The 113,559-nt window shown below is 57.5% G+C and carries 115 protein-coding genes, 4 tRNA genes, 1 other RNA gene, 1 pseudogene and 1 riboswitch (2 of these 122 cut by a window edge); of the genes and pseudogenes, 94 read left to right on the top strand and 27 right to left on the bottom strand.

All coding sequences use genetic code 11. The annotated features are described in order from the left end of the window. From zapE to AAHA41_RS11355, 8 genes are all read left to right on the top strand, one after another. Positions 1-868 carry the 3' portion of a cell division protein ZapE gene (gene zapE, locus AAHA41_RS11390; protein WP_201968053.1) on the top strand. The gene continues 227 nt to the left of window position 1, outside the view, so the window shows 868 of its 1,095 coding nt (coding positions 228-1,095); its start codon lies off the left edge, out of view; it ends in the stop codon at positions 866-868. A gap of 266 nt (positions 869-1,134) precedes the next feature. Further along, entirely contained in the window at positions 1,135-1,563 is a 429-nt protein-coding gene (gene rplM / locus AAHA41_RS11385; RefSeq protein WP_005341737.1) for a 50S ribosomal protein L13, read from the top strand. Positions 1,564-1,578: 15 nt separating this feature from the next. After that, positions 1,579-1,971, top strand: coding sequence for a 30S ribosomal protein S9 (gene rpsI / locus AAHA41_RS11380; RefSeq protein ID WP_005336286.1), 393 nt, complete (start codon positions 1,579-1,581; stop codon positions 1,969-1,971). 294 nt (positions 1,972-2,265) lie between these two features. Continuing rightward, entirely contained in the window at positions 2,266-2,856 is a 591-nt protein-coding gene (petA, locus tag AAHA41_RS11375) for a ubiquinol-cytochrome c reductase iron-sulfur subunit (RefSeq protein WP_041210136.1), read from the top strand. Between the two features lie 2 nt (positions 2,857-2,858). After that, positions 2,859-4,076, top strand: a complete 1,218-nt coding sequence (locus AAHA41_RS11370; RefSeq protein WP_043850970.1) for a cytochrome bc complex cytochrome b subunit — start codon at positions 2,859-2,861, stop codon at positions 4,074-4,076. After that, positions 4,073-4,807: a cytochrome c1 gene (locus AAHA41_RS11365; RefSeq protein WP_033115439.1), complete on the top strand. Its 735-nt coding sequence runs from the start codon at positions 4,073-4,075 to the stop codon at positions 4,805-4,807. Before AAHA41_RS11370 ends, AAHA41_RS11365 begins: the two co-directional genes overlap by 4 nt. A gap of 88 nt (positions 4,808-4,895) precedes the next feature. Next, positions 4,896-5,525, top strand: coding sequence for a stringent starvation protein SspA (gene sspA / locus AAHA41_RS11360; RefSeq protein WP_033115438.1), 630 nt, complete (start codon positions 4,896-4,898; stop codon positions 5,523-5,525). Then, positions 5,522-5,947, top strand: a complete 426-nt coding sequence (locus AAHA41_RS11355; RefSeq protein WP_033115437.1) for a ClpXP protease specificity-enhancing factor — start codon at positions 5,522-5,524, stop codon at positions 5,945-5,947. Before sspA ends, AAHA41_RS11355 begins: the two co-directional genes overlap by 4 nt. 47 nt (positions 5,948-5,994) lie before the next feature. Here the strand turns inward: AAHA41_RS11355 and dolP are convergent, their stop codons facing one another. The 4 genes from dolP to AAHA41_RS11335 are packed head-to-tail and all read right to left on the bottom strand — an operon-like array spanning position 5,995 to position 9,281. Continuing rightward, positions 5,995-6,573, bottom strand: a complete 579-nt coding sequence (dolP, locus tag AAHA41_RS11350; protein WP_033115436.1) for a division/outer membrane stress-associated lipid-binding lipoprotein — start codon at positions 6,571-6,573, stop codon at positions 5,995-5,997. 4 nt (positions 6,574-6,577) lie between these two features. Beyond that, on the bottom strand, positions 6,578-7,168 hold the full coding sequence (locus tag AAHA41_RS11345; protein ID WP_005336275.1) for an SIS domain-containing protein: 591 nt from the start codon (positions 7,166-7,168) through the stop codon (positions 6,578-6,580). Positions 7,169-7,177: 9 nt separating this feature from the next. Next, entirely contained in the window at positions 7,178-7,549 is a 372-nt protein-coding gene (locus AAHA41_RS11340; RefSeq protein WP_323068649.1) for a YraN family protein, read from the bottom strand. Next, entirely contained in the window at positions 7,491-9,281 is a 1,791-nt protein-coding gene (locus AAHA41_RS11335; protein ID WP_323068648.1) for a penicillin-binding protein activator, read from the bottom strand. The genes AAHA41_RS11340 and AAHA41_RS11335 overlap by 59 nt, the downstream gene beginning before the upstream one ends. A gap of 199 nt (positions 9,282-9,480) precedes the next feature. Here AAHA41_RS11335 and rsmI point away from each other — a divergent pair, with 199 nt between their 5' ends. From rsmI to lfiJ, 16 genes are all read left to right on the top strand, one after another. Beyond that, positions 9,481-10,314 carry a 16S rRNA (cytidine(1402)-2'-O)-methyltransferase gene (gene rsmI, locus AAHA41_RS11330; RefSeq protein ID WP_043850973.1) on the top strand — a complete coding sequence of 278 codons (834 nt, stop codon included), beginning with the start codon at positions 9,481-9,483 and terminating at the stop codon, positions 10,312-10,314. 62 nt (positions 10,315-10,376) lie between these two features. Next, positions 10,377-10,763, top strand: an RNA gene (gene rnpB, locus AAHA41_RS11325) — RNase P RNA component class A. Between the two features lie 225 nt (positions 10,764-10,988). Beyond that, positions 10,989-11,861 carry a lateral flagellar motor switch protein LfiM gene (gene lfiM, locus AAHA41_RS11320; protein WP_323068647.1) on the top strand — a complete coding sequence of 291 codons (873 nt, stop codon included), beginning with the start codon at positions 10,989-10,991 and terminating at the stop codon, positions 11,859-11,861. An 8-nt stretch (positions 11,862-11,869) separates the two neighbouring features. Beyond that, the gene (lfiN, locus tag AAHA41_RS11315; RefSeq protein ID WP_033115432.1) at positions 11,870-12,247 is read left to right on the top strand and encodes a lateral flagellar motor switch protein LfiN; all 378 of its coding nucleotides are present in this window, start codon (positions 11,870-11,872) and stop codon (positions 12,245-12,247) included. Then, positions 12,247-12,981, top strand: coding sequence for a flagellar type III secretion system pore protein FliP (gene fliP / locus AAHA41_RS11310; RefSeq protein ID WP_042030105.1), 735 nt, complete (start codon positions 12,247-12,249; stop codon positions 12,979-12,981). The genes lfiN and fliP overlap by 1 nt, the downstream gene beginning before the upstream one ends. 1 nt (position 12,982) lies before the next feature. Then, positions 12,983-13,252: a lateral flagellar biosynthetic protein LfiQ gene (gene lfiQ / locus AAHA41_RS11305; protein ID WP_041210142.1), complete on the top strand. Its 270-nt coding sequence runs from the start codon at positions 12,983-12,985 to the stop codon at positions 13,250-13,252. Further along, positions 13,249-14,031 carry a lateral flagellar biosynthetic protein LfiR gene (lfiR, locus tag AAHA41_RS11300; protein ID WP_071913349.1) on the top strand — a complete coding sequence of 261 codons (783 nt, stop codon included), beginning with the start codon at positions 13,249-13,251 and terminating at the stop codon, positions 14,029-14,031. Before lfiQ ends, lfiR begins: the two co-directional genes overlap by 4 nt. After that, entirely contained in the window at positions 14,028-15,164 is a 1,137-nt protein-coding gene (flhB, locus tag AAHA41_RS11295) for a flagellar biosynthesis protein FlhB (RefSeq protein ID WP_071913351.1), read from the top strand. The genes lfiR and flhB overlap by 4 nt, the downstream gene beginning before the upstream one ends. A gap of 3 nt (positions 15,165-15,167) precedes the next feature. Beyond that, positions 15,168-17,243, top strand: a complete 2,076-nt coding sequence (gene lfhA, locus AAHA41_RS11290) for a lateral flagellar biosynthesis protein LfhA (RefSeq protein ID WP_033115427.1) — start codon at positions 15,168-15,170, stop codon at positions 17,241-17,243. 197 nt (positions 17,244-17,440) lie between these two features. Next, a riboswitch (cyclic di-GMP riboswitch) is annotated at positions 17,441-17,528 on the top strand. A 249-nt stretch (positions 17,529-17,777) separates the two neighbouring features. Next, the gene (gene lafK / locus AAHA41_RS11285) at positions 17,778-19,040 is read left to right on the top strand and encodes a lateral flagellar response regulator transcription factor LafK (RefSeq protein WP_323068706.1); all 1,263 of its coding nucleotides are present in this window, start codon (positions 17,778-17,780) and stop codon (positions 19,038-19,040) included. 11 nt (positions 19,041-19,051) lie between these two features. Further along, complete coding sequence (gene lfiE, locus AAHA41_RS11280) at positions 19,052-19,378, top strand: lateral flagellar hook-basal body complex protein LfiE (protein ID WP_082035417.1); 327 nt, start codon at positions 19,052-19,054, stop codon at positions 19,376-19,378. Positions 19,379-19,395: 17 nt separating this feature from the next. Continuing rightward, the gene (gene fliFL / locus AAHA41_RS11275) at positions 19,396-21,144 is read left to right on the top strand and encodes a lateral flagellar M-ring protein FliFL (protein WP_323068705.1); all 1,749 of its coding nucleotides are present in this window, start codon (positions 19,396-19,398) and stop codon (positions 21,142-21,144) included. Further along, on the top strand, positions 21,131-22,159 hold the full coding sequence (gene fliGL / locus AAHA41_RS11270) for a lateral flagellar motor switch protein FliGL (RefSeq protein ID WP_323068646.1): 1,029 nt from the start codon (positions 21,131-21,133) through the stop codon (positions 22,157-22,159). The genes fliFL and fliGL overlap by 14 nt, the downstream gene beginning before the upstream one ends. Before the next feature lie 12 nt (positions 22,160-22,171). Beyond that, a complete protein-coding gene (gene lfiH, locus AAHA41_RS11265) occupies positions 22,172-22,864 on the top strand; it encodes a lateral flagellar assembly protein FliH (RefSeq protein WP_041210147.1) in 693 nt (230 codons plus the stop codon). Next, on the top strand, positions 22,857-24,185 hold the full coding sequence (lfiI, locus tag AAHA41_RS11260; RefSeq protein ID WP_041210148.1) for a lateral flagellar FliI-like assembly ATPase LfiI: 1,329 nt from the start codon (positions 22,857-22,859) through the stop codon (positions 24,183-24,185). Before lfiH ends, lfiI begins: the two co-directional genes overlap by 8 nt. Positions 24,186-24,197: 12 nt before the next feature. Beyond that, the gene (gene lfiJ / locus AAHA41_RS11255) at positions 24,198-24,617 is read left to right on the top strand and encodes a lateral flagellar protein LfiJ (protein ID WP_323068645.1); all 420 of its coding nucleotides are present in this window, start codon (positions 24,198-24,200) and stop codon (positions 24,615-24,617) included. On the opposite strand, the gene lfgN is transcribed toward lfiJ, so the two are convergent. From lfgN to lfgA, 3 genes are all read right to left on the bottom strand, one after another. Then, complete coding sequence (gene lfgN, locus AAHA41_RS11250; protein ID WP_215802204.1) at positions 24,614-25,057, bottom strand: lateral flagellar protein LfgN; 444 nt, start codon at positions 25,055-25,057, stop codon at positions 24,614-24,616. The two genes, lfiJ and lfgN, sit on opposite strands and share 4 nt — an antisense overlap. After that, the gene (flgM, locus tag AAHA41_RS11245) at positions 25,054-25,329 is read right to left on the bottom strand and encodes a flagellar biosynthesis anti-sigma factor FlgM (protein WP_033115419.1); all 276 of its coding nucleotides are present in this window, start codon (positions 25,327-25,329) and stop codon (positions 25,054-25,056) included. The genes lfgN and flgM overlap by 4 nt, the downstream gene beginning before the upstream one ends. Before the next feature lie 77 nt (positions 25,330-25,406). Next, positions 25,407-26,198, bottom strand: coding sequence for a lateral flagellar basal body P-ring formation protein LfgA (gene lfgA / locus AAHA41_RS11240; protein ID WP_323068644.1), 792 nt, complete (start codon positions 26,196-26,198; stop codon positions 25,407-25,409). Positions 26,199-26,258: 60 nt separating this feature from the next. Between lfgA and lfgB the strand changes: the two genes are divergently transcribed. From lfgB to AAHA41_RS11180, 12 genes are all read left to right on the top strand, one after another. Continuing rightward, the gene (gene lfgB / locus AAHA41_RS11235; protein ID WP_041210152.1) at positions 26,259-26,648 is read left to right on the top strand and encodes a lateral flagellar basal body rod protein LfgB; all 390 of its coding nucleotides are present in this window, start codon (positions 26,259-26,261) and stop codon (positions 26,646-26,648) included. Between the two features lie 2 nt (positions 26,649-26,650). Beyond that, positions 26,651-27,076 carry a lateral flagellar basal body rod protein FlgCL gene (gene flgCL / locus AAHA41_RS11230; protein WP_033115416.1) on the top strand — a complete coding sequence of 142 codons (426 nt, stop codon included), beginning with the start codon at positions 26,651-26,653 and terminating at the stop codon, positions 27,074-27,076. A 3-nt stretch (positions 27,077-27,079) separates the two neighbouring features. Continuing rightward, positions 27,080-27,787 carry a flagellar hook capping FlgD N-terminal domain-containing protein gene (locus AAHA41_RS11225; RefSeq protein WP_041210153.1) on the top strand — a complete coding sequence of 236 codons (708 nt, stop codon included), beginning with the start codon at positions 27,080-27,082 and terminating at the stop codon, positions 27,785-27,787. Between the two features lie 18 nt (positions 27,788-27,805). Beyond that, positions 27,806-29,011, top strand: a complete 1,206-nt coding sequence (gene flgEL / locus AAHA41_RS11220) for a lateral flagellar hook protein FlgEL (RefSeq protein ID WP_185227871.1) — start codon at positions 27,806-27,808, stop codon at positions 29,009-29,011. Positions 29,012-29,021: 10 nt separating this feature from the next. After that, positions 29,022-29,756, top strand: a complete 735-nt coding sequence (gene lfgF, locus AAHA41_RS11215) for a lateral flagellar basal-body rod protein LfgF (protein WP_033115413.1) — start codon at positions 29,022-29,024, stop codon at positions 29,754-29,756. Between the two features lie 82 nt (positions 29,757-29,838). Continuing rightward, positions 29,839-30,624 carry a lateral flagellar basal-body rod protein LfgG gene (gene lfgG / locus AAHA41_RS11210; protein WP_033115412.1) on the top strand — a complete coding sequence of 262 codons (786 nt, stop codon included), beginning with the start codon at positions 29,839-29,841 and terminating at the stop codon, positions 30,622-30,624. After that, entirely contained in the window at positions 30,624-31,295 is a 672-nt protein-coding gene (gene flgH / locus AAHA41_RS11205; RefSeq protein ID WP_033115411.1) for a flagellar basal body L-ring protein FlgH, read from the top strand. The genes lfgG and flgH overlap by 1 nt, the downstream gene beginning before the upstream one ends. An 8-nt stretch (positions 31,296-31,303) precedes the next feature. Further along, positions 31,304-32,410 (top strand): lateral flagellar basal body P-ring FlgIL, encoded by a 1,107-nt coding sequence (fgIL, locus tag AAHA41_RS11200; RefSeq protein ID WP_043852235.1) that lies wholly within the window; start codon positions 31,304-31,306, stop codon positions 32,408-32,410. Positions 32,411-32,418: 8 nt separating this feature from the next. Further along, entirely contained in the window at positions 32,419-32,817 is a 399-nt protein-coding gene (locus AAHA41_RS11195; protein WP_323068643.1) for a rod-binding protein, read from the top strand. Next, positions 32,817-34,136 carry a lateral flagellar hook-associated protein LfgK gene (gene lfgK, locus AAHA41_RS11190; RefSeq protein WP_043852237.1) on the top strand — a complete coding sequence of 440 codons (1,320 nt, stop codon included), beginning with the start codon at positions 32,817-32,819 and terminating at the stop codon, positions 34,134-34,136. The genes AAHA41_RS11195 and lfgK overlap by 1 nt, the downstream gene beginning before the upstream one ends. Before the next feature lie 10 nt (positions 34,137-34,146). Beyond that, positions 34,147-35,046, top strand: coding sequence for a lateral flagellar hook-associated protein LfgL (lfgL, locus tag AAHA41_RS11185; RefSeq protein ID WP_041210158.1), 900 nt, complete (start codon positions 34,147-34,149; stop codon positions 35,044-35,046). 18 nt (positions 35,047-35,064) lie between these two features. After that, positions 35,065-36,069 carry a hypothetical protein gene (locus AAHA41_RS11180; protein WP_323068642.1) on the top strand — a complete coding sequence of 335 codons (1,005 nt, stop codon included), beginning with the start codon at positions 35,065-35,067 and terminating at the stop codon, positions 36,067-36,069. A 70-nt stretch (positions 36,070-36,139) separates the two neighbouring features. Here the strand turns inward: AAHA41_RS11180 and fliB are convergent, their stop codons facing one another. Beyond that, entirely contained in the window at positions 36,140-37,303 is a 1,164-nt protein-coding gene (gene fliB / locus AAHA41_RS11175) for a flagellin lysine-N-methylase (protein ID WP_201968042.1), read from the bottom strand. A 192-nt stretch (positions 37,304-37,495) separates the two neighbouring features. Between fliB and lafA the strand changes: the two genes are divergently transcribed. From lafA to AAHA41_RS11125, 10 genes are all read left to right on the top strand, one after another. Further along, positions 37,496-38,347 (top strand): lateral flagellin LafA, encoded by an 852-nt coding sequence (gene lafA / locus AAHA41_RS11170; RefSeq protein WP_323068641.1) that lies wholly within the window; start codon positions 37,496-37,498, stop codon positions 38,345-38,347. A gap of 112 nt (positions 38,348-38,459) precedes the next feature. Next, a complete protein-coding gene (lafB, locus tag AAHA41_RS11165) occupies positions 38,460-39,743 on the top strand; it encodes a lateral flagellar capping protein LafB (RefSeq protein ID WP_323068703.1) in 1,284 nt (427 codons plus the stop codon). Between the two features lie 46 nt (positions 39,744-39,789). Then, positions 39,790-40,182 carry a lateral flagellar export chaperone LafC gene (lafC, locus tag AAHA41_RS11160; RefSeq protein WP_033115401.1) on the top strand — a complete coding sequence of 131 codons (393 nt, stop codon included), beginning with the start codon at positions 39,790-39,792 and terminating at the stop codon, positions 40,180-40,182. Positions 40,183-40,303: 121 nt separating this feature from the next. Next, positions 40,304-40,642 carry a LafX gene (locus AAHA41_RS11155; RefSeq protein ID WP_323068640.1) on the top strand — a complete coding sequence of 113 codons (339 nt, stop codon included), beginning with the start codon at positions 40,304-40,306 and terminating at the stop codon, positions 40,640-40,642. Next, positions 40,639-41,736, top strand: a complete 1,098-nt coding sequence (locus AAHA41_RS11150) for a flagellar hook-length control protein FliK (protein ID WP_323068639.1) — start codon at positions 40,639-40,641, stop codon at positions 41,734-41,736. Before AAHA41_RS11155 ends, AAHA41_RS11150 begins: the two co-directional genes overlap by 4 nt. A gap of 35 nt (positions 41,737-41,771) precedes the next feature. Continuing rightward, positions 41,772-42,230, top strand: coding sequence for a lateral flagellar basal body-associated protein LafF (lafF, locus tag AAHA41_RS11145; protein WP_033115535.1), 459 nt, complete (start codon positions 41,772-41,774; stop codon positions 42,228-42,230). A gap of 7 nt (positions 42,231-42,237) precedes the next feature. Beyond that, on the top strand, positions 42,238-42,948 hold the full coding sequence (gene lafS / locus AAHA41_RS11140; RefSeq protein WP_033115398.1) for a lateral flagellar system RNA polymerase sigma factor LafS: 711 nt from the start codon (positions 42,238-42,240) through the stop codon (positions 42,946-42,948). Between the two features lie 47 nt (positions 42,949-42,995). Then, the gene (lafT, locus tag AAHA41_RS11135; protein ID WP_033115397.1) at positions 42,996-43,853 is read left to right on the top strand and encodes a lateral flagellar motor stator protein LafT; all 858 of its coding nucleotides are present in this window, start codon (positions 42,996-42,998) and stop codon (positions 43,851-43,853) included. Then, positions 43,853-44,800, top strand: a complete 948-nt coding sequence (lafU, locus tag AAHA41_RS11130; protein ID WP_042030082.1) for a lateral flagellar motor protein LafU — start codon at positions 43,853-43,855, stop codon at positions 44,798-44,800. The genes lafT and lafU overlap by 1 nt, the downstream gene beginning before the upstream one ends. Further along, positions 44,787-45,248, top strand: coding sequence for a hypothetical protein (locus AAHA41_RS11125; protein WP_071913384.1), 462 nt, complete (start codon positions 44,787-44,789; stop codon positions 45,246-45,248). The genes lafU and AAHA41_RS11125 overlap by 14 nt, the downstream gene beginning before the upstream one ends. Here the strand turns inward: AAHA41_RS11125 and AAHA41_RS11120 are convergent. Further along, positions 45,181-46,191, bottom strand: a complete 1,011-nt coding sequence (locus AAHA41_RS11120; protein ID WP_198506628.1) for a transglycosylase SLT domain-containing protein — start codon at positions 46,189-46,191, stop codon at positions 45,181-45,183. The genes AAHA41_RS11125 and AAHA41_RS11120 overlap by 68 nt on opposite strands. Positions 46,192-46,355: 164 nt before the next feature. Then, positions 46,356-46,676: a hypothetical protein gene (locus AAHA41_RS11115; protein ID WP_201912973.1), complete on the bottom strand. Its 321-nt coding sequence runs from the start codon at positions 46,674-46,676 to the stop codon at positions 46,356-46,358. 159 nt (positions 46,677-46,835) lie between these two features. Between AAHA41_RS11115 and mraZ the strand changes: the two genes are divergently transcribed. From mraZ to mutT, 18 genes are all read left to right on the top strand, one after another. After that, positions 46,836-47,294: a division/cell wall cluster transcriptional repressor MraZ gene (mraZ, locus tag AAHA41_RS11110; protein ID WP_033115394.1), complete on the top strand. Its 459-nt coding sequence runs from the start codon at positions 46,836-46,838 to the stop codon at positions 47,292-47,294. After that, positions 47,295-48,233 (top strand): 16S rRNA (cytosine(1402)-N(4))-methyltransferase RsmH, encoded by a 939-nt coding sequence (rsmH, locus tag AAHA41_RS11105; RefSeq protein ID WP_071913386.1) that lies wholly within the window; start codon positions 47,295-47,297, stop codon positions 48,231-48,233. A 3-nt stretch (positions 48,234-48,236) separates the two neighbouring features. After that, complete coding sequence (ftsL, locus tag AAHA41_RS11100; RefSeq protein ID WP_005341708.1) at positions 48,237-48,551, top strand: cell division protein FtsL; 315 nt, start codon at positions 48,237-48,239, stop codon at positions 48,549-48,551. Further along, on the top strand, positions 48,548-50,302 hold the full coding sequence (locus tag AAHA41_RS11095) for a penicillin-binding transpeptidase domain-containing protein (protein WP_033115391.1): 1,755 nt from the start codon (positions 48,548-48,550) through the stop codon (positions 50,300-50,302). Before ftsL ends, AAHA41_RS11095 begins: the two co-directional genes overlap by 4 nt. After that, positions 50,283-51,767 (top strand): UDP-N-acetylmuramoyl-L-alanyl-D-glutamate--2,6-diaminopimelate ligase, encoded by a 1,485-nt coding sequence (gene murE, locus AAHA41_RS11090; protein WP_323068701.1) that lies wholly within the window; start codon positions 50,283-50,285, stop codon positions 51,765-51,767. The genes AAHA41_RS11095 and murE overlap by 20 nt, the downstream gene beginning before the upstream one ends. Then, entirely contained in the window at positions 51,764-53,119 is a 1,356-nt protein-coding gene (gene murF / locus AAHA41_RS11085) for a UDP-N-acetylmuramoyl-tripeptide--D-alanyl-D-alanine ligase (protein WP_323068638.1), read from the top strand. The genes murE and murF overlap by 4 nt, the downstream gene beginning before the upstream one ends. Then, positions 53,113-54,195: a phospho-N-acetylmuramoyl-pentapeptide-transferase gene (gene mraY / locus AAHA41_RS11080; protein ID WP_005341701.1), complete on the top strand. Its 1,083-nt coding sequence runs from the start codon at positions 53,113-53,115 to the stop codon at positions 54,193-54,195. Before murF ends, mraY begins: the two co-directional genes overlap by 7 nt. Positions 54,196-54,199: 4 nt before the next feature. After that, a complete protein-coding gene (murD, locus tag AAHA41_RS11075; RefSeq protein WP_323068637.1) occupies positions 54,200-55,483 on the top strand; it encodes a UDP-N-acetylmuramoyl-L-alanine--D-glutamate ligase in 1,284 nt (427 codons plus the stop codon). Further along, on the top strand, positions 55,480-56,661 hold the full coding sequence (gene ftsW, locus AAHA41_RS11070; protein WP_041210684.1) for a cell division protein FtsW: 1,182 nt from the start codon (positions 55,480-55,482) through the stop codon (positions 56,659-56,661). Before murD ends, ftsW begins: the two co-directional genes overlap by 4 nt. Further along, positions 56,661-57,743, top strand: a complete 1,083-nt coding sequence (gene murG / locus AAHA41_RS11065; protein ID WP_323068635.1) for an undecaprenyldiphospho-muramoylpentapeptide beta-N-acetylglucosaminyltransferase — start codon at positions 56,661-56,663, stop codon at positions 57,741-57,743. The genes ftsW and murG overlap by 1 nt, the downstream gene beginning before the upstream one ends. Positions 57,744-57,853: 110 nt before the next feature. Then, on the top strand, positions 57,854-59,308 hold the full coding sequence (gene murC, locus AAHA41_RS11060; protein WP_043851604.1) for a UDP-N-acetylmuramate--L-alanine ligase: 1,455 nt from the start codon (positions 57,854-57,856) through the stop codon (positions 59,306-59,308). Positions 59,309-59,406: 98 nt separating this feature from the next. Next, the gene (locus tag AAHA41_RS11055) at positions 59,407-60,159 is read left to right on the top strand and encodes a cell division protein FtsQ/DivIB (RefSeq protein WP_033115385.1); all 753 of its coding nucleotides are present in this window, start codon (positions 59,407-59,409) and stop codon (positions 60,157-60,159) included. Next, a complete protein-coding gene (ftsA, locus tag AAHA41_RS11050) occupies positions 60,140-61,399 on the top strand; it encodes a cell division protein FtsA (protein WP_005336148.1) in 1,260 nt (419 codons plus the stop codon). The genes AAHA41_RS11055 and ftsA overlap by 20 nt, the downstream gene beginning before the upstream one ends. A 39-nt stretch (positions 61,400-61,438) precedes the next feature. Then, a complete protein-coding gene (ftsZ, locus tag AAHA41_RS11045) occupies positions 61,439-62,590 on the top strand; it encodes a cell division protein FtsZ (RefSeq protein ID WP_005336147.1) in 1,152 nt (383 codons plus the stop codon). Between the two features lie 99 nt (positions 62,591-62,689). Continuing rightward, positions 62,690-63,613, top strand: coding sequence for a UDP-3-O-acyl-N-acetylglucosamine deacetylase (gene lpxC, locus AAHA41_RS11040; RefSeq protein WP_005336146.1), 924 nt, complete (start codon positions 62,690-62,692; stop codon positions 63,611-63,613). Between the two features lie 140 nt (positions 63,614-63,753). Next, positions 63,754-64,659, top strand: a complete 906-nt coding sequence (locus AAHA41_RS11035; protein ID WP_033115384.1) for a M23 family metallopeptidase — start codon at positions 63,754-63,756, stop codon at positions 64,657-64,659. A gap of 59 nt (positions 64,660-64,718) precedes the next feature. After that, on the top strand, positions 64,719-67,439 hold the full coding sequence (gene secA / locus AAHA41_RS11030; RefSeq protein ID WP_071913397.1) for a preprotein translocase subunit SecA: 2,721 nt from the start codon (positions 64,719-64,721) through the stop codon (positions 67,437-67,439). 74 nt (positions 67,440-67,513) lie between these two features. Beyond that, entirely contained in the window at positions 67,514-67,918 is a 405-nt protein-coding gene (gene mutT, locus AAHA41_RS11025; RefSeq protein WP_323068632.1) for an 8-oxo-dGTP diphosphatase MutT, read from the top strand. A 71-nt stretch (positions 67,919-67,989) separates the two neighbouring features. Here mutT and yacG read toward each other — a convergent pair whose 3' ends face one another. From yacG to AAHA41_RS10980, 9 genes are all read right to left on the bottom strand, one after another. Continuing rightward, a complete protein-coding gene (gene yacG / locus AAHA41_RS11020) occupies positions 67,990-68,184 on the bottom strand; it encodes a DNA gyrase inhibitor YacG (RefSeq protein WP_005336142.1) in 195 nt (64 codons plus the stop codon). A gap of 9 nt (positions 68,185-68,193) precedes the next feature. Beyond that, a complete protein-coding gene (zapD, locus tag AAHA41_RS11015) occupies positions 68,194-68,916 on the bottom strand; it encodes a cell division protein ZapD (RefSeq protein WP_041210678.1) in 723 nt (240 codons plus the stop codon). Between the two features lie 44 nt (positions 68,917-68,960). Continuing rightward, the gene (gene coaE, locus AAHA41_RS11010; RefSeq protein ID WP_323068629.1) at positions 68,961-69,569 is read right to left on the bottom strand and encodes a dephospho-CoA kinase; all 609 of its coding nucleotides are present in this window, start codon (positions 69,567-69,569) and stop codon (positions 68,961-68,963) included. A 17-nt stretch (positions 69,570-69,586) separates the two neighbouring features. Continuing rightward, complete coding sequence (locus AAHA41_RS11005; protein WP_323068627.1) at positions 69,587-70,459, bottom strand: A24 family peptidase; 873 nt, start codon at positions 70,457-70,459, stop codon at positions 69,587-69,589. A gap of 61 nt (positions 70,460-70,520) precedes the next feature. Next, positions 70,521-71,762 (bottom strand): type II secretion system F family protein, encoded by a 1,242-nt coding sequence (locus AAHA41_RS11000; RefSeq protein WP_182926367.1) that lies wholly within the window; start codon positions 71,760-71,762, stop codon positions 70,521-70,523. 145 nt (positions 71,763-71,907) lie between these two features. Beyond that, on the bottom strand, positions 71,908-73,614 hold the full coding sequence (gene tapB / locus AAHA41_RS10995) for a PilB family type IVa pilus assembly ATPase TapB (RefSeq protein WP_323068625.1): 1,707 nt from the start codon (positions 73,612-73,614) through the stop codon (positions 71,908-71,910). A gap of 7 nt (positions 73,615-73,621) precedes the next feature. After that, a complete protein-coding gene (tapA, locus tag AAHA41_RS10990; protein WP_208737270.1) occupies positions 73,622-74,056 on the bottom strand; it encodes a type IVa pilus major pilin TapA in 435 nt (144 codons plus the stop codon). A 323-nt stretch (positions 74,057-74,379) separates the two neighbouring features. Continuing rightward, positions 74,380-75,237 carry a carboxylating nicotinate-nucleotide diphosphorylase gene (gene nadC, locus AAHA41_RS10985; protein WP_323068620.1) on the bottom strand — a complete coding sequence of 286 codons (858 nt, stop codon included), beginning with the start codon at positions 75,235-75,237 and terminating at the stop codon, positions 74,380-74,382. Between the two features lie 3 nt (positions 75,238-75,240). After that, a complete protein-coding gene (locus AAHA41_RS10980; RefSeq protein WP_106843510.1) occupies positions 75,241-75,711 on the bottom strand; it encodes a retropepsin-like aspartic protease in 471 nt (156 codons plus the stop codon). Between the two features lie 123 nt (positions 75,712-75,834). On the opposite strand from AAHA41_RS10980, the gene ampD reads away from it, so the two are divergent. The 5 genes from ampD (at position 75,835) to lpdA (ending at position 83,776) form a co-directional block, all read left to right on the top strand. Next, on the top strand, positions 75,835-76,404 hold the full coding sequence (ampD, locus tag AAHA41_RS10975; RefSeq protein WP_323068617.1) for a 1,6-anhydro-N-acetylmuramyl-L-alanine amidase AmpD: 570 nt from the start codon (positions 75,835-75,837) through the stop codon (positions 76,402-76,404). A 278-nt stretch (positions 76,405-76,682) separates the two neighbouring features. Then, positions 76,683-77,447 carry a pyruvate dehydrogenase complex transcriptional repressor PdhR gene (pdhR, locus tag AAHA41_RS10970; protein ID WP_043851593.1) on the top strand — a complete coding sequence of 255 codons (765 nt, stop codon included), beginning with the start codon at positions 76,683-76,685 and terminating at the stop codon, positions 77,445-77,447. A gap of 79 nt (positions 77,448-77,526) precedes the next feature. Beyond that, positions 77,527-80,187, top strand: a complete 2,661-nt coding sequence (aceE, locus tag AAHA41_RS10965) for a pyruvate dehydrogenase (acetyl-transferring), homodimeric type (RefSeq protein ID WP_323068615.1) — start codon at positions 77,527-77,529, stop codon at positions 80,185-80,187. 119 nt (positions 80,188-80,306) lie between these two features. Further along, a complete protein-coding gene (aceF, locus tag AAHA41_RS10960; RefSeq protein ID WP_323068613.1) occupies positions 80,307-82,184 on the top strand; it encodes a pyruvate dehydrogenase complex dihydrolipoyllysine-residue acetyltransferase in 1,878 nt (625 codons plus the stop codon). 164 nt (positions 82,185-82,348) lie between these two features. Next, complete coding sequence (lpdA, locus tag AAHA41_RS10955; RefSeq protein WP_033115370.1) at positions 82,349-83,776, top strand: dihydrolipoyl dehydrogenase; 1,428 nt, start codon at positions 82,349-82,351, stop codon at positions 83,774-83,776. Positions 83,777-83,932: 156 nt separating this feature from the next. On the opposite strand, the gene AAHA41_RS10950 is transcribed toward lpdA, so the two are convergent. After that, entirely contained in the window at positions 83,933-85,843 is a 1,911-nt protein-coding gene (locus AAHA41_RS10950) for a methyl-accepting chemotaxis protein (RefSeq protein WP_323068611.1), read from the bottom strand. Between the two features lie 233 nt (positions 85,844-86,076). Between AAHA41_RS10950 and AAHA41_RS10945 the strand changes: the two genes are divergently transcribed. The 6 genes from AAHA41_RS10945 (at position 86,077) to mdtD (ending at position 97,167) form a co-directional block, all read left to right on the top strand. Continuing rightward, entirely contained in the window at positions 86,077-88,329 is a 2,253-nt protein-coding gene (locus tag AAHA41_RS10945; protein WP_201908685.1) for a patatin-like phospholipase family protein, read from the top strand. A 229-nt stretch (positions 88,330-88,558) separates the two neighbouring features. Beyond that, a complete protein-coding gene (acnB, locus tag AAHA41_RS10940; RefSeq protein ID WP_203974568.1) occupies positions 88,559-91,156 on the top strand; it encodes a bifunctional aconitate hydratase 2/2-methylisocitrate dehydratase in 2,598 nt (865 codons plus the stop codon). A gap of 252 nt (positions 91,157-91,408) precedes the next feature. Then, the gene (locus tag AAHA41_RS10935) at positions 91,409-92,995 is read left to right on the top strand and encodes an EAL domain-containing protein (RefSeq protein WP_323070518.1); all 1,587 of its coding nucleotides are present in this window, start codon (positions 91,409-91,411) and stop codon (positions 92,993-92,995) included. Positions 92,996-93,154: 159 nt separating this feature from the next. Further along, positions 93,155-94,549: a D-arabinono-1,4-lactone oxidase gene (locus AAHA41_RS10930; protein WP_323070517.1), complete on the top strand. Its 1,395-nt coding sequence runs from the start codon at positions 93,155-93,157 to the stop codon at positions 94,547-94,549. Positions 94,550-94,558: 9 nt separating this feature from the next. Beyond that, positions 94,559-95,686, top strand: coding sequence for a GTP-binding protein (locus tag AAHA41_RS10925; protein ID WP_323070516.1), 1,128 nt, complete (start codon positions 94,559-94,561; stop codon positions 95,684-95,686). A 68-nt stretch (positions 95,687-95,754) separates the two neighbouring features. Then, positions 95,755-97,167, top strand: coding sequence for a multidrug transporter subunit MdtD (gene mdtD, locus AAHA41_RS10920; RefSeq protein ID WP_255937877.1), 1,413 nt, complete (start codon positions 95,755-95,757; stop codon positions 97,165-97,167). A gap of 59 nt (positions 97,168-97,226) precedes the next feature. Here mdtD and folK read toward each other — a convergent pair whose 3' ends face one another. Both folK and folB read right to left on the bottom strand, forming a co-directional pair. Continuing rightward, the gene (folK, locus tag AAHA41_RS10915; RefSeq protein WP_323070515.1) at positions 97,227-97,736 is read right to left on the bottom strand and encodes a 2-amino-4-hydroxy-6-hydroxymethyldihydropteridine diphosphokinase; all 510 of its coding nucleotides are present in this window, start codon (positions 97,734-97,736) and stop codon (positions 97,227-97,229) included. Continuing rightward, positions 97,736-98,107 (bottom strand): dihydroneopterin aldolase, encoded by a 372-nt coding sequence (gene folB, locus AAHA41_RS10910; RefSeq protein ID WP_201968016.1) that lies wholly within the window; start codon positions 98,105-98,107, stop codon positions 97,736-97,738. The genes folK and folB overlap by 1 nt, the downstream gene beginning before the upstream one ends. Positions 98,108-98,263: 156 nt before the next feature. Here folB and plsY point away from each other — a divergent pair, with 156 nt between their 5' ends. From plsY to AAHA41_RS10845, 13 genes are all read left to right on the top strand, one after another. Beyond that, positions 98,264-98,926, top strand: coding sequence for a glycerol-3-phosphate 1-O-acyltransferase PlsY (gene plsY, locus AAHA41_RS10905; protein ID WP_323070514.1), 663 nt, complete (start codon positions 98,264-98,266; stop codon positions 98,924-98,926). A 47-nt stretch (positions 98,927-98,973) separates the two neighbouring features. Next, positions 98,974-99,049, top strand: a tRNA-Phe gene (locus AAHA41_RS10900). A 53-nt stretch (positions 99,050-99,102) separates the two neighbouring features. Continuing rightward, a tRNA-Thr gene (locus tag AAHA41_RS10895) sits at positions 99,103-99,178 on the top strand. Positions 99,179-99,181: 3 nt separating this feature from the next. After that, positions 99,182-99,257: transfer RNA gene (locus AAHA41_RS10890), tRNA-Phe, on the top strand. A gap of 8 nt (positions 99,258-99,265) precedes the next feature. Continuing rightward, positions 99,266-99,341 (top strand) — tRNA-Asn (locus tag AAHA41_RS10885). Between the two features lie 106 nt (positions 99,342-99,447). Next, complete coding sequence (locus AAHA41_RS10880) at positions 99,448-100,620, top strand: nucleoside recognition domain-containing protein (protein ID WP_342697327.1); 1,173 nt, start codon at positions 99,448-99,450, stop codon at positions 100,618-100,620. Between the two features lie 173 nt (positions 100,621-100,793). Next, a complete protein-coding gene (locus AAHA41_RS10875; RefSeq protein ID WP_042048757.1) occupies positions 100,794-101,129 on the top strand; it encodes a YegP family protein in 336 nt (111 codons plus the stop codon). A 516-nt stretch (positions 101,130-101,645) separates the two neighbouring features. Continuing rightward, positions 101,646-102,068, top strand: coding sequence for an MGMT family protein (locus tag AAHA41_RS10870; protein WP_139400374.1), 423 nt, complete (start codon positions 101,646-101,648; stop codon positions 102,066-102,068). Between the two features lie 110 nt (positions 102,069-102,178). Beyond that, positions 102,179-102,397: a hypothetical protein gene (locus AAHA41_RS10865; RefSeq protein ID WP_076574930.1), complete on the top strand. Its 219-nt coding sequence runs from the start codon at positions 102,179-102,181 to the stop codon at positions 102,395-102,397. An 11-nt stretch (positions 102,398-102,408) separates the two neighbouring features. Then, on the top strand, positions 102,409-102,933 hold the full coding sequence (locus AAHA41_RS10860) for a hypothetical protein (RefSeq protein WP_323071462.1): 525 nt from the start codon (positions 102,409-102,411) through the stop codon (positions 102,931-102,933). 19 nt (positions 102,934-102,952) lie between these two features. Next, on the top strand, positions 102,953-103,447 hold the full coding sequence (locus AAHA41_RS10855) for a hypothetical protein (protein ID WP_323071464.1): 495 nt from the start codon (positions 102,953-102,955) through the stop codon (positions 103,445-103,447). Positions 103,448-103,513: 66 nt separating this feature from the next. After that, the gene (locus AAHA41_RS10850) at positions 103,514-103,960 is read left to right on the top strand and encodes a DUF2787 family protein (protein ID WP_323071465.1); all 447 of its coding nucleotides are present in this window, start codon (positions 103,514-103,516) and stop codon (positions 103,958-103,960) included. Between the two features lie 182 nt (positions 103,961-104,142). Further along, entirely contained in the window at positions 104,143-105,369 is a 1,227-nt protein-coding gene (locus tag AAHA41_RS10845; RefSeq protein WP_323071468.1) for a site-specific integrase, read from the top strand. 205 nt (positions 105,370-105,574) lie between these two features. On the opposite strand, the gene AAHA41_RS10840 is transcribed toward AAHA41_RS10845, so the two are convergent. The 4 genes and pseudogenes from AAHA41_RS10840 to AAHA41_RS10825 all read right to left on the bottom strand — a co-directional run. Then, positions 105,575-106,072, bottom strand: coding sequence for a DUF6392 family protein (locus tag AAHA41_RS10840; protein WP_288030461.1), 498 nt, complete (start codon positions 106,070-106,072; stop codon positions 105,575-105,577). 297 nt (positions 106,073-106,369) lie between these two features. Next, complete coding sequence (locus tag AAHA41_RS10835) at positions 106,370-106,864, bottom strand: DUF6392 family protein (RefSeq protein ID WP_323071471.1); 495 nt, start codon at positions 106,862-106,864, stop codon at positions 106,370-106,372. After that, positions 106,864-107,850, bottom strand: a complete 987-nt coding sequence (locus AAHA41_RS10830; protein WP_323071472.1) for an S-type pyocin domain-containing protein — start codon at positions 107,848-107,850, stop codon at positions 106,864-106,866. Before AAHA41_RS10830 ends, AAHA41_RS10835 begins: the two co-directional genes overlap by 1 nt. A 194-nt stretch (positions 107,851-108,044) precedes the next feature. Further along, a pseudogene (locus AAHA41_RS10825) lies at positions 108,045-108,329 on the bottom strand (type VI secretion system PAAR protein); the annotation flags it as partial. 803 nt (positions 108,330-109,132) lie between these two features. Here AAHA41_RS10825 and AAHA41_RS10820 point away from each other — a divergent pair. From AAHA41_RS10820 to AAHA41_RS10805, 4 genes are all read left to right on the top strand, one after another. Beyond that, a complete protein-coding gene (locus AAHA41_RS10820) occupies positions 109,133-110,014 on the top strand; it encodes a WYL domain-containing protein (RefSeq protein ID WP_323071410.1) in 882 nt (293 codons plus the stop codon). A gap of 91 nt (positions 110,015-110,105) precedes the next feature. Further along, positions 110,106-110,750 (top strand): TM2 domain-containing protein, encoded by a 645-nt coding sequence (locus AAHA41_RS10815; protein WP_323071412.1) that lies wholly within the window; start codon positions 110,106-110,108, stop codon positions 110,748-110,750. Next, the gene (locus tag AAHA41_RS10810; protein ID WP_323071414.1) at positions 110,750-111,463 is read left to right on the top strand and encodes a hypothetical protein; all 714 of its coding nucleotides are present in this window, start codon (positions 110,750-110,752) and stop codon (positions 111,461-111,463) included. The genes AAHA41_RS10815 and AAHA41_RS10810 overlap by 1 nt, the downstream gene beginning before the upstream one ends. A gap of 301 nt (positions 111,464-111,764) precedes the next feature. Continuing rightward, a complete protein-coding gene (locus AAHA41_RS10805) occupies positions 111,765-112,100 on the top strand; it encodes a hypothetical protein (RefSeq protein ID WP_263085290.1) in 336 nt (111 codons plus the stop codon). 22 nt (positions 112,101-112,122) lie between these two features. On the opposite strand, the gene AAHA41_RS10800 is transcribed toward AAHA41_RS10805, so the two are convergent. Further along, entirely contained in the window at positions 112,123-112,851 is a 729-nt protein-coding gene (locus AAHA41_RS10800; RefSeq protein WP_263085291.1) for a hypothetical protein, read from the bottom strand. Between the two features lie 246 nt (positions 112,852-113,097). Between AAHA41_RS10800 and AAHA41_RS10795 the strand changes: the two genes are divergently transcribed. Both AAHA41_RS10795 and AAHA41_RS10790 read left to right on the top strand, forming a co-directional pair. After that, positions 113,098-113,295, top strand: coding sequence for a hypothetical protein (locus AAHA41_RS10795; protein WP_263085293.1), 198 nt, complete (start codon positions 113,098-113,100; stop codon positions 113,293-113,295). Positions 113,296-113,372: 77 nt separating this feature from the next. Further along, on the top strand, positions 113,373-113,559 hold the start of the coding sequence (locus AAHA41_RS10790; RefSeq protein ID WP_323071419.1) for a hypothetical protein. The gene runs 2,492 nt beyond the window's last position; only the first 187 of its 2,679 coding nucleotides appear in the window; the start codon lies at positions 113,373-113,375; the stop codon falls past the right edge of the window.

Raw genomic sequence — 113,559 nt, 5'->3', positions numbered from 1 at the left:
GCTGATGGATACTTTTTTCGACAGCCTGCCAGGGACGCGGAAAATGCGCTGCCACTTCCATCGCTTCATGCAACGGATCCACGATGAACTCAAGGCGTTGAGCGGCCAGGCTGACCCGCTCAAGCTGGTAGCTGCCAAGCTGGCCGGCGAGACGGACATCATCTGTTTCGACGAATTTTTCGTCTCGGACATTACAGATGCCATGTTGTTGGGCACGCTGTTTCAGGAGTTGTTCGGTCACGGCGTCGTGCTGGTGGCAACCTCAAACATTCCGCCAAAGGATCTTTACCGCAACGGCTTGCAGCGAGCCCGTTTTCTGCCAGCCATCGAGCTTATCGAGCGCCATTGCGAAATACTTAACGTGGACGGTGGCATCGACTATCGCCTGCGTACACTGGAGCAGGCCGAGATTTATCATTGTCCGCTGGATCTGCAGGCAAAAACGAATCTCGATCGCTATTTTCAGCAATTAACCGGGGGGCACGAGGCCTCCGGGGGGCGTTTTGAGGTCAATCATCGTCAGCTGACGTCGCTGGGGATGGGAGAAGGGGTGCTCTATATGGATTTCGAGCAACTTTGCTGTACTCCCCGCTCCCAAAACGACTATATCGAGTTGGCCCGGCTGTTCCACACCGTGCTGCTGGCCAATGTTCAACCAATGGGCAGAGGCACGGATGACGCGGCCCGCCGCTTCATCGCCATGGTCGACGAGTTCTATGAACGGCATGTCAAACTCATCATGTCGGCCGCCGTGCCCATGACGGAACTCTATGGTGAAGGGCTGCTGAATTTCGAATTCCAGCGCTGTCTTTCACGGCTTCAGGAAATGCAATCGCACGAATACCTTGCCAGAGTGCACCTTCCTTAGTCACAATACCGCGCCTGCCAGTCGGATGGGCATCTGCGGCAGGTAGGGCCGGGCGACATTTGCTAGCTTCATGGCAGTGAAATTAGCAGGTGATATTTAAGGCAACTTCACTTATAATCGCCCGGCCCACGTTACAGCTGTCGATAAGACAGCAACACTTTAAGCTTTACTTGTATTCGAAGGGGTACAGGTAGGCCATCGTTTGTTGTTTGTGGGAGAGCCCCCATAAACAATTGGGTCTGTAACAGGTAATTGGGTTTAACTTAATGAAAACTTTCGTTGCCAAGCCAGAAACCGTAAAACGTGACTGGTACATTGTGGACGCAGAAGGTAAAACTCTGGGTCGTATCGCAACCGAGATCGCTGCTCGTCTGCGTGGTAAGCACAAAGCTGAATACACTCCGCACGTTGACACCGGTGATTACATCATCGTTGTAAACGCTGAGAAGGTACGTGTTACCGGTAAGAAAACTACCGACAAAATGTACCACGCTCACTCCGGTTTCCCGGGTGGTATCAAGTCCATCAGCTTCGACAAGCTGATTCAGCGTAAACCGGAAATGGTAATCGAAGCTGCTGTTAAAGGCATGCTGCCGAAAGGTCCTCTGGGCCGTGCCATGTTCCGTAAACTGAAAGTTTACGCAGGCGCCGAGCACGCTCACGCTGCTCAGCAACCTCAAGTACTGGATATCTAATCGGGAACTGGCAACATGGCAGAAAATCAATACTACGGTACCGGCCGTCGCAAAAGCTCCACTGCTCGCGTATTTATCAAAGCGGGTAGCGGTAAGATCGTAATCAACCAGCGCTCCCTGGAGCAGTACTTCGGCCGTCCGACTGCCCGCATGGTAGTTCGTCAGCCGCTGGAACTGGTTGAGATGACCGAGAAACTGGATCTGTACATCACCGTTAACGGTGGTGGCATCTCCGGTCAAGCTGGTGCGATCCGCCACGGTATCACTCGTGCTCTGATGCAGTACGACGAAACCCTGCGTTCCGAACTGCGTAAAGCTGGCTTTGTTACTCGTGATGCCCGTAAGGTTGAGCGTAAGAAAGTCGGTCTGCACAAAGCTCGTAAGCGTCCGCAGTACTCCAAGCGTTAATTCGCTTCTGGTACTCACTCTTTCGAGTGTCAAAAAAGCCTGGCAACTGCCAGGCTTTTTTTATTGGTGATCTTTCCTGCCGCAATGCTAACCATACGTCACAAAAGACAAAAAATTGTATATTTATTGTTTTCTGGGACTACCTCTCTTTCTTGTCAAGTTGTTATCTTTTCTTTAAAATTTCCTCGGTTTTTCTGTGGCAATTGTAACTCCAGCTTCCGCCGCTGTTGTCACGGGAAAAGGGGAACAGGGACACAATAAGAATGTGCGGAGTCCACATGGGAGAGTTTTTGGATGAGCAATGCGCCAGTTGATACCGGTCGCCGCAGATTTCTTACCTGGTCAACGGTTGCCGTTGGCGGGGTAGGAGCTGCGTTTACCGCAGTGCCGTTTATAAAATCATGGAACCCGAGTGCCAAGGCCAAAGCCGCTGGCGCCCCGGTTGAAGTCGACATCAGCAAGTTGGAACCGGGTCAGCTCATCCGTGTCGAGTGGCGAGGCAAGCCGGTCTGGGTGGTGAACCGCACCAAGCAGACGCTGGATGCGCTCTCTGCGCATGACGACAAGCTGCGGGATCCCTCATCCGAAGAGCCGCAACAGCCTGACTATGCCCACAACGGGTATAGATCCATCAAGCCGGAAATCTTCGTGGCGGTAGGCATTTGCACCCACCTCGGGTGTTCGCCCTCCTATTTGCCGGACAGCTTTGGCGAACAGGTGCAAGGGGTCACATCCGGCTTCTTCTGCCCGTGCCATGGCTCCAAGTTCGATATGGCTGGCCGGGTATTCCAGGGGGTGCCTGCACCACTGAATCTGGTCATTCCGCCATACAAATTCATCAACGACACCACCATCCTGGTCGGTGCCGACGGCAAGGAGGCCTGATCATGTTGAGCAAACTGATGGGCTGGATCGACTACCGGTTCCCGCTCACTGCCATGTACAACGACCACATGGCCAAGTATCCGGCACCGAAAAACCTGAACTTCTGGTACTTTTTCGGCTCCCTCGCCATGCTGGTGCTGGTCAACCAGATCATCACCGGTATCTGGCTGACCATGAACTACAACCCCTCTGCGGAAGGCGCCTTTGCCTCCGTCGAGTACATCATGCGGGATGTGGATTACGGCTGGCTGCTGCGCTACATGCACTCAACCGGCGCATCCGCGTTCTTCATCGTGGTCTATCTGCATATGTTCCGCGGCATGATCTACGGCTCCTATCAGAAGCCGCGCGAGCTGCTGTGGATCTTCGGCATGTTGATTTTCCTCTGCCTGATGGCGGAAGCCTTCATGGGCTATCTACTGCCGTGGGGTCAGATGTCCTTCTGGGGGGCTCAGGTCATCATCTCGCTGTTCGGTGCCATTCCGGTCATCGGCGACGATCTGACCCTGTGGATCCGCGGTGACTACGTCATCTCCGGCGCCACCCTGAACCGCTTCTTTGCGCTGCACGTCATTGCGTTGCCGCTGGTGCTGGTGATGCTGGTTGCGATGCACATCCTGGCGCTGCATGAAGTAGGCTCCAACAACCCGGACGGCATCGACATCAAGAAGCACAAGGACGAGAACGGCTGGCCGCTGGATGCTGTGGCATTCCACCCTTACTTCACCGTCAAGGACATGATCGGTGTCGCCGGCTTCCTGTTCATCTTCTGCGCCATCATCTTCTTCAAACCGGACATGTGGGGTTACTTCCTCGAGAAGCCGAACTTTGAAGTGGCCAACGGCCTGAAGACCCCGGCCCACATTGCGCCTGTGTGGTACTTCACCCCCTTCTATGCGATTTTGCGTGCCGTACCCGACAAGCTGCTGGGCGTTATCATGATGGGTCTCTCCATCGTGGTGTTGTTCCTGCTGCCCTGGCTGGATCGCTGCAAGGTGCGTTCGGTGCGCTATCGCAGCAAGCTGCACAAGCTGAACATCGCCCAGTTTGTGGTCTGCTTCATCATCCTGGGTGTTCTGGGGGTGCTGCCGTCGACCCCGACCCTGACCCTGATCGCTCAGGTGTGTACCTTGGGTTACTTCGGTTTCTTTGTCCTGCTGTTCTTCTATAGCAAGAACGAAAGCACCAAGCCGCTGCCAGAAAGGGTGACATTTAAATGAAAAAAATAATATTTGCAGTGCTGACCCTGCTGCCATCTCTGGTGTTTGCCAATACCGGAGCCGTGCATCTGGACAAGGCCAACTATGACCTGAGTGACAAGGCGTCGCTGCAGCGTGGTGCGGCCACGTTCATGAACTACTGCTTCGGGTGCCACAGCACCCAGTATCAGCGTTACAACCGGGTGGCCGAGGATCTGGGGATCCCGGCTGATCTGATGGCGTCCAATCTCATCGTCAACGGTGCCAAGATTGGTGACCTGATGGAAAACTCGGTGCATGACAAGGATGCAGCCAAGTGGTTTGGTGCGGCGCCTCCCGATCTGACGCTGGTTGCTCGTGTGCGTGGTGCGGACTGGATCTACACCTATCTGCGCTCGTTCTACGTGGATCCGACCCGTCCGTTTGGCGTGAACAACGTGGTGTTCCCGTCCGTGGGCATGCCGCACGTGCTGGAGCCGCTGCAGGGCACTCCGCGCGCCGAGTTTGCCACCCATACGGTCGATGGAGTCGAGACCCAGCAGGTTGTCAGCATCAAATCTGACGGCAATGGTGAAATGAATAACGAAGAGTATGATCAGACGGTGCTGGATCTGGTAAACTTCTTGGTCTACTCGGCTGAACCGGTCAAACAGGAGCGCGAACGCATGGGCTTCTGGGTACTTGGTTTCATCGTGATCTTCTTCATCTTCACTGTGCTGTTGAAGAAGGAATTCTGGCGCGACGTTCACTAAGCGACCGGATCCGGGTAATATAATGCACGGCAATGAAGACCATAGAGGCTTCATTGCCGTTTCTGCTTTTAAATGACGGGAGGGTTCAATGGCTGTAGCTGCCAATAAGCGTTCGGTAATGACGCTGTTTTCCGGTGCCAACGATATGTTCAGCCATCAGGTGCGTATTGTCCTGGCGGAGAAGGGTGTTAGCGTGGATATTTGCCAGGTTGACCCTGCCAACTTGCCGGATGAACTGGCTGAGCTGAACCCCTACAACTCTGTACCGACCCTGGTTGATCGTGAGCTGGCACTCTACACCTCGCGCATCATCATGGAGTATCTGGACGAGCGTTTCCCGCATCCGCCCCTGATGCCTGTCTACCCGGTAGCCCGTGGTAACAGCCGTCTGATGATGCACCGCATCGAGCTGGACTGGTATTCGCTGGCCGACAAGATCATGGCTGGCACCGATGCCGATGCTGCGCGCAACGAGCTCCGGGACAACCTGCTGGCCATCGCCCCGATCTTCGGTGAGATGCCCTACTTCATGAGCGAAGAGTTTGGTCTGGTGGATTGCTACATGGCTCCGCTGTTGTGGCGTCTGCCGAGCCTTGGCATCGACCTGACCGGTCGCGGTGCCAAAGAGCTGAAGGCCTACATGGTTCGTCTGTTCGAGCGTGAGTCCTTCCAGGCTTCCCTGACCGAGGCCGAGCGCGAGATCCGTGCCGGCGTATGAGCATGGAACCGACAATGACCCCGAGCCGCCCGTACTTGTTACGGGCGTTTTATGACTGGTTGCTGGACAATGACCTGACCCCCCATCTGGTGGTCAACGTCAATATCCCCCATGTGATGGTGCCGATGCAGTTCGCTCAGGATGGGCAGATTGTGCTGAACATAGCGCCACGTGCCGTGGTGCAGTATCACATGGATAACGAAGCGATCAGCTTCAGTGCCCGCTTTGGCGGTGTCTCCCAGCAGGTTTACATCCCGATGGCGGCCGTGCTGGCCATTCATGCCCGGGAGAACGGCGTGGGCACCATGTTCCCGCCCGAACCTGGCTATGACATCTGGCTGGAGCAGGCCGAGGCGCCGGTGGAGCCAGAGCCGGAACCGCCGCGTCCAAGCGGTCGTCCGACCTTGAAAGTGATCAAATAAAAAAACGCAGCCAGTTGGCTGCGTTTTTTTATATCCGTTTCGGATCATCAGTTCTGAGCGTACTCGAAGGCTTTGATTACGCGCTTCACGCCGTTGACGTGGCGAGCGATCTCGACGGCTTGTTCCCCCTCCTGGCGCGTAACCAGACCGATCAGGAATACCTCGCTATCTTCGGTCACTACCTTCACCTTGGTGCTGTCAAAGTTCTTGGTGCCGAACATATCGGCTTTCACCTTGGAGGTGATCCAGGAGTCATTGCTGCGGGTGGTGAAGCTGGCTGGTTGACCAAGGCGCAACTCGTTATAGACGTGGCGAACCCCTTCGATGCGGCCGACGATTTTGCCTGCCTCCAGTTTGTACACGTCAGAAGGTGTCTGGCCGACCAGCAGGACGCGGCCATTGTTGCTGTAGACGCTGATTTTGCTGGCTGCGCTGAGTGGTTTGTTGTCAGCCAGCAGGTTGGCTGCTTTGAGCTCGATGGCCTGATCGTCCCACTGGGCGCCCAGGGTGCGGCGATCGCCTGAGGCCTTGGCAGTACCGGCTGCGCCGCCAACTACTACAGCCGCACAGCCTTGCAGCAGCAGGGAACCGGCCAGCAGGCCAAGAATGAGGATCTGCTTGTTCATGGTTTCAATCTTCCTGTTGCGGGAAAAGAGTCTGGTCGATGAGATCACACAGGCAGTGCAGGGTCAACAGGTTCACTTCCAGAATGCGAGGCCGACGGGCGGATGGAACGCGGATCTCCACATCGTTCGGTCCCAGCAGACCGGCCATCTCGCCACCGTCACCACCACTGAGTACCACTATGGTCATGTCGCGGGAGAGCGCAGCTTCCGCCGCCTTGATCAGGCTGCGGCTGTGACCCGAGGTAGTGATCACCACCAGAATGTCACCCGGCTGACCCAGTGCCCGGATCTGCTTGGCATAGACCTCTTCGAATCCGTGATCGGTGGCGATGGCGCTGATGGTCGCCATGTCGGGGGTCAGCGCCATGCCGGGCAGGGAGGGGCGCTGGGTTTCGTAGCAGTTGACCAGCTCGGAGATGAATAGTTGCGCCAGTGCGGCAGAAGGACCGTTACCGCATGCCAGCACCTTGTGGCCATTGAGCAGGCAGATGGTGATCATCTGGGCTGCAGTATGGATGGCATCCGGCAGCGCCTCGGCGGCTGCAATCTTGGTCTGGATGCTTTCGGTGTAGTTCTCTTTGATGCGGTCTGTCATAGGGTCCTCTTAAAATGCGTTCTGGATCCAGTCTGGCTGGTCCCCCTCGAACGCGATCACATCGAATCGGCAGGCCTTGCTGGCCTCGTTGATGGCATGTTGCTTCAAATAGTGGCGCGCTGCCAGCATGATCTTGCGCTGTTTTGCCCGGGTGACCGAACTGGCTGCTCCACCATGGCTGGCGGAGGCCCGGTACCTCACCTCAACAAACACCAGGGTCTGGCCCTGGTGCATGATGAGATCGATTTCGCCACCCCGGCAGCGATAGTTGCGAGTCACCGGCTGCAGACCCTGGGCCTGCAGCCAGCGTTCAGCCACTAGCTCAAAGTGCTGTCCCTTGCTCGACGGGAGCGGGAACAGGTTCTGCAATTGCTGGCGCATTCGTGCTAACAGCTCCTTCATTGGCTGGTTCCTCCAGCTGCTGGACCGCATTCTCGTCGACCAGCTTGCCGTTCTGGTAGGTGGCCCAGCTCAGCATCCGCACGATATTGCCCTGGGCATCGACGCTCAGCTGACCACTCATGCCGGACTGCTGCATGCCACCCACCTTGCGCATCTGTTGCAGATTTTCCGCCAGTGCGACGGCGTCATAGCCCATGGCAAACAGGCGCAGGAGGTCGCCCTGGGTCTGCGGCCAGAGCAGGGCAATTTGCTCGCGCTGCTTCTCGTAACCACCGAGCAGCAGCGGCATATCGGCGATACGCATGCCGTTGAGTTCGGAGGTCACTTCGGTCGCGGCGCTGTCATAGCCGCGCGGGCCGGTGAAGATTGGCAGGCTGCCCATCGGATTGACGGAGACATCCACGTAGGGCTTGATCATCCGGGTTTCCAGCGGGTTGGCCACGATGTAGACCACATCGATGCTGCGCGGTGCGGCGTCGGAAAGCTGGACAACCTGACCGGCACGTGCAGTAGAGCGGCCGCTCAGGGCGTTTTTAACCATGCCTTGGACTTCGTTGCGGCCGCCAAAGGTGGCGACTACCGGCTTATCCTGGCTCACGGTTGCCCAGGCCTGTTCAAAGGCCTTGATGCTGCTGTAGCCGATCCGCCCCTGGGCGGCGATCAGCAGTGGCTTGCGATAGCCCTGGGTATAGAGGTACTGCGCAGCCTGCGCGGCATCTGCGGCGGCAGAGAGAGAGAAGTAGTAGGTGCTGTCGTTGACGATCGGCTTGTCCAGCTCGTTGAGCGCGAGAACCGGCACAGTCGGGTTGGCCTTAAGCAGCTCCTCGACCCGATCTTTGAGGAGCGGGCCAATGATCATATCCGCCCCTTCCTGAATCGCCTGCTTGTAGAGGTCGATGGTCGGTTTGCTCTGGGTGTCGTAGAAGTTCAGGGTAAATTGACCCTGATTCTCCTTGTAGGACATCAGCATACCGTTGCGGATGGCGGCGCCCTGCGGCTCCAGATTACCGGAGAGGGGGAGCAGCACCGCAATCTGCTGCACCGAGGTGCTGGCAGCAGTGGCAGTCAGATCGCCAAGGCCCGCTGGCATGTCTTTCTGGGCCGGATGGTTGGGGAAGTCGCGCTTCCAGCCTGCCAGCTGGCGCGCCAGCAGGTTGGGCTGGGCACCGAACTCGTTGACCAGTGCCGCCAGACGCAGCCAGCCGGTGGTTACGTCAGGGGCTGGTGCCTCTTCCAGCGCCTGCAGGGTGGAAGGGGTCATGCTCTTGAGCAGCGACCAGATCTGCTGATGGTTGGTGGCCTGCTCGCTCTGGTTGAGGTAGGGCTCCAGCGCAATCAGGGACTTGGCGGCACCAAACTTGTTGTTGATGTCGAGCTGCAGTACCACGCGCTGACGATACCAATCCTTCTGGGTATCGGCATCCAGCGCAACCTCAGGCTTGCCTTCCAGCAGGATCAGCGCCTGATTGGCATGGCCTTGTGCCAGCAGCAGATGGGCTTGCAGCAACTGCAACTGCGCCTTCTGGGCTGGCTCTTTGGCCTGTTTCTGCAACTGTTGGAACAGAGCCGAGGCCGGTTTGGCCTGACCTAGCGCCAGATAGCTGCGTGCTGCCAGCATCTGCCAGGTAAAGGCTTCAGCCGGTTTGGCGGGATCGACCTGCTCCAGATACCACTGGGCATTCTTGGTCAAATCCGAGAAGGCTGACGGCATGCCAGACTGCCCCGAAGGTTGATTGGGCTCCGACGCACAGGCGGCCAGCAGGATTGCCGCGAGTAGGATGCCGAAGAGTCGTGATACACTTAGCTGCTTTGTAACCCGGTTCAAGTTCATTCCCCGACCAGTGTTGAAATTCCCCATAGTGTAAACGGGGCAATATGGCGACACAATTGTCGGGGCACTCGGAGATCCCATGAGTGACATCCCAACCCTGTATATAGTGCCCACTCCGATCGGCAATCTGGCTGACATCACCCAGCGAGCGCTGGATATTCTGCGCAGCGTCGACCTGGTCGCTGCCGAAGATACCCGCCACACCGGCATTCTGCTCAGCCACTACCAAATCTCGGTGCCGACCTTTGCGCTGCACGATCACAACGAGCAGCAGAAAGCCGATGTGCTGATCGGCCGGATCAAAGAGGGCAAGAGTGTCGCTCTGGTCTCCGATGCGGGTACCCCGCTCATCAGCGACCCCGGTTATCATCTGGTCACCCGCTGTCGCGAAGCCGGGGTCAAGGTGGTGCCACTGCCCGGCCCCTGCGCCGCCATCACGGCGCTCAGCGCTGCTGGTCTGCCCACCGACCGGTTTGCTTTCGAAGGTTTCCTGCCGGCCAAGAGCAAAGGGCGTGACGATCGCCTGCAAGCCGTTATCGAAGATACCCGTTCGCTGGTGTTCTACGAATCTCCGCGCCGGGTACAGGATACGGTGGAAGCGATTGCTCGCATCCTTGGCGAGCGCCAGGTGGTTGTGTGCCGTGAACTGACCAAAACGTTCGAATCCATCCACGGCTTGCCCGCCTCCGAGATGCTGACCTGGCTTGGCGAAGATGAAAACCGCTGCCGTGGCGAGATCGTGCTGGTGGTTGCCGGAGCCAGTAAAGAGGAAGAGGAGCTGCCGGCCGAGGCGATCCGTACTCTGGGTCTGCTGGTTGCTGAGCTGCCGCTCAAAAAAGCGGCGGCACTGACCGCCGAGATCCACGGCGTGAAGAAGAATGCCCTCTACAAGTACGGTCTCGAGCACTATTAATTGCCGTAAACGGGAATTGCCGGTTTACCCCGCCCACATCACGAGGCTATAATCCGCGCCTCGGAGTTGGCTGGGCAATCGCTGCTTCGTCGTTGTGTCCCTCGGGACAGACGGGCGGAGGGGAGGAAAGTCCGGGCTTCACAGGGCAGGGTGCCAGGTAACGCCTGGGGGGCGCGAGCCTACGACCAGTGCAACAGAGAGCAGACCGCCGATGGCCCGCAAGGGATCAGGTAAGGGTGAAAGGGTGCGGTAAGAGCGCACCGCGCGACTGGCAACAGTTCGTGGCACGGTAAACTCCACCCGAAGCAAGACCAAATAGGCCCCTATTGGCGCGGCCCGCGTTGGGGGCGGGTAGGTTGCTTGAGCCAGCGAGCGATTGCTGGCCTAGAGGAATGATTGCTACCCGGGGCAACCCGGTACAGAACCCGGCTTACAGGCCGACTCCGACCCAATTCTGCGTGACCCGTCACGATAAATCCCGGTGCTTAGCGGCACCGGGATTTTTTACATCTCACAACATGATGTGGCGTGTGGCAGCATTTTTGAATTTGTAATAAAGTTCGGCCTCTTTTTGGTCGCTATGACCCGGTTGGATGAGTTGTATCTATCATGCTGCATCCCCCACCGAAGGGGCTGACGGCAAGGGAAGATGAAATGGTCAGGGTGGATTTTTAATGTCATCAAGCGGTGCAGTGCACACACCTTCCCGCCTGCTCGGAGCCGAGCAAGGCAAAGCCCTTCCTCGTTATGATCTGCTGGGTATCGATCGGGTAAACCGCACTCGTCTCAAGCAGGTTAACGCCCAGTTGAGCACCTTTTCTCTGCAGGTCGCCGGCTGCATGGCCCAACTTTTCAACAGTGCTGATTGTGAGCTGGCCTATGGCGAGTTCGCCGCCTCCAGTGTCGCCGATGTTGCCGAGCCACAACTCTGGGTCGAGGCTACATCCCGGGTTGATCCCCAGCGCGCTGTCTATTTTTCTATCTCTCCTCTGGTGATCTACCGTCTGGCCGTCCTCTTTTTTGGTGGCACGCTCCATCAGAAAGAGGAGGCACTTCCTGCCGGTAAAGGGGTGACAGATACCGAACAGCGCCTGCTGCAAAGACTCTGTCACTATCAGGTCGATATCTGGTGCTCCTGCCTTGGGCTGGGAGATCTTGAGTGGCAGATCAATATCATCCCGCAGGATGCCATGCCGACCCGTCAGCTGTGGACTACCCGTGCCACCCTGCAAGCCGGCAATTGTACCCACCAGTGGCAGATGTGGTTGCTTCCGTCCGAAGAATCCGACTCTCAGGAAGGGGTTGCCTTGCCCGAGGGAGAGCTGGAACAGGTATTGAGCCATGTTCCGGTCCGGCTGCGGGTGGTCATGGGGCAGCTGTCGATGACGCTGGCCGATCTGGAGTGCCTCAAGGTGGGAGATGTGCTGTCGCTGGATCTGCCGGAGATGGTGCCCGCCCTGATTGGTAACCGCCCCTGCTTCAACGGGCGCATAGCAGAACATAAAGGCAGTCTGGTCTACCAGGTTGCGACTGTGGTAGAGGAGTAAATCGAATCATGAGCGAGCACAATATGAATGACCCGCTGGATCTGGATGGACTGGATCAACTGTTTGGTGACGATATCAGCATGCCCAGTGCCGCCGACTACATGGCGCCGACCAGTAGCAGCAAGCAGCGGGATCTCTCTTTCTTCCGCCAGATCCCGGTCAAGGTGACCCTCGAGGTTGCCAGTACCGAAGTGCCTCTGGGTGACCTGATGCGGGTGGAAGAGGGCGCCGTGATTGAGCTGGACAAACTGGCGGGCGAGCCGCTGGATGTTCGGGTCAATGGCCGCCTGCTTGCCAAGGGGGAAGTGGTCGTCGTCAACGGCAAGTATGGCTTGCGTCTGGTTGACGTCATCGATGCCAAACTGCTGGGTGGCATGGACGACTGATGCGTTACCTGCTGCTGACCCTGCTGCTCTTCTCCCTGCCTGGCTGGGGGGCTGACATGACCCTGTTCTCGGTAGCTCCGGGGGCAGCAGGTGGCGAGGATTACAACATCAAGTTGCAGATCCTCTTCTTTATGACAGTGCTGGGGTTGTTGCCGACCCTGTTGCTGATGATGACCAGTTTTACCCGGATCATCATAGTGCTGGCCATCTTGCGGCAGGCGCTCGGTTTGCAGCAGAGTCCTCCCAACCGGGTACTGATCGGGATCAGCCTCATCCTGACTCTGGTTATCATGCGTCCGGTCTGGACCGACATATACCAGAATGCTTTTGTCCCGTTTGACAGGGATGAGATCACCTTGTCGGAAGGGGTTGCTCGCGCAGAGAAACCGCTGCGTACCTTTATGCTGGCGCAGACCCGCGAGCCGGATCTGGAACAGATGCTGCGCATCTCCGGTGAACCAACAACGGTGGCCAAGCAGGATGTTCCTTTCGGGGTGCTGTTGCCTGCGTTTGTATTGAGTGAGTTGAATACCGCATTTCAGATCGGCTTTATGCTGTTTATTCCGTTTCTGGTGATCGATCTGGTGGTGGCCAGCGTGCTGATGGCGATGGGGATGATGATGCTCTCGCCGCTGATCATCTCCTTGCCATTCAAGCTGATGGTTTTTGTACTGGTCGATGGCTGGTCGATGACGGTCGGAACCCTTGCCGCCAGTTTTGGTGGAGGAGGCTGACATGACGCCGGAGCAGAGCGTGGCGCTGGTTGGCGGCGCCGTCAATCTCGTCGTGGTGATGGTCTCCGTGCTGATTGTGCCGGGGCTGATTGTGGGTTTGGTCGTCAGTGTGTTTCAGGCGGCGACCCAGATCCAGGAGCAGACCCTCAGCTTTTTACCCCGTTTTCTGGTGACCCTGATGACACTCATCTTCACCGGAAACTGGCTGCTATCGCAGATCACAACCCTGTTCCACGACTTGTTTTTGAAGATACCCGGACTCATCGGATGAACTCCCTCTTGTCCCTCAGTGCTGCCGATCTGACGGCCTGGCTGGGGCAGTGGTGGTGGCCATTTCTGCGGATTGGTTCCGCCTTCTGGGTCATGCCGGTATTCGGTGACGGTCGGGTGCCGCCACAAGTTCGTCTGCTGCTGGCGCTGATCGTCAGCCTGCTGATTGCCCCCATGCTCAAGGGAATGCCTGTCGTTGACCCCTTCAGCACCGGTGCTCTGGTATTGGCTGTTGAGCAGCTGCTGTTCGGGCTGCTGTTCGGGCTCTGCGTCCAGATGCTGTTCATGATCATGACCATGGCTGGCCAGATCCTCTCCATGCAGATGGGGTTGGCGATGGCGGTGATGAATGACCCCAGCAATGGTGACACCGCGCCCATTGTCAGCCAGTTGATGCTGGTCTTCTGCTCACTGCTGTTTCTTGGTCTGAATGGCCATCTGGTGACGCTGGATGTGCTGGTGCAGAGCCTGCGCAGCTGGCCACCCGGCTCTTCCCTCGACCTGCTCGACATGAAAGGGGTGGTCGGTCTGTTCGGCTGGTGTATCGGCGCGGCACTGATCCTCACCCTGCCTGCCGTGGTTGCCATGTTGATGGTCAACCTGACCTTTGGCGTCATGAATCGGACGGCCCCTTCGCTGAACATCTTCTCGCTTGGTTTCCCCATGACGCTGCTGCTCGGGCTGCTCACCATGGCTATCTCAATCAGCGGAGTCCCTTCCCGTTACCTTGAGCTGGTGACTCACGTGCTGGAACAACTGAGAGCCCTGACCCCCTCATGAGCCAGAACAGCGCCCAGGATAAAACCGAAGAGGCCTCTTCCCAAAAACTGCGCAAGGCACGGGAAGAGGGTCAGATCGCGCGCTCCAAGGAGCTCAGTTCGGCGGGCCTATTGCTGCTCGGCGGCTTTGCCATGCAGTGGATGGTGCCCAGCTTTGGTCGCTTCTTCGCCGAGTTGATGAAACGGCCACAACGGTTCGACTGGCAAGGAGCCAGGGATCCGCAAATGATGGTGCACTGGACGGCGGAAGCCTTGCTCAACATGTTGTGGGTGCTGCTGCCGCTGTTTGCTTTTCTGGCTCTGATGCTGGTCCTGCTCAGCTCGTTGCCGGGGGGCATGGTACTGACCTGGAAGAAGATCTTCCCCAGTGCCGAGAAGCTGAACCCACTCAAGGGGCTCAAGCGGATGTTCTCGAGCCACAGCCTGATGGAGCTGCTGAAGTCGGTACTGAAAATTCTGCTGATTGGCTCTACGCTGGCGCTTCTGCTCCAGCATCAGTGGCCCACGTTGCTGATGATGAATCGGATGCCACCCCAGGCCGCCATGGAGCAGGCGCTGCGGATCCTATCTCAGGCATTCATCTTGCTTGGTGGCGTGCAGATGCTGATCGCCGTGCTGGATGTGCCCTATCAGCGCTGGTCGCTGAACAAGCAGTTGCGGATGACCAAGCAGGAGGTCAAGGATGAGCACAAGAACAGCGAAGGTCGCCCGGAAATCAAGGCTCGGATCCGTCAGGTGCAGGCCATGCTGGCTCGCGCCCGTATCGAGCAGCGCGTACCACAGGCTGATGTGATCATCGTCAACCCGACTCACTACGCGGTGGCCATCAAATATGATCCCCTGCGTGCCAATGCCCCGTTCGTGATTGCCAAGGGGGTGGATGGCATGGCTGAGCGGATCCGTCAGGTGGCCAAACAGCACGACAAGATGGTGATGAGTCTGCCGGAGCTGACTCGTGCCATCTACTACTCCACCCGGATAGATCAGGAAGTGCCGGCGGGTCTCTATACCGCGGTGGCTTATGTCTTGAATCATGTATTGCAGTTGAGGGCGTATCAGGCCGGCAAGGGGCGAAAGCCAAACCCGCTTGCTCCTTTGCATGTGCCGCCCGAATTACGTCAACCTGAGAGGTAAGTTGTGAACTGGCGTGTATTGACCCAATCCTATACCGCGATCCCGATGATGCTGCTGGCCATTCTGGCCATGATGATATTGCCGCTGCCGGGCTGGCTGCTGGATGCCCTCTTTACCTTCAACATTGTGTTGGCGGTACTGGTGCTGCTGGTCTCCGTATCGGCGCGTCGCCCTCTCGACTTCTCCGTCTTCCCCACGGTGTTGCTGGTGGCAACCCTGATGCGGCTGTCGCTCAACGTGGCCTCGACCCGCGTGGTATTGCTGCATGGCCATGAGGGCCATGAAGCGGCGGGCAAGGTGATTCAGGCATTTGGCGAGGTGGTGATCGGCGGCAACTATGTCGTGGGTCTGGTGGTCTTCGTGATCCTGATGATCATCAACTTTGTGGTGATCACCAAGGGTGGGGAGCGGATCTCCGAGGTGTCTGCCCGCTTTACCCTAGATGCGATGCCGGGCAAGCAGATGGCCATCGATGCCGACCTTAATGCCGGCACCATGGATCAGCACCAAGCGCGGGCGCGACGGGACGAGATTGCTCGTGAAGCCGACTTCTACGGGGCGATGGATGGTGCCTCCAAGTTTGTGCGCGGTGATGCGATTGCCGGCATGCTGGTGCTTATCATCAACTTGGTGGGCGGCCTTGCCATCGGTATTTTCCAGCATGCCCTGCCGGTTGCCGAAGCCTTCCAGCGCTATGCCCTGCTGACCATCGGTGATGGTCTGGTGGCCCAGATCCCTTCGCTGCTGATGTCTACCGCTGCCGCCATCATTGTGACCCGGGTCAGCGATGAAGGTGAGATGGCGGATCAGGTGGGTGACCAGATCCTGGCGTCTCCCCGCGTCATCTACACTGCCGCTGCCATCATGCTGGTACTGGGGCTGGTGCCGGGCATGCCGATGCTGGCCTTCCTCAGCTTTGCCGCCGTGCTGGCCTGGACCGGCTGGAGCGTGAGCAAGCGGGCGGTCAATACCCCGGATCTGGATGCCGCGCAGGAGCTGGCTCGCCAGATTGCCCAGCCGGAACCACAAGGGCTGGAGTGGCAGGATCTGCCGCCGGTCGATACCGTTGCTATCGAACTGGGCTATCGGTTGGTGCCGCTGGCGGAAGCTGACAAAGGCGCCGAGCTGCTGGCACGGGTGCGCGGTATTCGCAAAACCCTATCGGAGCAGTACGGTTTTCTGCTGCCCGAGATCCGGGTTCGCGACAATTTGCAGCTGCAGCCCGATCAGTACCGAATCAAGCTCTCCGGTGTGGCACTGGCGTCCGGCAATGTCGATTGTCAGCGTCTGATGGCCATCAGCAGCGGCGAGACCTATGGCTCGCTGGATGGGGAGCTGACCCAGGATCCTGCATATGGCATGAGCGCAGTCTGGATTTCACCGGAGAACAAGGCCAAGGCATTGAATCTTGGCTATTCGGTGGTGGATTCGGCAACGGTGATCGCGACCCACGCCAGCAAGCTGCTGCGTGAGCAGCTTGATGCCCTCTTCGGTCATGATGAGGTGGGCAAGCTGGGGCAACATCTTGCGGCCCAGTCACCCCGTCTGGCGGAGGAGCTCAATCTGGCCCTGACCCAGATGCAGCAGTTGCGAGTTTTTCGGCAATTGCTAAAGGAACAGGTCAGTCTGACCGATATACGCACGGTGGCGACAACCCTGCTCGATGCCAGCGAGCTGACCAAAGATCCCGTGCTGCTTGCTTCCGATGTTCGTTGTGCCTTGAAGCGCCAGATTGTGAGACAGGCGATTGGCAGCCGTGATGTGCTTGCCACCTTCACGCTCGATGACCGCCTTGAGCAGACCTTGCTGGCGGCCATGAACCAGTCGCAGCAGCAGGGGAAAATCCAGCTGGACAGTTTTCCGGTTGATCCGCAACTGCTGGCACAGTTGCAGCAAAATATGCCGCTGGTTAAAGAGCAGCTGCAGCAGCAAGGATATGCCCCGGTACTGGTCGTGATGCCGCAACTTAGACCCTTGATCGCGCGTTATGCCCGATCTTTTGCAAAAGGTCTCAAAGTGCTCTCATATAATGAAATACCGGAAGAGTTGAGAGTGGAGGTTATTGGCACGCTAGGCTGAAACAGGGCTGCCATGTTAATAGGCAAATGGGAAGAATATATTCCGCCTATCTACTTGAATTGTAATTGTAAGCCGTTATGATGTGACTGTTTTTGACGCAGTAAGTCGTCAAAGATAAATAACAAATATAACAATTCACATGTGTCACTCAGCAGTCACCACTAATTTGGTGCTGTCTTGTCCAAATACGGGCAGTCGCATGAAAAAGGCAAACTGAACTGAAAAGTCAGGACGCAAAGCCTCCGGTCTAAAAGCAGGAATGCTCATGATAGCGGGGTTGCCAAGGCCATTGTTACCGCCTTGATATAACACTGGTTTGATCTAGGTGCTCGTTAGAAGCGCCAGCGTACCTCTGCGTCTTTTATTTCGGCATTTCAGTTCTGTTGATTGTTTTATCCACAATCACGGGTTCGGGTTCATATGCTTTCGGATGTATCTATCAAAAAAAGCTCAAGACCGGCCAGTCTTGGGAAAGATCCCCATTTATTGTTAATCAGCTCATCTATGGCCGATGGGAACGATATTGAAGGAATATTGGCAGCACAGGGATATGCTGTTTCCCGCTGTGACTCTATTCGCAAGTCGAAATTAATTCTCGGCAGTCGTTCCGTTGATTTAATCCTGCTCGACATGGATCTCATGACCGAAGTAGGTCCTCAATTGGTGCATGATTTTAGCGGCATTGATTGCGTGATCCTGGTTAATGAGCGTCAGGCCTATCTTGCGGCAGAAGCGATGCGAGCCGGTGCCATTGACTACATCATCAAGCCCTTCGGGGGGCAGCAGATGCTGGATGTGGTGAAGGGGGCACTGCGTCTGCGGCAGGCCATTCCAGACCTGATCGCCGTCTCGACCATGAGCCTGCAAGTGTTGCAGCTTGCTCGCCGGGCAGCCAAAACGGCAGCCACCATTCTTATCGGTGGTGAGTCGGGAACGGGCAAGGAGCGTCTGGCGCGTTATATCCACGAGATGTCCAGCCGTGCTCACAAGCCGTTTGTCGCCATCAACTGCGCCGCCATTCCCGAGTCCATGCTCGAATCCATTCTGTTTGGCCACAACAAGGGGGCCTTCACCGGCGCGACGGGTTCGCAGCCCGGCAAGTTCGAGCAGGCGCAGGGCGGAACCCTGATGCTCGACGAAATCTCCGAGTTGCCCCTGTCGCTGCAGGCAAAGTTGTTGCGGGTTTTGCAGGAGCGTGAGGTGGAGCGCCTCGGTAGCCATCAGACCATCGCGCTGGATGTGCGGATCATCGCCGCCAGCAACAAGGATCTGCGCACCCTGGTGGCTGCCGGCCAGTTCAGGGAAGACCTCTTCTATCGCCTCGATGTGCTGCCGATGAACTGGCCAGCACTGCGCGAGCGTCCCGACGACATATTGCCGCTGGCTGAATATTTCATCGAACGCTATGCGCCCCAGCAGGGGTATCGCCTGAGCGAGAGTGCCCGCAAGCAACTGCTGGCTTATCAGTGGCCGGGCAACGTCAGGGAGCTCGATAACGTCATTCAACGTTCATTAATCATGGCTCGCGGATTGCATATTCAAGCGGTCGATTTGATGCTGCCCAGCTATGTCGCGGAACCCGAACAAGGATTGGCGGAAGTTCTTTCCGCCCCGGAAGGGTTGAGCGAGACACGTCGGCACGCAGAATTTCAATTTGTACTAGAGACCTTGCGCCGCTTCCGTGGCCATCGTACCCGCACGGCAGAAGCGCTCGGGATGACCACCCGGGCTCTGAGATACAAGCTGGCGGCGATGCGTGAGCAGGGCATTGATATCGAGCAGCAGCTTCAAAACTAAGGGATAACGGCGTGAAGATTGAAATGATGTCATCACAGGCAACGCTTCTGCAGCAGATGCAGGAGATGCAACGAGTTGCCACTCAGGCTCCTTCCATCGAATCCAATGATCTCTCGAATGTGTCATTCAGCGACGCCATGCGCGACGTTGTCGGCAGAGTCAACGAACAGCAGAACATGGCTTCAGCCATGATGACGGCTGTTGATGCCGGCCAGAGCGATGATCTGGTCGGGGCCATGGTGGCCAGTCAGAAAGCGGGTCTCAGCTTTTCAGCCCTGATGCAGGTGCGCAACAAGCTGATGACCGGTTTTGACGACATTATGCGCATGCCGCTCTGAGGTAAGTGATGACTGAACTGGTAACGTCCCCGCAAGGGGCTTCGGATTCCTTCAGAACACGCGTGCAGGAGGGCCTTCGCAACTGGCGCAGCCTCTCCCGTGACAATAAATCGATCCTGACCATTGCTCTGCTGGCTGCCATCGTTGCCGGCACAATCGTCGTCATTCTGTGGACGTCCAGCAAAAACTACGTCCCCCTCTACGGCAAGCAGGAGCTCTACGATACCGCCAACATCATGGAGATGCTGGAGAAGGAGCAGGTGCCGTTCCGGCTTGAGAAGAGTTCTGGCCAGATCCTGGTGCCGGAGAATCAGCTGGCACATGTTCGTATGGCCTTGGCGGCCAGAGGGGTGAGAGCGGCCATGCCGGCGGGTCTGGAGGGGCTGGACAATGTCACCGGTCTTGGCACCAGTGAGTTTATGGAAGGTGCCCGCTATCGCCATGCACTGGAAGGCGAACTGGCGCGTACCATCATTTCGCTGGATGCGGTGCGCAGTGCCCGCGTCCATCTCGCCATTCCCAAACGCACTCTCTTTGTCGGTCGTGATGAGGAGAAGCCAAGTGCATCCGTCATGCTCGATCTGCAACCCGGTCAGACCATGGAGCCCGGCCAGGTCGAGGCCATTGCCAACCTGGTGGCAGGCAGTATCTCCGGCATGAAACCGGGGGCGGTCACCATTGTCGATCAGGCTGGCCAGCTGCTGAGTGCCGAACTCGGCGACAAGGCCGGTTTTGGCAAGCAGAGCGTGCAGCAGATGGAGTATGTGCGCAAGCTGGAGCAGTACATTCGCCAGCGTGCCAGCGACATGCTCTATCCCATGCTGGGCACCGGCAACTTCCGGGTGCAGATCGCCGCAGACGTCAACTTCAATGCGGTGGAGGAGACCCAGCAGCAGCTGGATCCACAAGGGGTGGTGACCAAGGAGTCGAGCAAATCGGACAAAACCATCGATGCGCTGGCACTGGGTATCCCCGGCGCACTGTCCAATCGTCCTCCCGAAACGGCGCCCAAGAGTGATCCGGCGACCCAGAATCAGACCGCGGCAGCCACCACGGAAAATCAGAAAAATGACTCCCGCACCGAGCGGCAGGAGGTCAGCAAGCAGTACGAAAACAGCCGCACCATAGTACACACCCGCTATCAGCAGGGACGGCTCGAGAAGATGAACGTCTCCGTACTGCTCAATCATCAGAGCGCCCCGAAAGATGGCTGGAATGATGAGCAGCTGGCGCAGATCCGGCAGATGGTCGAGCGCTCGGTGGGCTTTGATGAGGCTCGTGGAGACCAGATCAGTCTGCAAGTGTTCGACTTCACCGGCGCTGCGCCGATTGCTCCGCCCGAATCAAGCTGGTGGGAGACCCCTTACTGGCAGGATTCGCTCCGTTATCTGGTGGGCGGTCTGCTTGGCCTGACGCTGGTCTTCTTCGGTATCCGCCCGTTGGTGAAGCATCTGGTTCGCACCCAGCAGGCACCGGATGAAGAGACGCTCTCTGACGAGCTGGATGATGAGCTGGAGCCGACCGTGGGTCTCTCCATGCGGCGGGATGATGATGTTGCCCTGACGGCGCCGCCGATGAGCAATGGTCTGATCCGTTCCGACAACGAGCGGGAGCCGCACTTCTCTTCTCTGGATCTGGAGGCATTGCCGGAGCCGGGTTCCGAGCTGGAAGTACAACTCAAGCATCTGCAGTTGCTGGTTGACAAAGATACCGCTCGGGTAGCGGAAGTGGTGAGAGCATGGGTAAGTGGCAATGAACAACGTTAACCTGAACCAGAAAGCCGTCGATATCGATATCGACAACCTTGAGAAAGCGGCCATCCTGCTGTTGAGCATGGGGACGGAGGCTGCTGCCAAGGTGATGCAAAAGCTCTCCCGCGATGAAGTGCAGCGCCTTATCTCCAAGATGGCCGGTCTCTCCGGCGTCAGTTCAATGGAAGCCCGATGGACCTTGCAGCAGTTCTTCAACCAGTATCGTGAACAGAGCGGGATTGGCAGCGCCTCCCGCGAATATCTGGAACAGACTCTCGACCTGGCCCTTGGTCAGCGTCTCTCCCGCAGCCTGCTCGACAGCCTCTACGGTGATGTGATGAGTCAGGATATCCAGCGGTTGCAGTGGGTACCTGCCGATGTGCTGGCCCGTTTCTTCCGCAATGAGCACCCGCAGATGCAGGCGGTGCTGCTGGCGTTCCTGCCACCCCAGACTGCTTCCGCGGTACTGGATGAGCTGCCCGGCTCGGTGCACGACGATCTGCTGGTGCGGGTCGCCAGTCTCAGCAGTGTCAGCGAGCATGTTCTGGGTGAACTCAGGCTGACGCTGGATCGTTGTCTTGCCTATGTTGCTGACCAGTCTGGAGCCAAGGTGAATGGCGTGCGGCAGGTTGCCGATATTCTCAACCGCTATCAGGGCGACAAGGAGCAGATGCTCTCGCTGCTGCGTGAACACGATGGTGACATGGCGCTGGAAATCGAGAAGAACATGTTCGACTTCATGACGTTGCGTCGCCAGAGCGACGAAACCCTGCAGCGTCTGGTGCAGGAGATCCCGAGCGAGCTGCTGGCGCTGGCCCTCAAGAATACCGAGACCAGTTTCCGCAAGGTGGTGCTAGGTGCCATGCCGAAGCGGATGGCTCAGGCACTGGAAGATCAGATCCAGCATCAGGGCAGCGTCTCCCTGCGCAAGGTCGAGCAGGCCCGAGAGGAGATCATGCAGCTGGTCCGCGAATTGGTGGAGCAGGGCGAGCTCGAGTTCCAGCTGTTCGAAGAACCGACGGTCAGCTAACAGGGGGCATTGATGAGTCACTATGTGCGCAAGTTGATGCCCGGCCCGACCCGGCTCTACCGCTTTCCGGCCTTGGGGCAGAGCGGGGAAGAGGCTCAGAGTCAGCAGGAGCAGTTCGAGTTTGGTTATCAGCAGGGGCTGGAGCAAGGTCACGACGAAGGGTATCAATCCGGATATCAGCAGGGACTGACCAGCGGTCTGGTGGAAGGGGAGGCCAAGGGGCTGCAGCAGGGACAAACCCGCGGATTCGCTCAGGGTTTGGCGGAGGGGCGCGCCTCTTTCGATCAGGCCATGGTGCCCTTTGCCAGGCTGCAGGAGCAGTGGGAATCCCTGACCCGGGTAAAGATGCAGGAGCAGAAAGCGCTGATTGCCCAGCTGGTGGCCCAGGTGGCCAAGCGGGTTATCCAGGCCGAATTTACCCTCAATCCCCAGCAGGTACTCAATCAGGTGGAGCAGGCGCTGGCGACTCTGCCTGCCGCTTCGGAAGAGCTGGTCATCTATCTCAATGAGGGGGATCGCCAGCGTCTGGCCGAACAGGGAGTCACCCGCTGCGAAGGGTGGCCGTTGCAGGTAGACCCCAATCTGGCCATTGGCGATGCCCGCATCGAAACACGAGCAGCGGTGATCGAGGTCAATACCGGCGAGCGCCTTGCCTCCTGCATCGAGCAGCTGAACAGCACGCTGGAACTGCCGCAGCATGCATGAAGCTCTGCAACAGGCGCTCACCTCGGCGCTCGACTGCTTTGACGAGGTGCCCGGTTTTCGCCGCTATGGCCGACTGGTTCGCGTAACGGGGCTGACCCTTGAAGTAATCGGCTGCCAGCTGGTGATGGGGCAGCGCTGCCGGGTCGATACGGCATCCGGCGAGTCTCTGTTGGCAGAGGTGGTGGGTTTCAACCGGGAGATCTCCTATCTGATGCCGCTGCAGCCGATGGGGGGGCTCTACGCCGGAGCCCGGGTGCTGCCAATCGATGGCGAAGAGACAATCAGGGTCGGCGAGCATCTGTTGGGGCGGGTTGTCGATGGGCTGTTGCAGCCGCTGGATGGCCGTCCTCTTCGTGACGAGGGGGAGCGTGTTGCACTCTTCTCTTCTCCGCCCAATCCGCTGCTGCGCACGCCGATCCGTGAACCTCTTGATGTGGGTATCCGTGCCATCAATGGCTTGCTGACGGTTGGCAAGGGACAGCGACTGGGCCTGTTTGCCGGTTCCGGCGTGGGCAAGAGCATGCTGCTCGGCATGATGACTCGCAACACCACGGCACAGATCGTCATCGTGGGGCTGATTGGTGAACGGGGTCGTGAAGTCCGCGAGTTCATCGAACACAGTCTCGGTGCGGAAGGTCTGGCCCGCTCGGTGGTGGTGGCCGCTCCTGCTGATCAATCCCCTCTGATGCGGTTGCGTGCCGCCCAGCTCTGCCATCGTCTTGCCGAATATTTTCGTGAGCGGGGCCAGGATGTACTGCTATTGATGGACTCCCTCACCCGCTACGCCCAGGCCCAGCGCGAAATCGCACTGGCTATCGGTGAGCCGCCGGCGACGCGCGGCTACCCGCCATCGGTGTTCAGCATGCTGACCCAGCTGGTGGAACGGGCCGGCAACGGTACCCACCCTGATGGCAGCCTGAGTGCCTTTTACACCGTGTTGGCGGAAGGGGATGATCAGCAGGACCCGGTGGTCGACTCGGCCCGTGCCATTCTGGATGGTCACATAGTGCTGACCCGTCGTCTGGCAGAAGAGGGGCACTACCCGGCCATCGACATCGGCGCTTCGGTGAGCCGGGTGATGCCGCAAGTGGTGCCGACCGACTGGCAGCAGCTGGCGGTCACCTTGCGTCAGTTGTGGGGGCGCTACCAACAGGTGCGCGAATTGCTGCCGCTCGGTGGCTATCAACCGGGGGCAGATCCCCAGATGGACGAAGCGGTACAACGTTACCCGGCCATTGCCGCCTTCCTGCAGCAGGGGATCCATGAAGAGACCCCGCTGGCTCAGGTCGTGGCTGGGCTCAAGCAGGTTCTGGGCAGGTAATCAGAGGTCGCCATGTTGAAATCCTATCTCGGCTTGCAGCAGGAGGCGCTGGAGGCGCTCGGCAAGGAGCGTCAGCGCTTGCGGGAAGAGGCGATAAGGGAAGAGCAGAGAGCCTTGCGGTTGCAGGAGGTGATCGGCTCGTTGAGTCCCGGTTCGGTCACTTTCCATCCCTTGCTGTGGCAGAACAAGCAGCAGATGGATCGCCAGTTGCGTCATCTGCTGGCCCATCAGGTTCAGCAATCGGCACTGGCCAAGCTCGATCTGGAGCGGCATGAAGGAGAGATGGTCAGGCAGTTTGGTCGGGTCAAAGGGCTGGAGCACCTGCTGGACAAACGTGAACGAGCCATCAGCCAGCAGCGGGAGCTGCGGGATCAGCGTCAGCTCGACGAGCTTTCCGGCTTGCGCCACCGTCAGCTCAAAGAGGGGAACTAGTCGGGAAAACGCTCCAGCTGGCCGTAAGCATGCTCCTGGCCCAGCAGCGTGTTGATGGTCTCTATCTGCCCAGCTAGCAGACGGCCGTTGAGATCGTTCTGGCGCAGACACTGCTGCAACAGCAGTTCGAGTTGTTGCCACTGGCTAGAGACTTTTGGCTGCATGGTGGCAGGCAGTTTGGCAATCAGGGTCGCCATCCCCTTTTCATCCGGTTTCAGTCCCAGTGCGAGCAGATGGTGGCAACGTTGCTGCGCCTGTTTTTGCACATCGGCCATCAACCTTGTCTGCTGCTGGTTGTGGGTTGCCAGCCCATCGACATCGTGCGCTGCCAGCAAGCCGTGCTGGCGCAGCAACAGGCTCTGCAGCTCGGCGTAGCGGCTGCAATCTTGCTGGATGCCCAGGATCAACTCCTTGATCCGCTGTTTCGGCTCCATGCTCATCGGCGATGCATGTCCAGAATGGCCTGACCCAGTGCATCCATATCGAGCTCCAGTTTTCCTTCGCTGATGGCCTGACGGATCCGGTTCACTTTTTCCATATCCACGTCGGATGTGGTAGCAAGCTGGGCTCTCGCCTGATTGACAACCTGTGCCGTGCTGCTGATCTGGGCGTCAGCCTTGGTAGCGCGCGCCTCGACTTGGGCTGGCGCGCCATCCTGCTTGCGTTGCAACTGGGTCTGAACGTAGAGCGGGTCGGTGCGTGTGATTTTCATAACGTCAATTCCTGGTGGTCTATCTCTGCAAAGCGACCCAAGGTCGGCCTAACTTGAATAAAAACCCTTATATGGGTTCAAAAACGGGTTTCGACTTCCCCTTTTGCGATGACCCAGGCCTGGATCTCTTTGCCTGAGCTGCTGTTGCGTACCTTGATTCCATCGCCGATGGCGCCGCTTGCCAATGCCGTGCCGCGGGTTGTGGCCGAGAATCCACTCTGACCAGCCCGGATCAACACCCCTTCACCCTCCTTCACCGCCCAGGCCTTCTGCAGGTCCAGTTCGCCAATCAACTGCCCCATCCTGAGATTGCGATTGGCCTTGCTGCCTGTCAGCGACTCGGAGACGGGAATGAAGCCTCGCTGCAGTCTGCTGACATCCAGCGACTCCTCGACGAGGTCTGCTGCCTGAATGGTCTGGCCTTTCCGGATCTCCCGGGCCGTCATCCAGACTGGCAGCATGAGCGTGACCTCGACCCGGGCTCTCAGTTGCCAGGAGGGGTTGGCACACTCGACCAGGTAGGGGCGACGACCCCACGGCTGGCGGTATTGTCCCCCCGCCTGCAAGCGGATCTCTTGCTGGCAGGGAGGAAGGTGTTCCACCGCCGGAGAGATCCACACCTGATAGTTCACCTCCGGGATTGCCCAGCCCTGTTGTTGCAGGTAGGCATTCAGGGTCTGACTTGCATCCTCCTTGAGGCGGGCACCGACCTGTTGCGACAGCTCGCCGGGTTCAGCGTGCAGCGGGCTTGCCAGCATCAGCAGCCAGAAGAGGCCTGATCGCTTCCATACGGGAAACGGTACTTCCCCTTTTATCAATGTGATCAGCCAGAGGGAAAGCTGCATCCGGCGCAAATAAGGGATCTTCATGATTGGCATGAGTCTTGATAACGAGTGCACCGGTCTGACTGATTCATAAAAGGATGAAGCATGAGTATCTCATTTGACAGCGCTCTTGGCGTACACCCTTATGCCCTTGATATCCGGGCTGACCGGGCGCGTATTCTGGCCGGGAATCTGGCCAATGTGGATACCCCCGGCTATCTGGCCCGGGACGTCGATTATAAGACGATTCTTGGCCGTGTCGCACAGCAAGTTGCGGCAGGCGATGAGAGCGCTGCCATCAGTCAGGGCACCATGGCTGACGATATGCAGCATCCGCTCTATCGCATCCCCTATCAGGCGTCCATGGATGGCAATACCGCTGAGCTCAGCGTCGAGCAGAGCAAGTTTGCCAACAATGCCACGGATTTCCAGACCAGCCTGACCTTCCTGAATATGAAAATCACCGGGATCGCCAAAGCGATCGAGGGGCGTTAATCATGTCGTTCAACCGAATTTATGACATCGCCGGCAGTGCCATGCGGGCGCAAACCGTGCGACTCGATACCGTCGCCTCCAACCTGGCGAACGTGGACAGTGCCGCCGGCAGTGAAGATGCCGCGTTTCGCGCCATCAAGCCGGTTTTCTCCACTCTCTATCAGCGCGTGCAGGATGCAGAGGCGCTGGGGTCTGCACAGGTTCAGATCGCCGGCATAGTGCAGTCCGATCGTCAGGTCGAGAAGCGTCTCGAACCGACCAACCCGATCGCCGATAAAGACGGTTTTGTTTACTACTCCAACGTCAATGCGGTGGAGGAGATGGCCGACATGATGAGTGCCTCCCGCGGTTTCGAAACCTCGGTCGAGGTGATCAATCGCATCAACAGCATGCAGCAGGGTTTGCTGCGTCTTGGTCAGGGGGTCTAAGCCGTGAGTCTGCCTCAGGTAAGCACCCTTGATACTGCCCGTGGTGCCAGCCAGCGCTCAGCCACCCCGGATATCGCCCCCAACAATGCGGCGGCGGGCTCTGCCACTGGCCAGAGTGCCCAGAGCGGCATGCAACTGCGCAACGAATTTCTGCAGATGATGGTGGCCCAGATCCAGAACCAGGATCCCACCAACCCGCTGGACGGCGCCCAATATGTCACCCAGCTGGCCCAGTTCAGCATGGTGGAAGGGGTCGAGAGCCTGAAGCTGCTGCAGCAGAAGTCCATCAACATGATGGATACCCAGCAGGTCCTGCAGAGTACCGACCTTATCGACAAAGAGGTGATGGTACCGAGCAAGACCCTGACCAAGAGCGATGATAAAGCCATTCGCGGTCAGGTCGAACTGGCGGGCGCCGCCGATCAGGTCGAGCTCAAGGTTTATGACGAGCATGGCACCCTGGTGGCGACCAAGAGTTGGGGTGAAAGCAAGGCTGGCGGGCTGGATTATGAACTGCCGGAGCTGCCCGCCGGGGAGTACAGCTTCGAGGTCAAGGCGTCCCTCAACGGGGTTGCCACCACGTCCAAAAACTATGTCGCCAGCAAGGTGGATCGCGTCACCCTGCCCGGCACGGGCGAGATCATGTTGCAGGTCGCTGGCGTGGGTGACGTCCCCCTCTTCAGTGCCATTCAGTTCGGCAAATCGGCGTAATCAAACAGGAGCGAAATTGTGTCTTTCAGTATCGGATTGAGCGGCCTGCGCGCCGTAAACCAGGAATTGAGCGTTATCAGCAACAACGTGGCCAACGCCAGTACCGCGGGCTTCAAGTCCAGCCGTGCCGAGTTTGCAGCCATCTATGGCGGCGGTCAGGCGGGCGGGGTCGAGATGAACAACGTATCCCAGAACTTTGACCGCAATGGCGACGTGATGCGTACCGGCCGTGGTCTGGATCTGGCCATTTCCGGCAGCGGTTTCTTCGTGCTCAAGGACAGCAACGGCCAGACCTCCTACACCAGAGCCGGCATGTTCCAGCGTGACCCGAACAACTACCTGACGACCGCCAACGGCACCCGTTTGCAGGGCTATACCACCAATGATGCCGGTGAGCTGCAATCCGGCGTGATCGGTGACATTCAGGTCAAAGCCGGCAGCCTGCCAGCCAAGGCATCCGACAAGCTGGAGTTCGTCGCCAACCTGAAGGCGGATGCCAGCGTGATCGATCCGGCTCTTCACCCCTTCGATCCAGCCAAGTCAGACAGCTTCAGCTACTCCCAATCCAGCAAGGTCTATGACTCGCTCGGGGTTGAGCACACCGTCACCCAGTATTTTGTCAAAACGGCACCCAATGAGTGGGCCGTGCATTACACATTCAATGGCACTGATATCACCCCTGCTGGCGGGGCCAAGATGAAATTCACCGCTGACGGCAAGCTGGATACGGGGGCTTCGACCATTCCAGCCAATTTGGCGCTGGCACCCGCGGGCGCCTCTCCAATTGCTCTGCAACTGGATATGAGCCGAGTCAGTCAGTACGCCTCCGATTTCAATGCCACTCGCAACCAGTCCAATGGCTATACCGCGGGCGATTTGACCGGTGTTCGGGTGGATGCCGATGGCGGCGTCTTCGCCACCTTTACCAACGGTCAGAGCCTGAAGCAGGGGCAGGTGGTGATGGCCAACTTCGCCAATCCCAACGGTCTGCTGCAGACCAACAACACCACCTGGCAGCAATCCTTCAGCTCGGGTCAACCGGTGCTGGGTGCGCCGGGGACCGGCACCATGGGTCAGCTGACGGCAGGGGCCTACGAGAGCTCCAACGTCGACCTGACCGGTGAGCTGGTCAGCCTGATGACCTCCCAGCGTAACTATCAGGCCAACGCCAAGACCATCAGCTCAGCTGACAAGATGACCCAGGTTCTCTTCAACTCCTTCTAAGGGCTGACCCGTGGAAAAGCTTATCTATACCGCCATGTCAGGGGCGCAACATACCCTGATGGCCCAGCAAATCCGGGCCAATAACCTGGCCAACGTCAACACTGCCGGCTTTCGTGCTGATTTCGAGCGGGTGTCAGCCTATGCCCTGAGCGGTGATGGTTACCCCAGTCGGGTCATGGCTCGCGAAGAGATGGCCGGCACCGACTTCAAGCCGGGTGCGCTGATGCAGACCGGGCGCAAGCTGGACGTGGCCATTCGCGGTGAAGGCTTTATCACGGTGCAGACCGCAGATGGCAAAGAGGCCTACACCCGGGCCGGCAATCTGGAGAGCGATGCCGACGGGCTGTTGACCCTCAACGGTCGTCCCGTGTTGGGCGATGGTGGGGAAATGGTACTTCCTGCCTATCGGGATCTCAGTTTTGGCAAGGATGGTTCGCTCAGCATCACGCCGCCCGGTGGCGGTGCCCGTCTCGACGTGGGACGCCTCAAGCTGGTCAACCCGGATCCCGCCGAGCTGGTCAAGGGGCAGGATGGCCTCTTCCGCCTCCGGCAGGGGGGGGATGCCGAGACCAGCGAGCAGGTCGTACTGGCCTCCGGTTTTCTGGAGGGGGCGAACGTGAATGCGGTCGACGAGCTGATCAGCAGCATGTCGCTGACCCGCAACTTCGAGCTGCAGGTCAAGCTGATGAAGACAGCGGACGAGCAGGCCAGACAAGGAGCCCGGCTGATTTCCGGTCAGGGTTAATCATGAACGGGACGAGCAGTTTGGTGCATCGTCCCGCTGAGAGGTGCTTCGGCATCCGAATGAATCAGGTGGAGAGACAAAGATGCATGCAGCACTTTGGGTAAGCAAAACGGGCCTGTCGGCCCAAGATGCCAAGATGGCCAGCATTTCCAACAACCTGGCCAACGTCAACACGGTTGGTTTCAAGCGTGATCGGGTTGCCTTTGAAGATCTGTTCTATCAGGTGCAGCGTCAGCCGGGGGCACAACAGGATCAGCAGAACCTCTCGCCCATCGGCATCCAGATGGGTAACGGTGTGCGTGTGGTCGGTACCCAGAAGGTCTTTACACCGGGTCAGTTCCAGAACACCAACCAGGAGCTGGATATGGCCGTGGTCGGTGCAGGTTTCTTCAGTGTCGAGCGCCCCGATGGCGAGACTGCCTACACCCGCAATGGTCAGTGGCATCGCAATGCGGAAGGGATGCTGGTCAACGCCGATGGTCTGCCGATGCAGCCGCAGATCCAGATCCCGGACAACGCTACCAAGATCTCTATCGGTACCGACGGTACCGTGAGTGCCACCTTGCCGGGTCAGCAGGAGAATGTGGAGCTGGGACGCATCACCCTGACCAACTTCTCCAACCCGGCCGGTCTCGAGGCGCTCGGTGGCAACCTCTATCGCGCGACCGGTGCATCCGGTGAAGCCATTGAAGGGGTGCCCGGCGAAGAGGCGATGGGGGCCATCAAGCAGTTCACGCTGGAGAGCTCCAACGTCAACGTGGTGGAGGAGATGGTGGACATGATCACCACCCAGCGAGCCTACGAGATGAATGCCAAGGTGGTCTCTTCCGCCGACCAGATGCTCAAGTTTGTCACTCAAGCGCTGTGATGATGAAGATGATGTGGCGTTACCTGTGGGTCGTGCTGTTGCTGGGTGGCTGCGCGACCTATGAGCTCAAGGCTCCGGAGCCGGGCGAGGAGAAGTGGGCGCCTTCACGGCCCATGCAGTCTGCCTCGGCCCGGGGGGAAGATGGCAGTCTCTATCGTGGCGACTACATGATGACCCTGTTTCAGGATCGTCGCGCCTATCGTATCGGCGACATTCTGACCGTGGTGCTGGAAGAGCGTACCCAGTCGAGCAAGAAAGCCAACACCAGCATGAGCAAGAACAGCAGCATGAATGTGCCAGCCCCTTCCATCGGTGGCAAACTGCGTCCTGACTGGGGGGCAACCCTCAGTGCCGACCGGGATTTTGATGGCGGTGCGACATCCAGCCAGCAGAATACCCTGGCCGGTTCCATCACGGTGACGGTGGCCGAAGTGATGCCCAACGGCGTGCTCGGTATCCGCGGCGAGAAGTGGATCCGTCTCAATCAGGGTGATGAGTACATACGTCTGGGCGGCATGGTGCGGGTTGAGGATATCGACCAGAGCAACCGTATCTCGTCCCAGCGCATCGCCGATGCCCGCATCACTTATGCCGGCCGAGGTGCGCTTGCCGACAGCAACCAGATGGGTTGGCTGGGGCGCTTCTTCAGCTCCGCATTTGCACCGTTTTGAGGTCTTACATGAACAGATGGGTTATCGCCCTGCTTTGCCTCTGCCTGCCATGGTGGGCGAATGCCGCTCCTGCCGCCAAGCGGTCACTGCTTGATATTGCCGATGTGCAGGGGATGCGCACCAACCAGCTGGTGGGTTACGGTCTGGTGGTGGGTTTGTCCGGCACCGGCGACAAGAGCCAGGTGAAGTTTACCGGTCAGTCGATGGCCAACATGCTCAAGCAGTTTGGCGTACAGCTGCCGGATGATATCGACCCCAAGCTCAAGAACGTCGCTGCGGTATCTGTGCAGGCAACCCTGCCGGCACTGGCTGGCAAGGGGCAGCTGGTGGATGTAACCGTCACCTCGATTGGCGATGCCAAGAGTCTGCGTGGCGGTTCGCTGCTGTTGACCCCCTTGCGCGGTATCGATGGTGAAGTGTATGCGGTGGCACAGGGCAATCTGGTGGTGGCCGGGGTAAAGGCCGAGGGGCAATCCGGCTCTTCGGTGACCATCAACGTACCGACGGCGGGGATCATTCCCAATGGCGCCATCATTGAGCGGGAAGTTGCCAGCAATTTTGCCGACAAACCCGAAGTGACGCTCAATCTGCATCAGCCCAACTTCAAGACGGCCCGCAATGTGGAGCGGGCCATCAATCACCAGCTGGGGCCGGTTGCCAAAGCGGTCAGTGCTGGCCGCATTCAGATTGCAGCCCCCCGTGACGAGAGCCAGCGCATCTCGTTCATGGCATTGCTGCAGGACGTGCAGGTCGACATGGGGCAGGAGCGACCCAAGGTGGTATTCAACAGCCGTACCGGTACCGTGGTAATGGGGCAGGGGGTCAAGGTGCACAAGGCGGCGGTCAGTCACGGCAGCCTGACGGTGACCATTGGCGAGAGCCAGACCGTCAGCCAGCCCAATCCCTTCTCCAACGGACAGACCACCACGACCCCCAACTCGAAGATCCAGGTGGATCGCGAACGAAACAACATGTTTGTCTGGCCTGATGGCACTTCGCTTGAGGTGATCGTCAAGGCCGTCAACTCGCTTGGGGCAACGCCCGATGATGTTATGGCCATTTTGCAGGCGCTCGATGAGGCTGGTGCCCTCGAGGGAGAGCTGGTGGTCATCTAAGGATCTTTATGACCCGAATAACTTCGGAACCTGGTTTCTATCAGGATCTCAATGAACTTCAGCAGATCAAGAGCAACCCGGATCAGCGTGCCGCGCTCGATGCCGTAGCCGGTCAGTTCGAAGTGAGCTTTCTGCAGACAGTGCTCAAGCATATGCGCTCGGCCAGTGATGCCCTGCAGGATGAGGATGACAAGCTCATCAAGGGGCAGGATCTCTATCGCGATATGTATGACAGTCAGCTGGCGATGAGCCTGGTCAAGCGCGGCGGGATCGGCCTTAAAGAGCAGATGGTCAGTCAGTTGGCGCCGACATTAAAGAATGCCGACCAGGCGGTCGCTTCAGAATCACAGACCCTGACTGCCTTCAGTCAGCCTCTGAACACGGCAAAAATGAGGAAAAGTGACTGATGTCTCTGCTCAATATCGGTTTTAGCGGACTCAACGCGGCACAGATCGCGTTGAATGTGACCGCCCAGAATATCGCCAACGTCAATACCATCGGCTATAGCCGTCAGGAGGCCATGATGGGCAGCCTGTCGGGTTTTGGCCGGCTGGATAATGGCCAGGGGGTAGAGGTAACCGGTGTTCGCAGGATCACGGATGAGTATCTGGTTTCCCAGCATTGGCGCAGCCGCTCTGCGACCGGGGCCTCCTACTCGTTCCATCAGTACATCAATACCACCGAGCAGCTTCTGGGCAGCGAGTCGATGAACATCGCCAAGGGTCTGGACAGCTTCTTCGCCTCACTGAGTGCGGCCCTCGACAGCCCGGAAACACCGGCCCAGCGCAGCCAGATAGTGAGCTCTGCCGGTGCATTGGCGAACCGCTATGGCCAGCTGAACGAGAGCATGATGACTCAGGAGAAGCAGATCGACGATCAGCTGAACAGCACGGTTTCTCAGGTCAACAGCTATCTCAAGCAGGTTGCCGAACTCAATACGCAGATTAGCGAGCAGGCCTCCAAAGGGGTCAATACATCGGCCCTGGAAGATAGTCGTGAGCAGATCGTGCGCGAGCTTTCCACTTATATGGAAGTGAGGGTCAACCGGCAGAGCGATGGTTCTTTCTCGCTAAGTCTGCCTCAGGGGCAGCCGCTGGTACTGGCTGGCAGCAGCAGTACGCTCTCGCTGGCCGGTGACAAGCTCAGCCTCAGTTTTGGCCCGCAGACTTTCGAAGTACCCGCTCTGCATGGCGGTACTCTGGCCGGAGTGATTGATTACCGTGTCAATGTGTTGCGCCCGCTGCGCGATGAACTCAACCAGATGGCAAAGAAACTGGCAGATGACTTCAATGCCAAGCAGGCCGGTGGTGTTGACCTTAATGGTGACCCGGGCAAACCCCTGTTCAGTTACGACCCGCTCAACCCTTCCGGGACCCTGAAGATTGCCGATGGCTTTACCGGCGATCATCTCGCTTTTGCCAAGGCCGGGGGCGGGCAGGGCGACAACCGCAATTTGCAGGAGATCATCACCATCAAAGATGGCCAGTATGACGCCTACAGCGCTCTGCTTGGTCGGATAGCGGTGCAGAGCGGACAGGCCAAGGCGACCATGCAGGCTGATGCCAATATGGAGAAGCAGCTGGCTACCAAGCTGAGCAGTGTCAGCGGGGTCAACACCGATGAAGAGGGGGTCAAAATCATGGCATACACCAAGGTCTATCAGGCCAATGCCAAGGTGATTAGTACCTCGGATCAGCTCTTCAATTCCATCCTGAACATGTTCTGACGGAGTGACCATGCGCATCAGTACCAACCAGATCCAGCTCAGCATGCTCGATAACCTGCAATACGGTTTCGGCGAGTATGCTCGCCTCGATCGCCAGATCTCCTCAAACAAGCGCATTCTGCAGCCTTCGGATGATCCGGTGGGTAGCGTGCAACTGCTTGGACTCAAGAAAGAGCAGGTGGCGATGGAGCAGTATCAGAAGAACATCGCCAACGCCAAAAGCCAGCTCTCTCAGGGTGAAATCCAGCTGGAGTCCATGACCAATATGCTGATGCGGCTGCGCGAACTGACCCAGACCGCGGCAACCGGCTCCTTGTCGGAAGATGATCGCCGCGCCATCGCGACTGAAGTCGGAGTCATCAAGGAGGGGCTGTTCGATCTGGCCAATGCGCGCAACGAGAGTGGCTCCAGCCTGTTTGCGGGTAGCCAGGTCAATCAGACCACACTCGTGAAAAATGCCAGCGGTGATTACGTCTATCAGGGTGATGCTCTGGTGCGTGAGGTCAGCATCGCCAAGGGGGTCACGGTCGGTCTCAACCAGACGGCAGACAAGCTGTTCATCGACAATGGCGATTTCTTCAAGCAGCTCGATACCATGGTCGCTGCGATAGAGAGCGGAGCACCCGATGCAGCCGATCAGGCGCGCAGCATGCTGGATCGCAGCAAGGTGCTGCAGGACGATATCAGCCAGATGGTGAGTACCATCGGCGCTCGCATGAACCTGCTTGATCAGGTCGATGAGGGGCATACCGAGAAGGGGACCTATAGCAAGGAAGTGAGCAATCAGATAGAGTCCCTCGACTATGCCAGTGCCGTTACCCAGCAGGCCCATGTGCTGATGGCCTTGCAAGTGCAGCAGCAGGCATTTGCCAAGGTTAACGGATTGAGCCTCTTCAACTACATGCCATAACGTCAGGCGCAAGGAGTCATGATGCAGATTCAGCAAACCCGTTCGGGCGGTGTGGCCGAGACGCCCGCTCAGCCCCGGCTGCACGGACGCTTGACTGCTCAGGACACATCCCGACCGGCAAAAAAAGTTGAGCGCCAGCCCAATATTGTCCGGCTCGATCGCTGGGCACTGATCGGGACAGCCCAGCAGCGAATTGCCCATGCTCAGGGCGGTGAGCTGGCATTGAGCCAGGTCTGGGGCGAGCTGAAGCGGCTGGAACAACAGCTGGGTCAGCATCGTGAGGCCGGCGGCGATCTGGTGACACGTCTCAAGCAGCTGGAAGACAAGCTCACCCGGCCACAAGCGCCCCTGACCTCGGAGTTGAAGCCGCGTTTGTTGACCTCGGCCGCCGAGAGCCGGGTTCATTACAGTGCCGATCGGCTCGATCTGCTAAGTCCCAAGGCAAGTGCCGAGCGTCTGGTGTTCTCTTTCCCGCAAACCGCTAGTGCCGTCGAGGTGACCCTACCTGCAGGAGCCAATGAGGCAGATGTTGCATCCAGGCTCGATCGGGCGCTGCGCAAAGAGCACATTCAGGCGCGTCTCAACGAGTTGGGCAAGCTGGAACTGAGCGTTCCGGAGTTGCATCGGCGCAAACTGGACGAGCCTGTTCTGCTTAGTGGGGAAGGCATTCGCATTCCGGCCGGAAACCCTGTTCCGGTGCAATTCAAGGCAAAGCCGGGGCAATTGACCCAGTTGGGCGAAGGTATCGACAAGGGGGAGTTGCGACAGGAGCAACAGCGCCTGAGAAGATTGCTTGGGGAAATCGAACAATCTGTGCGGGAGCTGAAGCAGTTCCGCCAGCGGATGGTCAAGCAGCTCGATCGGGTCAAGGCGCGTAGCCAGAACATGAAGCAGCAGGAGCTTGAGCAGCTTCAGGGCAAGCTCAGTGAACAGCTAAAGGATGGCGGTTTCATGGGAACCATGTCTGGTCTGCTGGCTCAGGCCAATGTATCGCGCCAGAATGTGGTAGCACTTCTGACGTAAAGGGCGACGCGCTACATCAACGCCAAGATGAAAAAAGAGACCGCCAGCAACATGCTGGCGGTCTCTTTTTTCAGGGTTTCAGCAAGGCGTACAGAGTGAGATCGGAGGAAAAACCGGAGGCACTGAGTCCCTCTTCTATAGTCTTGAGAAAGTTCCGGTTGTGCTGGCGTATGGTGTGATAGCTGTAGAAAAGATCGATGACATCCTGTTCTTCCAACTCCTTGTCCATGGCCAGCAGACACAGGTAGTTGCGCAGCAGGAAGTAATCGATCACCAGGAGCTGATAGGCCTGGAACGGGGTGGTCTGCTGCAGTGGGAAGTTGTTGTTGTAGACGTAATAGAGCAGGTAGTTGTTGAGAATGTGAGGCCTGGTTGCTAGAAAGGGAGCTACCTTGTTGTTCCAGGTTTGTTGCAACAATGCCAGCTTGCCTTCGTCATAAACGCCCTCTAGTACCAGATTTATTTTGTCGAGGCAGCATTGCATGGTCTGGCGGCCACGTCTTCCCTGTGAATATGCAACCAGCTGATGGGTAATTGTTCTCAGCCCCCACCACTGCAATGTGGGCATGGAGGGCAACTGTTCGAACATGACGTGAAGTTCCCCCTGCTCGGCCATTACCGCTACCTGCTCGAGAAATGCTTCGTGCGACAAGGAGGTTGCATCCCGATGAAGCAGCAGTCCGATAAGCCATAGGCGCAGTTCGACCGGGAGAACGGTGGCTGTCAGCACGTGGAGGCTAAGACTATGCAAGGTTGCCATGGCAGCGGATGGCGGAGTGGTAAAGGGGAGAGGCTGTCTGAGCTGAGTCTCCTCAGTCTGCATTGCCATTGGGTCTAGCAACAGGTGCCGACAAACCTCGGGGCAGGAGAGAACCAGCGATTTCTTGAGCTGGTTGGCGAGCCGGGTTTGGGTTCTGGGGTAGGTCTTGCAAGTCTGGCTCAGTGCATCAGGCCCTGCCTTGCCGTGGATCTGACACAATCGCTTTTCGTCAAGAAAAGGGCAGGCATCCTGCTCGTCAAGCTTTATGACCCCCCACTGTTCACTGCTTTTCTTAACTTTGCGGATGTGTTGTTTGCTCAACGACCGTATTACGGGATCCGGGTGTTTTTCGTAACTGCGGAACGTCGCTTTATCGATACTGATGGTCCAGCTATGACAGCAGTTGTCTTTGCAGCCATCTCCAATGCATTGAAATTGCGTGACAAACCTAGGGGTATATAGAAATGCAGTCATGTCGCTTTCCGATAGTGAAGGGTGACGACTTGAAGCAATTCGCATGCCGTATGAATGGATGTGGCGAGAATACCAAGTTGAGAGTGGGCAAAAAAATGTTCGGTCGAATTAAATTTTTGCGGCAACGAGGTCGTCTATATCTGATGTCAACCTAACAAGCTGCAGTGCAGCATCTAACTCGAGGAATACATCATGGGCTTGTCTATCCATACCAACTTTGCCTCTCTGACCACTCAGAGCCAGCTTAACTCCACCAATAAGATGCTGGGTACTGCCATGCAACGCTTGGGTACCGGTCTGCGTATTAACTCTGCGGCTGATGATGCGGCCGGCCTTCAGATTGCTACCCGCCTGCAGGCACAATCTCGTGGTCAAGGCGTTGGTATGCGTAATGCTCAGGACGCCATCTCCATGATGCAAACCGCCGAAGGTGCCATGGACGAAATGACCAATATCGCTCAGCGCATGAAGGACCTGGCTACTCAGGCTGCCAACGGAACTAATAATGCTGAAGACTTGACTGCATTGAATACTGAGTACAAAGAGCTGCATAACGAACTGAAAAACATCACTGATAACACCACCTTTGGTGGTGCGGCGCTGCTTGCTAAAACAGGTGGCAAGTTTCAGGAGAAGGTTACTTTCCAAGTTGGCGGCAACTCTGGTGAAAAGTTGGATGTTGACCTCAAGACCGGAGATGTACTTAAAAATGTTACTGAGGAGACAAGTAAGGCTGCCCCGACATCTGACCTGACTGCGGCTGGTGGTGCGACAACTGCGATGGGCAACATGGATGATTTGCTGAAAAACCTAGGTACGGCTCGTTCTGCTTTCGGTGCCAACATCAACCGTCTGGAACACACCGTCAACAACCTTTCCAATATGAAAGAGAATACCGATATGGCAAACGGTCGCATCATGGATGCCGACTTCGCCCAGGAGAGCACCAACATGACCAAGAATCAGATGTTGATGCAGGCCGGCATGTCCGTGCTGTCCAACTCCAACCAGATGACCGGCATGGTAACTTCCCTGCTGCGTTAATAGTTGATATGGCCGCTCCTATGGGGCGGCTTTTTGTTTAGCAGACACGTGTCGGTTGGAAAGGACTAAAAGGTATTTTCCAACAGGCATGCCAAAGAATAAGGGTGTAATGATGCAAATAGATCCGGCCAGCATGGCAATGCAACTGGTAGCTATCGAGCGCCAGAATATGGACAAGTTGCTGAAAAAGCAGATGGACAGCATCAAGGGGCAGCAGAGTGCAATCAGCACGCTCACGACCAAGCTGTCGAGTTTTCAGACCATGCTCAAGGATCTGAACAAGGCATCCAATCTGCAAGCCCAGAAGGCTACCATGTCCCAAGAGGGGCTCATGACGGTAACGAGCAATGGCAAAGCCAGCTCCGGTCAATACAACTTCTTCGTTGAGCAACTTGCTCAATCTCATCAGGTTGGTCTGAGCCTGGATAGCGAAACCACTCCTCTGCCCGCAGATGGCGTCTTCTCTCTGACGGTCAAAGGCAAGAGTGTGGATATAGATCTGGCGAGTTTGCCTGCGGGTGCAACCGTGAAGGATCTGGTTTCCCATATCAACAATGCCAAGGATAACCCCGGTGTTAAAGCCACACTGGTTCGGACCGATGGCAAGGTCAATATGGTGTTGACCAGCAAGGAGAGCGGTAAAGAGAATGCCATCACGGTGAAGTACAGTGGTGATGCAGGCTCTTCTCTAGGAACTGCGGTTGCCAAGCAGAGCGAGATCACCAAAGCTCAGGATGCCAAGTTGCAGATGGGCGGCAACAACCCGTTAACCATCACCTCTGCCAGCAACAAGATTGAAAATGTGGTCGATGGCCTGACCCTCCAGCTCACCAAAGCCCAGAAAAGTGGTGATGCGCCTCTGCAGGTGACTGTCGAACAGGATAAAGAGGCGGTGACTGGCTCTCTCAAGAAGTTTGTAGACAGCTATAACGAGCTGGTCGATGAGCTTGCCAAGATGACGTCAAGTGACCCCAAGGCTCCCGGGGCGCTCTCTTCCGATAGCGGTGTACGCAGCCTCAAGAGCATGCTTGCCAACAGTGTGCGTGATCTGCCCAACGGTCTTAGTCTGAGCAGTCTTGGCATAAAGACTGACAAAACTGGCAAGCTCTCCTTCAACGAGACTGACTTCAACAAGGCGCTGGAGAAGGATCCCGAGCTGCTGGGCAAGGCATTGATGGGGGATGACGGTCTGCTCAAGCGAATGAGCGATTCTCTGGATCCCTATACCAAACGTGATGGCGCACTCAAAGGTCGCAAGAGTGGCTTGGAAGCCAGTGAAAAGCGGGTGAATGAGCGAATGGAAGCGCTGGATCGCCGTATGAATTCCGCGTATAAGCGCTACCTCAACCAATTTACCACCATGAATCAGATGATGCAGACCATGGGCAACCTGTAAGGGTTCTTGCTATTTGGCTGTCTCATCCGGAGCAAGCGAGTTTTACATGTTTGAACATCAAGATGGCTATGATGCCTACCAGTTTGCGGCAACTCAGGCCAAGGCTGCGAGTGCGGATCCACATCAGCTGGTGTTGATGCTGATGGATGGCCTGCTCGACGAAATGGCCAGAGCAGAGGGGCATATTCAAGCCCGCCAGTTTGAACGCAAAGGACAGGCAATCAGCAAGTGTCTGCAGATCCTGGGGGGGCTGGACAGCGCACTCGACATGGAGAAGGGCGGTGAGCTCGCCAGCAATCTGCATCGTCTCTATGACTACTGCGGTCAGCGTCTGTTCGAGATCAGCGTCTCCAACGATATTGCCGGTTTTGCCGAAGTGCGCCGCATCCTGCTGGAGCTGAAAGAGGGCTGGGAAGCGATGGCTCGTCATCCGCGCTAAGGCGGAAGTCCCTCTTCCTCTTATACAGGCGAAAACCGCCTGTACGCTCCGAAATACCCGAGTTCCATATATGGCCTGCTCCTTGCTAGTTGGCTGAGCTGTTTTCTTTGGGAGCAATAGCATGCCACTGATTGGGTCCACCCACCTTCCAGCCGAGCTGGATAAACGCCAGCGTCAACTGCTTGGCCTGGGCCGCCTGATTTTGCATCAGGCTCATGCCGGTCAGTGGGATGCCGTTCGTTTATCCGATAGCAAGCTGGCCAGATTTGCCGAGCTCATGGCCAAAGAGCCTGAGCTGTGGGCCTCATTGTCTGCTGCGCGAGCGCAGGTTCGCAGCTGGCATCAAGAGGCACAACAGCTTTGCCGGCAAGAGGTGACCTTGCGTGAGCGCGAATGGCAGGAGCTGTCCCGGAAGAGAGAAGGTTTGCAAGCATACGGAGAGGTGCAGGAGTGGGCATGATTCAGTTTTCCGGTCCCGAGGCATTGGCGATGCCAGAACAGAGCGGTTTTACCCGTCTTGCTCGTCAGCCTGAGGATCAGGGGGGATTATTTCCGCCACTTGACCTGTTGATGGAAGAGGGAGCTCTTGCTCTTGCGACCGAAGAAGTAAAGGAAGAGGTAGAACAGGATGAACCGGACGAGGTCGCTGATAATGTTGCGGCTCGGCTAGACGCATTCAGTAATATGCCTCCCCCATTCCTTTTGCATGAAGCCAGCACGAGAGCTGCAATTGTCTCTTCCAACGTGGCTGCTGCCACTGCTGCCACTGCTGGCAATGTAGAGTCCGGCGAGGATGTGCAGGGCGGCACGCCCTCTGTCTCTGCTGCCCTGCGGGCGCTATCTGCGTACAAGCAGCCGGAAACGGACAAGAGCCAGCCTGTCATGGAGACGCCTGTCTCTGGCAACAAGGAGCGAGTCGATCGCGCAGCTACTGATTTTTCCAGTTTTATGCTGGCTCGACCCTCGGCGCGCACTGATGACGCAACCATACGCGAGAAGACGATAGCCAGCTTGCAGAGCCTGCTGGGTGTTGAGCGTGCAGGGGAACGGGAGTCCGGTGTTCCTGATCTCAAAGGTATTGTGAGCAATCAGATATCAGTGCCTGCACCGAAAGTTGCCGAATATCAGTGGGCTCCGGTCAAACTGGCCGAGCCCCAGGTGCAGTGGGGGCAGCAACTGGTCGATGTGCTCAAGGACAAGGTCGAGCTGCAGGTGAACCAGCAGATCAAGCAGGCTCATATTCGCCTGGATCCTCCTGAGCTGGGCCGACTCGAACTGACTGTTCGGGTCGAGGGGGATCGGCTCAATGTTCAACTCAATGTGACCAACCCGGCTGTTAGGGACGCGCTGATCCAGTCGATGGAGCGGTTGCGCATGAGTCTGACTCCTCACCATGCCGGTGGAGTTGAAGTCAACGTCGGGCAGGGCGGGGGACAAGGCGATGCGCAAGGAAAGTGGCAACAGGAGAAAATCCTGGCGGGCCGTCGCCAATGGCAAGATGAATTTGAAACTGCCGGGCAGGATGAGCGTGCATGGCTCAACACCCTGGTGTGACCTAAACCGGCTAAATCGAGAGTGAAATCAAAATGATGCGCCGTATCATGAAGTGGTTGATGTTGGTTGTCATGGCTCTTTGCCTGTTGCTTGTGCTTGCCTATGGCGCCTATCTCAAGCGCGATACCATTGCTGTCTGGCTCGGTCTTGAAGAGCCCAAGCCAGAGTTGAGTGCCACTCCGTTGTTCAAGCCGATGGAGCGCTTCGTCATCAGTCTGGATGGCGGGGTTGAGTCCCACTATCTGGTACTTGAGCTGGCTCTGGTGACTCACAACAAGGCGCATCTGAATACGTTGAACGAGCTGACACCACTCATCCGGAACGCCATGGTGCAGTATTTCAGTCACCGTACCCACGATGATGTGAAAAAAGAGCTGCAGAATATCACCTCTTTGCAGAGTTCCCTGCTCGCCAAACTGGTCACTACCTTGCAAGGTTACGGTTACAAGACCTACCTCGACGAAGTGCTGATCACCAAGGTTCTGGTGCAATAAGACAGATATGATCGATGTCGACTGGGATGCCCCTCACGAGTTCACTTCTTCTCCGCCACGTACCGGCGAGCAGGCCATTCTGACCCGTTATCTGCCGCTGGTTAAGCGAGCCGCCAGCCACCTGCGCAGCCAGGTTTCCGCCTGCTTTGATCAGGAGGATATGGAGCAGGTCGGCATGATGGGGTTGCTGGAGGCTTGGCGTCGTTACGGTAGTGAGCCGGATGTCCAGTTTGAGAGCTATGCCTTCAAGCGGATCCGGGGCGCCATGCTCGATGAATTGCGTCGACTCGATTGGCGGCCTCGTCAACTGCGCCAGCAGGTACATAGCCACAATCAAGTCCAGCGAGACCTGCATAACCGGTTGGGCCGGGCGCCAACTGAGCAAGAGCTTGCCGCTGCGTTGAACTGCACCATCGAAGAGGTACGCCAGCTGGCGTATGCCAGCCAGGCTGAGGCTTTGCAGAGCCTTGAAGAGTGGCTGGAGAACGGTGGAAGGGCGCCTGCAACCGAATCTGATGATGTCGATATGGCCATGACCATCAGCAAGGCGCTGACCCTCCTCGACAAGCGGGAACAGCTGCTGCTCTCTCTCTACTATCAGCAGGAGCTGAATATGAAAGAGATTGCGCTGGTGCTGGGGCTGACCGAGTCGCGGGTCTGCCAATTGCACAAGCAATGTGTACTTCAGCTCAAGCAGCGATTGGTCGACTCCATATAGTAGTGCCCCATGATTCGTGGGGGTGGTTGTAGAATTCGGGAGCATTCATGCAAAAACAGATTGGCATCGGCGTCATATTAATATGCGTGCTGGGTGGCTTCATGATGGCAGGTGGCAACCTTGCGGCTTTATGGCAGCCAGCCGAGCTGATCATTATTGTGGGTGCTGCTGCCGGTTCCATGTTTCTTGGCAACTCGAAAGAGGTGATGCACGAGATGTGGGCGCAGTTGAAGATGTGCTTCAAGCCCAACAAGGAAGAGCGCGAGGTCTACCGCGAGTTGCTGACGCTGATGCACCAGTTGCTGGAGGAGACGCGCAACAAGGGGATGAAAGCGCTGGACGAGCATATTGAAAACCCCCAGCAAAGCTCGGTGTTCCTGATGTACCCGCAAATTTCGGAAGATCCCCAGTTGCTCGGTTTTATCATCGACAACCTTCGTCTGCTGGGGATGGGCAAGATCACTCCTCATGAGCTCGATACCATCTTGGAGCAAGAGATCATGGCCATTGAGGAGGATATGCTCAAGCCTGCCCATGCACTTCATAAAACCGGCGAGGCCTGCCCGGGCTTCGGCATTTTGGCCGCTGTTATGGGGATCATTATCACCATGCAGCAACTCGACGGCCCTCTGAGCAATATCGGGGTGCATGTGGCGGCGGCGCTGGTGGGTACCTTTATCGGTATTTTCCTCTGCTACTGTCTGCTCGAACCCATCAGCAACGCCATGGAAGAGATGGTCAAACGCCGGGTCGGTCTGCTGATGTGCATCAAATCCATTCTGATTGCCCAGCTACGTGGCAAGACGCCTCTGCTGGCGGTCGATTCCGGCCGGAAAATTCTCGAACCTGATGTCAAACCCAGCTTCCTGGAACTGGAAGACTGGGTGACCAACAGGGCGATGTAATGCGCAACCACGAACAGATCATCGTCAAGCGCCAGCAGAGGCGTAACAGCTCCCCCAAAAGCGGAGGGGCGTGGAAAGTGGCATTTGCCGACTTTACTCTGGCCATGATGGCGTTTTTCATGGTGCTCTGGATCCTGGCAGTCTCCAACCAGGAGGAGCGGGAGATGGTAGCCAGCCGCTTGCGCGATTACAGCATCATGGATAATGAGGCCAACCCGTTTGATATTCGCAATAGCCCCTATCCGGTCGATCTGGGCGGCAATCCTTCGGTCATCGATGAGCTCAATCCCAAGTTTGATCAGAAGGGACAGCTGACCCCCAGACATATGGATCGCAATCAGAGCATCTTTTCTGATGGGCCCGGGGGGGGATACGAGCAGCTACTGGTCGGAAAGCTGGAAGGTGAGCACCAGATGAAGCAGCTTGCCGGGTTTATCGGTAATCTTGCGGAGCAAATGCAGGCGAAGAACAATCTGGAGATTCAGATAGTGCCGCAAGGTTTGCGCATCCTGATCCGTGATGATGCCGATCGCGAAATGTATAGTCGCGGCAGTGCCCGTATTAGCCCCTTCTTTCGTCATATGCTGATGGCGCTTGCCCCGATTTTTCAGCGGGTGGAAAACCGGGTCATGATCTCGGGTCATACCGACAGCACCCCTTTCGCGGGTGAAAACTACAGCAACTGGGAGCTTTCATCGGATCGCGCCATGATGGCGAGACGGGTGTTGCTGGCGGGGGGCATGCCGCCAGAGCGTATTGCCCAGGTAGTGGCCATGTCTGACACCATGCTGGAAGATAGCGAAAATCCACAGGGTAGCCGGAACCGTCGTATCGAGTTGCTGATTATGACGACCAGAGCGGAACAGAATCTGGAGCAGCTGTTCAGTGCCGAGACCAAAGCTGCAGCCACTCAAGCCAAGGAAAAGACAGTCAATGGACGCCCCTGAAACAGAGTTTCTGTTCCATACCGCACACAATGATCCGAGAAGAAAGGTGCCTCGCTGGTATCTCCATGATGGCGCTACCCCCTTCGAATCGCAGAGTTGTGGTATTGCTGCTCGTCTGCTGATATCCGGTTTGCTGTTTGACAAGAGCATTGGCCGGGCCGTCATCAAGGATATCGGGCCGGGTGGGGTGGGCTTTCTTGCTCCTGCCAGATTCATTTTGCCCGAGACAGTAACCCTTTCTCTGTTGCCACGCATTACACTGACATGCCGCATCACCCATCGCCGTCCCATTGGCCAGCATCTCTGTTTTTATGGTGCGCGCTGGTCACATCCGGAGCAAATTGACCTTGCGCCGGTATTGAGCCATTGGCGGCACAGCTTCAGGGTACCGCAATCAACGGCCGCTTCAGAGTCATCCCAAGAGGATCTGGCTGACGTTCCAGCCTGAGCTCACCACGGCTCATATCAAGCCCTCTGGCTGTCTTCAGCAGCAGCGGGTCATGCAGGCTCTCCAGTGAAACGGCTTTGAAGATGAGTTTGCCGCTGCCCCGCTGTGGGGTCGTGACCGGGGCTTTTGCTTTGCTGTAAACAACCGGGCAATTGGTTATTCCTGCCGGTACCGGGAGCTGCCATGCCGGATTCCAGCGGCTGGCGTCATTCATGGATACACCTTTGGCCTGAGCCCAGGCAGGCAGCGAACAGCCTTCCGGATTGCGAAAAACCTTCAGGTCGTTGCCACTTTTCCATGGCGGCAACTGGAAATGGTGGGTGCTTGCCATGTCGAGCACTCTGGCAAGGGCAATAAAGCGGGCAACGTAAACCCGGGTTTCCGCCGGCAGATCCAGAGCCCAGATATTTCGGGTGCCAGCTTTCAATACCGCATTCAGCACTCGCCCTTCTCCAGCGTTATAAGCAGCCAGCGCCAGCAACCAGTCCCCGCCAAAGAAACGAGAGAGCCAGCCAAGGTAAGTCAGAGCTGCGTCGGTTGCCAATGGCAGTGAATAACGGCCATCGAATGAACTATTGATCGGCACGGCAAAGCGCCTGGCCGTATCGGGCATGAGTTGCCAGGGGCCTGCAGCGCCAGCGGCAGAGACAACATCAAGGCGGTAGCTGCTTTCCAGCAAAGGGACAAAAGCCAGCAGGGGCGGAAGTTTGCGTTCCTGCACCTGTTCCGAGATCCAGCGGATGATGGGTTGGGTTTCGGCAAGACGTTGTTGCAGATAGGGGCGCTTAGCAAGCAGAAAGGCTTGCTGTTGACTAACCAGCTCGACTCCCTCTCCACGTATCGGAGGAGGGAAGCCGGTTTGCCATTGATAATTGTTATAAGCGTGACAAGATGTGGATGTTATTAACATCGCGCTTAGTAAAAAGAAAATGAACCTGGTCATTGTGAATTTGTTGAACAAGGATCGCACAATAATAAAAACATCATGTATCTCAACAGTTTTCTGAATTTAGGGTCGTCTGATCATGTGTAATCCAGGACGTGGCAAGCATGATAACACGAGTAAAAAAGAGCCCAAATGCAGGTAAAGCAATCCAGAAGTTTTTGCTATATCTGATCCTCGCCAATTTTATTCTCATGGGGCTTTACATCGCGTTTGCCCACGAGCTGACGTTTGCCGTCAATATCCTGCTGACTACGCTGCTGATAATTTACAACCTGCTGCTTTGTCATCTGGTCTCTTTGCGTGCCCGCCGTTCCAAAGATGGCTATATCATCTATCCGGTGATCTGCGTCAGTATTTTGCTCTGCGCCGTTGTGCTGTTCCGTTTCATCATCTCTCCCAGATAGTAACCGCTCACCCACAGCTTTTTTATTAATCGTATTTTCTGTCGCCACAAATAACTCGTGGAAAATCAACCCACTCAATCCGTAACCCGCAAATGCTGCGTCAATATGTTCCCTCTGGCCGATCTCCTTGCTTGAAAAGCCCCCTCCACGTCCTTAAACTTCAAGGTGGGGAAAAGTGGATCAAAGTGGTTTTAAAAGGGGCGATTCGCCCGCTTACTCACCTTCAGGGACAGAAATTTGTTGCGTGGCGCTCACGCCATCAGCCTGGACAGCAAAGGGCGACTGGCGATTCCGACCAAGTTTCGTGACTGGCTGCGCGATGAAAGCGACGGCCAGCTGGTCTGCACCATCGATATTGCCCACCCCTGTCTGCTGCTTTACCCCCTGAACGAGTGGGAAGAGGTCGAACGCAAGCTCAAGACCCTCTCCAGCATGAATCCCGCCGAACGCCGTTTGCAGCGGCTGTTGCTCGGGCATGCAACCGAATGCGAGCTGGATGGCAATGGCCGTCTGCTGCTCAGCCAGCCACTGCGCAACCATGCGGGGCTGGATAAGAAGATCATGCTGGTGGGCCAGCTCAACAAATTTGAGCTGTGGGATGAAGCCCGCTGGCAGCAACAGGTCAATGACGACATCTTGGGTCTGCCCGGGGACGATTGGGCAAGCTCACCACGACTACAGGATTTCTCTTTATAAATGACCCAAGCCGCTGAACACATCACAGTGCTGCTGCACGAAGCCGTCGAAGGTCTGGCCATCAAGCCGGACGGTATCTATGTCGACGGCACTTTTGGCCGTGGTGGTCATTCTCGTCTGATCCTGCAACACCTTGGTCCTAACGGCCGCTTGATCGCCATCGATCGCGATCCGCAGGCGATCGCCGAGGCTGCCAAGATCCAGGATCCGCGTTTCGAGATTGTGCATGGCCCCTTCTCCGGTATTACCAGTTATCTGAGCGAGCGCGGTTTGCTGGGCAAGGTGGATGGTTTTCTGCTCGATCTGGGGGTTTCATCTCCCCAGCTGGATGATGCCGAGCGTGGCTTCAGCTTTATGAAAGATGGTCCGCTCGATATGCGGATGGACCCCACTTCCGGTCAGAGTGCCGCCGAGTGGCTGGCCAAGGCCGATGTGGACGATATCGCCTGGGTATTGAAGACCTTCGGTGAGGAGCGTTTTGCCAAGAAGATTGCCCGCGCCATCGTGCACGACCGGGTTACCGAGCCTTACGTGCGCACCCGCCAGCTGGCCGAGATGATTGCCCGGGTCAATCCGAGCAAGGAGAAGGGCAAGCATGCGGCGACCCGCAGCTTCCAGGCTATCCGTATCTACATCAACAGTGAGCTGGACGAGATCGAGACCGCGCTCAACGGCGCGCTGGAGGTGCTGGCTCCGCACGGTCGTCTGTCGGTGATCAGCTTCCATTCGCTGGAAGACCGCTTGGTGAAGCATTTTATTCGCAAGCACGAGAAGGGGCCGGAAGTACCCTACGGCATTCCGTTGACCGAGGCCCAGCTGGCTGGCGGTCGCAAATTGAAGTCGGTCGGCAAGGCGCTCAAGCCTTCTGATCATGAAGTGTCGGAAAACACCCGGTCGCGCAGCTCTGTGCTGCGGGTCGCCGAGCGTCTGGCGGAGTAAGCGATGAGCGAAGTGCGTGTCCACCTTGCCAAGGAGATCGTTGCGGATCTCTGGCGACACAAGCTGCAAATCCTATTGTCAGTCGCCGTGCTGGTGACTGCGTTTGCCGTGATCCTGGTGACCAACATGACGCGCGGCCTGACTGCCAAACAGAACGACCTGATGGCCGAAGAGGATCGCCTCAATATCGAATGGCGTCACCTCCTGCTGGAGCAGGGCACCCTGGCAGAACATTCCCGGGTGGCCACTCTGGCGATGGACAAGTTACAAATGGGTCGCCCTCTGGTGACCACCGAGAAGGTAATTACCCTGCCATGAAACGCAAGGCTACAGCCAAAGCTGCCAAAGCGAACGTCAAAGCGCCCTCGATCTATCCGTGGCGCTTTCGCACGCTGGTCGTATTCATCGGCATCGCATTTGTTGGGCTGATCCTGCGTCTGGCCTGGATCCAGGTGATCAACCCTGACCGCCTGCGCCAGGAGGGGGACATGCGCTCCCTTCGTACCACCTCTACCCAGGCGGTGCGCGGCATGATCACCGATCGCAACGGTGAACAGCTGGCGGTATCCGTGCCGGTCGAAGCGGTCTGGGCAGACCCCAAGACGGTGCACGAGTCTGGCGCAATTCACAACGAGCGAGCCTGGATGGCGCTCTCTGCCGTGCTCAAGATCGACATCAATACCCTCAAACAACGGATCGCCAATCCCAGCAAGCGTTTTGTCTATCTGCAGCGTCAGGTAACCCCTGCCGTTTCGGAATATATCAAGGGGCTCAAGCTGGGCGGTGTCTATCTGCGTCCCGAGTCGCGCCGTTTCTATCCGACTGGCGAGATCAGCGCCCATCTGGTTGGGGTGACCAACATCGATGGCCACGGTATCGAAGGTATCGAACGCAGCTATGACGAGTGGCTGACCGCAACACCGGGCGAGATGCGGGTGCGCAAGGATCGTCAGGGTCGGGTCATCGAACGCCTTGGCATCGTCAAGGAGGGCAAGAACGCCAACGATCTGCAGCTCAGTATCGATCAACGGGTACAGGCGCTGGCTTATCGTGCGCTCAAGCGGGCCACCGACGAGAACAAGGCGACATCCGGCTCCATGGTGATGCTGGATATCAAGACCGGCGAAGTGCTCGCCATGGTCAACACCCCCTCCTACAACCCGAACAACCGCGGTCAGTATCAGAGCTTCCGGGTGCGCAACCGGGTGGTCACCGATACCTACGAGCCGGGCTCCACTGTCAAACCATTGATTTTGCTCAGTGCCTTGCAAGCTGGAGTTACCAGCTGGAAAGACTTCATTCAGGGCGGGCCGCTCTTTATCGGAGCCAAGCAGATCAAGGACGTCAGTATCCACCGGGCGACCAACCTCTACGACATTCTGCGCTACTCCTCCAACATCGGTATGTCGCGCATCGCGCTGCGGATGCCGGCGCAGGAGATGATCAATACCCTCAGTATGTTTGGCTTCGGCATGGATACCGGTAGCGGCCTGATGGGCGAGAGCAGCGGCATGCTGCCCCAGCGTCGCCGCTGGTCCGATATCGAGCGGGCGACCCTCTCGTTTGGTTATGGTCTGCGGGTTACCCCGCTGCAACTGGCTTCCGCCTACGCCACCCTGGCCAACAAGGGCAAGCGGGTGCCCATCTCCATCGTCAAGGTCACCACGCCGCCCAAGGGTGAGCAGGTGATCGACCACAACAACGCCTCCGCCATGCTGCAGGCGCTGGAATACGTGGTCGATAACGCCATTCCCAAGGCCAAGATCCCGGGCTACCGGGTAGGCGGCAAGAGTGGTACCGCCAAGGTCGCCGTTGCAGGTGGCTATGGCAAGGATTACATGGCCTGGTTTGCCGGCTTCGCCCCGGCCAGTGATCCCCGTTTCGTCATGGTGGTGGTAATCAACGAGCCAAAAGGCAGTGCCTACTATGGTGGCGCCGTGGCGACCCCGCCGTTTGCAGAGGCCATGGGCGGGGTGCTGCAACTCTTCAATATTCGTCCGGATGCGGTACCCCCTTCGGTACCCACCAAACTCGCCAGTACGGAGGCTCCTGTTGCACCGCGCACTTGATTCATTACTGCGCCCCTTCGGCATTACGGCGCCGGCGCTTGCCCTGACCGATATCCAGCTGGATAGCCGGCGGGTCGGCCCCGGCTCTCTCTTCGTGGCCATTCGCGGCCATCAGGTGGACGGCAGACGGTTTATCGAACAGGCGGTGGCTCAGGGAGCGACCGCTGTTGTGTTTGAGGAGGATGGTGAATTTATCGCACCAGCGGTTTCCGTTCCCTGTATCGGGATGCGCGATTTGCCTGCTCATCTCTCCGCCCTCGCAGGCTATTTCTACGATCAGCCAGCCAAAAAACTGGAGCTGGTGGGGATCACGGGGACCAACGGCAAGAGCACCACTGCGCTGCTGGTCGCCAACTGGCGCACTCTGCTGGGTGGCAAGGCAGGAGTGATGGGCACCATCGGTAACGGTCTGTTTGGCAACCTGAACGAAGCGGAAAACACCACTGGCAGCGCCGTTCAGGTGCAAGCCAATCTGGCCGCCCTGCAAGAGCAGGGGGCGGATCTGGTGGCGATGGAGGTCTCCAGCCACGGTCTGGTGCAACATCGGGTCGCCGCCTTGCCGTTTGCTGCCGCAGTCTTCACCAACCTGAGTCGGGATCACCTCGACTACCACGGCACCATGGAGGCCTATGGTGCCGCCAAGGAGCAGCTGCTGCAGCTGGTCGATGAGCCGAATGCGGTGATCAACCGGGATGACGAATTGGGTGCCAAGTGGCTCGAAAAATATCCCTTAGCGGTGGCGTTCAGCGTTAATGGTCCGATTGAAAACCATTCCGGCCGTCAGTTAACGGCGCAGCAACTCGATTTTCACCAGCAAGGTTTTCGCGCGCAGATTAACTCCAGCTGGGGGAATGGTGTATTATCCGCCCCCTTGCTCGGGCGCTTCAACGTCAGCAATGTGCTAGCGGCGATGGGGGTCATGCTGGTGCTCGGCTATGACTTCGACGAGCTACTGGCAACTGCCCCGAAATTGCAGCCGGTGACCGGTCGCATGGAGTGCTTTGGCGGTGGTGATGCGCCCCTTGCCGTGGTCGATTATGCCCACACCCCGGACGCGCTGGACAAGGCGCTGCAAGCACTGCGCGTGCATTGCAAAGGCCAGCTCTGGTGTCTGGTTGGTTGTGGTGGTGATCGGGATCGCGGCAAGCGCCCCATGATGGCAGCCATGGCTGAACAGTATGCGGATCGCGTGATCCTGACCGACGACAATCCCCGTACCGAGGAGCCGGCCCGGATCATGGCCGACATGGTGGCGGGTCTTCGCGATCCTGCTGCGGTGCAGGTCGAGCACGATCGGGTCAAGGCGATCAACCTGGCTATCCGTCAGGCGAGCAAACAGGACATCATTCTGGTGGCCGGCAAAGGCCACGAGGATTATCAAATCATTGGAACCGACAAGCGGCACTATAGCGACCGGGAAACCGTCGCGGCTGCTTTGCACACATTAATGGAGTCATTCAAATGATGACCCTCAGGCTTGCCGACCTGGCGCAGGTGCTCGATGCCCGTCTGATTGGTGAAGATGGCGAGATTACTGCGGTCAGCACCGATACCCGTACTCTGGGTGCTGGCGCTCTGTTCGTTGCACTGCGCGGCGAGCGCTTCGATGCCCACGACTTTTGCGAGCAGGCGCTGGCGGCAGGGGCCTCTGCCCTGCTGGTCGAGCGCGAACTGCCGCTGGCCATTCCCCAACTGGTGGTAGCCGATACCCTCAAGGGGCTGGGCCGTCTCGGCAAACTGATGCGTGAGCGCATCAACCCGAAAGTGCTGGCTATCACCGGCAGCTGCGGTAAGACCACGGTGAAGGAGATGGCGACCGCCATCCTGCGTCATGAAGGAGAGGTGCTGGCCACCGCCGGCAACTTCAACAATGAGGTGGGCGTGCCACTTACCCTGCTGCGCCTCGAACCGCAACACAAGTTTGCGGTGATGGAGCTGGGGGCCAACCACCCGGGCGAGATCGCCTGGACCACCTCGCTGGCCAAACCGGATGCCGCCATCATCAACAACGTGGCTGCCGCTCATCTGGAGGGTTTCGGCTCGCTGGAAGGGGTCTTCCACGCCAAGAGCGAGATTTTTGAGGGCTTGAGCGCCGGCGGCACCGCAATCGTCAACGCCGACAACGAATTCTGGCCTAAGTGGCGCGAGCATGGCATTCGCTGCGCCTTCTCCATCGAAGATCAGAGCCAGCCGTTCCATGCTCGCGATGTGGTTCTCAACGCTCAGGGTTGTGCCGAGTTCGTCATGGTGACCCCGCAGGGTGAGGTGAGCCTGACTCTGGCGATCCCCGGCCGTCATAACGTGGCCAATGCGCTGGCTGCTGCTGCCGGTACCCTGGCGCTAGGTGCTTCTCTGGCCTCGGTCAAAGCCGGTCTGGAGCAGATGGCTCCGGTCAAGGGCCGCTTCTGCGTTCAGCGCTGGGGCGGTCTGACCCTAGTGGACGATACCTACAATGCCAGCGTGGAGTCCGTGCTGGCAGGCATCGATGCCCTGACCGCCATGAGCGGCTTCAAGGTGCTGGTGTTCGGTGACATGCGGGAACTGGGTGAAGAGTCTGCCGAGCAACATGCCCGGGTTGGCCATCATGCCCGCGAGTGCGGTCTGGATGCCGTGCTGACAGTGGGGGAAGAGAGTCGCCATACCGCAGATGCCGCGGCTGGCCGACATTTCGATAACAAGGCGTCGTTGTTTGAAGTGCTTGCGCAAATGATTAATACACATCAGGAAATTTCGATTCTGGTCAAAGGTGCCCGTGGCTCCCGCATGGAAGATATCGTCAAGATGGTCGTCGACCATCAGGAGTCAGCTGCATGTTAGTCTGGCTGGCTGAACTGCTCACCCCGCACTTCACCTTCTTCAACGTCTTCTCCTACCTGACGTTTCGCGCCATCCTGTCGATTATTACCGGTCTGGGTGTTGCGCTCTGGATGGGGCCTCGCCTCATTCGTCGCCTGCAGATCCTGAAGTTCGGTCAGGTGATCCGCAACGATGGTCCCGAGTCTCACCTCAGCAAGCGGGGTACCCCGACCATGGGGGGGCTGATGATCATTGCCGCCATCTTCACTTCCGTGTTGCTCTGGTGCCGCCTCGACAACCCCTATGTCTGGTTAGTGCTGTTTGTGCTGGGGGCCTACGGTGCCATCGGCTTTGCCGACGACTACCTCAAGGTGGTGCGCAAAAACACTGACGGTCTGATCGCCCGCTGGAAGTACTTCTGGCAATCCGCCGTTGCGCTGGGAGTGGCTGTATTCCTCTATGCTACCGCCACCCACGACGGTCAGACCCAGCTGGTGGTGCCCTTCCTCAAGGATGTGATGCCGCAGCTTGGCCTGATGTTTATCCTGCTGACCTATTTTGTCATCGTCGGTACCTCCAACGCGGTCAACCTGACCGATGGTCTGGATGGCTTGGCCATCATGCCGACCGTGATGGTGGCGGGCGGCTTTGCGTTTATCGCCTGGGCAACCGGCAACGTCAACTTCGCCAGTTACCTGCATATTCCCTATGTTCCCTATACCTCCGAGCTGGTGATCGTCTGTACCGCCATCGTCGGTGCGGGTCTGGGCTTCCTCTGGTTCAACACCTATCCGGCACAGGTCTTCATGGGTGACGTCGGTTCGCTGGCGCTGGGCGGCGCGCTCGGTACCATCGCCGTGCTGGTGCGTCAGGAGTTTCTGCTGGTGATCATGGGCGGGGTCTTCGTGATGGAGACCGTCTCGGTGATCCTGCAAGTGGGTTCATACAAGCTGCGCGGCGTGCGGATCTTCCGCATGGCGCCGATCCATCACCACTACGAGAAGAAGGGCTGGCCGGAGCCGCGCGTTATCGTGCGCTTCTGGATCATCACCCTCGTGCTGGTGCTGCTGGGTCTTGCCACCCTGAAGGTGAGGTAAGGCCATGGTCATCATCATCGGATTGGGTAAAACCGGACTCTCCTGCGTCGACTACTTCCTCGGCCGTGGCGTCACGCCGCTGGTGATGGATACCCGTGCCAACCCGCCCGGCAAGGATCAGCTGCCGCCAGAAGTGGAGCTTATCCACGGGCTGGATGAAGAGCTGCTCAAGCAGGCACACATGATCGTAGCGAGCCCGGGCATTGCCTTGGCGACCCCCGAATTGAAAGCGGCTGCCGAGCGTGGTGTGCAGATAATCGGGGATATCGAGCTGTTTGTGCGCGAGACCCAGACGCCGGTCATCGCCATCACCGGCTCCAACGGCAAGAGTACAGTGACCACGCTGGTGGGCGAGATGATTGCCGAAGCCGGACTCAATGTCGGTGTGGGTGGCAACATAGGGACGCCGGCGCTCGATCTGCTCAAGCAGCCGATGGATCTCTGCGTGCTGGAGCTCTCCAGCTTCCAGCTGGAGACCACCTATAGCCTGCGTGCTGCCGCCTCCGTGGTGCTCAACCTCTCCGAAGATCATATGGATCGCTATCAGGGCATGGCCGATTACCGCGCAGCCAAGATGGAGATCCATCAGAACTCCAAACATATTCTGGTCAACCGTGACGATGCCCAGACCCTGCCTGATGTGGGTCAGGTGTGGCAGAGCTTTGGTCTCGACTGCAATGGTTACGGCCGCTGCCTGCTGGATGGTCGTTACTGGCTGACCCTGCACGGCGAGCCCCTGATCGCGGTGGACGAGATGAAGATCGTCGGCGCCCACAATCAGGCCAACGCCCTTGCCGCCATGGCGCTGTGCGATGCGGTTGGCATTCCCCGCGCGGCGCAACTCATCGTGCTGCGCCGTTTTGAAGGTCTGCCGCACCGTGCCCGCTTCGTGCGAGAGGTGAACGGAGTGCGCTGGATCAACGACTCCAAGGCGACCAACGTGGGGGCGACTCTGGCTGCCGTGGCCGGTGTGCGCGAGTCGGTCAGGGGTCGTCTGCTGCTGCTGGCCGGTGGTCAGGGCAAGGGGCAGGATTTTGGCCCCATTCAAGCGCTGCTGGGCAACCAGATCGATCATATGTACTGCTTCGGCCAAGATGCCGAGGTGCTGCTGGCACTGGGTGAGCAGACCGAACGGGTTGCCGACCTTGCTGCCGCCGTTGCCAAGGCGGCTACCGATGCCAGGCCCGGAGACTGGGTGCTGCTGGCACCAGCCTGTGCCAGCCTGGATCAGTTCAAGTCGTTCGAGGTGCGCGGCGATCGCTTCACCGAGATGGTGATGGCGCTATGAACGCCCTTCGCGCAGCTGCAGGTCTTTTCCAGCGCTGGTTGTTACCGGCGCGTCCGGCCGGTCTCTATGATCGGCAGCTGGTCGTGCTGGCGCTTGCGCTGATGGCGCTCGGGGTGGTGATCGTGGCATCCGCCTCGATCCCCGAGGGGATCTCTCTGGGTGACGATCCCTTCATGTTCGTGAAACGTCACGCCATGTTTCTGGTGATGGCGCTCGGCATCTCCTGGTTCGTGCTGCAGGTGCCGATGGCGCGTTGGCAGGAGCACAATGGTCCCATGCTGCTGCTGGCCATTCTGATGCTGGTGCTGGTGCTGCTGGTGGGGCGTAACGTCAACGGTGCGGTGCGCTGGTTGCCGCTTGGCCCGTTCAACTTGCAGCCTGCTGAATTCGGCAAGCTGGCGCTCTTTGTCTATCTGGCCGGTTATCTGGTGCGGCGCCAGAACGAGGTGCGTGAAGCCTGGATTGGCTTCCTGAAACCGCTGGCGGTATTCGGGGTGCTGGCCGTTCTGTTGCTGCTGCAGCCTGACCTGGGTTCCACCGTGGTGATGTTCGTGACCTCGTTCGGCATGCTGTTTCTGGCGGGGGCCCGACTCGGCCAGTTCCTGACCCTGATCGGTGCCGGGGTCGGTGCCGTGGTGATGCTGATCATCGTAGAGCCTTACCGGATGCGGCGGGTTACCTCCTTTATGGATCCCTGGGCTGATCCGTTTGGCAGCGGCTACCAGTTGACTCAGTCGCTGATGGCGTTTGGCCGCGGCAGCTGGTTTGGCGAAGGGCTGGGCAACTCCATCCAGAAGATGGAGTACCTGCCGGAAGCGCATACCGACTTCGTCTTTGCGATCCTCGGTGAAGAGCTCGGCTATGCCGGTGTGCTGGGTGCCCTGTTCCTGATCTTCGCACTGGCGGTCAAGGCGTTGAAGCTGGGCCACAAGGCTCTTGCTGCCGATCGCCTCTATGACGGTTATCTGGCCATCGGTATCGGGATCTGGTTCAGTTTCCAGACCTTCGTTAACGTTGGCGCGGCCAGCGGCATGATGCCGACCAAAGGGTTGACCTTGCCGCTCGTGAGTTACGGTGGCTCCAGTCTCATCATCATGACGGTGGCAGTGAGCATGTTGATTCGAATCGATTTTGAGTTGCGTCAGGCGACAGCCCAGGCGCGGGTGCGGGAGGTTTAGTGAGCAAGACGCTGTTGGTGATGGCAGGTGGTACCGGGGGACATGTCTTCCCGGGTCTGGCCGTAGCCGATCGATTGAAGGAGCAGGGCTGGACTATCCACTGGCTGGGCACTGCCGACCGGATGGAAGCCGAGCTGGTGCCTGCCCATGGCTATCCCATCTCCTTTATCGATATTCAGGGGGTGCGTGGCAACGGCATCAAGCGGCTGCTGGCGGCGCCTTATCGCATCGTGAAATCCGTGCTGCAGGCGCGTCAGGTGCTCAAAACCATTCGCCCGGATGTAGTGCTCGGCATGGGCGGCTTTGCCTCCGGCCCGGGTGGTGTTGCGGCTTGGCTGTCCGGCATCCCGTTGCTGCTGCACGAACAGAATGCCGCTGCCGGTATGACCAACAAGCTGCTGGCGCGTATCGCCAAGCGGGTGTTAATGGCATTCCCGGGGGCGTTTGCGCCGAGCCGCCGCACTGCCGTGGTGGGTAACCCGGTTCGCCCCGAAGTGGTCGCACTGCCGGATCCGCAACTGCGAAGCAGCAGTGAGCCGTTGCATCTGCTGATCGTGGGCGGCAGTCTGGGGGCTCGCGTGCTCAACGAGCAGGTGCCCGCAGCGGTCGCTGCGGCTGGTGTGCCTATCGAGGTGCGTCACCAGTGTGGCAAGGGCAATGGCGACACTGTCAGCGCGGCCTATGCCCAGCACGGTATCAATGCCGAGGTAAGCGAATTTATCAAGGATATGGCGGGAGCCTATGCCTGGGCCGACCTCGTGGTCTGCCGGGCGGGAGCCCTGACCGTCTCCGAGGTGGCTGCTGCCGGTGTGGCCGCCATCTTTGTGCCGCTGCCCCATGCAGTGGATGATCACCAGACCCGCAACGCCTTGACCCTGGTCGATGGCGGTGCGGCTGAGTTCCTGCCCCAGTCCGAGTTGACCACTGCCTCGCTGGCTGCGCGTCTCTCCTGGCTCGCCGGGCGCAGGGAGACGCTGTTTAACATGGCCAAGGCCGCCCGTCGCGTCGCTATTACCGATGCGGCAGAGCGGGTAGCTGACGAGTGCAAACGACTCGCCGCAGGGCAGACAAATAAAGAGTAAGGATGAGATTGCACTGGCCACGCCGTGCAGATTCACTCCTTTGTTGATTGATGCCGTTGAAATGAGGCCGCTTGAGAGCAAACGGCTTGCGGCAGACTAAAGAGATGATTATGACCAAGGTTGAACTGGCAAAACTGCGTACTGTGATCCCCGAAATGCGCCGCGTGCGTCGCATCCATTTTATCGGTATCGGTGGTGCCGGTATGGGCGGGATCGCCGAAGTGCTTGCCAACGAAGGGTATCAGGTAACGGGTTCTGATCTGGCTCGCAATGCGGTGACCGAGCGGCTTGAGGCTCTGGGTGCCCATATCTTTACTGGCCACAGCGCCGAGCATGTCAACGGCGCCAGCGTGGTGGTGGTTTCTACTGCCATCAAGCAGGACAACCCGGAGCTGCTGGCTGCCCGCGAACTGCGGATCCCGGTAGTGCGCCGTGCCGAGATGCTGGCCGAGCTGATGCGTTTCCGTCACGGTATCGCCATCGCCGGTACCCACGGCAAGACCACCACCACCAGTCTGGTGGCGAGCATCTATGCCGAAGCCGACCGCGATCCGACCTTCGTTATCGGTGGCCTGCTCAACAGCGCTGGCACCAATGCCCGTCTGGGCAGCAGCCGTTATCTGATTGCCGAGGCGGATGAGAGCGATGCCTCCTTCCTGCATCTGCAGCCGATGGTCTCTATCGTGACTAACATCGAAGCCGATCACATGGACACCTACGGCGGTGATTTCTCCAAGCTGAAGGCCACCTTTATCGAGTTTCTGCACAACCTGCCTTTCTACGGTCTGGCGGTAGTCTGCATCGATGATCCGGTGATCCGTGGCATGTTGCCCGAGATTGCCCGCCCGACCCTGACTTACGGTCTCTCTGACGATGCGGATGTGCAGGTGCTGGAATTTGTCCAGACCACCAACCACAGCTGCTTCCGGGTGCGCCGCAAAGATGCGGGTGAGCTGCAGGTCACCCTCAACTTGCCGGGGATCCACAACGCCTTGAACGCTGCCGCGGCGATTGCTGTCGCGACGGAAGACGGGGTTAGCGACGATGCCATCATCCGTGCGCTGGCCAAGTTTGAAGGGGTAGGCCGCCGCTTCCAGCAGTATGGCGAGTTCGAAACCGGTCGCGGTAAGGCCATGCTGGTGGACGATTATGGTCACCATCCGAGCGAAGTGAAGGTGACCATCAATGCTGCTCGTGCCGGCTGGCCGGAGAAGCGTCTGGTCATGGTGTTCCAGCCGCATCGCTACACCCGCACTCGCGACCTTTACGAAGACTTCGCTGACGTGCTCTCCAAGGTAGACGTGCTGGTAATGCTGGAGGTTTATGCAGCCGGCGAGGATCCGATCCCGGGGGCAGATGGTCGTGCGCTGTGCCGCTCCATCCGTTCGCGCGGCAATCTGGAACCCATCTTTGTGGCTACGCCCGATGACGTGCCGGCCGTGCTGGCCGACCTGGTTGGCGAAGGGGATCTGGTGCTGACTCAGGGGGCGGGGAACGTCGGAGCACTGGCCCGTCGTCTCGGCGAGATGAAATTGAGCATAGATAGCATGAAATCTGGTGCCTGAGGGCCCAATGAGTATTTTGACCGCCAAGCCGGGGCCTATATAATGGCGAACCGGTCTGTCAAAAGGCCGGTTTAGCGCGTTACACGGGGATCGAGCGGGTGGAGGCAAGGGCACAGGGGCGCACCAAGGGCGGCTTCATCGCAGGCGTGATGTTTTTCCTGCTGGTGATATGGGGCTGCTACCGGACTGCGCTGGATGTTAAAGGTTGGCTGACGGATGCCAACCGGTTGCCCATGAGCGAGCTGTTGCTGCAGGGGCAACACCAGTATCTGGAAACCGAAGAGCTGCGACTGGCCGTGCTGGATGGCGCAGAGTCACGCAACTTCTTCGAGTTGGATGTTAACGAATTGCAGGCACGGCTTAATGCCTTGCCATGGGTAGCCTCGGTATCGGTACGCAAGAAGTGGCCGAACAAGATCAAGGTCTACCTGACAGAACAGGACGTGGCGGCTCGCTGGAACGGCAACCGCTTCGTCAACACCAAGGGCAAGGTGTTCAGTGCACCGGATCGGGTCAAGACACCGCTGTTGCAGCTGTCAGGGCCGGATGACCAGGCCGCCATGGTGTTGAAAGAGAGTCGGCAGTATGAAGCGCAACTGGCTGCCAAGGGATACAAGTTGCTGGGGGTGAATCTGACCCCCCGCCATGCCTGGGAACTGACCCTGGATGGCAATATCAAGCTGTTTCTGGGGCGCAACGACATAGCGCTCCGGTTGCAGCGGTTTATCGATGCCTTCCCGGCTATCGAACCTCGAGCGCAGGTTGCGTACGTGGATCTTCGATACGATACCGGAGTGGCAGTTGGCTGGAAGAAGAGCGAAGAGAAAGTGCATGACCAACACCGCAGATAGGAATTTGATTGTCGGACTGGATATCGGCACAACCAAAGTGGCGGTTCTGGTCGGTGAAGTATTGCCGGACGGTGAACTGAACGTCATCGGTATGGGCAGTCACGCTTCCCGCGGGATGGAGAAGGGCGGGGTCAACGACCTCGACTCCGTGGTCAAGTCACTGCGCCGTGCGGTGGAAGAGGCCGAGATGATGGCGGATTGCCAGATCAGCTCGGTTTACCTCGGCTTGTCCGGCAAGCATATCGACTGCCGCAACGAGACTGGCATGGTACCCATCTCCGACGAAGAGGTGACTCAGGAAGACGTGGACAACGTGATCCACACGGCCAAGTCGGTTCGCCTCTCGGATGAACTGCGGGTGTTGCACGTGCTGCCGCAGGAGTTTGCCATCGACTATCAGGAAGGGATCAAGAATCCGGTCGGTCTCTCCGGTGTACGGATGGCGGCCAAGGTGCATCTCATCACCTGCCATAACGACATGGCTCGCAACATCGAGAAGTGTGTCGAGAAAGTGGGTCTGCGAGTCGATCAGCTGATCTTCTCCGCGCTGGCCTCCAGCTACGCGGTGTTGACCGAAGACGAGAAAGAGCTGGGTGTCTGCGTGGTGGACATCGGTGGTGGCACCATGGACATGTCGCTGTTTACCGGCGGTGCCCTGCGCCACACCAAGGTGATCCCTTACGCTGGCAGCACTGTGACCAGCGATATCGCCTACGCCTTCGGCACGCCGCCGCTCGACGCAGAAGCGATCAAGGTACGCTACGGCTGTGCCCTCGGTCGCCTGGTCAGCAAGGAAGACAATATTGAAGTGCCCAGTGTCGGCGGTCGTCCGGCGCGCAGCCTGCAGCGGCAGACACTGGCTGAAGTAATCGAGCCCCGCTACACCGAGTTGCTCTCCATGGTGAATGATGAGCTGGTGCGGGTACAAAGCGAATTGAAAGCGCAGGGGGTCAAGCATCAGCTGGCAGCCGGTGTGGTCTTGACCGGCGGCGCTGCCCAGATCGAAGGCATTGTGGAGTGTGCAGAGCAGATCTTCCAGAGCCAGGTTCGGGTAGGGGAGCCCATGAATATTCGTGGCTTGAGTGATTATGTGCAGGCGCCGGTGTACTCGACTGCGGTCGGGTTGCTGCAGTACGGCCGTACACATCAGGCAACAGGTAGCAACAAAGAATATGCCGCCAAGGCAAGCGTCGGTGGTCTGGTCAAACGGGTCAGCAACTGGCTGCGTGGCGAGTTTTAAGAATTTTGCTGAGTCAGGCAAATAAAGCGGAGAGACAACATGTTTGAATTTATGGATAGCCACACTGACGAAGCCGTCATTAAAGTGATCGGTGTAGGTGGCGGCGGCGGCAACGCTGTCGAACACATGGTTCGTCAAAACATCGAAGGTGTCGAGTTCATTACCGTCAACACCGACGCCCAGGCACTGCGTAACTCCAGTGCCAACACCACTCTGCAGATCGGCGGTGGCATCACCAAAGGTCTGGGTGCTGGCGCCAACCCGGAAGTGGGTCGTGATGCGGCCATGGAAGATCGCGAAGCGCTGCGTGAGCTGCTGACCGGCTCCGACATGGTGTTCATCGCTGCCGGTATGGGCGGTGGTACCGGTACCGGTGCTGCGCCGATCGTGGCCGAAGTGGCCCGCGAGATGGGCATCCTGACCGTTGCTGTGGTGACCAAGCCGTTCTCCTTCGAAGGGAAGAAGCGGATGGGCTTTGCTGCGCACGGTATCGAAGAGCTCTCCAAGAACGTCGACTCCCTGATCACCATCCCCAACGACAAGTTGCTGAAGGTGCTGGGTCGTGGCATCTCCCTGCTGGACGCCTTCAAGGCGGCCAACGATGTGCTGCTTGGCGCGGTACAGGGCATTGCCGAGCTGATCACCCGTCCGGGCCTGATCAACGTCGACTTCGCTGACGTGCGTACCGTTATGCGCGAAATGGGTACCGCCATGATGGGTACCGGTTCCGCTTCCGGTGATGACCGTGCCGAAGAAGCTGCCGAGAAGGCTATCTCCAGCCCGCTGCTGGAAGACGTGGATCTGGCCGGTGCCCGCGGCATCCTGGTCAACATCACTGCCGGCATGGACATGACCATCGAAGAGTTCGAAACCGTCGGTAACGCGGTCAAGGCTTTCGCTTCCGAGAACGCCACTGTAGTAGTGGGTACCGTAATCGATCCGGAAATGCACGACGAACTGCGTGTGACCGTGGTTGCTACCGGTATCGGTGCCGAACGCAAGCCGGACATCACTCTGGTCAAGAGCAGCCAGGTGCAAGAGCGCCCGGTACGTCAGCCGCTGGTTAGCGACATGATGCAGGGCCGCGTGATGGACGAAGCCCCGGCCAAGGTGGTTAACGCCGAGCCGCAAGCCCGTCGTGAACCGGATTATCTGGATATTCCGGCGTTCCTGCGCAAGCAGGCAGACTAAGTCTCTTATGAGGCGTGTTTGTCTGTTGCTTAAGGAATGTGCTAAGATGGCCTGCCAACGACCATCTGGTCCGGATTTTAAGCTGTTTAGGGTACACCCATGATTAGACAAAGAACCTTGAAAACGAGTGTTCAGGCGACTGGCGTCGGCCTGCATTCGGGCCGGAAAGTCACCATGACATTCCGTCCGGCTCCTGTGAATACAGGGATCGTTTACTTGCGTACCGACCTGAATCCTGTGGTGGAGCTGCCAGCCAATGCCGATCAGGTGCGTGATACCGTGCTCTGTACCGCTCTGGTCAACGAAGCCGGCGTGCGTGTCTCTACCATTGAGCACCTCTCCGCCGCGTTGGCCGGGATGGGGATCGACAACCTCTACGTCGAGGTTGACGCGCCCGAGATCCCGGTAATGGACGGCAGTGCGCATCCCTTTATCTACCTGCTGCAGGAAGTCGGGATCCGTGAGCAAAATGCTGCCAAGCAGTTTGTGCGGATCAAGAAGAGCATCCGGGTTGAAGATGGCGACAAGTGGGCAGAATTCCACCCCTATCGCAACGGCTTCAAAATGGATCTCGAGATCGATTTCCAGCATCCGGTCTTTGAAGGGCGCAACCAGCGTTGTGTACTGGATTTCTCCGGTGCCTCCTTCGTGAAAGAGATCAGCCGCGCCCGTACTTTCGGGTTCATGCGTGATATCGAGTACCTGCGTTCCCAGAATCTGGCGCTGGGCGGAAGCCTGGAAAACGCCGTGGTGCTGGATGACTACCGGGTACTGAACGAAGATGGTCTGCGTTACGAGGACGAGTTTGTCAAGCACAAGATGCTGGACGCAATCGGTGACCTCTATATGTGCAACCGCAGCATTATCGGTGAGTTCCGCGCTTACAAGACAGGGCATGCCCTGAACAACAAACTGCTGCGTGCCCTGCTGGCCGAGCAGGAGGCTTGGGAACTGGTGACCTTCGAGGGTGAGGGCGACAAAGCGCCTATCGCTTACTACGATAACGGTCTGGTTCTGGCCTGATAGCTGTGCAACGGAACGTCGGTCCCCTCTCCGCACCGACGTTCCGTCATTTGTTTACTCCATCCTTTAATACCGACTATCTCCCGGTTTTATTTCCCGTGCAGGCCCATGGCCTCACCTGACCGAGCAGACTGATTTCTATGAGCATTACCCTGATCCTCCACGGCAAGCAGCGACGCAGGTTGCACTTACCAAAACAACGTCTGGCATGGGTCGGCGGTATTGTTTTCTCCCTGTTGGCCCTTGGTGGCGGCTGGCTCTGGCAGAGCTGGCAGCAGAAGATGGATGCACTTGAAGTGGCGCTGGCCATGGCCGAACAGCGTTCCGTAGACCAGAGCGGCGATGAGGCTCGCGAGCAACTGGCGATGCTGGCAGCCCAGGTGGGCACCATGCAGGGCCAGCTTGGCCGCCTGAATGCTCTTGGTGAACGGCTGACCGAGCAGGCCGATCTCGATCCCGAAGAGTTCAATTTCAAAGAGCTGCCCCCGATGGGCGGCCCCTCTTACGATGAAGATCTGGAAGTGAGCCTCAACGAGCTGCAAGCCTCCATGAAACATCTCAGCCAACAGCTCAGCAGTCGCGAAGAGCAGCTGTCGGTACTTGAATCTTTCATCATGAATCACCATATCACCGATGCCGGTTTTATTTCCGGCACGCCGGTCAAGCAGGAGCGAGTCTGGGTCTCGTCCGGCTTTGGCGGACGGGTCGATCCGTTCAACGGGCGTGCCAAGATGCACAAAGGGGTGGATTACCGTGGCAAACCCGGGACCCCCATTCTGGCCACAGGGCCCGGCATTGTCAGCTGGGCCGGCCGTCATCCGGAATTTGGCAACATGGTGGAGATTAATCACGGCAATGGTCTGGTCACCCGCTATGCCCACAACTCCAAGTTGCTGGTCGAGGTGGGCACCCTGGTTGATCAGGGGCAGAAGATTGCCTTGATGGGACGCACCGGTCGCGCGACCGGGGTCCATTTGCATTACGAAGTGTTGAAAGATGGTCGTCAGGTAAACCCCGCACGCTTTCTCAGTGCCAGCCGGGGTTAGGTTTTTTCTTCAGGTTCCAGTGACGGAACGCTTTATATAACCAGAAATAGTTGGTACCCATGATTAGCACACTGCTCACCAAGATTATCGGCAGCCGGAACGACAGAACGCTCAAGGCTTTGCGCAAAATTGTAAAACAGATCAATGCCATGGAGCCGCAGTTCGAGGCTCTCTCGGATGCCGAGCTGCAGGCCAAGACGGCCGAGTACCGTCAGCGTCTGGAGCAGGGCGAGACCCTGGAGCAGCTGCTGCCGGAAGCGTTCGCCACTGTGCGCGAAGCCTCCAAGCGGGTATTTGGCATGCGTCACTTTGACGTGCAGCTGATCGGCGGCATGGTGCTGAACTCCAACCGCATCGCTGAAATGAAGACAGGTGAGGGTAAGACCCTGACCGCGACTCTGCCGGCTTACCTGAATGCCCTGAGTGGCCGCGGCGTCCACGTCGTGACCGTGAACGACTATCTGGCCAAGCGTGACGCCGAGGCAAACCGCCCGCTGTTCTCCTTCCTCGGCATGACCGTGGCGTGCAACGTGCCGGGCATGGATGCGTCCCAGAAGCGTGATGCCTATGCGGCCGACATCACATACGGTACCAACAACGAATTCGGTTTCGACTACCTGCGCGACAACATGGCGTTCTCGCCCGAGCAGCGTGTCCAGCGTCCGCTCAACTACGCGCTGGTGGATGAGGTGGACTCGGTGCTCATCGACGAAGCCCGTACCCCGCTCATCATCTCCGGCCCGGCAGAAGACAGCTCCGAGCTCTATATTCGCGTCAACAAGCTGATCCCGCTGCTGGTCAAGCAGGACAAGGAAGATACCGAGGAGTACACCGGCGACGGTCACTACACGGTAGACGAGAAGAACCGTCAGGCGCTGCTGACCGAAAACGGCCAGATCTTCGTGGAAGAGCTGCTCAAGAAAGAGGGGCTGCTGGACGAGAACGACTCCCTGTTCTCCGCCACCAACATCAGCCTGTTGCACCACGTCAACGCTGGTCTGCGCGCCCATACCCTGTTTGAGCGCAACGTCGACTACATCGTGCAGAAGGACGAGATCGTCATCGTCGACGAGCATACCGGCCGTACCATGCCGGGTCGTCGCTGGTCCGATGGTCTGCATCAGGCGGTCGAGGCGAAGGAAGGGGTCAAGATCCAGAACGAGAACCAGACTCTGGCTTCCATCACCTTCCAGAACTACTTCCGTCTCTACAACAAACTGGCCGGTATGACCGGTACTGCGGATACCGAAGCCTTTGAATTCCAGCAGATTTATGGCCTGGACACCGTGGTTATCCCGACCAACAAGCCGATGGTGCGCAAAGACATGGGCGATCTGGTCTACCTGACCGCCAACGAGAAGTATGCCGCCATCGTCAAGGACATCCGCGAGTGCGTGGAGCGTGGCCAGCCAGTACTGGTAGGTACCGTTTCCATCGAGAACTCCGAACTGCTCTCCGGCATTCTCAACAAGGAAAAGATCCCGCACCAGGTGCTGAACGCCAAGTTCCACGCCATGGAAGCGGAGATCGTCGCCCAGGCTGGCCAGACTGGCGCGGTCACCATCGCCACCAACATGGCGGGTCGTGGTACCGACATAGTGCTGGGCGGTAACTGGCAGGCGGAGATCGCCAAGCTGGAGAATCCGACAGAGGCACAGGTTGCCGAGCTCAAAGCGGCATGGCAGGTGCGTCACGATGCGGTGCTGGCTGCCGGCGGTCTGCACATCATCGGTACCGAACGCCACGAATCCCGTCGTATCGACAACCAGCTGCGCGGCCGTTCCGGTCGTCAGGGTGACCCGGGCTCCTCCCGTTTCTACCTCTCTATGGAAGATACCCTGATGCGGATCTTCGCCTCCGATCGCGTGACCGGCATGATGAAGAAGCTGGGCATGGAAGAGGGGGAGGCCATCGAGCACCCGTGGGTGACCAAGGCGATTGAAAACGCCCAGCGCAAGGTGGAAGGTCGTAACTTCGACATCCGCAAGAGCCTGCTGGAGTTTGATGACGTTGCCAACGACCAGCGCAAGGTGGTTTACGAGCAGCGCAACGAGTTGCTGGATACCAACGATATCTCCGAGACCATTCACGTTATCCGCGATGACGTTTATGGCGCCATCATCGATGAGTACATTCCGCCCCAGTCTCTGGAGGAGATGTGGGATGTACCGGGTCTGGAAGCTCGCCTGAAGTCCGACTTCGCCCTCGATCTGCCGTTGCAACAGTGGCTGGCGGAAGATGACAAGCTGTATGAAGAGAAGCTGCGCGAGCGCATTCTGGACGAAGCCACCAAGCTCTATGCCCACAAGGAGGAGCTGGTTGGCAAAGAGGTGCTGCGCAACTTCGAGAAAGCGGTGATGCTGCAGACTCTGGATGGCCTCTGGAAAGAGCACTTGGCTGCCATGGATCACCTGCGTCAGGGCATCCATCTGCGCGGCTACGCCCAGAAGAACCCCAAGCAGGAGTACAAGCGCGAATCCTTCGATCTGTTCACCCAGATGCTGGAAACTCTCAAGCGCGATGTGGTCAGCATCCTGAGCCGGGTTCAGGTGCAGGAGCGCGATGTGGAAGCGATGGAAGAGCAGCAGCGCCAGCAGGCCGAGTCTGCCCCCCGTACCTACACCCACGCGGCTGCCGAGAACCAGCTGGCGGACGAAGAGGAAAGTGCTGCCGAGGGTCACACCACCTTCGTGCGTGACGAGCAGAAGATCGGCCGCAACGATCCCTGCCCGTGCGGCTCTGGCAAGAAGTACAAGCATTGCCACGGTCAGTTGACCTGATCGACCCGATGCCATAAAAGGCGGGCCCAGTGCCCGCCTTGTTATTGGTGGCAACAAGCGAACAGAGGTAATTGATGGAACAGAAAAAACGGATCTGGGTGGCGGTTGGCGTCATCGAGAATGAGCAAGGCGATATCTTCATTGCCAAGCGCTCTTCCGACCGTCATCAGGGCGATCGCTGGGAGTTTCCCGGTGGCAAGGTGGAGTCCGGTGAGGATCTGCTGACCGCGCTGGATCGGGAGCTGTGGGAAGAGATCGGGATCCGGGTGCAGGATTGTGCTCCCTTCATGGAGCTGCATCACGACTACCCGGAGAAGCAGGTACTGCTCGACATCTGGAAAGTGACCCGTTTCAGCGGTGAACCCTTTGGCAAAGAGGGTCAGGAGTGTTTATGGGTGCCGGTCGCCGAACTGCACAACTACCACTTCCCCGATGCCAACGGTCCGATTGTGGCGCGCCTGCAGGCGGCTAAAGCGTAACCTGCCGTTATCCAGTTATGAAAAAAGGGCCGCATGGCCCTTTTTATTTGCAGAATCGAGCGAGCTCTGGCTTATAGCCACTGGTCGCCCTCTTCCGGCTCTGGCAGCAGATCCGGGTTGATCTCTCCGGGGATCCGCTTCTCCTCATCGGCCCACTCGCCGAGATCGATCAGCTGGCAGCGCTTGCTGCAGAAGGGGCGAAACGGGCTCTGCGGGCCCCATTCCACTTCGCTCTGGCAGGTCGGGCACTTTACCTTGGTAACCATAAGCACTCCCTAGCAGCAGGCGAGCTGGAATGGCACATCGCCAATCGGCTGTTCGCCGGTTGGCAGGAAGCGCAGCGCAAAGCGGTTCTTGTGGCCGCTCAGGGTGGGGTAGCAGCAGAGGTTGCCCGGCAGCTTGATGCGGATAAGCTCGGCGCTCTCGGCGGTGTCCTGAAAGAAACCATTGGTCGCTACCTGCTCGCTGAAACTGCCTGATTCGCGCCACAGGCGCAGCAACAGGGTGATGGCATTCATCAGCAGGGTTATGTCGCTAAGCCACAGCTGCATTTGCTGATGGCGGGTAATGGCTGGCGTACCGAGCCAGTGGTGCAACTGCGGTACGTCGAAGGCACACAGGCCACCCGGGATGGAGAAGCGCTGACGGATGGAGCCGAGCAGGCGATCCTCTTTCAGGCGAGCGCCGGGACGCGGGGAGTTGAGCAGGCTGCGGGAGAGCTGGCTGCTCTCGTGCTGCATCTGCTTGATCTGCTCCAGATCGACGTCGGGCAGGCTGGCCCAGTGGCTCAGGCGCTGGCCGAGACGCTCGAGATCCTTGATCAGGTCGGCACGCAGGTCACCACGCTCCAGCAGCTCCTGCAGATCGAACAACCCTTTGAAGAAGGCGATATGAGCCCAGGGCTGGTCGTTCTCCAGATTGTCGCGGATCTGGGAAAACAGGGATTCCAGACGAAGATAGGTCCGGCTTTTTTCATTGAGGGGGAAATCGTAAATCATGCCTAATCCTGGCCAGCCATAAATCCGGCCTAGTGTACTCACTGTTAACCAGCTTGTTGAGAGGCAAATGCCAGATATGTTTCGTGCAGCGTTAAAATCCGCGTTTTTATGGCCATTTCGCTGCCATTGCCGTTCTCGATGACATCATCTGCCGCGGCCAGGCGTTCCGACCGGCTCGCCTGTGCCGCGATGATGGCCTTGGCCTGTTCGGCGGTAACTCCATCCCGGCGGCAGGTGCGCTCGATTTGGGTCGCTTCGTCTACATCGACCACCAGTACCCTATTGGCCAGACCTGTGAGCTTGTTTTCCACCAGTAGCGGCACGACCAGCAGGCAGTAGGGGGAGCGGGCTGCGGCACACTGGCGCTGCATCTCGCTGCGAATGAGCGGGTGGAGCAGGGAGTTGAGCCATGTCTTGGCCGACGGATCACTGAAGACCTGTTCGCGCAGGCGGCGGCGATCCAGTTGACCGTCGGGGGTTATGACATCAGGGCCAAAGTGGTCGGCGATGGCTGCGAGAGCCGGGGTGTCGGGCTCAACGACCTCGCGGGCAATCACATCGGCATCCACGACGTCGATGCCCAGCTCGGCAAACTGGTTGGCAACTGTCGTCTTGCCGCTGCCGATGCCGCCGGTTATTGCAACTACATACATGACTCAGAGCGCCTGTTTCAGAGGATGGTGGTGAGATACCAGCGAGTGATGGTATCGCCCCATAGTAGCGCAATCCAGCCCGCGATGGCGAGGTAGGGGCCAAAGGGGATGGGGTTACCCTGATGGTGTTTGCGCAGGGCAATGAGCGAGATGCCGATGATGGCACCAACCAGGGATGAGAGCAGCAGTATGATCGGCAGTGCCTGCCAGCCGAGCCAAGCCCCCAGTGCCGCCAGCAACTTGAAGTCGCCATAGCCCATCCCTTCCTTGCCGGTCAGCAGTTTAAAAGCCCAGTAGAGACTCCAGAGCACCAGATATCCTGCCATGGCACCGATCACAGCATCAGCAAGCGGTGCAAAACCACCGATCAGGTTGAACAGCAAACCTCCCCACAGCAGCGGCAGGGTCAGCTGGTCTGGCAGCAACATCTTGTCGAGATCGATAAAGGTGAGGGCCACCAATACCCAGGTCAGCAGCAGGGCTGCAAGGGTACCCCAACCCGGTGAAATCACCATGGCTACGGCCACCGAGAGCAGGGCTGTCAACAGTTCAACCAGCGGATAGCGGGCCGAGATAGGTGCTTGGCACTCACCACAGCGCCCCTTGAGCCAGAGCCAGCTCAGCAGCGGGATGTTTTCCAGTGCTGTGATGGCATGGCCGCAATGGGGGCATGCCGAGCGCGGCACCATCAGGTTGTAGCGCGGTTCGGGTGCTTGCTCTTCATCGGGAGTGAAGTAACTGCGATATTCAGCCTGCCATTCTCGTTCCAACATAATGGGCAGGCGGTGGATCACCACGTTGAGAAAGCTGCCGATCATCAGGGAAAAGATAAAAACTAGCGAGAAGTAGAGCCAGGGCAAGCTGTGAGCCAGCTCGAGAAGAAGTGTCATAACCAACCGTCAGTTATCAAATGAGGGGAAGGGCATGGTTGTGGTGCCATGCCCTGATAAATCAGCCTACCACGTCGCCAAGCTTGAAGATGGGCAGGTACATGGCGATAACCATGCCTCCGACCAGCACCCCGAGCACCACCATGATAAGAGGCTCCAGCAGGCTGGTGAGGCCATCGACCAGATCGTCTACCTCCTGTTCGAAGATGGTGGCGACCTTGGAGAGCATATCATCGATGGCGCCGGACTCCTCGCCGATCATCACCATCTGGATCACCATGTCGGGGAAGAGATCGACAGTGCGCATCGCCACGTTAATCTGCATACCGGCTACCACCTCGTTGCGAATGGCCATCACTGCGGTGCGATAGACGTAGTTACCCGAGGCTCCAGCTGCTGAAATAAGCGCATCTACCAGAGGGATACCGGCCGAGAAGGTGGTCGAAAGGGTGCGGGCAAAGCGGGCCATGGCGGCTTTGTGCAGGATCATACCGACTACCGGAATCGTGAGCACAAACTTGTCGGTATTGTCTTTTACCTTCTGGGAGGCTCGCCAGGCACGGACATAGAGAAAGATGGCCAGCGCGATTCCGCCGAAGAAAACGTACCACCAGTTCTGCATAAAGCGGGAGATGCCGATAACAAACTGTGTAAACACAGGCAGCTCGGCACCGAAGCTCTTGAAGATATCTTCGAATTGCGGGATGACGAACAGCAACAGGATAGAGGTAACGACAATCGCAACCAGGATAACCATGGTTGGGTAGAACATCGCCTTTTTTATTTTCGACTTGAGCGCTTCCGATTTTTCCCGATAGGTGGCGATGCGGTCATAGATGGTTTCCAGTGCGCCGGACTGCTCGCCAGCTTCCACCAGATCGCAATAGAGATCGTCAAAGTAGAGCGGATGACGGCGCAGCGCTTCCGACATGGGAGTGCCGGTTTCGACATCCGCGGCTATTTCTCCCATCAGTTCGCGCATGGATGCCTTTTCGTGGCTGCGGGCGATGATTTGCAGGCTTTGTACCAGAGGAACGCCGGCGGAGAGCATGGTAGTGATCTGGCGCGATACGATGGCAATATCCATCGGTTTGATCTTGGCGCCGCCCTTGGAGAAGAGCCCCTGACTCTTCTTGGCAACCTTGGTGACATTGACGCCCTGCTTGCGCAGCTCTGCCTTCACTGTGGCTATGTTCTCGGCCTGAAGCTCGCCAGAGACTTTTTGTCCTTTGCGGTTTACCCCTTGCCAGCGAAAGGCGAAGACTTTTTTCGGGGCATTGGTTTTCTTGGTCAGCGTTGCCATCGATGCATCCTGCAAATGGACTGGAGGGAAGAGGATAACCCCTGAACCGTCGGATTTGATGTCTTGCCTAAGCGGCTGACAGTTACCCGGTCAATATCTTTTACCCGTGTTTATGCACTCTGATGCCTGCTATCGGGATGAGCAATCAATTCGTTGTCACCCGGTTGACCTCTGCCAGACTGGTGACGCCAAGGCGAGCCTTTTCCAATCCGGACATACGCAAGGTACGCATCCCCTCTTTCTGGGCTATAGCCGCTATTTGTAGCGAGTTGGCCCCCTGCATGATCAGCTTTGCGATGTTTTCCGACATCAGCATGATCTCGTAGATACCAACCCGCCCCTTGTATCCACCAGAGCACTCCTTGCAGCCGACCGGTTTGAACAGTCGCAGCCCCGCCGCCAGTTGCTGCTGAGTAAAACCCAGCTCCAGTAATTCTGCTTCCGGCACTACTTCGGGAGCCTTGCAGTGGTCACACAGTTTGCGTGCCAGCCGCTGGGCCATGATCAGGGTCACCGAGGAGGCGATATTAAAGGCTGGCACCCCCATGTTCATCATCCGAGTGAGGGTTTCGGCGGCGGAGTTGGTGTGAAGGGTGGAGAGTACCAGATGGCCAGTCTGCGCTGCCTTGATTGCGATTTCTGCGGTTTCGAGATCGCGGATCTCCCCCACCATCACCACATCCGGGTCTTGCCGCAAGAAGGAGCGCAGGGCGCTGGCAAAGGTGAGACCAGCCTTGGGGTTGACCTGCACCTGATTGACGCCGGGCAGGTTGATCTCCACCGGATCTTCGGCGGTGGAGATGTTCACCTCGGTAGTGTTGAGAATATTGAGACCGGTATAGAGCGAGACCGTTTTACCCGAGCCGGTCGGGCCGGTCACTAGGATCATGCCTTGAGGTTTCGAGAGCGCACGCAGATATTGCGCCTTTTGCCGATCATCAAAACCGAGTTGTTCAATGTTGAGGCGGGCTGCCGAGGAGTCGAGCAGACGGATAACGATCTTCTCGCCCCACATGGTGGGCAGGGTGTTGACCCGCATATCCATCGACTTGTTGCGCGACAGCTTGAGCTTGATGCGACCATCCTGTGGCAGGCGACGTTCGGCGATATCGAGCCGTGCCATTACCTTGAGGCGTGCGGAGAAACGATTGGCAAGATTGACTGGCGGGGTTGCCACTTCATGGAGGATGCCGTCGATACGAAAGCGAATGCGGTATTTTTGTTCATAGGGCTCAAAGTGCAGGTCGGAGGCGCCACGCTTGATGGCATCCATCATGATCTTGTTGATGTATTTAACTATTGGGGCATCATCATCAGCGGTGTTGACGCTTTCATCCAGTCGACTGCTCTCATCGGATACTTCGAGGTCGGATATTTCAGATTCATCGATATCCTCCATTCCGAGGGTATCGCTTTCGCTCTCCAGCAATTTTCCTATTGCCGCTGTGAGCTTGTTCTCTTCGACCAGCAGCGCTTCGGTATGCAGGCCAAAGCTGAAGCCGAAATCTTCCAGTGCCGACACATTGGTCGGATCCGACATGGCGATATAGAGAGTGTGCCCTTGGGTGTATATGGGCAGCACATGGTGCTTTTCAATCAGCTTCTGATTGAGGTACTTCTGCGGGATCTCGGCCAAATCGAAGGCAGCAAGATCCAGCAGAGGTACCCCATACTCCAGCTCGCAAAAATCGGCGAGAGCTTTGCTCTCAAGGATCTCGTTCTCGATCAGGAAGGTTACAAAGGGTTTACGCTGGGCCTTGGCCTGGCTCAGATAGCGCTGGGAGTCCTCCTCACTTATCAGTGAAGAGGCGGCCAAGCTTAATGCCAGGCCGCTATTGGGGCTAGAAGTCATGAATCTATCAGCAGACGCCTGCTGCGGCACATGTTCCGGCAGAGCCGGAAGGATTGGGTGTCCAGACCACGTTCCCAGTGGCTGTATCGCCAACAAGTACGTAGGTGTAGTTGGTAGATAGATTTTGTGAGGTTGCTGTAATTTTAAATTGGCTGGCTGCTGTTGGGCCTGCCGCCAAAACTACGCTCGCTACACTGCCTGCAGCACTGGGGGCGGCAGGAATACCATTGGTTCCTTGAGCTTGGCAACTAGTTACTGCTCCTGTACTTTGAAAGCACAATTCGACAGCTGTTTTCACTGGTCCAGTTGCAGCTATTACTTCAGAAAACTTCGCCTTTTGTGTGTATGTCTGATACGCCGGCAGTGCTACTGCGGCCAGAATCGCGACGATCGCGACTACGATCATCAGTTCGATAAGGGTAAAGCCTGATTGTTTCTTCATTTCAAATATCCTTTTGTCCTTGGTTCCTGGGAAGTGCCGATGGAAAATCATCCACACGTCAGTATCTTATCCGAGCTATCAAGGGTGGCAACAGAGATCGCTGCCTTTGTTAACCACTTTTCTGTCATTTGCTAAAAACATGATGAAAATCATATAGCAAGCAGCTTCTATCGACTCTTTTTGCTAGTTGTAAAGGGCCCGCCATCACACTCCTTATGCTGAGGGTTCCTGCCATAAAGAAAAGGCGCCTGAGGCGCCTTTTGCAAGTCCATGATCTGTTATCTATCTTCCCGTTTTACGAGGGAGTTACATGCATCTTCCTGTCAGAGAAAGCGCATCGAGAGGTCGAGCGCCCGCACATGCTTGGTCAGGGCTCCCACAGAGATAAAATCGACGCCGGTGGCGGCAAATTCGGCCAGGGTATCGAGGGTGACATTACCGGATACTTCCAGCTTGGCGCGGCCCTGATTGATGGCGACAGCCTCACGCATCATGGCAACATCGAAGTTGTCCAGCATCACGATATCGGCGTTGGCCGCCAGCGCCTGCTCCAGTTCGGCCAGCGATTCGACCTCTACCTCTACCGGTTTGCCCGGATTGAGATGACGAGCCTCATTAATCGCTTCGGCGATGCCGCCGCAGGCAAGGATATGGTTTTCCTTGATTAGGTAGGCGTCATAGAGACCGATGCGGTGGTTCTTGCCGCCGCCACAGGTGACGGCGTACTTCTGGGCCGTGCGCAGCCCCGGGATAGTCTTGCGGGTGTCGAGCAGCCGGCAGTCGGTCTCCTCCAGCTCGGCGACATAGCGAGCGGTGAGGGTGGCAACGCCGGAGAGGGTCTGGACGAAGTTGAGCGCATTGCGCTCGCCGGTCAGCAGCAAGCGGGCTGGGCCGTGGAGGCGAAACAACTCCTGATTGGGGGAGATCACCTCGCCATCCTCCACCTTCCACTCCACCTTCACCTCGCCGCCGAGTTGTACGAACACCTCATCGACCCATGGCTGGCCGCAGAACACACCCGCTTCACGGGTGATAACCCGGGCGCTGGCCATCCGGTCGGCCGGGATCAGCTTGGCGGTGATATCGGAGCTGGCGTCCGGTTGGTCCAGCGTGGTGAGGGCATCGCCCAGATCTTCGAGTAGTGCGGCGCGAACGGCGCGGCTGACATCCTGTTGAAACATGCCTTATTCCTGTAAGGGTCTGAGCAGCAGTTGCCGCTCCTTTTGAACCAGCTCCAGCCGGCCCAGGGCGTTCATGCCAACCAGCACCTCGTCGCCCTCAGCCGCCGGATTGATAAAGATGGCCAAATCGTACAAGGTCAATGGCCCCATCGCCAGCGTTTCGATGGTGCCGTTGCCGACCCGGATCTGACCCGCCGCCGTGTTGACCTGGCTGCTGCCGCGGGCTGTCAGACCCAGCCGCTTGGCAACCTGCTGCGGGATGGTGACACGAGTGGCACCGGTATCGAGCAGCAGTTGCACCGGGTGGCCGTTGATGGCACCCTCCAGACGATAGTGGCCGCCCTGGTCGGCTTGCAGCAACAGTTCGCCGCTGGCAGTGACGCTGGGTTGGCTGCGGGAGTGAAAATAGAGGGTCAGCAGACCCATCAGAGAGAGCCAGGCCAGTAACCACATCCAGCGTGCCGTGTGCTGCATATCCCATCCATTGCGAGCGGAAGATGACTCAGCCTAACACACAATTTTCCACTGATTCAGCGGCTTGGTGACAAGATGCCAGCTCGGATCGCGCTTTTCTGTTCAACTCGTATCGAGTAGCCGATGACCCATTCTGACCCCATTTTTTCCATCGATGATGCCGGTTGGTGCCAGCAGGCTCGCCGGGTTCCCTCTCCCCATCACAACGAACGGGCCGCGCCGGACGATATCTCCCTACTGGTGGTGCATGGCATCAGCCTGCCGCCGGGGGAGTTTGGCGGCCCCTTTATCGACGATCTCTTTATGGGACGCCTTGATCCCGAGGCTCACCCCTATTTTGCCGGTATCCATCAGCTGCGGGTCTCGGCCCACTGCCTGATTCGCCGCGATGGCGAGTTGGTGCAGTATGTGTCGTTTGGCGCGCGCGCCTGGCACGCCGGGGTATCGAGTTGGCAGGGGAGGGAGGCGTGCAATGATTTCTCCATCGGCATCGAGCTGGAGGGGACGGACGAAATCCCCTATACAGATGCGCAATATTTCGCACTGGCGGGGCTCACCCGAGCCATCTCCGCCCGTTACCCGGCGGTCACCATGGAAAAAATTGTCGGCCATCGCGATATCGCACCTGGGCGTAAAACGGATCCGGGGGAGAGTTTTCAGTGGTCACGCTTCCGCGAGATGCTCAATAGTTAAAGTAAATATTCAAATTTAGTTTGGGTTTTAAAATCAATGGCTTGCCTCTATGGCAGGCCATTTTTGTTTGTGGTTGCGCAAATGTTATTTGTGAGCTTGCTCAAGAATATTGGTAAGACCAATTTCTATGAGCCAAATCATGTTTACCCCGCTTTACCTCTTATTGGGTGGTGGTGATTCTTGATTCAGATCATCTTTTGAGTGGACTTTTGACAAGGCCTCTGCTAATTTTCGCCCCATTCATGAAATTGGTAATACCAATTTAACAAAGTAGCCTCATGCCCTATCGCAAGATTACGCAACCCAAGTTAGCCGACTCCATTGTCGCCGAGCTGGAACAGATGATTCTGGAAGGAAGTTTGCAGCCGGGGCAGAAATTGCCTCCCGAACGCGAACTCGCCATCCAGTTTCAGGTATCGCGCCCATCCCTGCGCGAAGCCATCCAGCGACTTGAAGCTCGCGGGTTGCTCTATCGCCGTCAGGGCGGTGGCACTTATGTGCAGAATGCCCTGAGCAAGGGGATCGCCGATCCTCTGTTCGAACTGCTCAGCACTCACCCGGAAGCCCAGTATGACCTGCTGGAGTTTCGTCACGCGCTTGAAGGCATTTGTGCCTACTATGCTGCGTTGCGGGGTACCAGTGCTGATTTCGAACGCATTCGTCAGGTGCAGACCACCATCGAAGAGGCGGGCCAGTTAGGTTCGCTGGTGGCCGAATCGGCAGCCGTTACCCAGTTCTATCTGGCGGTGGCCGAGGCGTCCCACAACGTGGTGCTGCTGCATCTGCTGCGGGCCATGAGCCCGATGCTTGAGCAGAACATTCTGAGAAATAACGAGATTTTGAATCGCCGCCCGGGAGTGGTAGCCAAGATCCGACGCCATCGCGCGAATCTGATCGAAGCCATCCTGTCGGGGGCTCCGGAGCGGGCCAGAACAGCTTGTCATGAGCATCTGGCCTTTATCGAGGACACCTTGTTGGATATGCAGAGGGAAGACAGCCGGATCCAGCGATCCATGCGTCGGATCCGTCAGCAGGAAAACTAATCCCACAAGGCTTTATTGTCGAATGCTTGCGCCCTTCGCCGTGCAATGCCGTGCAATCACAACAAAATAGGAACCAGCCATGTCTGATATCCTGAAGAACGATGTGGACCCGATAGAAACGCTGGAGTGGCTTGCCTCTCTGGAATCCCTGCTGCGTGAAGAGGGTCCCCAACGCGCTCAGTTCATCCTTGAACAGTTGGCCGAGAAAGCCCGCGCAAGCGGTGTGGACGTGGCTGCCAAGGCAAACCGCGATTACATCAACACCATTCCGTCCAGCGAAGAGCCGGGCTACCCGGGCGACCTGGAGATGGAGCGCCGCATTCGTGCCATCATCCGCTGGAACGCCATGATGATCGTGCTGCGCGCCTCCAAGAAAGACCTGGACCTGGGCGGTCACATGTCTTCCTTCGCTTCTTCTGCGACCATCTATGATGTCTGCTTCAACCACTTCTTCCGTGCTCGCAACGAGAAGGATGGTGGTGACCTGGTTTACTTCCAGGGTCACATCTCCCCGGGTATCTATGCCCGTGCCTTCGCCGAAGGTCGTCTGACCGAAGAGCAGCTGGACAACTTCCGTCAGGAAGTGGATGGCAAGGGTATCCCTTCCTACCCGCACCCGAAACTGATGCCGGACTTCTGGCAGTTCCCGACCGTATCCATGGGTCTGGGCCCCATCGCTGCCATCTATCAGGCTCGCTTCCTGAAGTACCTGACCGACCGTGGCATCAAGGATTGCTCCGAGCAGACCGTTTACGCCTTCCTGGGTGACGGCGAGATGGACGAGCCGGAAGCCAAAGGTGCCCTGACTGTTGCCGTGCGTGAAAAGCTCGACAACCTGGTGTTCGTGGTCAACTGCAACCTGCAGCGTCTGGATGGCCCGGTTGTCGGTAACGGCAAGGTTATCAACGAGCTGGAAGGCCTGTTCGCCGGCGCCGGCTGGGACGTGACCAAGGTTATCTGGGGTCGCAAGTGGGATGAGCTGCTGCGCAAAGATACCTCTGGCAAGCTGATCCAGTTGATGAACGAGACCGTGGACGGTGACTACCAGACCATGAAGTCCCGCGACGGTGCCTACATCCGCGAGAACTTTTTCAACCGTTACCCGGAAACTGCCGCGCTGGTCAAAGACATGACCGACGAGGAGATCTTCGCCCTGAACCGCGGTGGTCACGATCCTCGCAAACTGTTCGCTGCATTCAACAAGGCGACCCAGACCAAGGGCAAACCGACTGTTATCCTGGCCAAGACCATCAAGGGTTACGGCATGGGCGAAGCGGCCGAAGGCAAGAACATCGCTCACCAGGTCAAGAAGATGGAGCTGGACTCCGTGCGTCACCTGCGTGACCGCTTCAACCTGCCGGTGGCCGACGAGCAGCTGGCCGACCTGCCTTACCTGAAGATCGAAGCGGGCAGCGAAGAGCACAAATACCTGCATGCTCGTCGTGCGGCCCTGAAAGGCTACCTGCCGACCCGTCTGCGCGAGAGCACCGACAAGCTGGAAATCCCGGCGCTGGATGCCTTCGCTCCGCTGCTGGGTGAACAGGCGCGCGAAATCTCCACCACCATGGCGTTCGTGCGTTCCCTGAACGTGATGCTGAAAGACAAGTCCATCGGCAAGCGCATTGTTCCGATCCTAGCTGACGAAGCCCGTACCTTCGGTATGGAAGGTCTGTTCCGCCAGATCGGTATCTACAGCCCGCACGGTCAGCAGTACACCCCGCAAGACCGCGACATCGTCTCCTACTACAAGGAAGACAAGCAGGGTCAGGTTCTGCAAGACGGTATCAACGAGCTGGGCGCCATGTCCTCCTGGCTGGCTGCTGCGACCTCTTACAGCACCAACGACTGCCCGATGATCCCGTTCTACATCTACTACTCCATGTTCGGCTTCCAGCGGATCGGCGACATGGCGTGGGCAGCCGGTGACCAGCAAGCCCGTGGCTTCCTGCTGGGTGCAACCTCCGGTCGTACCACCCTGAACGGTGAAGGTCTGCAGCATGAAGATGGTCACAGCCACATCCTGGCCGGCACCATCCCGAACTGCATCTCCTACGACCCGTCCTACGCCTATGAAGTGGCAGTGATCGTACAGGACGGCCTGCGCCGCATGTACGGTGAGAACCCGGAGAACGTGTTCTACTACATCACCACCCTGAACGAGAACTACGCCATGCCGGCCATGCCGGAAGGCGCCGAGGAAGGCATCCGCAAGGGTATCTACAAGCTGGAATCCGTCGCCGGTGCCAAGGCGAAAGTGCAACTGCTGGGTTGTGGTTCCATCCTGGGTCACGTGCGCACTGCTGCCCAGATCCTGGCAAGCGAATATGGCGTGGGCTCCGACGTGTTCAGCGTCACCTCCTTCAACGAGCTGGCTCGTGATGGTCAGGACGCGGATCGCTGGAACATGCTGCACCCGACAGCCGAAGCTCGCGTACCGTACATCGCTCAGGTGCTGGGTTCCGAAGCCACCATCGCTGCGACCGACTACATGAAGTCCTTCGCCGATCAGGTTCGCGCCTTCGTTCCGACCGAGAACTACCGCGTACTGGGTACCGACGGTTACGGCCGTTCCGACAGCCGCGCCAACCTGCGTCGTCACTTCGAAGTGAACGAGTTCTACGTGGTGGTTGCTGCCCTGACCGAGCTGGCCAAGCGTGGCGAGATCGACAAGCAGGTTGTGGCCGATGCCATCGCCAAGTACGGCATCGATGCCGACAAGATCAACCCGCTGTACGCGTAAGTGGATCAAGGGTCGCGCCGTCATGCGGCGCGACCCTGCTAGGGTTTAAAACGGTTAACGCGAGATGTGCGTGGCGGCATCAGCCAGTCACGCGGATCGACGCAAGAGGATAAAGCACAATGTCCAAACAGATTATGGTGCCGGATATCGGCGCCGATGAAGTTGAAGTCACCGAGATCATGGTGGCCGTGGGTGACAAGGTCGAGCTGGACCAGTCCATCATCGCGGTAGAAGGCGACAAGGCCTCCATGGAAGTACCGGCCCCGTCTGCCGGTATCGTCAAAGAGATCCTGATCAAGGTGGGCGACAAGGTTGCCACCGGTTCCCAGATCATGATCTTCGAAGCCGAAGGCGCTGCTGCTCCTGCAGAAGTGGCCGCTCCTGTTGCTGCAGTTCCGGCCGCCGCACCGGTCGCTGCCGCTCGCAAAGATGTCAACGTACCGGACATCGGTGGTGACGAAGTAGAAGTCACCGAAATCATGGTTGCCGTGGGCGACATGGTTGAAGCCGACCAGTCCATCATCGCCGTGGAAGGTGACAAGGCCTCCATGGAAGTGCCGGCACCGTTCGCCGGTCGCGTGGTCGAGATCAAGGTTGCCGCTGGCGCCAAGGTTTCTACCGGCTCTCTGGTAATGGTATTTGAAGTGGCTGGCGCTGCTCCTGCTGCTGCACCGGTTCAGGCTGCCGCTCCTGCCGCCGCCCCGGTTGCTGCTGGCGCGAAAGATGTCAACGTACCGGATATCGGTGGCGACGAAGTGGAAGTCACCGAGATCATGGTTGCCGTGGGTGACAAGGTTGAAGCCGACCAGTCCCTGATCGCCGTGGAAGGTGACAAGGCCTCCATGGAAGTGCCTGCGCCGTTCGCCGGTGTGGTCAAAGAGATCAAGGTGAAGGCGGGTGACAAGGTCTCCACCGGTTCCCTGATCATGGTATTCGAAGTGGCTGGCGCTGCTCCTGCCGCCGCGCCGGTTGCTCAAGCTGCCGCTCCGGTCGCTGCTGCCCCCGTTGCTGCTGCTCCGGCTCCGGTTGCTCAGGCTGCAGCCTCATCCGATTTCGTTGCCAACGACGCTTACGTACACGCCTCTCCGGCGGTACGCCGTCTGGCGCGCGAGTTCGGCGTCAACTTGGCCAAGGTGAAAGCCTCCGGTCGCAAGGGCCGTATCGTCAAAGAAGACGTACAAGCCTATGTGAAGGATGCCATCAAGCGTGCCGAGTCCGCTCCTGCCTCTGCCGGCGTAGCCGGTGGCAACGGTCTGGGCGTCCTGCCGTGGCCGAAAGTAGACTTCAGCAAGTTCGGTGATGTGGAAGAGGTCGAGCTGACCCGCATCCAGAAGATCTCCGGTCCGAACCTGCACCGCAACTGGGTCATGATCCCTCATGTCACCCAGTTCGACGAAGCCGATACCACCGAGCTGGAAGCGTTCCGCAAAGAGCAGAACGCGATGCTCGAGAAGCAGAAGGCCGACGTGAAGATCACCCCGCTGGTGTTCATCCTGAAAGCCGCCGCCAAGGCGCTGGAAGCTCACCCGCGCTTCTGCAGCTCCCTGTCCGAAGATGGCAGCAAGCTGATCATGAAGAAGTACATCCACATCGGTGTGGCGGTTGATACCCCCAACGGTCTGGTTGTGCCTGTGGTGCGCGATGTTAACAAGAAGGGCATCATGGAGCTGTCTCGCGATCTGGCCGAGATCTCCAAGAAGGCCCGTGCCGGCAAGCTGACCGCTTCCGACATGCAGGGCGGTTGCTTCACCATCTCCAGCCTGGGTGGCATCGGCGGTACCAGCTTTACCCCGATCGTCAACGCGCCGGAAGTAGCCATCCTCGGTGTCTCCAAGTCCGAGATGAAGCCGAAGTGGAACGGCAAAGAGTTCGCTCCGCGCCTGATGCTGCCGCTGGCTCTGAGCTACGACCACCGCGTGATCGATGGTGCCGATGGAGCTCGCTTCATCACCACCATGAATGGCGTGCTGTCCGACATTCGTCGACTGGTCCTGTAAGTGAGAGGGCGGGCCCAGAGCCTGCCCTTTTTACTTCTCATTTCATTAACATGATCGTAAACTTGCCCCGTTTTTTTCACGGCTGCAGCGGCCTCTTGTTTTGCAAGGAAAAGAAGGCATAAGACTGCGCTGTCCGGGGATACAAGAACGACAAAGAGGTCATGATGAGTAAAGAAATCAAAACCCAGGTCGTAGTACTGGGTGCTGGCCCTGCCGGTTATTCCGCTGCTTTCCGTGCGGCCGATTTGGGTCTGGATACCATTATCGTCGAGCGTTACTCCACCCTGGGTGGCGTCTGCCTGAACGTGGGTTGCATTCCCTCCAAGGCCCTGCTGCACGTAGCCAAAGTGATTGAAGAAGCCAAGGCGCTGGCCGAGCACGGCATCGTCTTCGGTGCACCGCAGACCGACATCGACAAGATCCGTCTGTGGAAAGAGAAGGTTATCAACCAGCTGACCGGCGGTCTGGCTGGCATGGCCAAGATGCGTAAAGTTCAGGTTGTGAACGGCTTCGGCAAGTTCACCGGCCCGAACACCATCGAAGTTGAAGGCGCTGATGGCAAGACCACCGTGACCTTCGACAACGCCATCATCGCGGCCGGTTCCCGTCCGGTGAAGCTGCCGTTCATTCCGCACGACGATCCCCGCGTATGGGACTCTACCGATGCGCTGGAGCTGAAAACCGTTCCCGGCAAACTGCTGGTTATCGGTGGCGGCATCATCGGTCTGGAGATGGGTACCGTTTACTCCTCTCTGGGTTCCGAGATCGACGTGGTGGAATTTGCCGACCAGCTGGTTCCGGCTGCCGACAAAGATATCGTCAAGATCTACACCAAGCGTGTGGCCAAGAAGTTCAACATCATGCTGGAGACCAAGGTCACCGCAGTTGAAGCCCGTGAAGACGGTCTGTACGTCTCCTACGAAGGCAAGCACGCTCCGGCCGAGCCGGTTCGCTACGACAACGTACTGGTTGCCGTAGGCCGTGTGCCGAACGGCAAGATGCTGGATGCCGAGAAGGCTGGCGTTGCCGTTAACGAGCGCGGTTTCATCGAGGTGGACAAGCAGCTGCGTACCAACGTGGCCCACATCCACGCCATCGGTGACATCGTTGGTCAGCCGATGCTGGCGCACAAAGGTGTGCACGAAGGTCACGTTGCCGCCGAAGTCATCGCCGGCAAGAAGCACTACTTCGACCCGAAAGTGATTCCGTCTATCGCCTACACCGAGCCAGAGATGGCATGGGTTGGTCTGACCGAGAAGGAAGCCAAGCAACAGGGCCTGAACTTCGAAGTGGCCACCTTCCCGTGGGCTGCTTCCGGTCGCGCCATTGCGTCCGACTGCTCCGACGGCATGACCAAGCTGATCTTCGACAAGGAGAGCGGCCGCGTCATCGGTGGTGCCATCGTGGGTACCAACGGTGGTGAACTGCTGGGTGAAATCGGTCTGGCCATCGAGATGGGTGCCGACGCCGAAGACATCGCACTGACCATCCACGCTCACCCGACTCTGCACGAGTCAGTGGGTCTGGCAGCCGAAGTGTTCGAAGGCTCCATCACCGACCTGCCGAACGCCAAGGCCAAGAAGAAAAAGTAATCTTCTGTCCGCTTCATGAAAAAGCCGCTCAATCGAGCGGCTTTTTGTTTTTGGTCATTAGATATCAAAGACATCCCTGTCCTGTTTTTTCCTGCTTGAGTTTGCACATGAGAAAGGGCGCCGTAGCGCCCTTTTTATCGTGCCTGATGGCCCCGTTTATAGCCGGAAGTTGCCAACCAGTTTATCCAGCTGGGCAGAGAGCTGCTGCAGGCTGCGGCTCGATTCGGTGAGCTGGTGGGCGATATCGGCCGTCTCCATGGTGAGCTGGTTGATATCCTCCACGTTACGGTTGATCTCGCCGACCACGCTCGACTGCTCCTCGGTCGCGGTGGCGACCTGGATGTTCATGTCGTTGATCTGGGTGATGTGGGCGGTGATATGGCCGAGCGCGGCGTTGGCTTCATCGGCCTGTGCTACCACTTCCAGACTCTGGTTGCGGCCCTGGGCCATGGCGCTGACGGCTCGGGCGCTCTGATCCTGCAGCCGGTTGATCATCTCCTGGATCTCGGCGGTAGAGGCGGCGGAGCGGTTGGCGAGGTTGCGCACCTCGTCGGCCACCACAGCGAAGCCGCGGCCCTGTTCGCCAGCACGAGCCGCTTCAATGGCTGCGTTGAGCGCCAGCAGGTTGGTCTGCTCCGAGATGCTGCGGATGGTCTCGAGGATGCTGCCGATAGAGTCGGTCTGGCTGGCCAGCGACTCGATCACGCCGGCGACCTGCTCGATCTCCCCGGAGAGGCCGACGATGCCGTGGCGGGCCTGTGCCACGACGTGGGCCCCGGCATCCGCCTGATCATTGGCCTGCTTGGCGACATCCGCCGCCAGCGAGGCGTTGCCGGCAATCTCGCTCACGGTGGCCCCCATCTCGTGGATGGCGGTAGCCACCTGTACGGTGCGGTCGCGCTGGGCGGTACAGTTGTGCTGGGTCAGCTGGGCCTTGCTGGCCACCTCGTTGGCCGTTGTGGCCAGCTGGCGGGAGTTGCTTGCCACCTGCTCGATGGAGCCGTGGATCTTGGCGACGAAGTTGTTGAAGCCGGTCGCAACCTGGCTCAGCTCGTCACGGCCCTCCACTTTGAGGCGCTGGGTCAGATCGCCATCACCGCTGCCCAGCTCCTTGAACAGACGTGCCAGTTCGTTGAGCGGGCGGCTGACAGAGCCCGCCAGCAGCATACCCATGGCCCCCATGGCGAGTGCGATGACCAGCGAGATCATCAGGATCTGGTTGCGGTTCTGATCCAGCTCGGCGTAGATCTCTGCTTCCGGTACCTGGACGACCAGATACCAGTCGAGCAGCGGGATATAGCTGCTGGCCAGCACCATGGGCTCGCCATTCACTTCGGCGCTGATCACGGCAAAGGGGCGCTTGGCCAGCAGGTTGCCACTGTCGCTGCCTGCCAGCTGGCTCAGGTTGTCACGCTCTATCCGGCTGGCATCGGGGTGCAATTTCACCTTGCCGCTGCCATCGACCATAAAGACGATGCCGCTATCTTCCAGCCGGAAGTTGGACACCATGGCAACCATGGAGTCGAGAGATTTGGCAAAGCCGGCCAGTCCGCGACCATTGAGCTGCTGGAAGTTGACGAACAGCTTCATCTCGCCGGTGCTCTCGCGGAAGATGCTGAGAGTCATCTCCTTCTGGCTCTTGGTGTAGTCATAGAACCAGGCATCCTGAGCCGGAGTGAGGTTGCGCAGAAAGCCATCCTGGTTGTAGTAGGCCGCGGTCTGGCGATCGGCAAAGGAGGCGGTGACCAGCCCGTACTGGTTGGCCACATCCTTGAGCTGGTTGATGAGCAGTGGTTCCTGCTCCTTGGGCATGCCCCGATCCACCCAGTCGAGAATAAAGCGGTCGGTGGCCAGCTGCTGTGCCGCACGGGCGATACCGTTGAGATCCTGCTCGATCTCCTTGCTGATGCGCTGGGTCAGGTTGGGCAGCTCCTGTTCGAACATCCGCTTTTCGATCAGTTGCTGAGCTGCGCGCTGGCTGAAGTAGCCCACCAGCAGGCAGGAGATAACGACGGCCAGGGTGACGGTGGCCAGAATTTTCTGTTTGAGGGTCAGGGTTGCCAGCATATAAGTGCCCGAAAGATAGAGATTGACGACTCTCATATTAGCGGCAGAGAGGGGGCACCCATGAGCCTTTCGGCCCTTTATTTATGGATTGCGTTTGCGCTCACAAGGGGCTGGCGGACGAATAGATCCGGGAGAGGCTGAATTGGCCGGAATGCCGGTTGCGCTTGTGCTCCGGCCCCTTATAGTAGAGGCCATCTCTGGTGACCGGCTTCCTGAACAAGATGGAAAATATGATGCGCAGCGTTCGTGCGGGATGGACCCGACTGCTTTTGATTATGCTGGCGGCCATGCCGCTGCTGGTGCAGGCCGCTGATGGTGGCCGCCCCAAGGTGGCACTGGTGCTCAGTGGTGGTGGCGCCAAGGGCTCGGCCCATATCGGTATCCTCAAGGTGCTGGAGCAGAAGCGTATCCCGGTCGACATCATAGTGGGCACCAGCATGGGCTCTTATGTGGCGGGCATGTACGCCATGGGGCTTAGCGCCGAGGAGGTGGAGCGTACGACGCTGGCCATCGACTGGAACAAGGGTTATCAGGACAAAGTGGGCCGTGATGAGCTCTCCCTGCGCAAGAAGCAGCAGACCGAGAAGTATCAGCTACGCACCGATATCGGCGTCAATGGCGACACCATTCAGCTGCCGGATGGTTTCTTTCAGGGCCAATCCATGGCCAGCTTGCTGCGCACAGCCACCTCCAACCTGCCGGCGCTGAAGAGCTTCGATGATCTGCCGATCCCTTATCGTGCCATGGCAACCGATATGGAGACGGTCACCCCTTACGTGCTCGATCACGGCAGTCTGGCCAAGGCGATGCAGGCTTCCATGTCCATTCCGGGAGCGCTCAAGCCGGTGGAGTGGGATGGCCGGATTCTGGCCGATGGCGGTGCGGTCAACAACATGCCGGTGGACGTGGCCAAGGCAATGGGAGCCGATGTGGTGATCGCGGTGGATATCAGTGCCAGGCTGCGCACCCGCGAGTCCCTCAAGTCCGGCCTTGCCATGATCGATCAGCTCACTACCTACATGACCCAGGTCGGCACCGACAAGCAGAAGGCGCTGCTGGGGCCCAAGGATATCCTGCTCACTCCCGAGTTTGGCGACATGGGGATCGCCGATTTTGCCCGGATGCCGGAGGGGATCAAGATAGGCGAGGCGGCGGCCGAGAAGGTGTCGCTGGAACTCGACAAGCTCTCCCTGAGCAAGGAGCGCTACAACGAGTACCGCAACCGCAAGCTGAGTCGCCGTGCCGAACGCAGCGGCCTGCCCGCCTACTACATCGACAAGGTGGAGATCATCAACAAGTCGCGCCTCTCCGACGAGACGGTGCGCGCCATGCTGGATGTGCGACCGGACAAGATCCAGACCAACGAGAGTCTGGAGGCAGGCATTCGCCGCCTCTATGCGCTGGAGTCCTTTGACCGCATCACCTACGAGGTGGATGAGCGCGATGGCGAGAACGTGCTGGTGGTGGATGCCAGCGAGAAGAACTGGGGGCCGGGTTACCTCAACTTCCAGTTTGGCTTCTCCGATGATTTCGAGAACACCTCCAACTACAACGTCGGCATGTCCTACACCCTCACCAACGTCAACAACTGGGGCGGGGAGTGGCTGACTGAGGCTTCTCTTGGCACGGCCAAACATATCAAGACCGACTTCTATACCCCGCTGGAGCCCTCCCAGACTTTCTTTGGCGAGGCAAGCCTGGCCTATGACAAGACCCAGCGCCGCATCTTCAGCTCCGAGCCGGATACATTCAACTACCTCGACAGCGACTACTCCTTCTTTAGCTCCGATCTGGCCGTTGGCTGGAACAGCCAGCCATGGAGCCGTATCTACACGGGGCTTGAGGGGCGGGTGGGCAATATCGATCTGAAAAACTTCAAGAATACCAGTGTGGATGCCACCGCATGGGGGCCCTTCATCCGTTTTGAGCACGATACCCTGGATAGCCTCTATTTCCCCTACTCGGGCGAGAAGTGGGATATGAAGCTGGGTTATTCCCACGTCAATCTCTCCGGCGGAGAGCAGGATCAGAGCAGCCGCGACGAGGGGTGGAACTACAACTTTTCCATGATCAAGCCCTGGTCATGGGGGCGTCACAGCCTCAACCTGATGCTGGAGGGCGGTGGTTCCAGCAGTCAGGAGGCGCTGCCGCTCTATATCCAGGATCTGGGTGGGCTGTTCCGTCTCTCCGGCTTCCAGCGCTATCAGCTGAGTGGTCGCTACAGCCTGTTTGGCGGGTTGCGCTACATCTACCGGGTGGCGGACAACGACTTCGGTGCCCTCAAGATGCCGCTCTATCTGGGCGGCTCTCTCGAGCAGGGCGGGGTGTGGGACAAGGGTGAAGATATCAGCTTTGACAGCTCCTTCACCGCCGGCTCCGTCTATGTGGGGGTCGAGAGCTTCCTTGGCCCGGTGTTCCTCGGCTACGGCATGGCGGAGGAGGGGAATGGCGTCTTCTATCTGCAATTGGGCACTACGTTCCAATAATGGATAAATGATGCGTATTTGTTAACTCTGCATCCGGGCTGGTATTTAATTTTCAAAAAATACCAGCCTGTTTAATTGGTTACGGTTTTGTGTTGAATTGGTTAACAGGGTTTGGATTTTAATTGGTCGTTAAAACTTATATAGTGGGGAGCACCCTACGGGGTGTCCCGCAAGGACGATCGCCGCGAGCGTGGGCGAACCCCAAAAAAAGACCAAAGAGGAATTAGTCGTGCTTGAAACATACCGTAAACACGTCGCAGAACGTGCTGCCGAGGGCGTGGTTGCCAAACCTCTGGACGCAGAGCAGGTCGCCGCCCTGGTCGAGCTGCTCAAGAACCCGCCCGCCGGCGAACAAGACTTTCTGAAAGAGCTGTTGTCCTCCCGAATTCCCCCCGGTGTTGATGAAGCGGCCTATGTCAAAGCCGGTTTCCTCACCGCCGTCGCCAAGGGCGAAGCCCACTCTCCCATCCTGACTGCCGCCGAAGCCGTTGAACTGCTGGGCACCATGCAGGGTGGTTACAACATTCAGCCGCTGATCGACCTGCTGGACGATGCGACCCTGGCTCCTCTTGCTGCCAAGGGCCTCTCCCATACCCTGTTGATGTTCGACTCCTTCCACGACGTGGAGGAGAAGGCCAAGGCGGGCAATGCTCACGCCAAGCAGGTGATGCAATCCTGGGCTGATGCCGAATGGTTCCTCTCGCGCCCGGAGCTGGCCGAGAAGATCACCGTCACCGTGTTCAAGGTGACCGGCGAAACCAACACCGACGACCTCTCTCCTGCACCGGACGCCTGGTCCCGCCCGGACATTCCGCTGCACGCGCTGGCGATGCTGAAAAACGCCCGTCCCGGCATCACCCCCGACAAGGATGGCGCCATTGGCCCCATCAAGACCATCGACGCCCTGAAAGAGAAGGGTTTCCCACTGGCCTATGTCGGCGATGTGGTCGGTACCGGCTCTTCCCGTAAATCTGCCACCAACTCGGTGCTCTGGTTCATGGGCGACGACATTCCGTTCGTGCCGAACAAGCGCGCCGGTGGCGTGGTGCTGGGTGGCAAGATTGCCCCGATCTTCTTCAACACCATGGAAGATGCCGGCGCTCTGCCCATCGAGGTGGACGTCTCTGGGCTTGCGATGGGCGATGTGATCGACATCTACCCGTTTGCCGGCAAGATCTGCAAGCACGGCACCGAGCAGGTGCTGGCGCAGTTTGAACTGAAAACCGACGTGCTGATCGACGAAGTGCGCGCCGGTGGCCGTATTCCGCTGATCATCGGTCGCGGTCTGACCGACAAGGCCCGCGAAGCGCTGGGTCTGCCGTTCTCTACCGTATTCCGTCGCCCGCAGCCGGTGGCCGATACCGGCAAAGGCTTCACCCTGGCCCAGAAGATGGTGGGCAAGGCGTGCGGCGTGAAGGGCATTCGCCCCGGCACCTACTGCGAACCCAAGATGACCACGGTCGGCTCTCAGGACACCACGGGCCCGATGACCCGCGACGAGCTCAAAGATCTGGCCTGCCTCGGTTTCTCCGCCGATCTGACCATGCAGTCCTTCTGCCACACTGCAGCCTATCCGAAGCCCATCGACGTACAGACCCACCACACCCTGCCGGACTTCATCATGAACCGAGGCGGTGTCTCTCTGCGTCCGGGTGACGGCGTCATCCACTCCTGGCTGAATCGCATGCTGCTGCCGGATACCGTGGGTACCGGTGGTGACTCCCACACCCGTTTCCCCATCGGCATCTCCTTCCCGGCGGGCTCTGGGCTGGTGGCCTTCGCCGCCGCTACCGGCGTGATGCCGCTGGACATGCCGGAATCCGTGCTGGTGCGCTTCAAGGGCGAGCTGCAACCTGGCATCACCTTGCGTGATCTGGTCCATGCCATCCCCTACGCCGCCATTCAGAAAGGGCTGTTGACCGTCGAGAAAGCGGGCAAGAAGAACATCTTCTCCGGCCGTATCCTCGAGATCGAAGGTCTGCCGACCCTGAAGGTAGAGCAGGCGTTCGAACTGGCTGATGCCAGTGCCGAGCGCTCCGCTGCCGGTTGCACTATCAAGCTGGATAAAGAGCCGATCATCGAGTATCTGAAATCCAACATCGTGATGCTGAAATGGATGCTCTCCGAAGGCTATGGCGACGTGCGCACCATCACCCGCCGCATCAAGGGGATGGAAGAGTGGCTGGCCAACCCGACCCTGATGGAAGCGGACAAGGATGCCGAGTACGCCGAAATCATCGAGATCGATCTGGCCACCATCAAGGAGCCGATCCTGTGCGCGCCGAACGATCCGGACGATGCCCGTCTGCTGAGCGACGTGGCTGGCGACAAGATCGACGAGGTGTTCATCGGTTCCTGCATGACCAACATCGGCCACTTCCGCGCCGCCGGCAAACTGCTCGAGAAGTATCAGGGTGAGCTGCCGACCCGCATGTGGATCGCGCCGCCCACCAAGATGGACAAGGATCAGCTGACCGAAGAGGGCTACTACGGCATCTTTGGTCGCGTCGGTGCCCGCATCGAGATCCCTGGCTGCTCCCTGTGCATGGGCAACCAGGCGCGGGTAGCGGAAGGGGCCTCGGTGGTCTCCACCTCCACCCGTAACTTCCCGAACCGTCTGGGCAAGGGTGCCAACGTCTATCTGGCCTCTGCGGAGCTGGCTGCGGTTGCCGCCATCCTCGGCAAGATCCCGACCGTGGCTGAGTACCTGCAATACGCCAAGGCGCTCGATGCCACTGCGGCTGACACCTACCGCTATCTCAACTTCAACGAGATCGCCTCCTACACCAAGAAGGCCGATGCGGTGATCCTGCAGCAGGCGGTCTAACGCCTCACTGCACAGCTGTAACGAGAAATGCCGCGTAATACGCGGCATTTCTATTTTGCGGCTTTCTATTCTTGAGCCTCTTTCGAGGCTTGTTGCTGCGGGCTGTGATCCAACCACAGTTTTCGCTGTTCGTTTTATAAGTGCTTTGCGTTATGTTGTTTGGTTATGACCAGTCGGGAGATCCCTGCGTTGGTCGGTATGATGTGGATGTCTGCCTGCGGGCGGCTCTGACCAACTGTGGCGTGGCTCTCTATGTTTCTATTCCGGATCGATCTCTCCCGAACCAGGCTGCGTGTTGGCAGTGCCTTGTTGGTATTTTCCCTGCCGCTGCTGGTGGGCAGCTGGATCATTCACAGTATCTATGTTCAGGATCTGAGATCTGACTCTCGCGATTCGGCGCACAAGGCGAAGCTGCTGCTTGAGGAGATGCTGGACAGGGCCGAGGAGGCCAACCGGGAGGTGTTGCCGTTGGTCAATGCTCCCTGTGCCCAGAACCTGCTGATCCTGAGAAAGACGGTTGCGCTCGAACCGTTTCTGCGTTCGGTCAATCTGGTGCGCGACGGGGTGATCAACTGTACCTCCCTGTTTGGTGAGGCCAATGATGCAGATGACAGCACTATCTACACCGGGCGCAAACTGTTGCTGATGAGCGGCAACCGGGTACGCAAGAATCACCCGCTGCTGGTGGTGCGTCTCGAACAGGGTTCTGATGCGGCCCTGAGTGCCATCGACAGTACCCAGCTCAGCTTCATGCTCTCCCTGAGTGGCAAGCCGAGCGAGCTGTTCCTGCAAGTCGGTTCGGCCTGGCTCAGCGAATCGGGTCGTTATCTCGAACGTCTGCCCAGACTGCACCACAGCACCAGCCTTGAACTCTCCTCCCAGCGTTACCCCTTCACCATCTATGCCGGCTATACCATGCCACTCTACTGGCGTTCGCTGTGGGAAGCTCGCCAGACGGCGCTGTTGTCGCTGGTTGGCGCATCCCTGTTGCTCTCCCTGCTGGTGTGGTGGGTGCTGGGGCGACCTGGTTCTCCGACGGATGAGTTGCGTCGGGCACTGCGGGCGAAAGAGTTTGTCCCCTATCTGCAGCCGCTGGTGGCCAGCGACACCCGGCGGATGATGGGGGCCGAGGTGCTGATGCGCTGGAACCATGCCACCGAAGGGGTGATCCGCCCCGATCTCTTTATTCCGCAGGCTGAGGAGTCGGGGCTTATCGTCCCCATGACCAGCCAGATGATGCGCAACGTGGCAGCTCAGCTGAGCTGGGTACAACGCTCTTTGCCCGACGGTTTTCATATCAGTTTCAATATCAGCGCAGCACACTGTCACGACTTTGCCCTGCTGCAGGAGTGCCGGCTGTTCCTTGATCACTTTGCCCCCGGCAAGGTGGTACTGGTGCTGGAGCTGACCGAGCGTGAGCTGCTGGTGGCGGATCCCAAGACCCTCTCCCTGTTCCGTCAGCTGGACGAGATGGGGGTCAAGCTGGCAATCGACGATTTCGGGACTGGCCACTCCAGCCTGATCTATCTGCAGCAGTTCCATGTCGACTACCTCAAGATCGACCAGTCCTTTATCGCCCGTATCGGCACCGAGTCGCTCTCGGAGCATATCGTGGACAACGTGATCGATCTGGCGACTCGCCTCGGGTTGGCGCTGGTGGCGGAAGGGGTAGAAACCAGCAGGCAGGCTGACTACCTCAGAAGCAAGGGGGTCGATTATCTGCAGGGCTTCCTGTTTGCCCGCCCCATGCCGCTGCGCCAGTTCTGCGACGAGCTGTTGCCAAAGGAGCAGGAAGAGTCGGCCACCGCGCTGGCGGGCGATATCCCGGGTACCGTCTGAGAGACTCGCCGACCAGTACCAAACGATTCCGATAATGTGGCGATAGCGGGAATGAGGCCAATTCCACCAGATTGGCAGGGTCTTGTTTTCCATGCCTTGGCGCCCGCTTTTCGGTAGAATCGTCGCTCATTTTGACGTCAGCAAGAGATGAGGCGCGGTATGACGGTTCAGTTCCAGGCATTTCACAGCATCAAGGCGATTGGTAATCGGGAGGTGCTGTTCAACTGGTCGAGAACCAATCCCCTCGGGGCGCTGGATCAGGTGTGGCGCCCGAAAACCCGCGACGAGCTGCAGCAACTGCTGCGGGAACACCCCGAGCGCAAGCTGCGCCTTATCGGCTCCGGCCTCTCTTTCGAACCCATTCACAGCGTCTATGCCGAGGGCAGTCAGGCGCTGCTGGTGGACTTGCACCACCTGCGCGGCCAGCTGGCGAAAACCGCCGATACCGTGACCTATCAGGCGGGGACGCCCCTCGATATCGTCTACGGCGATCTTATCGCCATGGAGCGGATGCTGCCGGCTTCCCCCGGGGTTATCGGCATCCAGACTCTGGGCGGCGCCCTCAGCACCGGCACCCACGGTCAGGGGCTGCATCAGTCAGCCCTCTGCGATGCGGTGGAGGCGATGACGGTGATGCTGGCCAATGGCGACATCATCCGGGTGGATCGCACCGACCCGCGCTTCGGCGCCTTCGTGATGGGGATGGGGATGCTCGGCATCCTGCTCGACGTCACCCTGCGTACCGTACCGAACCGCATCATGCGCTGCACCAAGTTCACCACCGATTACCCCTTCCTGTTGGAGCACAACGAGCGGCTCAACCGCGAGCACGGCTTCGTGAAGAGCTGGTGGTTTGCCTGGACCGGCGAGAGCCACATCTGGCTGGTGGATCCCGCCTCCGATGACGAGGTGGTCCGCTACCGCGCCGGTGGCAGCGAGCCGCTGCTGCTGGATGGCGATATCGACGCCCGCATGAATGCCACCATAGATGCCACCCTGCAGAAGATGGCGAAAGACACCAAGGATGAGGCGCTGGCCGGTGAGCACTTCGAGACTGTGCGCCGCTTCAAGGATGCCTCCGATCTGGTGGGCAACGTCTATCAGATCCTCTGCAAGGGGATCCCGGCGCCCCAGATCAATTGCGAAGTGGCGGTGCCGCTCCATCGCATGAACGAGGCGCTGGAGACTCTGCAAGCGTGGCAGCAGGCCAATCCGGGCGTGTTGCACTACCCCTTTATCCTGCGCTGCACCGGCCCCTCCGAGGCCTGGCTCAGTGCCGCCTACGGCCAGCCGGTCTGCTGGATCGGTTTTCTGGTCTATCTGGCGGCGGACGGCACCTTCGTCAACGGCTCCATGGAGCAGATGCGCGAGCTGCAGCAACTGCTGGTGCCGCTCGGCGGCATTCCCCACTTCGGCAAGCATCTGGCGATGGATCTCTACGACTTTCCGGCCCTGCTGCCGCGCTGGAACGACTTCGTGGCCTTGCAGCGTGAACTCGACCCCCACGGCCGCTTTGAAAACCGCTGGCTCAGCGACCTGTTTGCCAACCGGTAAGGACTCGACATGACCGATATGCAAGATACCCGTATCCCAGTGACCCTGCTGACCGGCTTTCTCGGCAGCGGCAAGACCACCTTGCTCAACCACTGGGTCAAGCAGCCGGAACTCGGCGAGTGTGCTGTGTTGATCAACGAGTTCGGCTCGGTGGGGCTGGATCACCATCTGGTGCAGCAGGTAGATGAGCAGGTGATGCTGCTCGACTCCGGCTGCATCTGCTGCTCGGTGCAGGGCTCTCTGGTGGAGGCGTTGCAGGGGCTCTTTATGAAGGCCATCCAGCGCAAGATCAAACCGTTCAAGCGGCTGATTATCGAGACCACTGGCCTCGCCGATCCGGCCCCCGTGCTCTTCACGTTGAGGGAAGAGGGCTTTATCGCCCAGCGCTACCGCTTCGATGGCACCGTCACCGTGGTGGATGCCGGTCATATCGAGCAGCAGTTGGCGGCCCAGTATGAGGCGGTGAAACAGGTGGCGCTGGCGGATCTGCTGGTGGTGAGCAAGGGCGATCTGGTGGATGGCGAGCAGCTGGCTCGGGTCGAAGCTCAACTGGCGGCACTCAATCCGGCAGCGCCGCTCCAGCTGGTGACCAATGGCGAGCTTTCGCCCAAGGTGCTGGAGAAGCTGGGTGCCTACAACGAAGCGGCCGGGCGCGATGTGCGCCAGCTGCTGGCATGGCTGCGCACCGAATCCCCCAAGCAGGGGCTGGCGTCACCGATGCAACCCAAGATGCAGCCGTTCGCCGCCAAGGTGGGCACCGCTGCGCCCACCCACTTCGAGCACGGCAACATCGAAAGTTTCTCTTTGCGCATCGGCGAGCCGCTCAAGCCCTCTCGTCTGCTGGCTGCGATCGATGCGGTACAGGCACAGTATGGTGATGCACTGCTGCGCCTAAAGGGGATCTTGCAGCTGGAAGGGGAGAGTCAGCCGGTGGTGATCCACGGCGTCCACGGTCAGCTCTATCCGCTGCAGGCACTGGGTGAGTGGCCGGAGGGCAAGGCCCAGTCCCGACTGGTGTTTATCGTGAAAACTCAGGACAAGGCGGGGATAGAGCGGTTGTTCCTTGATACGCTCAAGGCTCCCGAGCCCAGCCTCGAAGAGCAGCTCAAGGCCATGCTTGGCCAGCCGGATGCCTGATGTCTGACATGACCCGCCCGTAACAACGAGAGCGGGTCTTTTTATTCCTGAAGTGGAGGTGGTCTGTTATGGCGGAAGTTTCACTCGGGGTGACCCCGGCCCAGCGCAAGTGGCTGCCCATGCTGGCGGCTGTCGGCTTTTTCATGCAGTCGCTGGATGGCACCATTCTCAATACCGCTCTGCCCAGCATGGCCGAGACGCTGGGGGAGAGCCCGCTGCAGATGCAGTCGGTGGTGATCGCCTACATGCTGACGGTGGCCCTGCTTATCCCGGCCTCCGGCTGGCTGGCGGACAGGTTCGGTACCCGTCGCATCTATCTGGCGGCAATCTCGCTGTTCACCCTCGGTTCGCTGGCTTGTGCCGCCTCCGGTTCGCTCTCGATGCTGGTGGCAGCCCGGGTGCTGCAGGGGATTGGCGGCGCGCTGTTGATGCCGGTCGGGCGACTGGCGGTGCTGCGGGTCTATGACAAGCGGGAGCTGCTGCGGGTGATGTCGTTCGTCACCATTCCGGGGCTGCTTGGCCCGCTGATGGGGCCGGCGCTCGGTGGCTGGCTGGTCGAGGTGGCGAGCTGGCACTGGGTCTTTCTGATTAACCTGCCGGTGGGGGTGATCGGCTTTATGGCGAGCTGGTACTTTATGCCCGATCTTCGTCAGGCTACCGCCCGTTTTGACTGGCAGGGCTTCGTGCTGTTCAGCCTCGGCATGGTGCTGGTGTCGGTCGGTTTGCAGGGGCTGGGGGAGCACAGCATCTCCACCGGCTGGGCGCTGTTTGCGTTGATCTTCGGGCTGGCGGCGATGGCGAGCTACTGGCTTTATGCCGCCAGTGCGGAGCAGCCGCTCTTCAGCCTGAACCTGTTCAAGACCGCCACCTTCGCCATCGGGGTTTGGGGCAACCTGTTTGCCCGACTTGGCAGCGGTGCCATGCCGTTCCTCACCCCGCTCTTTCTGCAACTGGGGCTCGGCTTCTCCCCGAGCAAGGCGGGGATGACCATGATCCCGACGGTGCTGGGCGCCATGCTGACCAAGACGCTGGTGAACAAGCTCATCCCCAGGGTGGGCTATCGCCGGATCCTGATCGGCAACACCCTGTTGCTCGGTGCCATGATCGCCAGCTTCTACTTTATTGACAACCAGCTTCCCTATGGCGTGCTGCTGGGCTGGCTGGCGATCTTCGGCGCCATCAACTCGCTGCAGTTCTCCGCCATGAACACTCTTACGCTGCAAGATCTCAGCCCGACCCTGGCCAGTAGCGGCAATGGCCTGCTCTCGGTGGTGATGCAGCTTTCCATGAGTTTGGGGGTTGCGATTGCCGCCAGCTTGCTGGGGCTCTTCTCGGCGGGCACCTCAGCCGCCAACGGCCAGTGGCTGGCAGGGTTCCACCTTACCTACCTCTGTGTCGGCCTGCTCTCCATGCTGGCGGCGCTGATCTTCGCCCAACTGGCGCGAGACGGGGGCACGACTTCGGCTCAGGTCAGAGGATAAGAAAGAACAGGATAAGAAGTCATATCAACGAAAAGGGCACCGCGAGGTGCCCTTGTCGATCAGTGGTGCAGCAGCTCCCGCGCTTCCCAGTGAAAGGGAATGGGGCACAGCTGCTGGGAGGCCTTGTCGTAGCTCTCCCACAGCTCGCCCATGGTGCGGCCATCGACGGGGTGGCGTAGTCCGGGCGCCAGCTCGGCCAGCGGCCAGAGCACGAAGGCGTTGGTGAGGATCTCGCCGCGCGGCAGCACCAGTGGCGTCTCGCAGACCAGTTCGCCATAGAGCAGCAGGTCGAGATCCAGCGTGCGCGGGGCGAACTTCTTGGCATCCGGCTCGCGGCCGTGGGCGAACTCCATCTCGCGCAGCAGCTGGCAGACGGTAACCAGCGGCAGGTCGGTCTCGGCTGCGGCAACAAGGTTGTAGAAAGGACGGCCGTTGAAGCCCACCGCTTCACTCTCGAATACCCGGGAGACCCGCAGCTCGCCGAAGGCAGCGTGCAATGCATCGAGTCCTGCGCGGATATGGCGCTCTCGCTCGATGTTGGAACCAAGGCTGATATAGATAGTGGTCATCAGTTGCTGCTCGCCGCTGGGGTGCGGTGGCGCAGGATCTCGACTCCGACACCGGCGGCATTGGGTACGGCGCCCGGCTTGGTGAGGGTGACTTTGACCCACTGCACCCGCTCGTCGGCGAGTACCAGCATGGCGACCTGCTCGGCCATGGTCTCGACCAGCTCGACTATCTTGCCGGTGACATGCTCGCAGATCTTGTTGGAGAGGTCGGCATAATCCAGTGCCAGATTGATGTCGTCGGTTGCGGCGGCGGGGCGGTTGTCGAACCCCATTTCGAGGTCAAAACGGAGCTTCTGGCGAATGCCTTTCTCCCACTCATATACACCTATGGTGGTCAAAACCTCGAGTCCGCGAATAAACACCTTGTCCATGACTGTACTTCTTCTTTACTCTTGATGGGCTGTGATGACAGCGCAGGGATGCTGGCCGGGCAACAGGCTTGCCGAGGCGCTCTGGGTGGGCATGGGCCCATGCCAGCGTTGTGGCCCGCATCATACCCCATTCATATCGTGGTAAAAACGACCAAGATGACGGCCCTGACGATTTTGATGATTATTCTGGCCTACCTGGGTGGTTCACTATCCAGTGCTGTGCTGGTCTCCCGCTGCAGTGGTCTGCCCGACCCGCGGGATCATGGTTCCCACAACCCCGGCGCCACCAATGTGCTGCGCCTCGGTGGCCGGCTGGCAGCGCTGGTGGTGCTGCTGCTCGATGTGCTCAAGGGAACGGCGCCTGTCTATCTCGCCTGGTATCTGCAAATAAAGCCGGTCTACCTCGGCTTTATCGGGGTGGCTGCCTGCCTTGGCCACATGTACCCCATCTTCTTTCATTTTCGCGGTGGCAAGGGGGTGGCGACGGCGCTGGGCACCATGATGCCGCTCGGCTTCACCATGGGGGGCGCTGTCATCGGCACCTGGCTGCTGGTGTTGCTGGCAAGCGGCTACTCTTCGCTGGCCTCCATCATTACCGTGCTGCTCACGCCACTCTTTACCTACCAGCTCAAACCCGAATACACCCTCCCTGTCTCGCTGCTCTCCTGCCTTATCCTGATCCGCCATCACGAGAACATCTCCCGCTTGCTCAAGGGGGAAGAACCCAGAGTCTGGCGGCGAAAAGGGTGTGCCTGTGGCGAGGAAGTGGGAAAAACGGGTGATGTTGAGCAAAAAAGAGACGAACGAGACAAAAAGTAAAATTTCCCGTTGACCATCCGCCTTAAAATCCGTTTAATAGCGCCCACGCCCAGATAGCTCAGTCGGTAGAGCAGGGGATTGAAAATCCCCGTGTCGGCGGTTCGATTCCGTCTCTGGGCACCAAATTTTGGTGCCATGAAATAAAAAATTTGTTCATGCACAATGGTTTAAAGTGTGCCGGCTTAGCTCAGTAGGTAGAGCAACTGACTTGTAATCAGTAGGTCACCAGTTCGATTCCGGTAGCCGGCACCATTTGCCCAGATAGCTCAGTCGGTAGAGCAGGGGATTGAAAATCCCCGTGTCGGCGGTTCGATTCCGTCTCTGGGCACCACTAATAATTCCTCCTTAGCTCAGTCGGTAGAGCGACGGACTGTTAATCCGCAGGTCGCTGGTTCGAGCCCAGCAGGAGGAGCCAAACCGAAAAGCCCTTGTCGCAAGACAAGGGCTTTTTTTCTTTGGTTCAATACCGCTTTTTTACCATAACAACAATCACACACGCACAGAATGACGGCAGGATAGATATGGAAAATCAAGTAGTTATAGACTCAAAGGGGCGACTGGCCACCATCCGCGAGTGGCTTGAGCCCGTGCTGGTGCTGCTGATCCTGGGCAGCCTGTTTGGCTACCTCGGCAGCCAGATGGGCCTCTCCGCCATGGTCAACACCCTGTTCAATACCGCCCACCAGCTGCTGCTCAATACCGTGCTCTTCATCATGGGGATCACCGTACTTTCCGGCGCTCTCAGCCAGCTGTTGAGCGAATTCGGGGTGATCCGGCTGCTGGAGGTGCTGCTGGCACCCCTGATGAAGCCGGTGTTCCGCTTGCCGGGGCGCACCGCGCTGGCGGCGCTGATGACCTTCTTCTCCGATAACCCGGCGGTGATCAGCCTTGCTAAGGACAGCCGCTTTCGCAAGGGCTTCACCCCCTGGCAACTGGTGTCTCTGACCAACTTCGGTACCGCCTTCGGTATGGGCCTGATCGTGGTGACCTTTATGGCCACCCTGCAGCTACCGGGCGGGGAGTCCACCGCCAGCGCGGCGCTGATCGGTCTGCTCGGCGCTCTGGTTGGCTCGGTGGTATCTACTCGGCTGATGCAGCGGATGATCCGCCCGCTGGTGGGCGAGGTGCTGGACGATGAGCCGGCTGATGCCAAGGGGCACAAGGTCGGGGTCAGCAAGGAGGCTGCGCCGGGCTGGCTGCGGATCCTCAACTCGTTGCTCGATGGCGGCAAATCCGGTGTGGAGCTGGGGATGGCGGTGATCCCGGGTGTGCTCATCATCAGCACCTTCGTCATGCTGCTCACCTTCGGCCCGGGGGAGAAGGGCTATACCGGCGAAGCGTTTCAGGGGGTTGCCCTGCTGCCGGTGCTGGCTGCCAAGGTAAGCTGGCTGTTTGACCTGCTGTTCGGCTTCCAGCAGCCGGAGCTGGTCGCCTTCCCGGCTACCTCGCTCGGTGCGGTCGGTGCCGCCATGTCGCTGGTGCCCCCCTTTATTGCCAAGGGGTGGATCACCGGCAACGAGGTGGCAGTGTTTACCGCCATGGGGATGTGCTGGAGCGGCTTTTTGAGCACCCACACCGCCATGCTTGATGCCCTCGGCTATCGCCATCTCACCTCCCGCGCCATTGTCGCCCACACCATCGGCGGCCTGTGCGCCGGGGTGGCAGCGCACCAGCTTTATATGCTGCTGGGCTGAGTCGGGTTCAGATACGGACATAAAAAGAGGCTCTTCGGAGCCTCTTTGCATTTCTCGTGGTGAGTAAGTTGGGTTGTGTGTTTTTTTATTCAGTTTGTGTGAGTGAGCCCCCGGTATTGAGAGCTGAAAAGAGATTAATCTGAGTGTTCCAAATGGTGACTGGAGGCATTTTCATGGGTTGGTATGAGTTAAAACTTTCTAGCAGTAAGCAACATTACTTTGTACTAAAAGCGGGAAACGGCGAGGTAATCCTGACTAGCGAGATGTACAACAGTCGTGCTTCAGCGGAGAACGGTATCGCATCGGTGCAGACCAATTCACCTGAACGAGCCAATTATGACCTGAAACCGGCTGTAAACGGGAAGTGGCACTTTAACCTGAAGGCCAAGAACCACCAGATCATTGGTGTGAGCCAGATGTACGCTAGCGAGTCATCAGCCGAGAACGGCATTGCCTCTGTGCAAACTAACGGCCCATCCAAGACAGTTAAGGATTTGACCCAGTCATAATTGGATTAATTTGAGATTCATATGCAGCTGCGTTAAGTCGAGAACATGTATTTCCGAAGGGGGGCATAGTGCCCCCCTTCTACGTTTGTGGTTGCTGGTTTCTGTTCCATAACCTGGCCCGGTCTATATCTGGTCTGGGTGGTCAAGGTATGTGCGTGGAGCACTTCGTCACAGAGATGAGTAGATAAGCAAGCTCGTCGTCAGGCCATTTTTCCGGTCGCCAGCTCCGGTCTTTACCGCTGTGCGCAGTGGCTATGGTAAGACCGGAGACAAGACCGGAGAGACGCAATCAGAGGGGATGGCAGGCAAGAGCACGGGTAGACGGCAACCCTGATGCCAAAAGTCACCCAAGCAGAGTTGGCCGGGTATGCTCAGTGCGGGTCTGGGGGATAACCGGTCTACAGGCAGAGAATGGTGAGATAGCTTATCGCATTTGACTTTGGCGGGATTTAAGAGGAACCTTATTTTGCGCAGAAATGCACAAGTTGTGCAATTTTACACAATCTGGAGGGTGTAATGGCTAAAGTCCAAATTCCGAAACTCAAATCTTTACCTGCGTCAGGCGCTAGGCGTTATGAACAGGCACATTTCATATGGATTATATTATCGGGCTGGGTGCTTTTTAATCCAGGAAAAACAATCACCTATGGTGAGTTAGCTAAGCTGCTTGGATATCAACCTCAAGCTGGCATCACTTTGGGAAATGCCTTGGGTATCGTATCCCTCTACTGCCTCTACAACGATCTCCCTCCGCTGAGTTGTATTGTCGTGATTAAAGACACAAATACACCGGGTTGGGAGGACTTGATACCCAAAGGGTCAACGTTGGAGGAGGAGCAGCGCAAGGTGTGGAATACAAAATGGCATCTATATAGAACGCCATCATCGGGAACTTTAAGAAGGACACGTGAAGAACTGGAATGGGCTGATTACCTCTAACGTATCTGTGCGCGCTTCAAACACATATTAAAACCATGTTCATCCAGAACATGAGGCCCTGAGCTAACCCCTCAGGGCCTTTTTCATATCCACGATTTAAAGGACAGGACATGTTTATCCATCAAATTTTGCGCAAACAAGTAGCAGCGATCAGCATCAAGCCCATGAGAGACGGCAGTATAGATTTCACGGTAAAGGGCAGCACCAAGGGAGCAATTAAGGGGGCTATCACTGGAGCTGGCGTCGGTGCCAGAGGCGGTATCCCAGGAGCCGTCGCAGGCACCATCATCGGCGGCACTATCGGCTACATCACCGGCCCAGCAGACTAAGGGAGACTGCCATGGATGAGTTCATTCAAGAAGGGAAATACGCATCCCACGAAACACTCAAAGGGTATGCCTACAGCTGGCAAACGCTGAGCTTGTTGATGCAGGAGGTCATTACATGCGGCATGTATGTTCCTGAGTTCCTGCCAGAGGAAAATCAACCTGTGCTGCTGGTCGTGGTCAAAGAGGCGACCGTGCTCAAGGCCAAGTCCCTGCACAGCGAAGAGCCTGAAGTATTGATTTCGATAGCATCCCATACTGGCGAGTCAGTCCGGGATGATGACAACGGTTACTACGCTGACTATTGGCGGTTAGCAGCGGGCACTATCAAGCTGATTGACTGCGCAGAAGATGCCGTGTTCTGGCTGCCTCTCCCAGAAGTGGGAGCATGGGAGCCCTATCGCTTCACTGGGTACGGCACACCGTTCGATGCCCTAACCGCACCACTCCCGGTATTCCAGCATCTGGCCTTCCGCCTCAAACCTGAACAGGCACAGCCCGACTTGGGCACCACCATTTACCTGAAATCCACTATCTGATTTATCCGAGGATCCCAATATGAATAGCAAGACCAACAAGCAAGCCGCCAGCCAGCAGACCAATACCCAGCCCGAGAACAAGGCTAGCGATAAACCCGCGCTGCCTGCCAAGGTTATCTTAACCAGTGGTGTCGCCACCTTGCTCTCACCAGGCTCAACTACCACTGTGGGCTATGAGATAGGCCATGAACCTGAACAGTCTGAGCTGTTGATCCGTCTGACCGGTAGCAGCGGCGGGGGCCTGTGTTCCAAGGAGTGGTTCGGCTTGGCACAAGTCGTAGATCTACTGAAGGAGCAACAGCCAGACAAGGCATTTACCTCTGGCCTGTTCAAGGTGATCTGGCACTTCAAAGGCAGTAGCAATAACGCGGGGTTCCTGGCTGCCGTGCTGCGCCATCTGGAATTGACCAAGGCGGCACCGGAAGTGCGTTTCGGCCATCTGATCACGGGTAAACATACCGAGTGGTTTGACAGCCTCAAGGCCAAGCTGCCAGAGGTCAGCACCACCAACTAACCCACATCGACAGCCCGCTCTATTCCATCACTCGAATACCCACCTTTCAGTTAAAGAGAATCCAATATGAAACCTACCCTTGTTATCACGGGCTTGCCTGTGAGGATAAGTCACGACCTGCAAACGCTACTGGAGCAGACCATCAGCTCGGCGCTGGAGGATTTCCCTGATGAGATCCCGGATGGCACAACACCAGCAGCCCTGACCTTCAACTACCGAGACCCAGACTACAGCGCAACAACCGGAGGTTATCATCCTGTCGAGATCCGTCTTGAACGCTGGGATGACGGCTGGCATCTGCGCTACGTCACTGACTTTGCCTATGTGGGCCAAGGCTGGTGTACCGAGTTGACCAAAGAGTTGGATTTTGATTTCAGCATCGAAGAGTACACCCATTCGATGATGGGAGAGATTTCCCCGGCAGATGTGAATGAGTGGTTTGAGCTCTGGCAGCAGAGTTTTTGTTGCTACGCCCAGATGGACGTTTTCACCCTGACAGTGACGCCAGACTGACGCGCAGACCAGATATCGACCGGAAAGCCGTTGGCCGCGAGTGGGTAAACCATCGGTGGCTAACATCACCGTCAACAGATAAGTCAGTACTACCAGACCGGCACAGGGATCCGACCTCCCTGTGCTGTTTTTTCTTGGGGCAATGACAGTCCCCGTTCACACCAGTTAACAGGAGTTCCACTATGTCAGATCTCCCATCTCGTTTTCGCTTCACCCAAAAAGCGATTGAGGCGTTGCCACCCAATCCCGCAAATGCAAAATCCACGGAGGCTGAATACAGTGACACCCAGATCTCAGGGCTCAAATGCTTGGTGGGGAAAGGGGAGGGCAACAAGAAGTTCCTGATGCGGTATCTGTGGCATGGTCGCAAGCGGGCTATTGCCATAGGGCGCTTTCCAGACGTAGACCTGAACACGGCCAGAGAGATTGCCACAGACTATAAACGGCTGCTGTCACAAGGCATCGACCCCAAGCAACTGAAGGAGGATAAACGGCAAGAGCTCACGTTGCATGAGCTGTTCCAGCTGCATTACCTGCCTTATGCCAAGCATCATAAGCGTTCCTGGCAGAACGACGAGCAGCGGTTCCGGGATCACCTGCAACCGGCGCTGGGCTCTCGGCTGTTATCGGAAATCAATCTGGAGCAAGGGCAAGCCTTGCAAACCAGCCTGATGTGTCAGTGCAAGCCAGCCACCAACAACCGGATCACCACCTTGCTCAAGGCTATCCTGACGTGGAGTGTACGGATGGGGTATCTGGAGCAACATCCATTGGTCTATCTGAAGACGCTCCCCGAGAACAACCAGCGAACCCGATTCCTAGAGAAGGCTGAGATCCGGCGTTTGTTCATGGCGGCGGATGCTGACGAGAATCGCTATGCAGGGCAGTACGTCAAACTGCTGTTGCTGACGGGGCTACGAAAAGATGAGCTGAGGCTGGCCAAGTGGGAGCATATCGACAAGGTGAATCAGACGCTGTTTATCCCGCACACCAAGAACGGCAAGAGCCGGATCCTGCATATGAATCATATGGCGATGCAGGTTTTACAGGATACGCCGGTGATAGCGGGAAACCCCTACCTGTTCCCAGGACAGAAGCCGGGGCAGCCATTGAACAACGTCACCAAGCCATTTAACCGGATGCTGAAACGAGCACAAATCGAAGGGCAAGTATGTATTCATACCTGTCGTCATTCGGTTGCAGCGTTGATTGTCTCCAGCGGTGGCACCTTGTATGACGTACAGGCACAGCTGGGCCATTCAAGCAGCCAATCCAGTCAGCGATATGCCCACCTACACGCCAGCAGATTGCGCCATACCAGCGCACAGGTGGCGAACTGCGTGGAGCAAGCGTTAATCGCTCCCAGCTCAGTCAAAGCGGAGTCGATCGCCTTGCAACGAGCAGGATAAGCAAGCAAATGCAGGGAGTATCCAGGAGGTATCGCTGCCTAACTCGCCAGCCCTTTACTTCGGGGGCTGGCGAGTTTGACCGGTTGGCTGTCTCTCTTGGGGGGCTGGAGTTTATGCGCGGCTGAGGAGAGTGGTATGCCGTGGTATACGGGCTGTGCCCGTAGGGCATCTTGTATAGGAGATTCAGATCCTATAACCCAACAACTTACGTGATCAGCAGAGAAGGGTCGAGTTCCTTCCACTCAACAAGCTCTGTCGGCTTGAATGCAACCCCGGTCACTACTTGTTCAAGGTTGTAGTACAGCAACATGCTTACTCGCTGTTCGCCTACTTTCATTGGGTAATGGTCCACGCCCCCATAACGCCGTTTTATTATTTGATAGGGAGGATGGGAGTTTTTAGGTTGGCCAAATTCTTCGCGCACTTGAGGGCGATACATGTGTTGTTGTAATGGTTCAGGGAGTTCATTCGGGAAAACATATTTGCTGTTTTCCTCTCGTATTAGGTCAATATCGACCTCAACTAACTTTCGGGTTGCCCGATCGAAAGAGAGGAGAACCCCTTCTTTGGCCATGTCGAGGTTGATTTCTGTACAGCCAGAATCACCTTTCGGTTTTGTTTTGTAAGGAATATAGCCAGCTTCAAATAAAGCCTCGTAGGTTTGTCCCAAGTTATTGATTAGTGCCTTCACATTGACCGTCATTTGTACCACCCTTGCTCTTTATTCACTTGGTGCATTGCCTGCCTCGCTTTCTCGATCTCTGCATCACTAAAGCCCTCGTCACGTAGATATCCCTTAATGGCATCAAGGTTACGATCCACGGCAGCTTTAAGGTCTTTCGCATCATTATCAATTTGCGATGGTGTATTACGTCCACCATAAGTTTCACTGCATTTTTGATGGACTTATGGAAGCTTTATTAATTATTGAACGGGTTTGGTGGATAGCGTAAATAAAATAACAGCCAACAGCCCAAGTTGGCTGTTATTTTATGGATTGTTAAATCAACAATGAGGGAGATAGTGGCTTCCAATTTACTAAGGCCGCAGGCTTGAACGTCACAGTCATAGCTTTCAGCTCAGAGTTATAACGCACGAGCATCATTACGGATTTTGCACCTTTAGATAACTCGTAGTAATCGACACCTCCAAATACCCTGTTTATTATTTTATGCGGAGGATGTGAATGTAAAGGTTCGCCAAAGCGCTCACGTATAGAAGGTTTAGACATATCAAGCCACAGAGGAGCTGGCATCTCATTTGGAAATGTATATTTATCATTACGCTCATCAATCAATCGCAATGTCATTTCGATTAGCTTTTGATCTGCTTTGTCAAACGTCAGGAGAACTCCTTCCTTCGCCATATCAAGAGTTATGACAGGGCTGCCAGAATCGCCTTTTGGCTTGGTTTTATATGGAATAAAACCACTATCAAACAATTCTTGATATGTTTTCCCAAAACCATTAATTAAAAATTTCACATCGACAGTCATTAATACCACCCCTGAGACTTATTTATTTTATGCATTTTGTCACGAGCCTGCTCAAGCTCAGCGTCGCTAAAACCCTCATCACGAAGGTAAGGCTTTATTGCGTCGAAGTTATTATCCACGGCTTTTCGTAAGTCACTGGAATCTTTTATGATCTGAGCTCTATCATTGCGAGTGTTTCGTCTGCCATATGTCTCACTATACTTCTGATGAACTGAAGCTGGAATAATAATAGATGCAACGTCCTTTTTGTATGATTTAATTAAGTCTTGGTCCATGTCTGAATCAAGGCTTTTTAAGTACGCCTCTATAGCTGCTTGTGAAGGCATATGGTCAGCATGAGTACCATTTCGGGGTCTCCCTTCAAAATTGCGGAAAAGATCCACCTCCAGCAACTTAACCGGAGGCTTACTAAATACCAAATAAAGTGGAGGAATGCCCAAGGATGCAGGGAAGGTAATGATGCAATCTTCAAGGTCATCACCAGTAGCGGGGAATGTCTCAAGTTCCGCATCCGGCGCATCCGGGATGGGGCGCACCAGAATATTCGACACCTCCAGACCATCCCGCTCAGGGTAGTAGCTGCTGGCATCGGGCACTTCACCACTGCTATCAGGGTACCAAGTGAGCGTAGGCCCACCGGGGATCGCAGCGACAATGGCACTACCTTCTTGCCGAGCTTGCACGATTGGCACTGAATCCATCCCAGATGAGGCGCTAGTGTGGATCCCATAGACCTGCATTCGACCCTGTTCATCTTCGATAAACCGGAAGCGGACCCGGGTAGCTGCACGGCTCATCGCTTGCAACTGCTCGTCGCTGTAGAGGGTGCCATCACCAAGATCAGACGGCCAAAATGCCATCAGAAATGCTCCTGATGCAGCTCCACTGGTACGCAAGGCCCAGGCTCCTAATTCGCTCGGCAAGCTACCAGATATCCTTCCAAGTGCGACTTCACTCGCCGTACTTGTGGCAACAGCACTGGTCATTTAGCGCCTCCTTGTTTGGCATTCGTGGGGATTGGTGCGAGCACTACGGCTTTGCCAAACATGGCTAGCGGTTCAGGCCCAGCAGCGGCCTCAATAGTTGTCAAAGGCACAGAGCTGGACTTGGCGAAAATGAAGGGAGTCGCTTTCTTGATCACTGGAGCAATAACGCTGGACTCAACTTGTTTGAACTCATCACCGACTATCACAGTGCCCGATCCAATGATCACACCACCACAATCAACAGCGCCGCCAGTAATCGCTAAGGGCTTACCATTAACAAGAACCGTGGAAGAGCCTGCGGCGATTTTACGCGGATGGGGTGGATTGTTTGGCTTATCGTGAGGGGCCAGCGCATCCCCTACCCGAGCGGCTGGAATGCCATCAATAAAGACATCTGGAGAGCCTTCGATAATGGGCGTAGGAGGAAAGCCATCATGGTCAGTGCCAATATCACCAATCTTGGCAGCGTGCTTAGACATATCTGCTCCATTGATTCAAATGAATAGCACTTTATTACAGCTTTGCACGTTTTTGAAGCAATTCAACGGTTGCGCACAGCTCGTTACGCCAAATTGAGACCGACTTGGCATTGAGGTTGAGGTGCCAAAGCATAAGCGTTTCCTAACAAAAATCTAACACTGACTGCCCGGAGGGAGCTCGGCTGTACCAACCCGACAAGGCAGCTGAACGTGGTCTAGAAGGCAGGCAAGAGGGGGATGGCCAAGGCATTTTCTGAAGCAAAGAAGCAGGAGCCACAGACAGGGGCATCGCCATCGAGCCAAAAACACCATGGCCCGGATAAGCAATGGTACAAAGACCATCTCACAGGGGGGGGGGGGGTAAGAGGAGGGGCAACAGTTACTCTACCCCAACGCGGATACAACACCGTCCCCAGCACTTCATGCGGGGCATGGCCGCCGAACAACCGGAGCCTGCGCGAGTCCCCCATTTTTGCGCATTACGGGGCGAGTTTTGGCATCGAATGGTGATCGGTCTCGGTGCTTCCTCAGATAGTGAGAGAGGCCGGAGAACCACCGTTATTTGCAGTCGTCACTGAACCTTGCGCACGCAGATCCGCCCGTTTATCAATCTAAAGCAGGATCTTGCCCACATTATCGGCGTCGTGGTCCTCATTCAAGCGGGCTGGGCTAAATGCCAAACGCCAGTCTCCAATACCAACTCTGCTTACCCAAATCACCCTCTGTCGTGAAAATCCAAGTCGACACGCCCTGTCGGGCACTTCAGCGACACTTGGACACCTTTGACAACGATGCTTCCTTGGATGGCAGAACACGACACCTTAGCCCAACGCCTCGGCGTGATCCTGACCAAGCTCAACAACGGGCAGCGGCTGGTGATCTCAGAATTGGCCACCGAGTTCAACGTATCGGCTCGTACTATCCAGCGAGACCTGAATGTCAGACTGGCTTATCTACCACTGGAGCGTGAGGGACAGACCTATTGGCTGGACCCATCCTATTTTGGCAGAGCATCGACTCTCGCCATCCTTCGGCTATGCGAGCAAGTTGGGGCCAAAGCACTGTTCCCGGATGATCACGATACCCTGATCAAGCACTGGCTCAACCCAGCATCAACACCTGTATTCGTCCTCTCGGGCTTTCAACTCGATGATGATGACAGTCATCACCAATGGCTAAAACCACTCGCCAAAGCGATCAGCCAACAGCTCAACGTCAGGCTGACATGGGTTGGTGAGCCAGCAGAGCAAGAGATTGAGCCATATCGTCTGGTCAATAAGCGGGGCCGCTGGTACTTGGCGGGGGTGATGGCAGATGCGCCATTTATCGAACCTTTGTCGAGTATTGCCAGCCTCAAGCAGATAGAGACACCAACAGCGATCAGCGAGTCACAGCAGCAACTTCTTCAACGCCTCATCGAGCAAGAGGCTATCCCCACTCACGAGGTAGTGCTCAAGGCAACTGCACCCATAGCCTACGAATTCAAGCTTCGGAACATCCTACCCGAGCAGGCACTGATCCGAGAGCTGGAGGACGGCAGCATCTTGCTGGCAAGCAGGGTATTCGATGGTGCTCAGCTGCTACCCGTGATCAAAACGTACCTGCCGCACCTTGAAGTGATCAGCCCTGCGGGGATCCAGGCTCTGGTCAAGCGTGACCTCAAGACCCTGCTCAGTCGGATGTAAGCCAAATTTCACGTCATTTATTTCAAACCCCGACACCACCTGTCGGGGCAAATCACCACTATCTGTAGTTCAACCAACAAGGAGCAAAACCATGGGATCTCCCACGATAACTGCGCTATCTGACCTCGTTCTACGCAGTCATGACGATTACGAAGCTGTCTTCGAGCATGTAGCCGCTCACCTGCAAGCAGAGGGTGGCACCATCAAGAAAGCTGATAGGGCCAAAGGAGAGTTGGAAGCATCCTGGAAGTACGGGGTTAACCCGTTCGGCCAACGGGTCACAGTGCATTTCAGCTCACCGGAAGAAGGAATTGTTGAGCTATCGCTGACCGGTTCCTTCGTTGATGCCATTGATACCTTCGGTACGGCCAAGAAGAAAGCCAAAGCGATAGCTGCGGTGATACCCAACCCAATCGATGTGACGGCATGGCCTATTCGTGAACCTTCACCGACACAAGCACCAGTCCAATCAGCACCAGTGGGAAGCACAGTTCACCATCGGGGCAAGCGGAAGGTCTTGATGGCCATCTTGATGTTCTTTGGTGGCGGTCTGGGCCTACATAAGTTCTACACAGGTAATTGGGGCTGGGGTCTGATCTATTTGGCTGCCTGCACAACTGGGATCCCCGTTTTACTGTCGGTCATTGAGTTCATCCGTGTGCTCTGCCTGACCCAAGAAGAGTTCGATAAACGCTACAACTATCAAGCAGTGAGGGCATTCCAATGGGTATGGTAATGATAAAGAAGCTCGCTCTGGCGGCCAGCATTTCACTGCTGATGGTTCCTGCTGCTCAAGCTGGACTGCTCAGCAAATGGGACGAGCTGACCGTGAAAGGAGGCGAACTGGATAGCTGCCCAGGCGTGACCTTGGAGCAGCAGGCCGATAGCTTCTTCAAAGATCCCGATTGGTCAGCAGGTAAAGCCGCCGATGGCCGCAAGCTGGTCAACGTGAGCGGCACCTTTACCTACATGGAACGGCCTGTAAGGGGCATGCTTCAGATGTGGGTTCAAGGTGAGGCATTCAGCGTGGAGGCTCTGGAGATAAACGGCCAGCCACAGCCTGAGATCATGATCGATGCCCTGCTGAGCAAGATGTGTGAGGCAGCACTGAGCCAGCAGCCCACAGGGCTTCAGGAGTCGGCTCAAGCCCGCGCTGATTTACCATTTGTAGGCAAACGGCGTTTCAACTTCTCAGGCGGCAGTGGTACCACCAAGTTCATCACGATCCAGAGTAACGGCCATACCGTTGTTGAGAGTTGCGGCTCGGAATGCAGCATTGATTTCGAAGGGCCATTCACTAACCCACTGAAGTCGCAGTACGGGATCTATCGCGTAGAGGCCAAGCGGATTTTCGAGCTCGACGAGAAGGGACGGAGCAAGACCTGCCAGAAGGAGCTGGGAGAGCCAAGAGATACAAGGTGCAGCGTCGAGCTGTATGTCGCTCAGTAAGAAGATCAGGCGGGAGCTATCCCGCCTTACTTTTCAAGCGTCAGGGCTGCAGTTGAGGTGGAATGAACAGGGGCATGTGCGCGGGATGACAGAGGGCTCAAGAGGCCAGAACCGAGCCATAATAGATGCGCGAATGAAGGCATATGTGCAAAATTCCATACTAAAAAATGTCTTTTTATCAATCAATTAGCGTCGAGGGGTGATAGGGATATGTGGGGTTAGAGAGCGCACCACTCACACCACATAGAGGAGAGCTCTCTAACCCCTGCCATGATGTCCATTACTGCCTATTGAGTGAGCAGTGATTGAACTCTACGTAGTTGCCCATGTCGTCATCGAGTTGGAGCATGTAGCCAGCGCGAGCATCAAGCTCCATCCGTTGCTCATAAGCGGGATGGTGCGGTGGATCTGCACCATCCCACACGTGTTTGCTACTCCATGGCAGCAGTTATTACCAGGCGCGGCTTCCCTGTGTTTGAGTAATGCGCAGGATATCGGAATTGCTCTGTGGGGCTCGGCTTCATTGCAGGGTTACATGTCAATCAGATTGGTCTCTAATGGCTTGATGGTGGCGATCTTTGTTTGTTTCTTATGTCGTATTCGTTACCATTTCCGAGACTGCACACTCAACCCCTGACATGAGCCTGTACCATCCCCCGTCATTTGAACATTGGTGACCGATTAATGGCTCTGACCAGAGCCAAGTCATCCCCTAGGCTCTGCCTCGGTTTCTCGCCTAGGTTTATCTCTTCGGAAATGTATTTTTTTGCAATCCTTTTTAATTCGTACGTCCAAAGGCTTGATGGTGTATTTGCTCGCCATTCGCACTCTTTAATATATCCACGTAAAGCGTTGTCTAAAATTCCATTGCTTTTAGATAGCCTTTCGTTGGTTATTTTGTAGAGTCGTCTTATTTCATCACCCTTCAATGAATCTTCCGCAACATTCGATGATAGAGTTACTTGATATCTTTTGGCTGCTTTGTTCTTCACTAGGTTAATTGTCTCGCCATTCACCCTGTAAATTATTGCATCAATTTTATCTATTTTATTATTCTCTGGACCAAAGACAATGGGAAAGGCTACGGCATACCCCTTGATGATTTTTATTCCAATCTCTGGCTTGCTGTTATTGAATTCAGGTTTTATGAACCCATTCCTGCCATTGTGATAAAAATATTTCCCTATGAAATAACAGTTCATATGCTCTGGGTGATTTTTATTGCATTCGATCCGGATGATTTCTCGAAGCTTTGAGAAGTACAAATGGGCGGTGTTTTTATTTACACCTGCTTTTTTTGCAGCCTTACATATGGTCTCCCCCTCTGAAAAGGCTTCGATCAGGGCCTCTTGACGTGTAACAGGTAATTTTGATGAAAATTTGTTCATATCTATACGGCATTATCTAGGAAAGCTTGTTTTTACTCTATCAGCGAAAACACTGGGGTAGCGACGAGTTTCTGAAAATACATAGCCGCCGGAGTTAATGATTTTGTTTTTTGTCCACTTAATTCAATGGTTTACGGAGTTGGTCTAATTGCGGAATATGCCCTGGCGGTTCAGCAGTGGACCGTGACACCTCTCCCGCTGGCTACAAAGGCGGGAGGAACAATCACTTTCTAAGAGGGAATTCTCATGGCGAAATCTAACTTCATCACGCTTCCAAGTGGAGACGCACTGCTCATCAGCCTGATCGGCTCCTGTACCCATTACCCTGACCATGGCGTGATGATGCTCAATACCAAAGGGGAAAAACTGTTCTGGTACAGTGAAGAGGACAATGTGAAAGCCCGAGCCATCCGGGATGATATCGTGGCAAAGCTCATCGCATAAATTTCGCTCAACCAATTCAAGCTCCTCTATATCTAGATGGGGGAGCTTTTTTTTTCACCCCAAAAATTGGAGTTTTTATGGAAAACATCAAATTTTGCGCTGAGCAAACGCACTCTTCAGAATCCCAAGAGGCCACGGCCAATTATTCTGATTGGATGGTTGCACCTGCATGTGATGAGGCTAATAACCAAGTCAGCTGTGCTGACTCTGTATTTGATTATGCAGATCTTTTAAAGCGGCAAGATGTCGATGACCATAGCACGC

The sequence above is a fragment of the Aeromonas sp. SER genome, from assembly GCF_038739615.1.
GTDB classification, from domain to species: domain Bacteria; phylum Pseudomonadota; class Gammaproteobacteria; order Enterobacterales; family Aeromonadaceae; genus Aeromonas; species Aeromonas jandaei.
Note: the sequence above shows the minus strand (reverse complement) of the source record. Positions and strands in the feature narration are given on the sequence as shown.

Coding starts and splice junctions, on each gene's coding strand:
- lfiH (WP_041210147.1), top strand. CDS start 22,172: ATGAGTCACTATGTGCGCAAGTTGATGCCCGGCCCGACCCGGCTCTAC.
- AAHA41_RS11120 (WP_198506628.1), bottom strand. CDS start 46,191: ATGACCAGGTTCATTTTCTTTTTACTAAGCGCGATGTTAATAACATCC.
- mutT (WP_323068632.1), top strand. CDS start 67,514: ATGGAACAGAAAAAACGGATCTGGGTGGCGGTTGGCGTCATCGAGAAT.
- lpxC (WP_005336146.1), top strand. CDS start 62,690: ATGATTAGACAAAGAACCTTGAAAACGAGTGTTCAGGCGACTGGCGTC.
- murF (WP_323068638.1), top strand. CDS start 51,764: ATGATGACCCTCAGGCTTGCCGACCTGGCGCAGGTGCTCGATGCCCGT.
- AAHA41_RS10795 (WP_263085293.1), top strand. CDS start 113,098: ATGGCGAAATCTAACTTCATCACGCTTCCAAGTGGAGACGCACTGCTC.
- tapA (WP_208737270.1), bottom strand. CDS start 74,056: ATGAAGAAACAATCAGGCTTTACCCTTATCGAACTGATGATCGTAGTC.
- AAHA41_RS10845 (WP_323071468.1), top strand. CDS start 104,143: ATGTCAGATCTCCCATCTCGTTTTCGCTTCACCCAAAAAGCGATTGAG.
- yacG (WP_005336142.1), bottom strand. CDS start 68,184: ATGGTTACCAAGGTAAAGTGCCCGACCTGCCAGAGCGAAGTGGAATGG.
- coaE (WP_323068629.1), bottom strand. CDS start 69,569: ATGTATGTAGTTGCAATAACCGGCGGCATCGGCAGCGGCAAGACGACA.
- AAHA41_RS10850 (WP_323071465.1), top strand. CDS start 103,514: ATGAAACCTACCCTTGTTATCACGGGCTTGCCTGTGAGGATAAGTCAC.
- AAHA41_RS11345 (WP_005336275.1), bottom strand. CDS start 7,168: ATGACAGACCGCATCAAAGAGAACTACACCGAAAGCATCCAGACCAAG.
- lpdA (WP_033115370.1), top strand. CDS start 82,349: ATGAGTAAAGAAATCAAAACCCAGGTCGTAGTACTGGGTGCTGGCCCT.
- AAHA41_RS10840 (WP_288030461.1), bottom strand. CDS start 106,072: ATGACGGTCAATGTGAAGGCACTAATCAATAACTTGGGACAAACCTAC.
- sspA (WP_033115438.1), top strand. CDS start 4,896: ATGGCTGTAGCTGCCAATAAGCGTTCGGTAATGACGCTGTTTTCCGGT.
- AAHA41_RS10810 (WP_323071414.1), top strand. CDS start 110,750: ATGATAAAGAAGCTCGCTCTGGCGGCCAGCATTTCACTGCTGATGGTT.
- lfgL (WP_041210158.1), top strand. CDS start 34,147: ATGCGCATCAGTACCAACCAGATCCAGCTCAGCATGCTCGATAACCTG.
- lfgA (WP_323068644.1), bottom strand. CDS start 26,198: ATGAAGATCCCTTATTTGCGCCGGATGCAGCTTTCCCTCTGGCTGATC.
- lfiN (WP_033115432.1), top strand. CDS start 11,870: ATGAGCGAGCACAATATGAATGACCCGCTGGATCTGGATGGACTGGAT.
- AAHA41_RS10980 (WP_106843510.1), bottom strand. CDS start 75,711: ATGCAGCACACGGCACGCTGGATGTGGTTACTGGCCTGGCTCTCTCTG.
- AAHA41_RS11195 (WP_323068643.1), top strand. CDS start 32,419: ATGACCCGAATAACTTCGGAACCTGGTTTCTATCAGGATCTCAATGAA.
- nadC (WP_323068620.1), bottom strand. CDS start 75,237: ATGTTTCAACAGGATGTCAGCCGCGCCGTTCGCGCCGCACTACTCGAA.
- lfiR (WP_071913349.1), top strand. CDS start 13,249: ATGAACTCCCTCTTGTCCCTCAGTGCTGCCGATCTGACGGCCTGGCTG.
- AAHA41_RS10945 (WP_201908685.1), top strand. CDS start 86,077: ATGCGCAGCGTTCGTGCGGGATGGACCCGACTGCTTTTGATTATGCTG.
- AAHA41_RS10950 (WP_323068611.1), bottom strand. CDS start 85,843: ATGCTGGCAACCCTGACCCTCAAACAGAAAATTCTGGCCACCGTCACC.
- folB (WP_201968016.1), bottom strand. CDS start 98,107: ATGGACAAGGTGTTTATTCGCGGACTCGAGGTTTTGACCACCATAGGT.
- ftsZ (WP_005336147.1), top strand. CDS start 61,439: ATGTTTGAATTTATGGATAGCCACACTGACGAAGCCGTCATTAAAGTG.
- lfiI (WP_041210148.1), top strand. CDS start 22,857: ATGCATGAAGCTCTGCAACAGGCGCTCACCTCGGCGCTCGACTGCTTT.
- fliB (WP_201968042.1), bottom strand. CDS start 37,303: ATGACTGCATTTCTATATACCCCTAGGTTTGTCACGCAATTTCAATGC.
- rsmH (WP_071913386.1), top strand. CDS start 47,295: ATGACCCAAGCCGCTGAACACATCACAGTGCTGCTGCACGAAGCCGTC.
- lfgN (WP_215802204.1), bottom strand. CDS start 25,057: ATGAGCATGGAGCCGAAACAGCGGATCAAGGAGTTGATCCTGGGCATC.
- flgH (WP_033115411.1), top strand. CDS start 30,624: ATGATGAAGATGATGTGGCGTTACCTGTGGGTCGTGCTGTTGCTGGGT.
- AAHA41_RS11155 (WP_323068640.1), top strand. CDS start 40,304: ATGCCACTGATTGGGTCCACCCACCTTCCAGCCGAGCTGGATAAACGC.
- AAHA41_RS10870 (WP_139400374.1), top strand. CDS start 101,646: ATGGCTAAAGTCCAAATTCCGAAACTCAAATCTTTACCTGCGTCAGGC.
- lafB (WP_323068703.1), top strand. CDS start 38,460: ATGCAAATAGATCCGGCCAGCATGGCAATGCAACTGGTAGCTATCGAG.
- AAHA41_RS10880 (WP_342697327.1), top strand. CDS start 99,448: ATGGAAAATCAAGTAGTTATAGACTCAAAGGGGCGACTGGCCACCATC.
- AAHA41_RS10820 (WP_323071410.1), top strand. CDS start 109,133: ATGGCAGAACACGACACCTTAGCCCAACGCCTCGGCGTGATCCTGACC.
- lafA (WP_323068641.1), top strand. CDS start 37,496: ATGGGCTTGTCTATCCATACCAACTTTGCCTCTCTGACCACTCAGAGC.
- lfgK (WP_043852237.1), top strand. CDS start 32,817: ATGTCTCTGCTCAATATCGGTTTTAGCGGACTCAACGCGGCACAGATC.
- lfiM (WP_323068647.1), top strand. CDS start 10,989: ATGTCATCAAGCGGTGCAGTGCACACACCTTCCCGCCTGCTCGGAGCC.
- AAHA41_RS11000 (WP_182926367.1), bottom strand. CDS start 71,762: ATGGCAACGCTGACCAAGAAAACCAATGCCCCGAAAAAAGTCTTCGCC.
- lafF (WP_033115535.1), top strand. CDS start 41,772: ATGCGCCGTATCATGAAGTGGTTGATGTTGGTTGTCATGGCTCTTTGC.
- AAHA41_RS11035 (WP_033115384.1), top strand. CDS start 63,754: ATGAGCATTACCCTGATCCTCCACGGCAAGCAGCGACGCAGGTTGCAC.
- mraY (WP_005341701.1), top strand. CDS start 53,113: ATGTTAGTCTGGCTGGCTGAACTGCTCACCCCGCACTTCACCTTCTTC.
- AAHA41_RS10830 (WP_323071472.1), bottom strand. CDS start 107,850: ATGACCAGTGCTGTTGCCACAAGTACGGCGAGTGAAGTCGCACTTGGA.
- tapB (WP_323068625.1), bottom strand. CDS start 73,614: ATGACTTCTAGCCCCAATAGCGGCCTGGCATTAAGCTTGGCCGCCTCT.
- mdtD (WP_255937877.1), top strand. CDS start 95,755: ATGGCGGAAGTTTCACTCGGGGTGACCCCGGCCCAGCGCAAGTGGCTG.
- AAHA41_RS11150 (WP_323068639.1), top strand. CDS start 40,639: ATGATTCAGTTTTCCGGTCCCGAGGCATTGGCGATGCCAGAACAGAGC.
- fliP (WP_042030105.1), top strand. CDS start 12,247: ATGCGTTACCTGCTGCTGACCCTGCTGCTCTTCTCCCTGCCTGGCTGG.
- AAHA41_RS11180 (WP_323068642.1), top strand. CDS start 35,065: ATGATGCAGATTCAGCAAACCCGTTCGGGCGGTGTGGCCGAGACGCCC.
- AAHA41_RS11370 (WP_043850970.1), top strand. CDS start 2,859: ATGTTGAGCAAACTGATGGGCTGGATCGACTACCGGTTCCCGCTCACT.
- secA (WP_071913397.1), top strand. CDS start 64,719: ATGATTAGCACACTGCTCACCAAGATTATCGGCAGCCGGAACGACAGA.
- pdhR (WP_043851593.1), top strand. CDS start 76,683: ATGCCCTATCGCAAGATTACGCAACCCAAGTTAGCCGACTCCATTGTC.
- lafS (WP_033115398.1), top strand. CDS start 42,238: ATGATCGATGTCGACTGGGATGCCCCTCACGAGTTCACTTCTTCTCCG.
- AAHA41_RS10925 (WP_323070516.1), top strand. CDS start 94,559: ATGACCGATATGCAAGATACCCGTATCCCAGTGACCCTGCTGACCGGC.
- AAHA41_RS10935 (WP_323070518.1), top strand. CDS start 91,409: ATGTTTCTATTCCGGATCGATCTCTCCCGAACCAGGCTGCGTGTTGGC.
- fliGL (WP_323068646.1), top strand. CDS start 21,131: ATGAACAACGTTAACCTGAACCAGAAAGCCGTCGATATCGATATCGAC.
- lfiQ (WP_041210142.1), top strand. CDS start 12,983: ATGACGCCGGAGCAGAGCGTGGCGCTGGTTGGCGGCGCCGTCAATCTC.
- AAHA41_RS10865 (WP_076574930.1), top strand. CDS start 102,179: ATGTTTATCCATCAAATTTTGCGCAAACAAGTAGCAGCGATCAGCATC.
- lafU (WP_042030082.1), top strand. CDS start 43,853: ATGCGCAACCACGAACAGATCATCGTCAAGCGCCAGCAGAGGCGTAAC.
- fgIL (WP_043852235.1), top strand. CDS start 31,304: ATGAACAGATGGGTTATCGCCCTGCTTTGCCTCTGCCTGCCATGGTGG.
- flgM (WP_033115419.1), bottom strand. CDS start 25,329: ATGAAAATCACACGCACCGACCCGCTCTACGTTCAGACCCAGTTGCAA.
- AAHA41_RS11365 (WP_033115439.1), top strand. CDS start 4,073: ATGAAAAAAATAATATTTGCAGTGCTGACCCTGCTGCCATCTCTGGTG.
- AAHA41_RS11005 (WP_323068627.1), bottom strand. CDS start 70,459: ATGACACTTCTTCTCGAGCTGGCTCACAGCTTGCCCTGGCTCTACTTC.
- murD (WP_323068637.1), top strand. CDS start 54,200: ATGGTCATCATCATCGGATTGGGTAAAACCGGACTCTCCTGCGTCGAC.
- lfgG (WP_033115412.1), top strand. CDS start 29,839: ATGCATGCAGCACTTTGGGTAAGCAAAACGGGCCTGTCGGCCCAAGAT.
- aceF (WP_323068613.1), top strand. CDS start 80,307: ATGTCCAAACAGATTATGGTGCCGGATATCGGCGCCGATGAAGTTGAA.
- AAHA41_RS10855 (WP_323071464.1), top strand. CDS start 102,953: ATGAATAGCAAGACCAACAAGCAAGCCGCCAGCCAGCAGACCAATACC.
- rsmI (WP_043850973.1), top strand. CDS start 9,481: ATGAGTGACATCCCAACCCTGTATATAGTGCCCACTCCGATCGGCAAT.
- rplM (WP_005341737.1), top strand. CDS start 1,135: ATGAAAACTTTCGTTGCCAAGCCAGAAACCGTAAAACGTGACTGGTAC.
- AAHA41_RS11340 (WP_323068649.1), bottom strand. CDS start 7,549: ATGCGCCAGCAATTGCAGAACCTGTTCCCGCTCCCGTCGAGCAAGGGA.
- AAHA41_RS11355 (WP_033115437.1), top strand. CDS start 5,522: ATGAGCATGGAACCGACAATGACCCCGAGCCGCCCGTACTTGTTACGG.
- AAHA41_RS10875 (WP_042048757.1), top strand. CDS start 100,794: ATGGGTTGGTATGAGTTAAAACTTTCTAGCAGTAAGCAACATTACTTT.
- petA (WP_041210136.1), top strand. CDS start 2,266: ATGAGCAATGCGCCAGTTGATACCGGTCGCCGCAGATTTCTTACCTGG.
- dolP (WP_033115436.1), bottom strand. CDS start 6,573: ATGAACAAGCAGATCCTCATTCTTGGCCTGCTGGCCGGTTCCCTGCTG.
- lfgB (WP_041210152.1), top strand. CDS start 26,259: ATGAGTATCTCATTTGACAGCGCTCTTGGCGTACACCCTTATGCCCTT.
- ftsA (WP_005336148.1), top strand. CDS start 60,140: ATGACCAACACCGCAGATAGGAATTTGATTGTCGGACTGGATATCGGC.
- lafT (WP_033115397.1), top strand. CDS start 42,996: ATGCAAAAACAGATTGGCATCGGCGTCATATTAATATGCGTGCTGGGT.
- ftsL (WP_005341708.1), top strand. CDS start 48,237: ATGAGCGAAGTGCGTGTCCACCTTGCCAAGGAGATCGTTGCGGATCTC.
- plsY (WP_323070514.1), top strand. CDS start 98,264: ATGACGGCCCTGACGATTTTGATGATTATTCTGGCCTACCTGGGTGGT.
- folK (WP_323070515.1), bottom strand. CDS start 97,736: ATGACCACTATCTATATCAGCCTTGGTTCCAACATCGAGCGAGAGCGC.
- AAHA41_RS10815 (WP_323071412.1), top strand. CDS start 110,106: ATGGGATCTCCCACGATAACTGCGCTATCTGACCTCGTTCTACGCAGT.
- zapD (WP_041210678.1), bottom strand. CDS start 68,916: ATGATTTACGATTTCCCCCTCAATGAAAAAAGCCGGACCTATCTTCGT.
- lfiJ (WP_323068645.1), top strand. CDS start 24,198: ATGTTGAAATCCTATCTCGGCTTGCAGCAGGAGGCGCTGGAGGCGCTC.
- AAHA41_RS10860 (WP_323071462.1), top strand. CDS start 102,409: ATGGATGAGTTCATTCAAGAAGGGAAATACGCATCCCACGAAACACTC.
- AAHA41_RS11095 (WP_033115391.1), top strand. CDS start 48,548: ATGAAACGCAAGGCTACAGCCAAAGCTGCCAAAGCGAACGTCAAAGCG.
- murC (WP_043851604.1), top strand. CDS start 57,854: ATGACCAAGGTTGAACTGGCAAAACTGCGTACTGTGATCCCCGAAATG.
- flhB (WP_071913351.1), top strand. CDS start 14,028: ATGAGCCAGAACAGCGCCCAGGATAAAACCGAAGAGGCCTCTTCCCAA.
- AAHA41_RS11335 (WP_323068648.1), bottom strand. CDS start 9,281: ATGCCGTCAGCCTTCTCGGATTTGACCAAGAATGCCCAGTGGTATCTG.
- ftsW (WP_041210684.1), top strand. CDS start 55,480: ATGAACGCCCTTCGCGCAGCTGCAGGTCTTTTCCAGCGCTGGTTGTTA.
- flgCL (WP_033115416.1), top strand. CDS start 26,651: ATGTCGTTCAACCGAATTTATGACATCGCCGGCAGTGCCATGCGGGCG.
- aceE (WP_323068615.1), top strand. CDS start 77,527: ATGTCTGATATCCTGAAGAACGATGTGGACCCGATAGAAACGCTGGAG.
- AAHA41_RS10800 (WP_263085291.1), bottom strand. CDS start 112,851: ATGAACAAATTTTCATCAAAATTACCTGTTACACGTCAAGAGGCCCTG.
- AAHA41_RS10930 (WP_323070517.1), top strand. CDS start 93,155: ATGACGGTTCAGTTCCAGGCATTTCACAGCATCAAGGCGATTGGTAAT.
- AAHA41_RS11125 (WP_071913384.1), top strand. CDS start 44,787: ATGGACGCCCCTGAAACAGAGTTTCTGTTCCATACCGCACACAATGAT.
- ampD (WP_323068617.1), top strand. CDS start 75,835: ATGACCCATTCTGACCCCATTTTTTCCATCGATGATGCCGGTTGGTGC.
- AAHA41_RS10835 (WP_323071471.1), bottom strand. CDS start 106,864: ATGACTGTCGATGTGAAATTTTTAATTAATGGTTTTGGGAAAACATAT.
- lafC (WP_033115401.1), top strand. CDS start 39,790: ATGTTTGAACATCAAGATGGCTATGATGCCTACCAGTTTGCGGCAACT.
- rpsI (WP_005336286.1), top strand. CDS start 1,579: ATGGCAGAAAATCAATACTACGGTACCGGCCGTCGCAAAAGCTCCACT.